At 33.2% G+C, this 115343-nt stretch carries 128 protein-coding genes, 3 tRNA genes and 1 other RNA gene (1 of these 132 cut by a window edge); 68 read left to right on the top strand and 64 right to left on the bottom strand.

The window, feature by feature from the left end; translation table 11 throughout:
- Positions 1–104 precede the first annotated feature (104 nt).
- The 3 genes from NsoK4_RS09215 (at position 105) to NsoK4_RS09205 (ending at position 1265) form a co-directional block, all read left to right on the top strand.
- The gene (locus tag NsoK4_RS09215; protein WP_211687244.1) at positions 105–524 is read left to right on the top strand and encodes a universal stress protein; all 420 of its coding nucleotides are present in this window, start codon (positions 105–107) and stop codon (positions 522–524) included.
- A 66-nt stretch (positions 525–590) separates the two neighbouring features.
- The gene (locus tag NsoK4_RS09210) at positions 591–1031 is read left to right on the top strand and encodes a cyclic nucleotide-binding/CBS domain-containing protein (protein ID WP_211687243.1); all 441 of its coding nucleotides are present in this window, start codon (positions 591–593) and stop codon (positions 1029–1031) included.
- A gap of 6 nt (positions 1032–1037) precedes the next feature.
- The gene (locus tag NsoK4_RS09205) at positions 1038–1265 is read left to right on the top strand and encodes a hypothetical protein (RefSeq protein WP_211687242.1); all 228 of its coding nucleotides are present in this window, start codon (positions 1038–1040) and stop codon (positions 1263–1265) included.
- A gap of 2 nt (positions 1266–1267) precedes the next feature.
- Here the strand turns inward: NsoK4_RS09205 and NsoK4_RS09200 are convergent, their stop codons facing one another.
- Together NsoK4_RS09200 and NsoK4_RS09195 are read right to left on the bottom strand one after the other, a co-directional pair.
- A complete protein-coding gene (locus tag NsoK4_RS09200) occupies positions 1268–1735 on the bottom strand; it encodes a universal stress protein (protein WP_211687241.1) in 468 nt (155 codons plus the stop codon).
- Between the two features lie 8 nt (positions 1736–1743).
- Positions 1744–2172 carry a universal stress protein gene (locus NsoK4_RS09195; RefSeq protein WP_211687240.1) on the bottom strand — a complete coding sequence of 143 codons (429 nt, stop codon included), beginning with the start codon at positions 2170–2172 and terminating at the stop codon, positions 1744–1746.
- 168 nt (positions 2173–2340) lie between these two features.
- Between NsoK4_RS09195 and NsoK4_RS09190 the strand changes: the two genes are divergently transcribed.
- On the top strand, positions 2341–2769 hold the full coding sequence (locus tag NsoK4_RS09190) for a universal stress protein (RefSeq protein WP_211687239.1): 429 nt from the start codon (positions 2341–2343) through the stop codon (positions 2767–2769).
- Between the two features lies 1 nt (position 2770).
- Here NsoK4_RS09190 and NsoK4_RS09185 read toward each other — a convergent pair whose 3' ends face one another.
- Complete coding sequence (locus tag NsoK4_RS09185; protein ID WP_211687238.1) at positions 2771–3631, bottom strand: CBS domain-containing protein; 861 nt, start codon at positions 3629–3631, stop codon at positions 2771–2773.
- Positions 3632–3754: 123 nt separating this feature from the next.
- On the opposite strand from NsoK4_RS09185, the gene NsoK4_RS09180 reads away from it, so the two are divergent.
- The 3 genes from NsoK4_RS09180 to NsoK4_RS09170 are packed head-to-tail and all read left to right on the top strand — an operon-like array spanning position 3755 to position 6046.
- On the top strand, positions 3755–4921 hold the full coding sequence (locus tag NsoK4_RS09180) for a CBS domain-containing protein (RefSeq protein ID WP_211687237.1): 1167 nt from the start codon (positions 3755–3757) through the stop codon (positions 4919–4921).
- Positions 4921–5646 (top strand): proteasome assembly chaperone family protein, encoded by a 726-nt coding sequence (locus NsoK4_RS09175; protein ID WP_211687236.1) that lies wholly within the window; start codon positions 4921–4923, stop codon positions 5644–5646. The genes NsoK4_RS09180 and NsoK4_RS09175 overlap by 1 nt, the downstream gene beginning before the upstream one ends.
- Positions 5647–5650: 4 nt before the next feature.
- Positions 5651–6046, top strand: coding sequence for an Hsp20/alpha crystallin family protein (locus NsoK4_RS09170; RefSeq protein WP_211687235.1), 396 nt, complete (start codon positions 5651–5653; stop codon positions 6044–6046).
- Here NsoK4_RS09170 and NsoK4_RS09165 read toward each other — a convergent pair.
- The gene (locus tag NsoK4_RS09165) at positions 6043–6315 is read right to left on the bottom strand and encodes a hypothetical protein (RefSeq protein WP_211687234.1); all 273 of its coding nucleotides are present in this window, start codon (positions 6313–6315) and stop codon (positions 6043–6045) included. The genes NsoK4_RS09170 and NsoK4_RS09165 overlap by 4 nt on opposite strands.
- Positions 6316–6441: 126 nt before the next feature.
- On the opposite strand from NsoK4_RS09165, the gene NsoK4_RS09160 reads away from it, so the two are divergent.
- Positions 6442–6921 carry an Hsp20/alpha crystallin family protein gene (locus NsoK4_RS09160; protein ID WP_211687233.1) on the top strand — a complete coding sequence of 160 codons (480 nt, stop codon included), beginning with the start codon at positions 6442–6444 and terminating at the stop codon, positions 6919–6921.
- A 13-nt stretch (positions 6922–6934) separates the two neighbouring features.
- Here NsoK4_RS09160 and NsoK4_RS09155 read toward each other — a convergent pair whose 3' ends face one another.
- Positions 6935–7144, bottom strand: coding sequence for a hypothetical protein (locus NsoK4_RS09155; protein ID WP_211687232.1), 210 nt, complete (start codon positions 7142–7144; stop codon positions 6935–6937).
- A gap of 62 nt (positions 7145–7206) precedes the next feature.
- Entirely contained in the window at positions 7207–7539 is a 333-nt protein-coding gene (locus NsoK4_RS09150; RefSeq protein WP_211687231.1) for a hypothetical protein, read from the bottom strand.
- Positions 7540–7657: 118 nt separating this feature from the next.
- Between NsoK4_RS09150 and NsoK4_RS09145 the strand changes: the two genes are divergently transcribed.
- Positions 7658–8236 (top strand): P-II family nitrogen regulator, encoded by a 579-nt coding sequence (locus NsoK4_RS09145; protein ID WP_211687230.1) that lies wholly within the window; start codon positions 7658–7660, stop codon positions 8234–8236.
- Here NsoK4_RS09145 and NsoK4_RS09140 read toward each other — a convergent pair whose 3' ends face one another.
- The gene (locus NsoK4_RS09140) at positions 8237–8566 is read right to left on the bottom strand and encodes a P-II family nitrogen regulator (RefSeq protein WP_211689039.1); all 330 of its coding nucleotides are present in this window, start codon (positions 8564–8566) and stop codon (positions 8237–8239) included.
- A gap of 117 nt (positions 8567–8683) precedes the next feature.
- Here NsoK4_RS09140 and NsoK4_RS09135 point away from each other — a divergent pair, with 117 nt between their 5' ends.
- From NsoK4_RS09135 to NsoK4_RS09125, 3 genes are all read left to right on the top strand, one after another.
- The gene (locus tag NsoK4_RS09135) at positions 8684–9991 is read left to right on the top strand and encodes an ammonium transporter (RefSeq protein WP_211687229.1); all 1308 of its coding nucleotides are present in this window, start codon (positions 8684–8686) and stop codon (positions 9989–9991) included.
- 72 nt (positions 9992–10063) lie between these two features.
- Positions 10064–10651, top strand: a complete 588-nt coding sequence (locus NsoK4_RS09130; protein ID WP_211687228.1) for a hypothetical protein — start codon at positions 10064–10066, stop codon at positions 10649–10651.
- Positions 10652–10941: 290 nt separating this feature from the next.
- Positions 10942–11241, top strand: coding sequence for a hypothetical protein (locus tag NsoK4_RS09125; RefSeq protein ID WP_211687227.1), 300 nt, complete (start codon positions 10942–10944; stop codon positions 11239–11241).
- Here the strand turns inward: NsoK4_RS09125 and NsoK4_RS09120 are convergent.
- Positions 11238–12203: a hypothetical protein gene (locus NsoK4_RS09120; RefSeq protein ID WP_211687226.1), complete on the bottom strand. Its 966-nt coding sequence runs from the start codon at positions 12201–12203 to the stop codon at positions 11238–11240. The two genes, NsoK4_RS09125 and NsoK4_RS09120, sit on opposite strands and share 4 nt — an antisense overlap.
- Before the next feature lie 130 nt (positions 12204–12333).
- Here NsoK4_RS09120 and NsoK4_RS09115 point away from each other — a divergent pair, with 130 nt between their 5' ends.
- Positions 12334–13248 carry a transcription initiation factor IIB family protein gene (locus tag NsoK4_RS09115; protein WP_211687225.1) on the top strand — a complete coding sequence of 305 codons (915 nt, stop codon included), beginning with the start codon at positions 12334–12336 and terminating at the stop codon, positions 13246–13248.
- A gap of 106 nt (positions 13249–13354) precedes the next feature.
- Here NsoK4_RS09115 and NsoK4_RS09110 read toward each other — a convergent pair whose 3' ends face one another.
- The 3 genes from NsoK4_RS09110 to NsoK4_RS09100 form a co-directional block, all read right to left on the bottom strand.
- Positions 13355–13531 (bottom strand): DUF1059 domain-containing protein, encoded by a 177-nt coding sequence (locus NsoK4_RS09110; protein WP_211687224.1) that lies wholly within the window; start codon positions 13529–13531, stop codon positions 13355–13357.
- A gap of 64 nt (positions 13532–13595) precedes the next feature.
- Positions 13596–13736: a hypothetical protein gene (locus tag NsoK4_RS09105; protein ID WP_211687223.1), complete on the bottom strand. Its 141-nt coding sequence runs from the start codon at positions 13734–13736 to the stop codon at positions 13596–13598.
- A 54-nt stretch (positions 13737–13790) separates the two neighbouring features.
- Entirely contained in the window at positions 13791–15161 is a 1371-nt protein-coding gene (locus NsoK4_RS09100; protein ID WP_371816034.1) for a cation:proton antiporter, read from the bottom strand.
- 127 nt (positions 15162–15288) lie between these two features.
- Between NsoK4_RS09100 and NsoK4_RS09095 the strand changes: the two genes are divergently transcribed.
- Together NsoK4_RS09095 and cysC are read left to right on the top strand one after the other, a co-directional pair.
- Positions 15289–15831 (top strand): hemerythrin domain-containing protein, encoded by a 543-nt coding sequence (locus tag NsoK4_RS09095; protein WP_211687221.1) that lies wholly within the window; start codon positions 15289–15291, stop codon positions 15829–15831.
- A 36-nt stretch (positions 15832–15867) separates the two neighbouring features.
- Positions 15868–16383 (top strand): adenylyl-sulfate kinase, encoded by a 516-nt coding sequence (gene cysC / locus NsoK4_RS09090; protein WP_211687220.1) that lies wholly within the window; start codon positions 15868–15870, stop codon positions 16381–16383.
- Here the strand turns inward: cysC and NsoK4_RS09085 are convergent.
- From NsoK4_RS09085 to NsoK4_RS09070, 4 genes are all read right to left on the bottom strand, one after another.
- On the bottom strand, positions 16366–17190 hold the full coding sequence (locus NsoK4_RS09085; RefSeq protein WP_211687219.1) for a 3'(2'),5'-bisphosphate nucleotidase CysQ: 825 nt from the start codon (positions 17188–17190) through the stop codon (positions 16366–16368). The two genes, cysC and NsoK4_RS09085, sit on opposite strands and share 18 nt — an antisense overlap.
- A gap of 6 nt (positions 17191–17196) precedes the next feature.
- The gene (locus NsoK4_RS09080; RefSeq protein WP_211687218.1) at positions 17197–17403 is read right to left on the bottom strand and encodes a hypothetical protein; all 207 of its coding nucleotides are present in this window, start codon (positions 17401–17403) and stop codon (positions 17197–17199) included.
- A 40-nt stretch (positions 17404–17443) separates the two neighbouring features.
- Positions 17444–18187 carry an SDR family NAD(P)-dependent oxidoreductase gene (locus NsoK4_RS09075; protein ID WP_211689037.1) on the bottom strand — a complete coding sequence of 248 codons (744 nt, stop codon included), beginning with the start codon at positions 18185–18187 and terminating at the stop codon, positions 17444–17446.
- A 334-nt stretch (positions 18188–18521) separates the two neighbouring features.
- Positions 18522–18953 carry a hypothetical protein gene (locus tag NsoK4_RS09070; RefSeq protein WP_211687217.1) on the bottom strand — a complete coding sequence of 144 codons (432 nt, stop codon included), beginning with the start codon at positions 18951–18953 and terminating at the stop codon, positions 18522–18524.
- Positions 18954–19235: 282 nt separating this feature from the next.
- On the opposite strand from NsoK4_RS09070, the gene NsoK4_RS09065 reads away from it, so the two are divergent.
- Positions 19236–19883 (top strand): Snf7 family protein, encoded by a 648-nt coding sequence (locus NsoK4_RS09065; protein ID WP_211687216.1) that lies wholly within the window; start codon positions 19236–19238, stop codon positions 19881–19883.
- 2 nt (positions 19884–19885) lie between these two features.
- Here NsoK4_RS09065 and NsoK4_RS09060 read toward each other — a convergent pair whose 3' ends face one another.
- Positions 19886–20350: a transcriptional regulator gene (locus NsoK4_RS09060; RefSeq protein ID WP_211687215.1), complete on the bottom strand. Its 465-nt coding sequence runs from the start codon at positions 20348–20350 to the stop codon at positions 19886–19888.
- A gap of 616 nt (positions 20351–20966) precedes the next feature.
- Here NsoK4_RS09060 and NsoK4_RS09055 point away from each other — a divergent pair.
- The 7 genes from NsoK4_RS09055 to NsoK4_RS09025 all read left to right on the top strand — a co-directional run bounded on the left by NsoK4_RS09055 (position 20967) and on the right by NsoK4_RS09025 (position 24964).
- Entirely contained in the window at positions 20967–21227 is a 261-nt protein-coding gene (locus NsoK4_RS09055; RefSeq protein ID WP_211689035.1) for a winged helix-turn-helix domain-containing protein, read from the top strand.
- 4 nt (positions 21228–21231) lie between these two features.
- Entirely contained in the window at positions 21232–22257 is a 1026-nt protein-coding gene (locus tag NsoK4_RS09050; protein ID WP_211687214.1) for a MarR family transcriptional regulator, read from the top strand.
- The gene (locus tag NsoK4_RS09045; protein ID WP_211687213.1) at positions 22254–23060 is read left to right on the top strand and encodes a hypothetical protein; all 807 of its coding nucleotides are present in this window, start codon (positions 22254–22256) and stop codon (positions 23058–23060) included. The genes NsoK4_RS09050 and NsoK4_RS09045 overlap by 4 nt, the downstream gene beginning before the upstream one ends.
- Before the next feature lie 40 nt (positions 23061–23100).
- Positions 23101–23295: a hypothetical protein gene (locus NsoK4_RS09040; RefSeq protein ID WP_211687212.1), complete on the top strand. Its 195-nt coding sequence runs from the start codon at positions 23101–23103 to the stop codon at positions 23293–23295.
- Positions 23296–23337: 42 nt separating this feature from the next.
- A complete protein-coding gene (locus NsoK4_RS09035) occupies positions 23338–24051 on the top strand; it encodes a 7-carboxy-7-deazaguanine synthase QueE (protein WP_211687211.1) in 714 nt (237 codons plus the stop codon).
- Positions 24052–24113: 62 nt separating this feature from the next.
- On the top strand, positions 24114–24671 hold the full coding sequence (gene folE / locus NsoK4_RS09030; RefSeq protein ID WP_211687210.1) for a GTP cyclohydrolase I FolE: 558 nt from the start codon (positions 24114–24116) through the stop codon (positions 24669–24671).
- A gap of 41 nt (positions 24672–24712) precedes the next feature.
- Complete coding sequence (locus NsoK4_RS09025) at positions 24713–24964, top strand: hypothetical protein (protein WP_211687209.1); 252 nt, start codon at positions 24713–24715, stop codon at positions 24962–24964.
- Between the two features lie 2 nt (positions 24965–24966).
- On the opposite strand, the gene NsoK4_RS09020 is transcribed toward NsoK4_RS09025, so the two are convergent.
- From NsoK4_RS09020 to NsoK4_RS09010, 3 genes are read right to left on the bottom strand one after another with little or no spacing between them, the layout of a single operon-like run.
- Positions 24967–25641 (bottom strand): 7-cyano-7-deazaguanine synthase, encoded by a 675-nt coding sequence (locus NsoK4_RS09020; RefSeq protein WP_211687208.1) that lies wholly within the window; start codon positions 25639–25641, stop codon positions 24967–24969.
- A 4-nt stretch (positions 25642–25645) separates the two neighbouring features.
- Positions 25646–26572, bottom strand: a complete 927-nt coding sequence (locus NsoK4_RS09015) for a homoserine kinase (RefSeq protein ID WP_211687207.1) — start codon at positions 26570–26572, stop codon at positions 25646–25648.
- Positions 26573–27331 carry an ATP/GTP-binding protein gene (locus tag NsoK4_RS09010; protein ID WP_211687206.1) on the bottom strand — a complete coding sequence of 253 codons (759 nt, stop codon included), beginning with the start codon at positions 27329–27331 and terminating at the stop codon, positions 26573–26575.
- A gap of 126 nt (positions 27332–27457) precedes the next feature.
- On the opposite strand from NsoK4_RS09010, the gene NsoK4_RS09005 reads away from it, so the two are divergent.
- From NsoK4_RS09005 to NsoK4_RS08990, 4 genes are all read left to right on the top strand, one after another.
- Positions 27458–27613, top strand: a complete 156-nt coding sequence (locus NsoK4_RS09005; RefSeq protein ID WP_211687205.1) for a hypothetical protein — start codon at positions 27458–27460, stop codon at positions 27611–27613.
- 85 nt (positions 27614–27698) lie between these two features.
- Entirely contained in the window at positions 27699–28715 is a 1017-nt protein-coding gene (locus NsoK4_RS09000; RefSeq protein WP_211687204.1) for a lysylphosphatidylglycerol synthase transmembrane domain-containing protein, read from the top strand.
- 92 nt (positions 28716–28807) lie between these two features.
- Positions 28808–29212: a hypothetical protein gene (locus NsoK4_RS08995; protein ID WP_211687203.1), complete on the top strand. Its 405-nt coding sequence runs from the start codon at positions 28808–28810 to the stop codon at positions 29210–29212.
- A 48-nt stretch (positions 29213–29260) separates the two neighbouring features.
- Positions 29261–30058: an SDR family oxidoreductase gene (locus tag NsoK4_RS08990; protein ID WP_211687202.1), complete on the top strand. Its 798-nt coding sequence runs from the start codon at positions 29261–29263 to the stop codon at positions 30056–30058.
- A gap of 1 nt (position 30059) precedes the next feature.
- Here the strand turns inward: NsoK4_RS08990 and NsoK4_RS08985 are convergent, their stop codons facing one another.
- From NsoK4_RS08985 to NsoK4_RS08970, 4 genes are all read right to left on the bottom strand, one after another.
- Positions 30060–30455 (bottom strand): hypothetical protein, encoded by a 396-nt coding sequence (locus tag NsoK4_RS08985; protein ID WP_211687201.1) that lies wholly within the window; start codon positions 30453–30455, stop codon positions 30060–30062.
- A 9-nt stretch (positions 30456–30464) separates the two neighbouring features.
- Entirely contained in the window at positions 30465–30776 is a 312-nt protein-coding gene (locus NsoK4_RS08980) for a hypothetical protein (protein WP_211687200.1), read from the bottom strand.
- Between the two features lie 152 nt (positions 30777–30928).
- A complete protein-coding gene (locus NsoK4_RS08975) occupies positions 30929–32164 on the bottom strand; it encodes a glycosyltransferase (protein ID WP_211687199.1) in 1236 nt (411 codons plus the stop codon).
- 31 nt (positions 32165–32195) lie between these two features.
- On the bottom strand, positions 32196–33320 hold the full coding sequence (locus tag NsoK4_RS08970) for a thiamine biosynthesis protein (protein ID WP_211689033.1): 1125 nt from the start codon (positions 33318–33320) through the stop codon (positions 32196–32198).
- An 83-nt stretch (positions 33321–33403) separates the two neighbouring features.
- Here NsoK4_RS08970 and NsoK4_RS08965 point away from each other — a divergent pair, with 83 nt between their 5' ends.
- Genes NsoK4_RS08965 through NsoK4_RS08955 form a run of 3 tightly spaced genes read left to right on the top strand, consistent with a single transcriptional unit; the run spans position 33404 to position 35972 of the window.
- On the top strand, positions 33404–34129 hold the full coding sequence (locus NsoK4_RS08965) for a phosphoadenylyl-sulfate reductase (protein ID WP_211687198.1): 726 nt from the start codon (positions 33404–33406) through the stop codon (positions 34127–34129).
- A 1-nt stretch (position 34130) separates the two neighbouring features.
- The gene (sat, locus tag NsoK4_RS08960; protein WP_211687197.1) at positions 34131–35273 is read left to right on the top strand and encodes a sulfate adenylyltransferase; all 1143 of its coding nucleotides are present in this window, start codon (positions 34131–34133) and stop codon (positions 35271–35273) included.
- A 30-nt stretch (positions 35274–35303) separates the two neighbouring features.
- On the top strand, positions 35304–35972 hold the full coding sequence (locus tag NsoK4_RS08955) for a hypothetical protein (protein ID WP_211687196.1): 669 nt from the start codon (positions 35304–35306) through the stop codon (positions 35970–35972).
- Here NsoK4_RS08955 and nth read toward each other — a convergent pair.
- Positions 35956–36609, bottom strand: coding sequence for an endonuclease III (gene nth, locus NsoK4_RS08950; protein ID WP_211687195.1), 654 nt, complete (start codon positions 36607–36609; stop codon positions 35956–35958). The genes NsoK4_RS08955 and nth overlap by 17 nt on opposite strands.
- Positions 36610–36662: 53 nt before the next feature.
- Between nth and NsoK4_RS08945 the strand changes: the two genes are divergently transcribed.
- Together NsoK4_RS08945 and NsoK4_RS08940 are read left to right on the top strand one after the other, a co-directional pair.
- Positions 36663–37817: an aconitase X catalytic domain-containing protein gene (locus NsoK4_RS08945; RefSeq protein ID WP_211687194.1), complete on the top strand. Its 1155-nt coding sequence runs from the start codon at positions 36663–36665 to the stop codon at positions 37815–37817.
- Complete coding sequence (locus NsoK4_RS08940) at positions 37814–38206, top strand: aconitase X swivel domain-containing protein (protein ID WP_211687193.1); 393 nt, start codon at positions 37814–37816, stop codon at positions 38204–38206. Before NsoK4_RS08945 ends, NsoK4_RS08940 begins: the two co-directional genes overlap by 4 nt.
- Here the strand turns inward: NsoK4_RS08940 and NsoK4_RS08935 are convergent.
- From NsoK4_RS08935 to rqcH, 3 genes are read right to left on the bottom strand one after another with little or no spacing between them, the layout of a single operon-like run.
- The gene (locus NsoK4_RS08935) at positions 38187–38798 is read right to left on the bottom strand and encodes a TIGR00296 family protein (protein WP_211687192.1); all 612 of its coding nucleotides are present in this window, start codon (positions 38796–38798) and stop codon (positions 38187–38189) included. The two genes, NsoK4_RS08940 and NsoK4_RS08935, sit on opposite strands and share 20 nt — an antisense overlap.
- Positions 38782–39234, bottom strand: a complete 453-nt coding sequence (locus NsoK4_RS08930) for a Mut7-C RNAse domain-containing protein (protein ID WP_211687191.1) — start codon at positions 39232–39234, stop codon at positions 38782–38784. Before NsoK4_RS08930 ends, NsoK4_RS08935 begins: the two co-directional genes overlap by 17 nt.
- A 22-nt stretch (positions 39235–39256) precedes the next feature.
- Complete coding sequence (gene rqcH / locus NsoK4_RS08925) at positions 39257–41170, bottom strand: ribosome rescue protein RqcH (RefSeq protein WP_211687190.1); 1914 nt, start codon at positions 41168–41170, stop codon at positions 39257–39259.
- Between the two features lie 100 nt (positions 41171–41270).
- On the opposite strand from rqcH, the gene NsoK4_RS08920 reads away from it, so the two are divergent.
- From NsoK4_RS08920 to cobM, 4 genes are read left to right on the top strand one after another with little or no spacing between them, the layout of a single operon-like run.
- On the top strand, positions 41271–41762 hold the full coding sequence (locus tag NsoK4_RS08920) for a hypothetical protein (protein WP_211687189.1): 492 nt from the start codon (positions 41271–41273) through the stop codon (positions 41760–41762).
- Positions 41763–41785: 23 nt separating this feature from the next.
- Positions 41786–42376, top strand: a complete 591-nt coding sequence (gene cbiT / locus NsoK4_RS08915) for a precorrin-6Y C5,15-methyltransferase (decarboxylating) subunit CbiT (protein ID WP_211687188.1) — start codon at positions 41786–41788, stop codon at positions 42374–42376.
- Between the two features lie 36 nt (positions 42377–42412).
- On the top strand, positions 42413–43135 hold the full coding sequence (cobI, locus tag NsoK4_RS08910) for a precorrin-2 C(20)-methyltransferase (protein ID WP_211687187.1): 723 nt from the start codon (positions 42413–42415) through the stop codon (positions 43133–43135).
- Complete coding sequence (gene cobM / locus NsoK4_RS08905) at positions 43128–43904, top strand: precorrin-4 C(11)-methyltransferase (protein WP_211687186.1); 777 nt, start codon at positions 43128–43130, stop codon at positions 43902–43904. The genes cobI and cobM overlap by 8 nt, the downstream gene beginning before the upstream one ends.
- On the opposite strand, the gene NsoK4_RS08900 is transcribed toward cobM, so the two are convergent.
- On the bottom strand, positions 43885–44649 hold the full coding sequence (locus NsoK4_RS08900; RefSeq protein WP_211687185.1) for a glutamate racemase: 765 nt from the start codon (positions 44647–44649) through the stop codon (positions 43885–43887). The two genes, cobM and NsoK4_RS08900, sit on opposite strands and share 20 nt — an antisense overlap.
- 104 nt (positions 44650–44753) lie before the next feature.
- On the opposite strand from NsoK4_RS08900, the gene NsoK4_RS08895 reads away from it, so the two are divergent.
- A complete protein-coding gene (locus tag NsoK4_RS08895; RefSeq protein WP_211687184.1) occupies positions 44754–45404 on the top strand; it encodes a Snf7 family protein in 651 nt (216 codons plus the stop codon).
- A gap of 46 nt (positions 45405–45450) precedes the next feature.
- Here NsoK4_RS08895 and NsoK4_RS08890 read toward each other — a convergent pair whose 3' ends face one another.
- Positions 45451–46620 carry a glycosyltransferase family 2 protein gene (locus NsoK4_RS08890; protein WP_211687183.1) on the bottom strand — a complete coding sequence of 390 codons (1170 nt, stop codon included), beginning with the start codon at positions 46618–46620 and terminating at the stop codon, positions 45451–45453.
- Between the two features lie 125 nt (positions 46621–46745).
- Between NsoK4_RS08890 and NsoK4_RS08885 the strand changes: the two genes are divergently transcribed.
- Together NsoK4_RS08885 and NsoK4_RS08880 are read left to right on the top strand one after the other, a co-directional pair.
- Positions 46746–47462 (top strand): DapH/DapD/GlmU-related protein, encoded by a 717-nt coding sequence (locus NsoK4_RS08885; RefSeq protein ID WP_211687182.1) that lies wholly within the window; start codon positions 46746–46748, stop codon positions 47460–47462.
- Between the two features lie 63 nt (positions 47463–47525).
- Positions 47526–48233 (top strand): glycosyltransferase family 2 protein, encoded by a 708-nt coding sequence (locus tag NsoK4_RS08880; protein WP_211687181.1) that lies wholly within the window; start codon positions 47526–47528, stop codon positions 48231–48233.
- 2 nt (positions 48234–48235) lie between these two features.
- Here the strand turns inward: NsoK4_RS08880 and NsoK4_RS08875 are convergent, their stop codons facing one another.
- The 7 genes from NsoK4_RS08875 to NsoK4_RS08845 form a co-directional block, all read right to left on the bottom strand.
- Positions 48236–49174, bottom strand: coding sequence for an NAD(P)-dependent oxidoreductase (locus tag NsoK4_RS08875; protein WP_211687180.1), 939 nt, complete (start codon positions 49172–49174; stop codon positions 48236–48238).
- A 1-nt stretch (position 49175) separates the two neighbouring features.
- Positions 49176–50315, bottom strand: a complete 1140-nt coding sequence (locus tag NsoK4_RS08870) for a DegT/DnrJ/EryC1/StrS aminotransferase family protein (RefSeq protein WP_211687179.1) — start codon at positions 50313–50315, stop codon at positions 49176–49178.
- Positions 50302–50682 (bottom strand): DUF2304 domain-containing protein, encoded by a 381-nt coding sequence (locus tag NsoK4_RS08865; protein WP_211687178.1) that lies wholly within the window; start codon positions 50680–50682, stop codon positions 50302–50304. The genes NsoK4_RS08870 and NsoK4_RS08865 overlap by 14 nt, the downstream gene beginning before the upstream one ends.
- Positions 50675–51820: a lipopolysaccharide biosynthesis protein gene (locus NsoK4_RS08860; protein WP_211687177.1), complete on the bottom strand. Its 1146-nt coding sequence runs from the start codon at positions 51818–51820 to the stop codon at positions 50675–50677. The genes NsoK4_RS08865 and NsoK4_RS08860 overlap by 8 nt, the downstream gene beginning before the upstream one ends.
- Positions 51821–51846: 26 nt before the next feature.
- A complete protein-coding gene (gene agl3, locus NsoK4_RS08855; RefSeq protein WP_211687176.1) occupies positions 51847–53028 on the bottom strand; it encodes a UDP-sulfoquinovose synthase in 1182 nt (393 codons plus the stop codon).
- A gap of 90 nt (positions 53029–53118) precedes the next feature.
- Positions 53119–53910 carry a hypothetical protein gene (locus NsoK4_RS08850; protein WP_211687175.1) on the bottom strand — a complete coding sequence of 264 codons (792 nt, stop codon included), beginning with the start codon at positions 53908–53910 and terminating at the stop codon, positions 53119–53121.
- Positions 53911–53929: 19 nt separating this feature from the next.
- Positions 53930–54094, bottom strand: a complete 165-nt coding sequence (locus NsoK4_RS08845; protein WP_211687174.1) for a hypothetical protein — start codon at positions 54092–54094, stop codon at positions 53930–53932.
- Positions 54095–54200: 106 nt separating this feature from the next.
- On the opposite strand from NsoK4_RS08845, the gene NsoK4_RS08840 reads away from it, so the two are divergent.
- Together NsoK4_RS08840 and NsoK4_RS08835 are read left to right on the top strand one after the other, a co-directional pair.
- A complete protein-coding gene (locus tag NsoK4_RS08840) occupies positions 54201–54779 on the top strand; it encodes a hypothetical protein (RefSeq protein ID WP_211687173.1) in 579 nt (192 codons plus the stop codon).
- A gap of 46 nt (positions 54780–54825) precedes the next feature.
- Positions 54826–56046, top strand: coding sequence for a hypothetical protein (locus NsoK4_RS08835; protein WP_211687172.1), 1221 nt, complete (start codon positions 54826–54828; stop codon positions 56044–56046).
- On the opposite strand, the gene NsoK4_RS08830 is transcribed toward NsoK4_RS08835, so the two are convergent.
- Complete coding sequence (locus NsoK4_RS08830; RefSeq protein ID WP_211687171.1) at positions 55999–57126, bottom strand: tetratricopeptide repeat protein; 1128 nt, start codon at positions 57124–57126, stop codon at positions 55999–56001. The genes NsoK4_RS08835 and NsoK4_RS08830 overlap by 48 nt on opposite strands.
- A 228-nt stretch (positions 57127–57354) precedes the next feature.
- Between NsoK4_RS08830 and NsoK4_RS08825 the strand changes: the two genes are divergently transcribed.
- Complete coding sequence (locus tag NsoK4_RS08825; RefSeq protein WP_211687170.1) at positions 57355–66795, top strand: LamG-like jellyroll fold domain-containing protein; 9441 nt, start codon at positions 57355–57357, stop codon at positions 66793–66795.
- On the opposite strand, the gene glyS is transcribed toward NsoK4_RS08825, so the two are convergent.
- Together glyS and NsoK4_RS08815 are read right to left on the bottom strand one after the other, a co-directional pair.
- Complete coding sequence (gene glyS / locus NsoK4_RS08820) at positions 66792–68249, bottom strand: glycine--tRNA ligase (RefSeq protein ID WP_211687169.1); 1458 nt, start codon at positions 68247–68249, stop codon at positions 66792–66794. The two genes, NsoK4_RS08825 and glyS, sit on opposite strands and share 4 nt — an antisense overlap.
- 31 nt (positions 68250–68280) lie before the next feature.
- A complete protein-coding gene (locus tag NsoK4_RS08815) occupies positions 68281–69120 on the bottom strand; it encodes a deoxyribonuclease IV (protein ID WP_211687168.1) in 840 nt (279 codons plus the stop codon).
- Positions 69121–69210: 90 nt separating this feature from the next.
- Between NsoK4_RS08815 and NsoK4_RS08810 the strand changes: the two genes are divergently transcribed.
- From NsoK4_RS08810 to NsoK4_RS08790, 5 genes are all read left to right on the top strand, one after another.
- Entirely contained in the window at positions 69211–70236 is a 1026-nt protein-coding gene (locus NsoK4_RS08810) for a DNA primase (protein ID WP_211687167.1), read from the top strand.
- Complete coding sequence (locus NsoK4_RS08805; RefSeq protein WP_211687166.1) at positions 70237–71358, top strand: DNA primase small subunit domain-containing protein; 1122 nt, start codon at positions 70237–70239, stop codon at positions 71356–71358. It begins immediately after the preceding gene.
- 90 nt (positions 71359–71448) lie between these two features.
- Entirely contained in the window at positions 71449–74304 is a 2856-nt protein-coding gene (locus NsoK4_RS08800; RefSeq protein WP_211687165.1) for a UPF0182 family protein, read from the top strand.
- Between the two features lie 49 nt (positions 74305–74353).
- Positions 74354–74896: a type 1 glutamine amidotransferase gene (locus NsoK4_RS08795; RefSeq protein ID WP_211687164.1), complete on the top strand. Its 543-nt coding sequence runs from the start codon at positions 74354–74356 to the stop codon at positions 74894–74896.
- A 33-nt stretch (positions 74897–74929) separates the two neighbouring features.
- Positions 74930–75892, top strand: a complete 963-nt coding sequence (locus NsoK4_RS08790) for a tetratricopeptide repeat protein (protein WP_211687163.1) — start codon at positions 74930–74932, stop codon at positions 75890–75892.
- 2 nt (positions 75893–75894) lie between these two features.
- Here the strand turns inward: NsoK4_RS08790 and NsoK4_RS08785 are convergent.
- Positions 75895–75968 (bottom strand) — tRNA-Gly (locus NsoK4_RS08785).
- 52 nt (positions 75969–76020) lie between these two features.
- On the opposite strand from NsoK4_RS08785, the gene NsoK4_RS08780 reads away from it, so the two are divergent.
- From NsoK4_RS08780 to NsoK4_RS08760, 5 genes are all read left to right on the top strand, one after another.
- Positions 76021–76194 carry a zinc-domain-containing protein gene (locus tag NsoK4_RS08780; RefSeq protein WP_211687162.1) on the top strand — a complete coding sequence of 58 codons (174 nt, stop codon included), beginning with the start codon at positions 76021–76023 and terminating at the stop codon, positions 76192–76194.
- Positions 76195–76392: 198 nt separating this feature from the next.
- Positions 76393–76803: a S6e family ribosomal protein gene (locus NsoK4_RS08775; protein ID WP_211687161.1), complete on the top strand. Its 411-nt coding sequence runs from the start codon at positions 76393–76395 to the stop codon at positions 76801–76803.
- 31 nt (positions 76804–76834) lie between these two features.
- Entirely contained in the window at positions 76835–78097 is a 1263-nt protein-coding gene (locus tag NsoK4_RS08770; protein ID WP_211687160.1) for a translation initiation factor IF-2 subunit gamma, read from the top strand.
- Positions 78090–78458: a PIN domain-containing protein gene (locus tag NsoK4_RS08765; RefSeq protein WP_211687159.1), complete on the top strand. Its 369-nt coding sequence runs from the start codon at positions 78090–78092 to the stop codon at positions 78456–78458. Before NsoK4_RS08770 ends, NsoK4_RS08765 begins: the two co-directional genes overlap by 8 nt.
- A 36-nt stretch (positions 78459–78494) precedes the next feature.
- Positions 78495–78950 (top strand): YbhB/YbcL family Raf kinase inhibitor-like protein, encoded by a 456-nt coding sequence (locus NsoK4_RS08760; protein ID WP_211687158.1) that lies wholly within the window; start codon positions 78495–78497, stop codon positions 78948–78950.
- Here NsoK4_RS08760 and NsoK4_RS08755 read toward each other — a convergent pair whose 3' ends face one another.
- The 3 genes from NsoK4_RS08755 to cobO are packed head-to-tail and all read right to left on the bottom strand — an operon-like array spanning position 78951 to position 80482.
- Positions 78951–79109 (bottom strand): RNA-protein complex protein Nop10, encoded by a 159-nt coding sequence (locus NsoK4_RS08755; protein WP_211687157.1) that lies wholly within the window; start codon positions 79107–79109, stop codon positions 78951–78953. It abuts the gene before it with no gap.
- Positions 79110–79113: 4 nt separating this feature from the next.
- Positions 79114–79908 (bottom strand): translation initiation factor IF-2 subunit alpha, encoded by a 795-nt coding sequence (locus tag NsoK4_RS08750; protein ID WP_211687156.1) that lies wholly within the window; start codon positions 79906–79908, stop codon positions 79114–79116.
- Positions 79909–79948: 40 nt separating this feature from the next.
- Positions 79949–80482 (bottom strand): cob(I)yrinic acid a,c-diamide adenosyltransferase, encoded by a 534-nt coding sequence (gene cobO, locus NsoK4_RS08745; protein WP_211687155.1) that lies wholly within the window; start codon positions 80480–80482, stop codon positions 79949–79951.
- Positions 80483–80572: 90 nt separating this feature from the next.
- On the opposite strand from cobO, the gene NsoK4_RS08740 reads away from it, so the two are divergent.
- Entirely contained in the window at positions 80573–81928 is a 1356-nt protein-coding gene (locus NsoK4_RS08740) for a cobyrinate a,c-diamide synthase (protein WP_211687154.1), read from the top strand.
- Here NsoK4_RS08740 and NsoK4_RS08735 read toward each other — a convergent pair.
- The 4 genes from NsoK4_RS08735 to NsoK4_RS08720 are packed head-to-tail and all read right to left on the bottom strand — an operon-like array spanning position 81917 to position 85472.
- Positions 81917–82558, bottom strand: a complete 642-nt coding sequence (locus NsoK4_RS08735; RefSeq protein ID WP_211687153.1) for a precorrin-8X methylmutase — start codon at positions 82556–82558, stop codon at positions 81917–81919. The genes NsoK4_RS08740 and NsoK4_RS08735 overlap by 12 nt on opposite strands.
- Positions 82548–83300, bottom strand: coding sequence for a sirohydrochlorin chelatase (locus tag NsoK4_RS08730; RefSeq protein ID WP_211687152.1), 753 nt, complete (start codon positions 83298–83300; stop codon positions 82548–82550). Before NsoK4_RS08730 ends, NsoK4_RS08735 begins: the two co-directional genes overlap by 11 nt.
- Positions 83297–84349 (bottom strand): cobalt-precorrin 5A hydrolase, encoded by a 1053-nt coding sequence (locus NsoK4_RS08725; RefSeq protein ID WP_211687151.1) that lies wholly within the window; start codon positions 84347–84349, stop codon positions 83297–83299. The genes NsoK4_RS08730 and NsoK4_RS08725 overlap by 4 nt, the downstream gene beginning before the upstream one ends.
- A gap of 34 nt (positions 84350–84383) precedes the next feature.
- The gene (locus NsoK4_RS08720; RefSeq protein ID WP_211687150.1) at positions 84384–85472 is read right to left on the bottom strand and encodes a cobalt-precorrin-5B (C(1))-methyltransferase; all 1089 of its coding nucleotides are present in this window, start codon (positions 85470–85472) and stop codon (positions 84384–84386) included.
- A 105-nt stretch (positions 85473–85577) separates the two neighbouring features.
- On the opposite strand from NsoK4_RS08720, the gene NsoK4_RS08715 reads away from it, so the two are divergent.
- Positions 85578–86447, top strand: coding sequence for an NAD(P)H-binding protein (locus NsoK4_RS08715; RefSeq protein ID WP_211689031.1), 870 nt, complete (start codon positions 85578–85580; stop codon positions 86445–86447).
- On the opposite strand, the gene metK is transcribed toward NsoK4_RS08715, so the two are convergent.
- Together metK and NsoK4_RS08705 are read right to left on the bottom strand one after the other, a co-directional pair.
- A complete protein-coding gene (gene metK, locus NsoK4_RS08710; RefSeq protein WP_211687149.1) occupies positions 86424–87590 on the bottom strand; it encodes a methionine adenosyltransferase in 1167 nt (388 codons plus the stop codon). The two genes, NsoK4_RS08715 and metK, sit on opposite strands and share 24 nt — an antisense overlap.
- A gap of 15 nt (positions 87591–87605) precedes the next feature.
- Complete coding sequence (locus NsoK4_RS08705) at positions 87606–87848, bottom strand: U6 snRNA-associated Sm-like protein LSm6 (RefSeq protein WP_211687148.1); 243 nt, start codon at positions 87846–87848, stop codon at positions 87606–87608.
- Positions 87849–87957: 109 nt separating this feature from the next.
- On the opposite strand from NsoK4_RS08705, the gene NsoK4_RS08700 reads away from it, so the two are divergent.
- Together NsoK4_RS08700 and NsoK4_RS08695 are read left to right on the top strand one after the other, a co-directional pair.
- On the top strand, positions 87958–88617 hold the full coding sequence (locus NsoK4_RS08700) for an ATPase domain-containing protein (protein WP_211687147.1): 660 nt from the start codon (positions 87958–87960) through the stop codon (positions 88615–88617).
- 98 nt (positions 88618–88715) lie between these two features.
- Positions 88716–91466, top strand: a complete 2751-nt coding sequence (locus NsoK4_RS08695; protein WP_211687146.1) for a DEAD/DEAH box helicase — start codon at positions 88716–88718, stop codon at positions 91464–91466.
- Here the strand turns inward: NsoK4_RS08695 and NsoK4_RS08690 are convergent.
- A complete protein-coding gene (locus NsoK4_RS08690) occupies positions 91463–92860 on the bottom strand; it encodes a single-stranded DNA-binding protein (RefSeq protein ID WP_211687145.1) in 1398 nt (465 codons plus the stop codon). The two genes, NsoK4_RS08695 and NsoK4_RS08690, sit on opposite strands and share 4 nt — an antisense overlap.
- 142 nt (positions 92861–93002) lie before the next feature.
- Between NsoK4_RS08690 and NsoK4_RS08685 the strand changes: the two genes are divergently transcribed.
- Positions 93003–93926: an ABC transporter ATP-binding protein gene (locus tag NsoK4_RS08685; protein ID WP_211687144.1), complete on the top strand. Its 924-nt coding sequence runs from the start codon at positions 93003–93005 to the stop codon at positions 93924–93926.
- Positions 93926–94687, top strand: coding sequence for an ABC transporter permease (locus NsoK4_RS08680; protein WP_211687143.1), 762 nt, complete (start codon positions 93926–93928; stop codon positions 94685–94687). The genes NsoK4_RS08685 and NsoK4_RS08680 overlap by 1 nt, the downstream gene beginning before the upstream one ends.
- 4 nt (positions 94688–94691) lie before the next feature.
- On the opposite strand, the gene NsoK4_RS08675 is transcribed toward NsoK4_RS08680, so the two are convergent.
- Positions 94692–94764, bottom strand: a tRNA-Gln gene (locus NsoK4_RS08675).
- 51 nt (positions 94765–94815) lie between these two features.
- Entirely contained in the window at positions 94816–95844 is a 1029-nt protein-coding gene (locus tag NsoK4_RS08670) for a DUF354 domain-containing protein (RefSeq protein ID WP_211687142.1), read from the bottom strand.
- 61 nt (positions 95845–95905) lie between these two features.
- On the opposite strand from NsoK4_RS08670, the gene NsoK4_RS08665 reads away from it, so the two are divergent.
- From NsoK4_RS08665 to NsoK4_RS08645, 5 genes are all read left to right on the top strand, one after another.
- Complete coding sequence (locus NsoK4_RS08665) at positions 95906–97042, top strand: hypothetical protein (protein ID WP_211687141.1); 1137 nt, start codon at positions 95906–95908, stop codon at positions 97040–97042.
- Between the two features lie 35 nt (positions 97043–97077).
- Positions 97078–97620 (top strand): nucleotide exchange factor GrpE, encoded by a 543-nt coding sequence (locus NsoK4_RS08660; RefSeq protein ID WP_211687140.1) that lies wholly within the window; start codon positions 97078–97080, stop codon positions 97618–97620.
- 6 nt (positions 97621–97626) lie between these two features.
- Positions 97627–99615, top strand: a complete 1989-nt coding sequence (gene dnaK / locus NsoK4_RS08655) for a molecular chaperone DnaK (protein ID WP_211687139.1) — start codon at positions 97627–97629, stop codon at positions 99613–99615.
- Positions 99616–99654: 39 nt separating this feature from the next.
- Positions 99655–100734, top strand: a complete 1080-nt coding sequence (gene dnaJ, locus NsoK4_RS08650) for a molecular chaperone DnaJ (protein ID WP_211687138.1) — start codon at positions 99655–99657, stop codon at positions 100732–100734.
- A 238-nt stretch (positions 100735–100972) separates the two neighbouring features.
- Positions 100973–101057, top strand: a tRNA-Leu gene (locus NsoK4_RS08645).
- Between the two features lie 5 nt (positions 101058–101062).
- Here the strand turns inward: NsoK4_RS08645 and gatE are convergent.
- Genes gatE through NsoK4_RS08630 form a run of 3 tightly spaced genes read right to left on the bottom strand, consistent with a single transcriptional unit; the run spans position 101063 to position 106479 of the window.
- Complete coding sequence (gene gatE / locus NsoK4_RS08640) at positions 101063–102961, bottom strand: Glu-tRNA(Gln) amidotransferase subunit GatE (RefSeq protein ID WP_211687137.1); 1899 nt, start codon at positions 102959–102961, stop codon at positions 101063–101065.
- 8 nt (positions 102962–102969) lie between these two features.
- Complete coding sequence (gene gatD, locus NsoK4_RS08635) at positions 102970–104259, bottom strand: Glu-tRNA(Gln) amidotransferase subunit GatD (protein ID WP_211687136.1); 1290 nt, start codon at positions 104257–104259, stop codon at positions 102970–102972.
- Positions 104260–104292: 33 nt separating this feature from the next.
- Complete coding sequence (locus NsoK4_RS08630) at positions 104293–106479, bottom strand: CDC48 family AAA ATPase (RefSeq protein WP_211687135.1); 2187 nt, start codon at positions 106477–106479, stop codon at positions 104293–104295.
- A 105-nt stretch (positions 106480–106584) separates the two neighbouring features.
- On the opposite strand from NsoK4_RS08630, the gene NsoK4_RS08625 reads away from it, so the two are divergent.
- Together NsoK4_RS08625 and NsoK4_RS08620 are read left to right on the top strand one after the other, a co-directional pair.
- Positions 106585–107319 (top strand): 50S ribosomal protein L2, encoded by a 735-nt coding sequence (locus NsoK4_RS08625; protein WP_211687134.1) that lies wholly within the window; start codon positions 106585–106587, stop codon positions 107317–107319.
- Positions 107320–107365: 46 nt separating this feature from the next.
- Complete coding sequence (locus tag NsoK4_RS08620; RefSeq protein WP_211687133.1) at positions 107366–107644, top strand: acylphosphatase; 279 nt, start codon at positions 107366–107368, stop codon at positions 107642–107644.
- Here the strand turns inward: NsoK4_RS08620 and NsoK4_RS08615 are convergent.
- The 4 genes from NsoK4_RS08615 to NsoK4_RS08600 form a co-directional block, all read right to left on the bottom strand.
- The gene (locus NsoK4_RS08615; RefSeq protein WP_211687132.1) at positions 107641–107970 is read right to left on the bottom strand and encodes a hypothetical protein; all 330 of its coding nucleotides are present in this window, start codon (positions 107968–107970) and stop codon (positions 107641–107643) included. The genes NsoK4_RS08620 and NsoK4_RS08615 overlap by 4 nt on opposite strands.
- Positions 107971–108000: 30 nt before the next feature.
- An RNA gene (gene ffs / locus NsoK4_RS08610) (signal recognition particle sRNA) lies at positions 108001–108312 on the bottom strand.
- 33 nt (positions 108313–108345) lie between these two features.
- Complete coding sequence (locus NsoK4_RS08605) at positions 108346–109260, bottom strand: TIGR00269 family protein (RefSeq protein WP_211687131.1); 915 nt, start codon at positions 109258–109260, stop codon at positions 108346–108348.
- Positions 109261–109302: 42 nt separating this feature from the next.
- Positions 109303–110499, bottom strand: a complete 1197-nt coding sequence (locus tag NsoK4_RS08600; RefSeq protein ID WP_249111051.1) for a site-2 protease family protein — start codon at positions 110497–110499, stop codon at positions 109303–109305.
- Positions 110500–110541: 42 nt separating this feature from the next.
- On the opposite strand from NsoK4_RS08600, the gene cutA reads away from it, so the two are divergent.
- Positions 110542–110853 (top strand): divalent-cation tolerance protein CutA, encoded by a 312-nt coding sequence (gene cutA, locus NsoK4_RS08595; protein WP_211687130.1) that lies wholly within the window; start codon positions 110542–110544, stop codon positions 110851–110853.
- On the opposite strand, the gene NsoK4_RS08590 is transcribed toward cutA, so the two are convergent.
- Both NsoK4_RS08590 and NsoK4_RS08585 read right to left on the bottom strand, forming a co-directional pair.
- Positions 110850–111902, bottom strand: a complete 1053-nt coding sequence (locus NsoK4_RS08590) for a pelota family protein (protein WP_211687129.1) — start codon at positions 111900–111902, stop codon at positions 110850–110852. The two genes, cutA and NsoK4_RS08590, sit on opposite strands and share 4 nt — an antisense overlap.
- A 32-nt stretch (positions 111903–111934) precedes the next feature.
- Positions 111935–112351: a hypothetical protein gene (locus NsoK4_RS08585; RefSeq protein ID WP_211687128.1), complete on the bottom strand. Its 417-nt coding sequence runs from the start codon at positions 112349–112351 to the stop codon at positions 111935–111937.
- A 171-nt stretch (positions 112352–112522) separates the two neighbouring features.
- Here NsoK4_RS08585 and NsoK4_RS08580 point away from each other — a divergent pair, with 171 nt between their 5' ends.
- On the top strand, positions 112523–112942 hold the full coding sequence (locus NsoK4_RS08580; protein ID WP_211687127.1) for a secondary thiamine-phosphate synthase enzyme YjbQ: 420 nt from the start codon (positions 112523–112525) through the stop codon (positions 112940–112942).
- Here the strand turns inward: NsoK4_RS08580 and NsoK4_RS08575 are convergent, their stop codons facing one another.
- From NsoK4_RS08575 to NsoK4_RS08565, 3 genes are read right to left on the bottom strand one after another with little or no spacing between them, the layout of a single operon-like run.
- On the bottom strand, positions 112943–113107 hold the full coding sequence (locus NsoK4_RS08575; protein WP_211687126.1) for a hypothetical protein: 165 nt from the start codon (positions 113105–113107) through the stop codon (positions 112943–112945). It abuts the gene before it with no gap.
- 45 nt (positions 113108–113152) lie between these two features.
- Positions 113153–113611, bottom strand: a complete 459-nt coding sequence (locus NsoK4_RS08570) for a metal-dependent transcriptional regulator (RefSeq protein ID WP_211687125.1) — start codon at positions 113609–113611, stop codon at positions 113153–113155.
- A gap of 1 nt (position 113612) precedes the next feature.
- Positions 113613–114377 carry a TrmB family transcriptional regulator gene (locus NsoK4_RS08565; protein WP_211687124.1) on the bottom strand — a complete coding sequence of 255 codons (765 nt, stop codon included), beginning with the start codon at positions 114375–114377 and terminating at the stop codon, positions 113613–113615.
- A 116-nt stretch (positions 114378–114493) separates the two neighbouring features.
- Here NsoK4_RS08565 and tes point away from each other — a divergent pair, with 116 nt between their 5' ends.
- Positions 114494–115343 carry the 5' portion of a tetraether lipid synthase Tes gene (tes, locus tag NsoK4_RS08560; protein WP_211689028.1) on the top strand. 815 nt of this gene lie beyond the right edge of the window, so 850 of the gene's 1665 nt are visible here — the first part of the coding sequence; the start codon lies at positions 114494–114496; its stop codon lies beyond the right edge, outside the window.

Genomic DNA, 115343 nt, shown 5'->3' with positions numbered 1-115343 from the left:
TGATAATTTCCTTATATTATGGTCTTTGTATAATCTCATGCCTGAAAATCAAAAACGATAATCCAATAGAAACATCTTAAATTTGATTAAATACCCAATTAATTATGAATGTTAAGAAAATCCTAGTTCCACTTGATGGTTCTAAGAACTCTATGAGAGGATTGGATGAAGCAATTTATCTTGCAAGACAATGTCATGCAACAATTACAGGATTGTATGTAGTTCCCTTATCAAAACCAAAAACAGATTCCCAGATATCCTATATCGAAAAGTATCTTTTACAAAATGCAGACAAATACATGTCAAAAGCAAAGACAAAATGTGCAAAAAACGGAATTGTGTTTTTAGATGATATAGTTTATGGAGACGAAGGACCAAAAATTATTAGTTATGCAACTAACAAAAAATTTGACATCATAGTTATTGGTTCAAGAGGTATGAGTTCAATTAAAGAGGCATTTCTAGGAAGTACATCAAATTATGTTTTACATAAATCAAAAATTCCTGTTTTGATTGTAAAATAATGTAAAATTTAATTTTATGCAAGGAAATAGGGATCCACTTTATTAAAACAAATTTCAAGGGATATTATGGCACATACTTTTGTTAAAGACATTATGATCAGCGATCTAGCCTCACTAGATCTATCTACTACAATAAAAGATGCGGCAAAAATAATGGATGAAAAAAATATTGGTTGTGTTATTGTAACAAAAAACAACCTTCCAGTTGGAATTTTAACAGAACGGGATTTTGTAAAACGAATTACATCAAAAGAAATTCCCCTTTCATCAACTTTAGAAAAAGTGATATCTTCACCACTAATTGATATTGGACCAGATGAAACGGTTTGGGAAGCAGCACAAATAATGAAAACAAAGAACATTCACAAATTGCCAGTAAGGAAAGATGATAAAATAATTGGAATTGTAACAACTACTGATCTAGTTAAAATTTGTAGCGTAGGTTCTGATTCTGAAATGAGAAGGATCTGTGATCAAATATTGACACGAATGGAAAAAAACATGTGATTTTAAATGGTGTATTCATATCAAGTGATTAAATTTCAAACAATTACGTTTGTTCAGGGCACACATTGGTCTCAATCGATTGGTGAAAAAGGAATTTTATACAAATCTCTGAAAGATCCTTTTTCAAAACTTATTGTACAATCAAATAATTCCAAAAAACTATTTCATGTTCCAAAAGATAGAACAGTTCTAGTTGATCATGGTACTGTTCATTTCTTAGGTGAATTGGCTTGATTTTACCTAATTAATAATACAGGACAGCTTGCATATTCAGAAACTCTTCTACTAACACTACCTAAAGTTTTGAATTTGCCAATTCCATGCAAACCTTGACTACCAATTACTATTAATGAAATTTTTTTCTTTTTTGAAAAATTTAGTATCTCACTTGCAATATTTCCTCTTCCTATGCTATAGGAGGCTGTAATTCCTTTGTCTTCACATTTTTTTAGAGCCGTTTTCAACATTTTCTCAGCTTCTATGTTGACAGTTTTTTCCCATTTTTTTGCAGATTCTTTTTCAGATTTTGTTCTGGTTAATCCTAACATTCCAGGTGGCGAAATATAATCTACATTAATTACTGAATACAAAAATATCTCTGAATCTAAATTATGAGCTAATTCTATTGCTCTTGACAATGCCTTTGAAGAATATTTTGAACCATCGTATGGAACAAGTATTTTTGTAAGCATTTTTGAAAACATCTTTTCACCTATTTTATGACTAATACCGGAATCTTTGATTTATGAACTATGGCGTTTGCAACACTACCCAAAAACACTTCCTTTAATCCACTTTGCCCTCTTGAGCCAATAACTATGATGTCAAATTTTTTGTTTTTAGATAGATCTTCAATCTCACCAATTGGACTGCCAAACATAATTTTTGATCTGAAGACAATTCCTTTCTTTGCACAATTTGTCTTTGCATTACTCATGAATTTTTTAGCTGATTTTGATAGGTGAATTTGATACGGCATTATTGCATCAGCAAAATTTCTAGGATAAATAGGAATCACATACAATCCTGTAATTGTTGCATGACATTGTCTTGCAAGATAAATTGCTTCATCCAATCCTCTCATAGAGTTCTTAGAACCATCAAGTGGAACTAGGATTTTCTTAATTTTTTTCCTAATCATTTCTTTTTATTCTCACTTTTTACGATTTAATACCAAATTAAGATTATCATTTCTAATAATAGATCATAACAATTTCAAAAATTTTATGCCTAAAAAGAGCTTTTTCTGAAAAAAATCAAAATTTTATTCGAAGAGTTTAGTTAAATATCCATCATCAATAACCCTCTTATGAAAAAATCACTCTACTTGAGTATTCTCGTTCCGCTTGATGGATCAAAATTTTCAGAAAAAGCTCTTTTACATGCATGTGAAATGGCAAAAAATTATCAATCTCGATTAATTTTGTTATATGTAGTTGAAAAATCATTACCAATCAATTTGTTGGATAGAAAGGAATATCTTGATATTTTGAGAAAATTTGGAAAAAAAGTTTTGATTAATGCAAAAAATACTACAACAAAACGCGGTGTTGATTCAAAAATAGTAATGAAAGAAGGAAATATCACTGATGAAATTGTTAAGCTTGCAAAAAAAGAACAATGTAACTTGATTGTTGTTGGTTCAAAAGGGTTGGGCGCTACAGCAAGATTCTTTTTAGGAAGTGTTTCAAATAAACTTGCAAATAATTCTCCTTGTTCTATCCTTATTGTAAAGTAAGTTAAGCTTCAGCAATTGCTTTTACAATGTCTGATTTTGTAATAATTCCTACAAGTTTAGATTTTTTAACTACAGGAATTCCACTGATATTATTTCTAATCATTAGCAACACAGCTACTCCAACATCCTCGTCAGCATCAACTGTAATTGGATTGGAAGACATTATGTCAACTGCTTTGAAATGTAACAGATGACTCATTTGATTAACGTTAAAGTCGGCCATGCCTTTCATTTTGTATTGTTGAACTTCTTTAGGATCTGCTGATTCTGCAATCCAATGAGGTAATTTTGCTGGTACAAAGTCTCTGAATGTAATTATGCCTACAGGAATCCTATTTCTCTGAACAACAATTCTTGCAATTCTATTGTGAATTAACAAACTTTCAACATACAATAATGAATCACCAGGCATTGCTGTAATTACATTTCTAGTCATAATTTTAGAAATTTTTAGTGGACTTACCGCATGTGTTAGAAAAATTGAAGCAAGGTCAGTTTTTGTCACCAATCCCTCCAAAACACCATTTTTACCAAGAACAATAATTGAGCTGATATGATTTTTCTTCATCTTTTTTGCGCAGTCATAAATCGTATCCGTTTTCTTTACAGTGATAAGATTCTTCGACATAAATCCCGATACTTTTACAGATTTGATTGGCTTATCGCCTAATGCATAGATTGTTTTTGCAATATCTTTTTCTGTTAAAATTCCAACTGGTTTATTTTTAGTATCTATAACAACAAGACGCTTTAGATTATGTCGTAGTAGGACTTCTCTTGCCTCAAGTAAACTAGAATCAGGTTTGACAGTTATGGTTCGTTTAATGATAATTTGATTTAGATCAGCATTTTTTAATTTCAATACAAACCATTAATTTTATTCGTTAAATATATCCATTCAAATATCATTAATGAATATCAATCCTGAAAATCTAGGTTTTCTTTTAATTTAAAAATAAGAGGAATCTCAAAGAAGTAGAGAAAAATGATTACAGATACAATTTATGAACATCTTAAAGATATTCAGTCACAAAAGGTAAAACCCCTTATTTCTAAGGCCACCTTAATTGAGCCATCAGAAACTCTATCAAGTGTAATTGGTAAATTAACAAAGAATAACGCTTATGATGCATTTTATTTAAATGGAAAAACTACACTATCCACAAATGTTAGAACATTACTTAATGCAAAAAGCATTACAACTATGAAAGTGGATCCATTTCTTTACCCAATTCCATTTGTTACACCAAACAATTCCATTCAAAAAGCAGCAAACATCATAGCACATTATAGAATTCGTGAAGTACCAGTTGTTCAAAAAAACAAAATTGTTGGGGTAGTTACCGCTAAAAAAATTCTAAAATTACTCTCAAAAAAAGACAACAAATGGATTAAAGCTAATTTAATTTATACTCAAAACCCAATCATAGTCTCCTCTGACGAATCACTTAGCAGCGCTAGAAAAATAATGACTTCAAAAAAACTGGATCACTTACCAGTGATGAACAAAGGCCAAGTCAAACAAGTTCTTACTTCCTCACATCTTCTTGATTCTATTATTCCACAAGAAAAACAAGGAAGAAAATCAATGGGAAGCAGAACGATTCACAAATTAGAATCAAGAATAGGAAACATTGGAAGTACACGAATCCCCCAATGTACACCAAATGATGATCTTAACAAAATTATAAAATTAATGCAAAAAACAGATACAACATGCTGTCTTGTTAATTTATGGGATAATCTACAAGGGATTATCACATTAAGAGATATTCTTGGATTGCTTGCATCAAAAATTGAAACTCCAATTCCGTTGTATATTGTTGGACTACCCGAAGATCAAAAGAATGTAAGTCTAATCAGTAAAAAATTTATGAATACGCTGAAAAGATTACAAAAAGTCTATTCAGAAATTCAAGAAGCCCGTGTTTCAATTAAACAACAAAGAACCGGAGGTAAAAAAGAAGGAAAATACGAAGTATCAATTATGATTATAACTCCTCATCATGCTCCAATGATTTACAATTCAGTTGGATTTGATTTAAGCGAAGTCCTAGAGGAGTTAAGCCAAAAATTACTAAAAACATTGTCTAAACGTGCTAAACAACGTTCAAAGACAAGTATTAGAAAGATTGGACTTCCAGAATTCTAATGACATTAAACAAATCAATTAAAGAAAATATCCTGTTGGTAGGCTTTCCAAGCAATGGTCTTGTTGGCACATTTTCAATATCTTATTTAATCCATTATTTAGGGATGAAGCAAATTGGGGAGATTGATCTACCTGATTTACCACCTACATTGTTTGTTGAAAATGGAGAAATTCTTTCTCCAATCAGAATTTATAAAAAAGATAACATCTTTGTGATAATTTCTGATCTCCCCTTTGATCCTTATCATGCAAATAATTTTTCAGAATCAGTTTTACAATATTGCAAAAATAATGATATAAAAAAAATCATCATTGTCAGTGGAATGGAAACCATTAATCGAGAACCAAAAACTCCAAAAATATATGGTTTAGCAACACATCAACCACTTGAAGAATTGTTATATAAAAATGAGATTCCAAAATTTCTTGCAGGCTCAATTTTTGGTACTGACGCTGCAATAATCACTGTTTTTAGAAAATCAAAAACTCCAGCATTAATTCTGTATGCAGAATGCCATCCTTTCTTTCCCGATCCTGAAGCATCGATCTTAGCAATTACAACACTTGCAAAAGTTCTGAATGTTAAAGTAGATACAACTGACATCAAAAAGAAAATGGAAAGACTTCGAATACAACATAGAAATCTAATGGAAGAGACCATTCGTGCATTACAACAACAGCAGCAGGACAAACAAACTGGAAGAGCTCCACAAATTTACAGGTGATTAAATGAAAGATTATGCTGATAACCAATTTGAAATAAGAATAATTCAACCATCACTTAGTTCATTATTTAGCGATGATATTGATAGCCAAATTTTATCACCATTATCATGTCTACGCGAGTTTGGAACCTACTGGTTATTAGAATTCGATCTTCCTTTAGTAAATAAAAAAGATATCAAAGTAACATTTGATCAAAATACAATTGGTGTTGAGGCAAAACTAAAGGAAACATACTATGAAGAAAAACTAGGTGTGAAAACACAATTTCAATATTTTAAGAAAACAATCTCATTGCCAGGAAATATCAATAAAAATAAAACTACTGCAAAATTTGAAAATGGAATTTTAAGAATTATTATTCCTAAGAAGATTTCTGGTCAAAAGATCAAAATCAATTAGGTAAAGAATTGATCTATCTGATCTCTGTATTTTAGAGAAATTTTTCCAAATTCTGTAAAATCATCAGCAGTTGGATATTTCATTCGCATTGCATATTGATTTACAAAAACAGAAAGTGCACTGCCAATAATTAGATTGTATACTCCATCAGCTAAATTTTTTGAATACGGAAATGCAACTCTAATGAAAGGAAGATAAGTTTCTGTTTGTGAAATCATCAATTTGATATGTTTTTCAACATAATCTTGGACATCAACAGGTATTGCCATTAGACTTTAGACAATCTATTTTCTTATAAATAGACGTTTTATTTTCAGGCATGATTTTCAAAACAGTGCTTTCAAAATTGAAAATACTACTCATTTTTTTTATAGTTAATTTTTACATCATAAATCATGACAACAAAAAAGCCTGTAAAAAAACAATCTAAGATAGAACCATCATGGACATCAAATTGGCTAGATATTGACAAATCAATTGATAACTTGAGACGAGAAATGGAAAAAGCATTTTCATCATTTCCATCAATTTCAATGCCAAAAATGCCACATTCATCTTGTGATGTGATTGATGAAGGAAAACAATTTCGCGTAAAGATGGATGTTCCGGGAATAAAGAAAAATGAAATCAATCTTAATGTGACTGATAACTCTCTGGAAATTTCTGCAGAACATAAAGAAGAGTCTGAAGAAAAGAAAAAGAACTATCTTAGAAAAGAAAGGAGCCATGTGTCGTATTATAGAACACTTCCTTTGTCTGAAAAAGTTGTTTCAGGCAAGGTAAAGGCAAAACTTTCAGATGGTGTCTTAGACATTACTTTGCCAAAATCAAAACCAACGAAGACACAAAAGAAAAAATCCGTATCGATACAATAATCTTCTTTCTTTTTTATCTAACTACTTGCTCGAGATACTTTTCTTTTCCTTTTCTACTTCGTGGTAGACATCTAAGCTGCCTATTACAACATGGACATGTTATTCCATCGTATTCTACAAAAACTTCACAATAATTACACCGTTTTTGTCCTGCTGCATACCTGCCAATTTGTGTTGGTTTTGTTGCTTTGTATTTCTTACACTCTCCAATACAATATGTCATACTTGTCCTCCCTTTCTTGATTGATCACAAAATTGATTAGAAAACATTGGGAGTGATTCATTTTAACCACGTCCCATTGCTGCGTATTTGCCAGATCTTCCTCTAATGAAGAATGCTGCGGCAATACCACCAAAGACTGCACCTGCAATAATTGAGGCACCAACTACACCACTTGCATCAAGATAAGGTGTACCTGAACCAGATGCTGGGTTTGCTTCTGCTGCTTCAATTCTTCTTCTTTGAATCTCAAGTGCTTCTTCTAAGGTGTAAGCTCCGGTTTGTCCTTCTTGGCCGACATTACCCATGTATTGTGCATAAGCAATATCCATCAAAGATGGCACTAGCATGCTGCTGAGTGCGGCAATTCCGAATAAAACTAAAATCTTTCCATTCATTAAGTCATATTATGACCTTTGAAAAAATAAAACCTTTGATTGCAATGCACTCAGTTTTGCTTTTTTCATCTCAAGTATTCAGCTAGGCTAATAAATAAGCAAATTTTTTAAATTTTCTATGAAGAAAATTGAGGCTATCATTAAAAGATCAAACTATCCAAATATTGCAAATCAACTAGCAAGTATGGGTTATTCAATTATTGATAAACGAAATCTTGAAGACAGCAAAATTTTTGATAAACAATCTGCATCAAAGGTTGGTTCATCTGGCCTCAAAACAATTCCTCTTTCAAAAATTGAACTTGTAGTGTCTGATAAGGATGCAAGACAAGTAATTAATTTGATATCAAAAAAATCAGGCTTTGCTAATGTTCAAGGAGGCAAAATTTTCATCTCTGAAATGGAAGAGGTTGTAGACATGGAAACATTAGAAGTACAACATGATGTTGAAACTGATGACTTCAAACTCCCACCAAAACCAAAAATTAAAAGAAGTAGACTAGTCCCACTTCAGAAATTTACTCTTATCAAACTAGAAAAGATCTATGATGAAAATGAAGAAAAACTACAAACTGAATATAGAATAAAATCATTTAGCGATTTTGTAAATCATTGTATCATGGGTTACCTTCCAACAATTGAAAAGCAACTCAAACATGAAACAATTGTCTATGGAAATAATTTTGGGGAATTTTAGCTAGATTACTTCTTCGCCTTCAGTTCCAGTTGCAATGTCAACTGCTCTTAAGATTGGTGAGACGAAAATCTTTCCAACAGTTCCTTTCTCTTTGATAATGTTGATTACTTCTTCTTCTTTATTTTCAGGAATTATAGCTACAATTACATATTTCTGGCTGAATTGAGGCTGAAATATTGCACTACCTTTAGAAGCATGGATTTCAGGAGGTGGTTTCTTTCCACGACCTCTAACTTTGGTTACTGTTAGACCGCCTATCTGAATTTTCTTTAGTGCTTCACTAATCTCCATTACGTCGTTGTTTCCTAGTAAAGCTTCAATTCTTAGCATTTGAAAGGTTTCTGGGGTTTTTACAAATAACAGTTTCATTTTTCGATTATCACATGATAATCAAATTCCTATCAAATTTCGTTATTATTATTAGGTTTTAGAAACTCAAATTTTACAATGGCCATAGATACTGGTGATACAGCGTGGATGCTGGTAGCAGGAAGTTTAGTACTGTTAATGATCCCTGCACTAGGACTCTTTGAATCTGGCCTCCTAAGAAAAAAGAATGCAGTATCAGTTTTCATGCAGATCTTCTTTGGATTAGCACTACTTAGTGTAATGTGGTTCGTTTTTGGATTTAGTTTATCATTTGGACCTGATGAGACAGGTGGTTTAATGGGTAACATGGATTGGGTATTCCTCAAAGGTGTTCCATGGGATGAGTCCCTTGATTATGCACCAACTATTCCTGGTGTCTTATTTGTGAAGTTCCAGTTAATGTTTGCAGCAATTACTCCATTGCTACTGACAGGTACAATTGCTGAGAGAATGAAGTTCAGCTCATTTATCATATTTATCGCGTCTTGGTCTATCCTCATCTATTATCCACTAGTACACTGGGTATGGGGAGGCGGCTGGTTAGCAGAACTTGGCGTTGTAGACTTTGCTGGCGGTATCGTAATTCACACAAGTGTCGGTATGGGCGCTCTTGCAGCTGCCATAGTGCTTGGAAGAAGAAGGTTCTTTGGACCAGCAATTGAAATTCCACACAGTATTCCACTTGCTGTAGTAGGTTCATCATTACTATGGTTGGGATGGTTCGGATTTAACGCAGGAAGCGCATTAGCATCTGGATCATTGGCAGGAAACACTGTAATTGTAACTCACATGGCATCATCAGTTTCAGCTTTAATTTGGGTAGGACTATCTTGGATGAGAACAGGCAAACCTTCAGTAGTTGCGGCAGTTAACGGCGCAATTGCAGGACTTGCAGGAATTACACCAGCATCCGGATTCGTTAGTGTAGAACACTCATTTGTAATTGGTATCGCAATTGGTATCGCATCATATTCAACAATTGTAATCTTCAAGGAGAAACTAAAGATTGATGATGCACTAGATGTCAGCTCCGTCCACGGAACTGCAGGTATTATTGGTGCACTTGCAATTGGTATCTTTGCAAGTTCTGCAGTAAACCCTGCAGGACCTGATGGATTACTATATGGTAATCCAGATCAATTAGGAATTCAAGCAATTGGTGTTGCAGTTGCAGCAGCATTAGGATTTGGAGGAACCTTCATCATCATGAAGGTATTGGACTTCTTGATAGGAGTAAGGGTATCTCCAGAAGTGGAAGATGCTGGACTCGATATCAGCGAACATGCAGAAAGGGCGTATGCTGATGAAGAAGAATTCAAACTAGAAATGGATGAATACGTAGAAGGGTTAGAAGAAAAAGGCGAATTCTTCTTTAATAAAAAATAGTTTTTCTATTTTCCTTTTAAATTAAAATCATGTTCCTAATATCATATATACCATAAATTGAAGTGATCCTCAGTGAAGTCAACACCAACTAACAGACAAGCCCATCCTCCAAAAAAAGAAAAAACTCGTAGCATTACCTATAGGCTTCCTGCTAAAGTCGTTGAAGAACTTGAGACTGAAGCAATGCACAAAAACATATCACAAAATGTTTTGGTAAAACAAATTCTTGAAAAATATGTAAACTGGGATCGTTTTGGAGATAAAATTGGAATGATTCCTGTTCCAAAGGGGATTCTGGATTCTTTAGGAGAAGAGATGGATGGAGATGATATCAGTGAGATTATCAAGGCAGTATTGCCGCTGATTAAAGATACCGTTCTTTTCATGAAGGGCAAATATGATCTTAAACGCTGTATTGAAACACTTGAAGACTATATTCGTGCATCTGGTATGAAGTCAGATCACAGAACTGAAGGTGATCTGCACCATTTTATCATTCAACATGAGCTTGGCATGAATTGGTCCTTCTTTACAGAACAATTACTTAAAGAAATATTTCATCAATTTGAACCAGACAAAAATCTCAAATTTCAAACTACCAAAAGCACAATCATTGCAACCATTGCACTGGGATCAGATTTTAGCGAACACGACTACTAGAACTTATGTATATCCCTGACACAAGCTTGGCATAGTTTTTCATCTTTTTCAACATCAAAGTTACAATTCTGACAAACGCTACACTGACAAATTTCTACAGATTCATTTGTCTGATTCAATATTGTGGTATTTCTTGTAAATTCTAATTAAAACAGAGCACTCATATCAAATCTGAGAATGTAATTGCACTGCAATCTTACTTTTTATTTTTTGAAATATATAGGAAATTTTAGAGATGAAAAAACCAGAAATTCAAATTGAATTTATAACACTAAATGGGGTTTTGGGTAATGACTGAACTAGAAAGAAAAGTATTTGGAAAAATTACAACCAAAGAAATCATTGGAGCAGAACCACCAGCAATACCTGACACTAAAAACATGCTTGAAAGCGAACTTCAAACGTTGCTTTCACAACTTGAATCACAAAGCAAAGAAGACTTGAAAAAATTGCTAGCAGTACAACAAGAGTCAGAAAAACTAGTAAACAGCAGACCAGGCGCTATGGCCTTGGCACAAGATAAAATCCAAATGTATACTGAATACAGTCAAAAATACATTCAGTCAATTAATCAGAAACTTGAGTCCTAGACACTAGTTTTTGTCTTTGTTTTTCGCTTTGCTTTTTTCTTTTTTGGCATAGTTTTTTTCCTAATTAGAAGTGTGATTATAGAGCCTGCAGGAATTCCAATTATTGTTCCAAGTGATACATATGGTGCAATGAAAAAGTCACCAATCCAAATCCCTCCATCTGTTGTCAATTCCATAAATGTTCGTGGTCTTAGGACTAGTGACACTGTCTTTGATTCTGTATTTTCTTCTCCCTGATCATCAGTATATTCTACAATAATTTCAAATGGTAACTTGTATTCAGTGTTCACTTCCTCAGTTGGAGTGATTATTCTTGATGTAATTCCAACTGGAGTGTTTTTTTCAATTGTAGAAAATGTATGCATTGTCTCACCTCTAAATTCAATGTCTTTAGGTGGAATTACTTTGATTGTAACATCTGATATGTTTATGTCCTCAGATACTAACTCCACTTCAATTGGAAATTCTGCATTTGCAAAAATTGACTCTGGTGTCTTTGTGTAAATTGTCACATTTGGTTTTTCCTTGATTACTATTGGAATTGCAATATCTTGAAAAATCGGATCTTGAGGATTTTCATTATTTGCAACCAGTACCTGTGAGTATTTTACATTAAGAAAATTTGTTCCAGGATTTGCATTTTCTGGAATTTCAAAATCAATGTTGGCCCCAAAGGATCCACCTTGAGATAATTTTTCAATTATTATGCTATCTGATGCCGCAGGTATCATGGAATTATCTTGACTAGAAAACACAAATGAAATGTCCTGTTTATCTTCCCATCCTTTGTTTTCTACAAGTACAGAAATTGTCACACTTCTTCCAATGACTGCCTCACTTGGATACTCTATCTTAACATCCATGCTTCCTTCCATGGTTTGGGCTTTGGTATCACCATACACACTTGGCACAAGTGCAATTAACACCATAAACAGGAGAGGTGTGATCTTGAGCATTTTCATGGTTTTTTCCTGAGGTATTATCCATATTATGACTATTCTGTGTTTTTGTCAGGCTCAAATTTAGTCAAAATTTAGGAAAAAAGTTGATGATTCATAAATACCAAAGAACTCAAAACCCTAGAATCGTAAGATGGTAAGTCAATCTAAAAACCCAAAAGAATTGTGTCCTAGATGCGCTCAGGGTAAGCTGGTCACTGACAATGAATCAGGAGAAATGTTTTGCTCCAAATGTGGCTTTGTAATTACTGAGAAACTACAGGAATCTGGACCTGAATGGAGATCCTTTACACAAGACGAACACGGTGACAGAGCAAGAGCAGGCGCACCAACATCGCTGACCATGCATGATATGGGACTTGCAACAATCATCAATCCAATCAACAAGGATGCTTCAGGCCGTCCATTAACTGCATCAATGAAAAGCACAATTGAAAGACTAAGAACTTGGGATAGTAGAAGTCAAGTTCATGAACCTGTTGATAGAAATTTTAGACAGGCATTTAGTGAATTAAACAGACTAAAAGACAAACTAGCAATCTCTGATGCTGTAATTGAAAAAGCAGCTTACATCTACAGAAAAGCACTTGACAAAGGTCTTGTTAGAGGACGTTCCATTTCAGCACTAATGGCCTCAGCACTTTATGCTGCATGTCGTGATACTGAAACTCCACGTAATCTAAAAGATGTAGAGCAAGCAGCTAACATCAAGAGAAAAGACATTGCAAGATGTTACAGACTGCTAGTCAAAGAACTAGACTTGAGAATGCCAGTAACTGATTCAATTCAATGTGTCGCAAGAATTGCAAGCAGAATTGGAATTGCAGAAAAGACAAAAAGATATGCAGTCAAAGTGCTCAAACAAGCACAAGAAAACGAAGTTTCAGCAGGAAAAGATCCTATGGGATTGGCTGCAGCAGCACTGTACTTGTCATGTGTCAAAAACGGTGAGGACAAGACTCAGCGTGATATTGCCGAAGCTGCAAACGTTACTGAAGTAACTATCAGAAATAGATACAAGGGTCTCAAAGACTCGCTAGATCTATAATCTTTTTTCCCTTTAATTTTCTATATTTTTACATAAAATAAATTCTGAACCAGGCCTAACCTTTACTAAAATTTGCCTAATTTTACGTAGTTTGGATGAAAATCACTTAATTTTCTTTAATTAATGACTTGATACTCTCAATAGATTCAGGATTTAGTTCGATCTCTTTATGATCTTCTTTAACATGCTCAAGGACTTTATGCATCAACTCTTCTTCTGTTTGAGATGAGGCAGACCAACCACAATCTTTTCCAGCATCCTTACAACTAATACTTTTTGTCATGTATTGTAGAGTTTAAAGATACTTATCTAATTTTCTAAAAATTTAGAAATTAAAAAATTGAATCTTACGCACAGGCGTAAGTATTTTTCTTAATTGCCTCACCATTGAATTCAGATAACATCCAGCTCAGACCCTGAATGTCTTCCCATGAAATACTATCCTCAAATGATGTCTTTTCTTTACTTATTTTTGGAATTTCTACCATGAATTGATTTATTGAAATTTTGAATATAAGATCCGCGTATAACTGATAAATTGTTCATTTTGTACTAGGATCTTCAGGAGGCTTTACAAATCCCCCTTCTACTGATTCTGGAGGTGGAATGTTCTTTGTTTTTCCTAATCCAATTGTTGTAATAATGACTGAGGACAAAATTATGAAAAATACAATTTCTGGATATGCTTCTGCATTTGGTAATCCCATAGTAATTGGATAAGTTGCAAGTACAGCTGCTGCCAAACCCCTTGGAATCATAACATATGTAACTTGCCTGTCTAACTGTGAAAATCTCTTTGTAAGAGTAATTTTTCCTACTATAGTCCTTCCATAGTAAATTGCTATTGTAATCAATATGCCAAAGATGACATATTCTACTCTTCCAAAACTTGCCATCAATCCAACAAACACAAAAAAGAATGATCGTACCAAAAATGTAAGTTGATTATGTGTAGGGTCATCCATATCGATTTTTGGCAGTTTGAATCTCAATATTTTGGATAAATGTGCCTTGTTTCCTAACATTAATCCAAATATCAACGCAGTTAATGCGCCAGACTCACCAAATGAATTTGCTAAAAAGAATAACACAAACAAAACTCCCAAAGTTAACATATATCCGTGCTGAGCATTTGCAAGCTTTGTTGATACATACATCCATGGAATTCCTACTCCAAATCCTAAAACTAATCCTACTACGATTGCCCTTCCTAACGTATCTTCCAAAGTTTGAAGATCAAAACTTCCAGCTAAGATTGCCTCAAACATAATAAATGCTACAATCGTTGACAAGATATCTGTCAGAGCAGATTCAAAACTAAGCATTGATTTTGCATCTTCTGAAATTCTGATGTTTCGTACTAACCCAAATACAATTGCAGAGCTACTACCTCCAACAATTGAACCTAAGAGAATGCTATCTAACCAAAACCAATCTAGTACATAATGAGCTCCAATGGTTACCAAAACGACAGATAAAATAAATCCCAATAAAGCAAGCGTAAATGCAAAATGTGCAGTTCTGATCATATTTTTTATATCAAGATTTAACCCCCCATCAAACATGATGATAATTAATGCTAAAGCTGCAAAATATGGAACAACTTGGATTACTGCTTCAGGTTGAATTACTCCAAGTACTGGTCCTATAATTACTCCTAATACCATCAAAAAAGCTACATCTGGAATACCTGTTTTTTTGAAGAAGGCCTCACCTGCAACACCAAGAAAAACTACCACACCTGCTGCAAGCAAAACTACATGTGCACTTGCAATCGGTCCATCTTGAATTGCTAATGTTCCAATAGATTCTTGAATTTCAGAAATTTTATCTAGAAAGTATGTCTTATCAAAATTATCTAAAATAGAAATGTCTTGAATTTGTCCTCTAAAAAAATTCAAAACCATTAACATATAGTCATTCAATATTTCCATCACCAAAATTATCCATAAAAGCCAATTTAGTCAATCTACATTGATTCAATGATGACAGTATAATGGTGCCATAATACATTAAATCATCTTTATGCAAACAAATTACATGAGTGCTTCTGAACAACTTAGAGCAGATCACATACAAGTAAGACGTCTAGAAAAAGTTGTCCTAAAATGCGCTGAAGAAATAGCAAAAGGAGAAACTGTTCCATTTTCAGACATTGAAAAAATCATGATAATAATATCTGATTTTGTTGATGCCATTCATCACTCTAGAGAAGAAGACTCTTACTTTCCATGTGTAGCCAGTTATGACACACTAAAAGAGGAAATTAGAGGTTTTATGATAGAGCATGAATTTGGAAGAAATATTGCTAGACAAATCTCCAAACATCTACAAAGATGGAGACAAGGACATGATGAAAGAGAACCTGTTGCAAGGTTTTTGAAAACATATGGGATTTATCTTTATGATCATTTGAATAAAGAAAATAATTTTTTTGACAAGGCAGAGGCTGAAGTTCTATCAAAAGAAGAAGAAATTGAGATGTATGAACAATATAGATCAATTACTGCAATTACCAAAAAGGTAGATGATATGATAAAAGAAATTGATTTCTTAGAAAAACAAAATTGGTTTCAAAATTAACGTAAGCTCTTTATGGGCTAATCTGACAATTTGAATATGAAACCTTTTGTTCTTTGGATGACTGGTCTTCCTTGCTCAGGCAAGACTACCATCGTAAAAGATTTGCAAAAAGACATTCCAAATTTGGCAATGCTTGATGGTGATGAACTTAGAGAATGGTTTTCACCAAAAGATTTCTCAAAAGCAGGCAGAGATGAACACAACAAAAAGGTAGCACATTTGGCAAAACTTTTGCTAAAACATGGAGTACCTAGCGCAGTGTCACTGGTTTCACCATACATTGAGAATCGTGAAAATGCTAGAAAAATCATTGATTCAGGTGATCAATTTGCAGAAGTCTACGTTAAGTGTTCTCTAGCAAAATGTGAAGAGAGAGATGTCAAAGGAATGTATGCCAAGGCAAGAAAAGGAGAGATTAAAGGATTTACAGGAATTGATGATCCTTATGAGGCTCCAACAAATGCAGACTTGGTAATAGATACAGAAAATGAACCTCTTTCGGAGAGTGCAAACAAAGTAAAGGATTTTCTAAAATCAAGAAATCTGATCTAATTTTTTAAACTCATTTACTATTTTTTCATGAATCAAACCATTAGTAACTAGAATTCCATTTTGATGATTTACAATTTTGTTGTTATATGTAATATCATTTCCTGACATGTCTGTCATCTTTCCTCCTGCTTCTTTTATAATACAATATGATGCTGCTGAATCCCATTCTTTCATTTTGTTTGTTGTTGTAATGTATGCTTCTGCCTCCCCAGAACTAATTTTTCCAACTTTTAATGAACTACCTATGCTTGTAAAGTCCTCTATTCCTAGTTTTTTGATGAAGTTTTTTTCAGTCTCTGATAGATGATGTCTTGAACCTACAGTTCTACATTTTGAAAGTTCTGAAATTTTAGTAACATGAATTTTTTCCCATTTGTTATTTGAAAATCTATAGGCACCTTTTCCTTTTTCTGCTGCAAAAATAGTTTTTTCTGTTGGCCAGGCAATTACACCTAGAATTGGTTTTTGATTTTTAACAAGAGCAATCATTACGGTAAATTCTCCAGTTTTATCGATAAAATCAGATGTTCCATCAAGAGGATCAACAATCCAAATTGTTTCTTTTGAGAGCCTACTCAAATCATCTTTATCCTCTTCTGATAATATACTATGATTTGTTTTTGAAAGAATTTTTTTAATAATCTCATTGCTTTTTACATCTGCTTCTGTAATTGGAGAATCATCACTTTTTGTTCTTGTTTCATATTTTTCATTGTAAACCTCCAAAATTGCATTTCCTGCCTGTACGGCAGCATCTATGGCTACATCTAACTCTGGAACTTTATCACTTATTGGAATGCTGTCCATTTTAATCTAGGTTGTTAATTCCGGTTTTAATGTCCATACTACACCTAAGACAATAAATGGAATAGATAAAATTCCGATTATTCCTAGAATTATATTAAACTGCTCTGATGATACCTCTGGATTATTAATAATCCACGGTAATGGTAAAGTTATCACTACCCAAATTACTCCTAAAAGAATGATCAATTTTGCCTTCTTTTTCTTATCTGTCATATTTCCAGTACCTCTTGAGCAGTATTAAATCCATGTGAACTCACTTTATTGATTCTCCTCCATCAACTGCCAAAACTGCACCTGTAGTCCATGATGCATCATCAGATGCAAAATAAAGTACAGCCTTACCCACCTCTTCTGGCTTACCTATGCGTCCTATTGGGTGCTCATTATTCATAAAATCTCTATCTTTCTCAGTTTTCAAAAAGGGTTTTGTCATATCTGTATCAACAACGCCTGGACAAATACAATTAACTCGAATTTTATTTTTTGAATATTCCAAAGCCCAACATTTTGTAAGAATAATTAGGGCCGCCTTTGCAGCTGAATATGCATCAGCATTAAATCCTTCATATGCCTTTAGGCCAGCATCTGATGAAATATTGATTATACATCCACAAGTTTTTTTCAGGTAAGAAATAGCAGCTTTTGTAAATCGAAATTGTCCTGTCAAATTTACGTCTAAAACTTCTTGCCATTCCGATTCTTCAATTTCGTGTAACTGTTTAATTTTTGGAAAAATTCCCGCATTATTTACAAGAATATCTAACTTGCCAAATTTTTCAACAGTCTTATCTACCACTTTTTTTACATCTTCTTCATTTTTAATATCAGCTGGAATTGCAATTGTATTAGATAGTTTTGAAACAGCATTTTCTAATCGTTTAGGATCCTTTGCAGTGATTACAACTTTAGCGCCATTTTCAGAAAAAATTTTTGCAGTTGAAAATCCTATTCCTCTACTACCACCAGTAATCAGGGCTACTTTTCCAGAAAGCTTCAACATAATCTTGCTGAAAACTCGTAATTTATAGATCAACTAATTTTGAAAATAGTCTAATTTTCAATTGTTACTGATTCATATTGTTAATAATTCAAATTAATTATTAGAAGATAGATTAGGCATGAAAAATTTCATTTTTTTGTATATTTTTTCATAAAATTTCATGCTAAATCTTAAATACCTAAACTTCCTATATTAACTAATGCCGATGGATATAATTCCTATCGACTAAAACCGCGTGGCCCCGCAGAACGATAAAGGCAATCAGGCGTAATAACGACCTGAGATAGAGAGGAAATCTCTCAAAGTTCTGCAATGAAGGGGGTTGCGCCTCTTAATTTTCTAAAATATCAACTGATACCGTACCCAAAAAGTTCCCATTTGGGTTTATCATGATTTCTAACTCCTGTTTTTCATTAATCTCAATTTTTTTCTGTCCTTCATAGTCCCATGTATAGTATTGAGAAATTCCTGTTTCATGCAATGTTCCTTTTAAAGTAAAATTTTCTTTAAACAAGAAATTTTCTCCATTTATTGATATTGACAAAATTTGAGGACTATCCCCATTTGGAACAAATCTAAAAAAATACTCCCCAGCCTCAACCAAGAATTTTTCTGAATAAACACCATCTTGGTACATTTTTGGATCTGCCAAAGTTACATGAAAAATGGCCTTATTCTCCTCATCATTTTCATCAAAAGATGAAATTATTACTAATCCTACCACTGCGACAATTATTGGAATAAAAACCAGTCTTCCATTCAATAAAATCCAAAAATCAGTATAGTAAAAATAAATTTCTGAATTTCAGAAAAAAATAATATTTAAATAGATTTTTCTAGACCCACTTTTTGTTAAAATGACAAAATGTCCACTTTGCGGCGAATCCATTGCTAACAAGTCTTTGATATCAAACCACATTCGTAAAATCCATCCACAAAGATCCGTGATTTCAAACATTTAGCCTCATTCTTGTTAGACAAATTTAATGAACTGTTAACCTATATTCACACCTGAAATTAAGTACAAATTCATTGAGCCTAAACATTGCCAAACTTTCAAAATAAATGGGCTTCACAACATCAACCAGGAATTGGTGACAAAATTAGTGATGTACTAAAACCAAAAGGCCCACTAAAACCAAAGGTCCAAACAGGAATTAAGAGATTACAAACTCAGATTACTAAACTGGATTCAATGATAAACAAACTAAAAGAAAGGGACGGTAAGCTTTTCAAAAGAATCGTTGAGGCAACTGAATCACATGATACTAGCACAAGTAAGGTATTGTCAAAAGAATTAGCTGAAGTTAGAAAAGTTTCAAAAATTTTAGGAAATGCTAGAATTGCATTAGAACAAATTGAATTACGATTAACAACCTATCATGATCTAGGTGACACGGTTGTTACTATAATGCCTACAATAGGATTAATGAAGAACCTAAAATCATCACTAGCAAAATTCATGCCAGGAGCTGATCAAGAAATTAATCAGATGGCAGAAATGCTTGGAGGCTTCATGACTGATAGTTTCTCAAGTGAAGGTGCATTTGGAATTGATGACTCAACAAATTCAGAATCAGAAAAAATCTTACAAGAAGCAGCTGCAGTAGCCGAAAGTTCAACTGGACAAATGTTCCCATCAGTACCAACTGACACAGAAAAATCTACTGCAAATTCTTCCAAGTTTTATTAAATTTAATTTTCTAATGACTCTCTAGACTCTTTTACTTTCTTGACCTTATTTCCTTCATCGTCAATAATTCTATCTAATCCTGATAGTCTATCACGTAAACTGTTGATTATAGAACCCACTTGATCTGCTTCACTTTCTACCTGCTGTCTTTTATTGGACAATTCCTTTATTCCTTGATTTTCTTCCTCGATGTACTCACTAACTTTTTGAAGTTTTTCTTTCAAATTCTTGATATCTACTGATTCCTCCTCGATATCCTTTTCAAGATTTGTTCTCTTATCCTTGAGATTTTTAATCATCAATCCGACATAATCAATTGCCTCTTCTAGTTTGGCACGTTTATCCATTAATTCGCCTATTCCAATTTCACTTGATGACTCTGTGGTGGAAGTTTCTGTCTCAGTTGATTCTTCTGTCCTTTCTTCTACCATTTCCCCGCCTTCATCTTTTTTGAATTTATCAAACATTTATGAGTATTTTTTCAATTTGGGAATAAAAAGTTATTATGAATCTCAAAGCTGACCTAGTGAATGATTTTTTATCATTGAAACGAAAAAGGTAAAATCTCATCAAATCATGTTCTGAATCATCAATGTACTGATTTTCAGATTAGGTATATCTTGAATGAAATTTCATGAAATCTGTAAATATCATCCAGAAATTCTTTAAATGAAAAAGCATTTCTTGCATTCTGAAGAAATCTTCAGGCTCTTCAAATGTTAGACTGACCCCACATACGATTTTTTCAATAATAATGGCCTTCTAAAACCACAGTTGACATGAAACGTCCTGTTCCTTATATACAAAAATCATTCAAAAATAGTATAAAATCATAATTTTTCCTAAAAATTTCAGTAAATTGGCAAAACCAACATTTTTCTCAAAAACAAAGAATTTTTCCTAAATTTTAGGCTTCAAAAAACTTGGAATTTCTTCCCCCTCCATCAAAAACAATGATTTTTGATGATTTTTTGACATGAAACACCTGTTCCGCTATACGTTCCGCTACAAAGTTTCAAAATGTTCCTCATTAACTAACATGTTGTATACTATAACATGTCAAAACAACAATACAGGTCCGAAATGGGCATAATGGGTGACATCCTAGACGTTACCGCCGATGGCGGCCGTAATGGAGTCATTGTATCTGCAATTTCTCGCAAAGCCAACCTATCTCACTATGCAGTACTAGACAAATGTGAGAAACTGGTAGAAGCAGGCTTAGTCGAGTCCGTCAAAAATGATAGGAACAGAGTCTTTTTGATTACTGAAAAAGGACTGCAGTTTTTCCAGGAATTTAAGAGATTTCAGGGACTCGTAGAGAGTATGAATCTAAGGTACTAACCAAATGAACCAGCAAATCGTACCAATTCATGGGAAAGAGTACCTACGAGAAGATGGAATGCTTTTTGTAAGGACTGATGGTATTCTCGAAACAATGGTCAAAGTTCCACTTTTGGTTGTTAGTATGATTATTGTAACAGCCGTAATGCCAATCCAGTCTTCATTCAGCTCTCCTAGGACCCTAGATCTCATAATTTATCCTGATGGAACAACACATATTTCTGCCGAAGTTGATGTTGATCCACTTGCAACTGATTATGAACTTGATCTGTTTGGAAGCACAATAGATAATTTTGTGGCTGTAGGCGAAAACGGATTCTTGCTTACTAGTGACGTTATAGGAAATTTTGCACTAATTGAAACATTTGGCTCATCTACAATTTCTGTAGAATATGATATTCATGACTTGGTCTCAAAAAAAGGAAGAATTTGGACCTTTTCTTTAGATGCACCGTCTGATTTTACTTTACTTTTACCCAAAAACTCTGCCATAGTTGGAATGACAAATCTACCAATTGATATGAAACTAGTAAATGATCAAAACCAACTTACTTTATCTGAAGGTCAAACTGAGATTGATTATCTTTTTAGCACAACTACAACACCTAATAACCCTGATCCAGTTGAACCTATTTCAAATTCGGATAATTTGATGTATGCAGCAATTGGCAGCGTTGCAACAGCTGCCATAGTTGGAATTGTAGCAATCATCAAAACAAGAAAAAAATCAGCAAGACCAATTCAACAAACTGAAACATCTCAAACCATTATGAAATCTGAATCAATTGCACCTGAAACAATTTTCAAATTAAATCCAGATATTCGTGAAGATGATAAAGAGATAGTGAAGTTTATCTCCAACAACGGGGGCCAAGCATTAGAAAGTGAATTGAGAAAGAAATTCCTACAGCCAAGAACAACTATGTGGCGTGCCGTAAAAAGATTGGAACGTAATGGTATTATAGAAATTGAAAAAAAAGACATGCAAAACCTTGTAAAATTACGCAAGAATTTGGAGGAAGAATTATGAAAACATTAACTCTATTCACAATATTTGTGCTGATTTTTGGAACCACATCTCCGTTACTAGTTAATGATGCACATGCACAAAACGATCCTAGTATCTTATTGCGCATAGCTAAACAAGCAGACAAACAAATTGAAAACCAACTACAGAGAGTTTATGGTGACTCTGTACCTCAAAACATTCAATCTCTGTATGATCAGGGGCATTTAGCAGTAATTTCATTAGAGGATTCTCTTAACGATAATAACATAACCCAAGCAAAGAAAGACTTTCTTTCAGCAATGAAAATTTTTCAACAAATTTCTAGAATAATATCTGAACCAAGTACCGAAGCTAAAGTAACCACAAGAGATACCGCTGACAGAGATCTCACAAGTGAATTAAACAGACTGCATAAATATTTCCAGAACCTAGAGGCAATTTCTAAAAGATATGATACTGGAATTAACTTTGATCAAATCTATGAACTGTTTGAAAAAGGACGTGAACAAATTAGAAATGGCGATAACGAAGGTGCCAAAAACACCATTGGAGAATTAAAGTTACTTCTTAATGACATTCAAAAAAATATTAGGGAACATGCATCAAACAGTGCTACTAAAAGAATCAAGCAATTTCTTGAAAAGCAATTAGATAAGATTGAATCGTTTCTTGATAAAGCTGAACCCTCTGAGAATACCAGAACTGCATATGATTTAATTGTAAAAATCCAACTATCATTATCTGAAGACAATCTTTCTGATGCAAAGAGCAGTTTTTCAGAATTAATCAAATTAGTAAAAGTTATCCAAAAAGCAAACCGCTAGGTAGCATAAGCTTCATATACATTTTCCAAAGAATTTGAGCATGGCTTCAAAGGCAATAGTTGTTGGAGTGGGAATTCCAATGATTGTTGTTGGTGTATTAATGGCATGGCTTTGGGCTCCAGTTGAAGGTGAAATGCAAAACACTGTTGAATTTGTTGGTAGTCTAATTGGAATTTTAGGAGTTGTCTTCTTTATTTCTGGATTATTTTATTCAAAAGAACCTGTAATGCACTAGTAAAAGTCATTGCATAAATAATGAAAACAATCTAAAAAATCATTGAGTGTAAGATTATTTGAGATATTCACATCAATTGAAGGCGAGGGGATTCTGTTTGGAACAAAGACACTTTTTGTTAGATTAGCTGGATGTCCTTTCACATGCTTTTATTGTGATACTAAGGAATCCCTCCCGCTTGATTCAGGCGATGAATATTCAATAGAGGATACATGTGCACTAATTGACAAAAATTTGAAAGACAAGACATTCAAAGTAAATTTTACAGGCGGTGATCCATTAATCCAACACAATGCTGTAGCAGAATTAGCAAAATACGTTCAATCAAAAAATATCTTGACTTATCTAGAATCATCTTGTTTTGATGCAGACAGATTCAATCACGTTTTACCGTTTATTGATATTGTAAAAATAGAGTTTAAGACTAAGGATTCAGAATTTGTTGACTCAAAACACTATGACCTATTAATTGAGAATGCTTGTAAATGTCTTGAATCAGCAATGTCTGCTAAAAAGACTACTTACATCAAAATTGTCACCAGCTCGAAAACAAAATTACATGATTTCAAATTACTTGTTGAAAAAATATTCAATACCGTTTCAAAAGATAACATTGACGGATTTATCATACAGCCTACATTTGGAGTAGCAGAGCCTTCCTTGGACTTATTACTGGAACTCTATGATGCTGTCTATCCATATTATTCTAATGTCAAAGTTGTACCTCAACTTCACAAACTTATTGGTGCACCATAGTGACATTTACCTTGATAATCAGATTAAGTTCAAATACTAGCAGAAATCTGTGAGATTATAAAATGGACAAAGAACGTGTTAAAAAACTCGTTAGGGAATTAATTATTGAGCTTGGGGAAGATCCTACACGTGAGGGATTAATTGACACTCCTGAAAGAATTGCAGACATGTACAAAGAGATTTTTGGAGGATATGAATCTGATTCAGAACTATCTGTACAATTCTCAGAGGATTCTGACGTAGTTGTTGCAAGAGACATTCAGTTTTATTCAATGTGTGAGCATCACATGCTACCATTTTTTGGAAAAATACACATTGCATATTCCCCAAATGGCAGAGTTTTTGGAATCTCAAAACTAGTCAGACTGGTAGAAAAGTATTCTAAAAGATTACAGATTCAAGAAAGACTGACCAAAAATATTGCTGATGAACTGTATGCTCAAGGCGTAAAAGGAGTAGTAGTATTGGCTGATGCTGAGCACCTTTGCATGAAGATGCGAGGAGTAAGAAATGACGCATTACTTTCATCTTCAGCATACAGAGGAATTTATGAAAATAAAGAAGAAAAAGAGAGTATTATGGCCATGATCAGAAGACGTCCATCTGAGAACTTACTCTAAAACAGTGAAAAATTAAATAATCAATCTTTTTGAGATGACACATGGGAGCACATCCAAATGTTCATGTTCCAAAAGAGTCTTGGCCCAATTGGACGTGGTATGCAATTGAATTTGGAATTGTTCTTGCCGTATCTATGTTAGTTTCAAGAGAAATAACAAACTCTATTCAAGGATTGACTCCAGTTGATCAAAATTGGGTCTTTATGGGAATTGTTGGGGGAATTTTCTTGATTTGGTATGCCATAATTAGAACCGTGGTTTTAAAAAGAAAAATTCTTGAAACCCGATACTAGAATTATTTTAGATATTTTGTTCTGTCATTAATTTTTGCATTTGAAAATGCAGCCTTTCTGTTATTGCAAGATTCACATTGGCCACAATGAAGTTTTTTACTTGCATAACAACTCCAAGTATTAAAAATTGAGTTTCCCATAGTTTTGATTCCAATCTTTAAAAGATCACTTTTTGATAATCCCTCACGATAGGGAGACCATATGCTGATATCTTTTCTTAGCCCTGAGTTTATTCCGTCTATTTCTCCTTGATTAAATGCTGATTCTAATTTTTTAGCAAAGGCTGGTCTGCAATCTGGATAATTCTTGTCACCCGTATGTGCTCCATATGCAACAACTGATGCATTTAGCGTATATGCCCATGCAGATGCTATGGATAAGAAAACTGCATTACGAATAGGAACTACTATCGAATAATCAAACTTGCTTGGAATCTTTCTTTTTTTGCTTGTTAATACATTTGAATCTCCATAAAGACTCTTCATAAAATCAATATCTACAATCTTGTGTTCTTTCAAGCCTAGTTTTTTTGCAAAGGTTTTGGCAGCAACAATCTCCCTATTTGCCTTTTGACCATATGAAAACGAGATTCCATACAGCTCATATTTTGACTTTAAAAATGAAGCAGCACATACAGAGTCTATTCCGCCACTAAACACAATTACTGCCTTTTTCATAAAATCACTTTATCTTTGATATTGCACCTTTGCTAGGCTTGCAGATTATTGTTTGACACTTTGTTTTTGCCGATGAAAATCCTCTAGACATTGCACCAGAGATTTTTTTAAGATCAGCTGAACTTTTTGAAAATGCAATGACTGAAGGGCCTGCACCACTAATTGTCACGCCCTCAGCTCCTGCCTTCAGTGCATTTTCTTTAACTCTGGAAAATCCTGGAATCATGTGTTTTCTTGCAGGCTCTACAATCACATCTTTGATTGAGCTTCCAATTAATCCAGGATCTTTTTTAATAAAACCTGTAACAATGCATGCAGCATTTGATAGATTCAATACACTATCAGTTAATTTTACTTTTTTTGGAATAACTCCCCTTGAAACCTTTGTCTTCTTTTTAGGGACTTGTAATTTGGGAACTGCTATACACATTCTAAGATTTGTAGGTGGCTCAATTTTGATTACACTTAACGGATTTGTTCTTACAATCACAAATCCTCCCAAAACAGCTGCTGCGACATTATCATAGTGAACAGACCCTGCACTTGCCTTTTCACCAGATCCTGCAAATTCTACTAGAGAATTATCATCGAGTTTCAAGTTATACAACTTGTTAAATGCTACTGCAGCTGCTGCAGCTGAAGCTGCACTACTTCCCATACCAAATCCAGCTGGAACTCCTTTCTTGATTTTGATTTCAATACCATCTTTAGTTTTGAATTTTTTTATCATATTTTTCACAACCAATCCAGCAGTATTTTGTTCTGGATTTGTAGGAATGTTGTCTGCAGAAATTATTGTAATTCCTTTTTCTTTCTTTTTTGTTAATGTGACTTCATCAAAGAATGCATCTACTGCCAACCCAAACACATCAAACCCTGGCCCTAAATTTGCAGTAGATGAAGGAGCTTTTACCGTAACTTTTGATGCCATCTAGTCTTCTACCTCTTCACCTAAGTTAAGAATTCTGCTTAAGGCACCCTCAAGATTTGCCATCCCTTCTCCTGTAACATTTGATATTGGAATCAATCCTTGTGCAAATCCACTCAAGTTTAGTCCTCGTAGAATATTTGTTGTAAGAGAATATGTTTCTCCATCGGCCTCGTTTGCTATGGCATTTTCTAATGTACGTAAATTTGTAGACCATTGTAAGATGTCTTTTATTTTTGTCCCAATTAGATCCGTTTTTGTAACAACATTGACTGTTGGCAAATTCAAACGTAATCTGATTGATGTTGCTAGTAATGCAATTGAAACAAAATTTACTGGTGTCGTAATTAATGCACCATCAAATAGAAAGATGTTTGTTTTTTCATCAGATGTTATGTTTTCAACAAGAAATCTTCCGCTAGAACGATATGCAAACAATTCAATCTGTCCTGGAGTATCTACAATAAGATAATCTGGATTTACTCTGTTTACCTCATTTTGAATTTCATCAATTTTTGAGGCAATAAGATCATTTGCCATAATCAGTGCTCCATTTGGGCCTAAATCATATTGATTCATGATTGATACAATATCTACATAATCTCTGACATCAATATCGCATGTATATGGAAGATTCTCAACCCCTGGATCTAAGTTCAAGACAGCAGTAAATGCACCATTTTTGGTATGGTATTCACTTAGTTTTGATGTAAGTAGTGATTTTCCCGAACCAGCAGTACCTGAAATAAAAATTGTTTTCAACCTGTTCTGTTTTTGTCTATTTGCTTATATTTCAAACTAGTTTGACATTTTAAAATTTCCAAAACGGAATTCAAATTATGATAAAATTTCCGTCCTGATCATTAACTATAACATTTCATAGAATATGTGATTGAGAAAATTATCCAAAAAGAAGAGTATCTAAAAGAACTAGTCATAAAATTGCTTCAAGAGAGAAACCTAAGTGACTTTGAACAATTAGATTCATTATTCTCTGAAATAAAAGAAGAATTTAATCAGAACAAGAGTCAAATAATTTCATAATTTTGTGCCTAGACTTAGGCGTGAATATCTCAACAAAAACTTAGCTACTCAACTTTCATATTTGTATTTGAAAAAAAATCTTCAAATGAACTGGAGATTAGTTGCCATTCCTGCTACCCTTATTCCAATCTTTATCATTGCAATTCAGTTTGATATTAAAATTGAAGATGTACTAGCTATAGGATTCTTTCCATTTTTAGGTGGTGTGGTAGCAATGATGATAAAACTTGGTCTTCAAGGAGTAAAATTTGCGTACATTGCAAGAAAATATCTTGGTAATTTTGATTCTATTTTGAAGTTAACAGGTGTCCGAGTAGGAAGCGAATTCATAAAATTTACCACTCCAATGTTTGTAGGAGCAGAATTCATAGTAATTTATTATCTACACAAAAAAGGTGTAAAGCCATCAAAGTCAACATGGATTGCAATTATGGATATTGTAACTGAAGTTTTTGCAGGCGGTTTATTGTCAATAATGGCTGGAATTATTGCATTGATGCATGGTGCATATGTTGTTGCAGGCGTGATTTTGGGTACTAGCATTACTGTGACATCATTATGGATGGTATTGTTTTTCTTGTCATCAAAAAGAACATTTCAAGTACCAAAAGTTTTTTCAAAACTTGTAGATAGATTTGGGAAAGAAAAAGGCCAAAGGTATATCGAACAAACTAACATGTGGATGGAAGAAGTATGTACTATGAGCAGAAAAAATCTTAGAACTACTGAATCCAAAAAAGTGTTTACCGTATCATTTTTATTCTCTCTTATATCGTGGTCTTTTTACGGAACATCCTTTATGATTATTGCATTTGGAACAGGTTACATCATAAATGCCTTTGACTCTATCATGGCAGTAATGGGTGCAAATGCAATTGGAAACCTTCCTATTACTGTTGGAGGTTCTGGATTGGCAGAATTTGGCATTGTTGCATTTCTAAATAATTTGGATCCATTCAACTTTGATATTCCTGAGGGGACAGTTGCATGGGATGCTGTAATTGGATGGAGAATCGCGACATACTATGTACCAATAGCAATTACTTGGCTATTGCTGGTAAAATTGGCATTAAGCAAGATTTCCAAGAAAAATCAGAACTAATTCCCTATTCTGGAAATTGCATGTATTATTTTCTAACATACAGTGATTAGTTTATTAATGATTTTTAATTAAATGAAAATATGAAAAGCATAATGCAGTTTGCCATTTTGACAATTGCTATCATTGGCATGTTCGGAATGTCCATTAATGCTTATGCCGATCAGCCTAGTGACAAGCCACAGGCATGTAATAATGATAATGCAAAACATGTTGGAAACAAACATTGTGATGGAAGTGGCACAGGAGCATTTACTGAATGTGATGGATATGATTCTGATACTGGACATGAATCTGATGGGGTAATTGATGCAGATGAACTTGTAGATTGGATTGTAGATAATGGTAAACCAGTCGATATATCTGCTGTTAAAAATAATATTAAAATGATTGAAGAGTCTATCCCCTCCAACAACCCTAATGGAGTAATTGACTCAAACAAAGAACTATCCCTTCTTAACGAGTACTTAGATGGCCTAGACATTCCTATCTGTGCATAAAAATCATTTTTACGAAACCACTTTATCCAATAACTTTCTTTTTATTTCGTGGATTTTAAAAATAAAATTATACTAATTACAGGAGCATCATCTGGAATTGGAAAAGAAACAGCAATAGAATTTGCGAAAAATGGCTCAAATCTAGTTCTTGTTGCAAGAAGAAAGGAAAAATTAGAAGAGTTACAAAAAAAACTTGAAAAATTTAACGTAAAAATCATGGTTTGCCCATGTGATGTTTCTGTTAAATCACAGGTTGCAAAGATGTCTTCAGAAGTATTAAAAAAATTTGGTTCAATTGATATTTTAGTAAATAATGCTGGATTTGCAATTTATGGTTCTGTGTCTGATCTTACTATTGAAGAGATTGAATCGCAAATGGCAATAAATTATTTAGGAATGGTTTATTGTATCAAAAATTTTCTTCCATCAATGATACAAAAAAAATCTGGTCATATTGTTAATGTAGCATCTGTTGCTGCAAGCTTTGGTTTACCGGGAATTGCATCATATTGTGCATCAAAGTTTGCTATGTTAGGATTTTCAGAGGGACTCAAACATGAATTAAATGGCACAGGAGTCGGAATTACTGTTGTTAGTCCAATAATGGTAAGAACAGCTTTTTTTGAACATCCATCATTTGAAAAATTTCCAAAATATTCACCAACTTCACTTAATGCAAAAACTGTTGCAAAAGTTATTCTTCAAGCAGCAAATTCTCCTCGATTGGAGATTGTCGTTCCTTCTGTTGTTCGTGGAGCTATATGGATAAAAAACACTTTTCCATATTTAATAAACCCAATTATAAGAAATACATTTAAGAAAAAACTAGATTCAAAATCTAAATAATCTATTCATCCATATCATCTGTTGATTCACTAGAACCCACATCTAATAATTCCATAGACTTTAATTCAAATTGATAAATAGCATTCATGTCAATCTCTTTTTCTTTTTGAAGATAATCTGAAACTTTTTTACTTAATGGAGCTTTATGTTGATCAAAAGTAAATTCATAAACTACACCCTTTTCTAAGTCTGATGTTTTGATTTTTTTAGGTAAATCCATTGTTATGATATGTCTACCATCCTCTACAGGATCATATAACTGAGCATCTGCTTTATTATCCGCATCGTAAATCTCAAGAATGTATCCAGAACGTTTCAATTCTTGTGGTTTTTGAAATTTGGCATTTTGAATCTCATCTGTAACCCAATCAGGAATGTCATCTTTTTTCTTTGCCATGAAACATCACTAATTTTCTTGTTTTTCTTTTTTACTTTTTTGCCACCAATCTAGATAATCATCATGTTTATCTTCACGAGTTTTTTCTTTTTGATTTAGTTTGAATCTAATGTCTGAAATCTCTTCTCTTGTTGCATACAGTCCACAACGCTTACAGATGAAATGCCTTCTATTCTTTTCATCCATTTTCATTGGAATTTCAATCTCATCAAATAACTTGAATAATTCCTGTCTATCTCTGTCTTCTTCTAGAGTCTCTTCTTCATATTTAGCTTGAATCTTCTTCTTTTCTCTGTGTGTACATTCGGGACAGTTAGGCACTGATGTTTTGCCCTAATTTTTTCCATAAAAGCGTTCCCACAATATCTTATGATCGATTTATCTGACACGCGGATTTTATCGTCATCCCTTGCGGTCAGTTCGCCCATCGAACATCCCGCGTGCCAGATATGAAAAAATCACAAAAATCTGTTTTATCTCTTTTCTTCAAGTGATATTGCTGCAATTTTTGCAGAATTTTCTGCCCCATTTGGAATAAAATTCCTTGAGAATTCAACTAAATTTTCTTCAAAATTGTTGTAACTCTCTTTAATTCTGGATATTGCTTTGATTACTTGTTTTGTATTTGTGGCCAAAACACCAAGATTTTTTTCATCTGCCCATCTTATGTTATTAGTATGTTCATCATAAATTGGCATACCTATAATTGGCTTTGATTTTCCTCCAAGAATTTCACCCATTACAGTATGAGAACCATTAACAACAGCATATTTGCACTGATTCAGAACAGTGTCTTTTTCTTGTTCAGAAAGAAATCCTACATCTATTTGAATCCAATCCAATTTCTTATCAAATGCATCAGATATTGAATATTTTTTGCCATCAGTTCCTATCACAGAATCAATTGATGAATCATTTCTTGCATGAGATATGATTCTTTTTTCATTTATCATCTTGTCATTATGAAAGACCTCTTCATATCTTTGTCCAGTTCCATCATTTGTTGATTTGTTTCCAGTTCTCATCCAATATCCAAAATCTGAATCTTTAACCAAACGTTCTAAATCTGTTGAATTTGTCTTTTCTATTTTTTTAGAATTTGTAAAATGCCCTACATATTCTACTTTTTTTTCTGCTTCTTTTGTAAAATTGAGATTATATTCACATAGTGTATATGGTGGTGGCGAATCTGCAACAAGAATTTTTGTAGCTTTTTCAATTTGTTTTGCAACAAAGATTAACGATGGATAAAAATAAGATCTTGATTTGTATAATTTTGGTCTAAACTGATTTGTAATAAACAAACTTGGAATATTCCGGTTTTTCGCTAAAATATTAGAACCCATATCACCATCATTTATTACCACATCAAACTTTTCTTTATCATACAATTTTCTTTCCTGTCTCAAGTAACTTGCAATTTGTTTTACAAGTGAGGGATTATCTGATACTGGCAACAATAGATTGAGCATTGATAATGAAACACTTGGACCAAATTTTCCGTCAATTGGTGTTGGCATTAAAATCTCATGAATGTGATCTTTTTTGTCAGGAAATTTTTCTAATAATTTTTGATAAACGTGATCCTTACTCGAATAATGAACTTCAAAATCCTCTTTGATATAATCTCCAAGTATTGAATTTAACCTCATCATTCTAGAATAATGTCCACTTCCCCAAGGGTAGATAAATTCACCAATTTTATACATAAATCAAACCTGCATTACGCTGTTTAAATTTTCAATGATTTTCTTCAAAAGAATCTAAAATATCATGCATATTGTTAGGACCAAGATCAACCATTACTGTCTTTTTTGATTTTACTACATCTGCTATTTTGTTTATATGATTTGTGGATTCATTTAATTTCATTGATATGATTTTTCTGATTTTTGAAATATTCTTTTCTATTCCTATCTCTTTTAGGTCATCAAATATTTGCCCATTAATTCCAAATAATGGTAGTATTGGTAACAAATTATTTTCAAAAATAAGTTTCATTGACTCATCAATAAAATTCCTAGAAAAAATTAATGGAGATAATGCAATTGAGACATATCTAACATTTGTTTTTTTAGTTTGTTTAATTAAAACATCTAAAACAGATTTTACCAGCAAAAGATAATTCTTGGTACCATAATTTGAAATATTTAGATTAAAAAAATCAATTTCAATTTTTTGTTTTAATAACCTTGGAATTATTTGATTTAACATTTTTACAATGTTTATAAGATCTGATTTTTGTCTATAACAAACAATAATTTTAGAATTATATCCTTGTTTTATTGTCTCATAACAAGAAATTGCAGAAATCTCATCATATATACAACAAATCGTATCTTGTTTTTTTGCATCAAATGGAATTCCTCCTAATCCTTTATCAATAAAAATACAAACATATCCATGATTTTTTGTTAGATATGTATACAGTAATTTGTCAAAGTTCTCATCAGTTCCAGGTTTTGCATCAATATTTGATTTTTTTTCAATAATTGCTGATGTTGCAGACAACTCTACATCTTTTGTGAAGAATCCCTTTGATTTTCCTTCTACTCGAACTAGAAATCTTTCTCCTTTCAATAGTAAGTTTCCTCCAACCGAAGCAATTTCTTTTACAATTACCTGAAAATCATTTTTAATCTGTCTTGCAATAGCTATTTTTTTAATTCCAAAAAGTAGATTTATTGCAGAAGATGAAAAAACGGGATCATTTGCATCTACCAAAATCACATCTCCATCGCGTTTTATTGAATTAAACTGTTGATTTTTTATTTTTAGAATTTTCTTGATGTTTTCCATTAATTGTGGAATTTTATTTTTAGAAAAATCATTTGGAAAAACTACTACATATGATATTTCCTTCATCTTTTCTTTTTTCATTTGTACTTGTTTATAATTTAGATTAAAACTTAGGTAATCAATATAAAACAAATCATCTGAATGTCTTTGTGACAAAATTTACTCAGAAACAAGTAGATGAACTCAATGAAAAGATAAAGACAGCTGAGGAAGCTCTTCAATGGACATCTGATAATCTGCATCCCAAAGTTGCAAAAGCCTCTAGTTTTGGGGCTGAAGATGCCGTAATAATGGATATTATGTTAAAAATTAATCCTAAATTTCGATTCTTTACTTTAGATACAGGCAGGCTTCCTCAAGAGACTTATGATATAATGGATATTGTTAGAAAAAAATACAATATAACAATTGAAGTGCTATTTCCAGATACTAAAGAAGTTGAAGAAATGGTTAGGGAAAAAGGCATGAATCTTTTCTATGATAGTGTTGAAAATAGAAAACTTTGCTGTGAAATTCGTAAAGTTCATCCAATTAATAGAATGCTTAGTACGTTAGATGGCTGGATTACGGGATTAAGACGTGATCAAACAGAAGTCAGAAAGGATGTTAACATTTTTCAAATTGATAATGGTCATGGGGGAATTTTGAAAATCAATCCAATAATTGACTGGACTTGGGATGATGTTCAAAATTATATCAAAAAGAACAATTTACCCTACAACAGTCTTTTAGACAAAGGATATCCAAGCATTGGATGTGAGCCTTGTACTAGACCGATCAAACCTGGTGAAGATCTTCGTTCTGGTAGATGGTGGTGGGAACAAGGAGAACATAAAGAATGTGGCCTTCATATAGAGCGAAAACGGATGGATTGACATGTCAGAAGAAAATTCAATTAAACCACACGGTGGAAAATTAGTTAATAGAATAACAAAAGCAGATCCTGTAGGATTAGATTCTATCACAATAACTGAGGATTTAGCAAATGATGTTGAAAACATTGCAGACGGAATATTCAGTCCTTTAGAGGGATTTTTAGGTCAACAAGACTTTGAAAATGTTGTTTCAAAAGGTAGACTGACAAATGGTTTGGCATGGACTATTCCAACTGTATTAGATGTTGATCAAGAAACTGCAACAAAATTAAAAGAATCTGGTGATGTCTTGTTGAAAAACCCAGAAGGTATCGGTGTTGCAATTTTACATGTAGAGGAGACTTTTACATTTGACAAGGAAAATACCTCAAAGGGAGTCTATGGAACTACTGATTCATCACATCCTGGTGTTGCAAAAACACTGTCTATGAAAGACTATCTTGTAGGAGGAAAAATCGATTATATTCAAAGACCCGAAGAGACTGAGATCAGAAAATATCGTTTATCTCCTACGCAAACAAGAGAGGCTTTTGCAAAAGCTGGATGGAAAACAATTGTTGCATTTCAAACTAGAAATCCACCACACGTAGCCCATGAAATGTTGCAAAAAACATCAATTACTACAAGAGATGGTGTATTTGTTAATCCAATTATTGGAAAGAAAAAATCTGGTGATTTTGTTGATGAAGTTATCGTAAAATGCTATGAGACAATGATCAAGCATTATTATCCCGAAAACAGATGCAAGCTTGGAACATTGCATACTGAAATGAAATATGCTGGACCTAAAGAAGCAATACATCATGCCATTATGAGACAAAATTATGGGTGCACACATATCATTATTGGAAGAGATCATGCAGGTGTTGGAAACTTTTATGATCCATTCGCAGCTCAAAAAATATTCAACGATTACCCAGAATTGGAAATTTCTCCAGTATTTTTTCCAGCATTTTTCTATTGCAGAAAATGTTTGACATACACAAATCCAAAAGCATGTCCACATGATGATGACGCAAAAGAGCAAATCAGTGGAACCAAACTAAGAGAGATGATTCAGAATGGACAAGCCCCATCTGAATTTATCTTAAGACCTGAAGTATCAAAGGTAATCTTGGACTCTTCTCATCCTTTTGTTGATTAGATATTTATTCACTCTAACATGATTTAGCTTGTGAAATATCTAATTACTCTAATTTTATTTTCAGGATTTCTTATTTTTCCTGCATTTGCTCAGGAAGAAACAAATCCATCTCTAGTAATTGATACAATTGAAATTCCCGGTGAAGAATTCAACAAAATTGCTCGTGATGCAGCTGTTATTCAAATGGAAAAAACACACGAAGTTAGCTGGCAAGCTACAATTGATAATAATCTAATTTATGCAAATCCTGACGGAAATGCTGTTTTGAAAATATATGAAAAAGAAGATCCAGAGCGATTTGTTGAAATAGGAATGGGTTCTCAGCCTAATCACAAATTTTGGGTTGCTGTAAAGACTCCCAAGGAAGGATACGTTGTTGTTCATCGTAATTTAGAGAGAGGTTGGTTTTCTGAAGCCAAAATTATTGTATCATACACTGAACGTGCAGGTCTGACCGTAAATAACGGTGCTAGAATTGTAGTTTCCAATCTTGATATCGGAAAATTCGCCTTTGACTCATATTCTGTGCATGGTATGGAAAGTAGTTCAGATCCACCAGCAGTAAACTCGGGAAGTATGACCGTAGAATTTCTCTCTGGTGATCCTTCAAAGAATGTATTTGCATTATTCCCATTCTATGTAGCAGCTGGAATTGGGGTCTTAGTTGGAGTGTTGTTTCTAACTAAGAAACGCTCTTAGATTTGTAAAATTTGCAATCGTTTCTAATTTTGCAAACATTGCACATTGGCGATATTGGTTTACAAATATTTTGACCGTACATTACAAATGTATCATTAATATCAATCCAAAATTTTTTTGGAATTTTTGCCATCAGTTCTTGTTCTGTTTCTTCTGGGGTTTTCGTATTAACCAAACCCAATCTGTTTGATATCCTATGAACATGAATATCAACTGGGATGGCTGGCTTTTCAAATGCATACACTAAGACACAGTTTGCCGTCTTCCTTCCAACACCTGGCAATTCTACAAGTTTATCTAAATTTTCAGGAACATTTCCCTTGTATTTTGAATTTACAATTTTTGCCACTTCGATAATTCTTTTAGATTTTACATGATAGAAACCAATTGGTTTTATTATTTTTTCAACATCTTTTACTTTGGCATTTGCAAGTGCTTTTGCATTTTTATATTTAGAAAATAATGCTTTTACAACTTTGGTTGTACTTTCATCTTTTGTTCTCGCTGATAAAATAGTACCGATTAAAATACTGAAAGGACCTCCAGTCTCAGCTTCGTGCAATTCTCTTAATGCAGTCATTCTTGGAGGCTTAACAGAATTCATGGTATCCATCATTCCACGAAGAATTTTTTGCATTTCTATTGAGATTATACGTACAAGTATTATATCTGTAATATTCACTAATGATGATGGAACTTACTAAAGAAGAGGAATCTGCACTAAAAGGTGAACAAGGTGAAATCATGCAGATGGCCTACCGAATTTTGGTGGCCACCGGTGAAGCAACAGATGCTGAAAAACTAATTCCTATTGAGTGGGCACATCTTTCAGGCGTAAATTACAATACAATTGGCGATGCAGGAGAAGAATTTCTTGCCAGTATTAGTAAGGATGCACGGGTAAAGGTCAAGACTACGTTAAATCCAATGGGCTTTGATATTGATAACGTATCAAACTATGGTCTGGATGAGAATTTTATTTCAAAACAACTTTCAATCAAGAATTCATATGAGACAATGGGTGTGACTCCTTCTTTTTCATGTATTCCGTATGAAATTTTTGATATTCCAAAAGAAGGAACTCAAGTATCCTTTGCTGAAAGCAATGCAGCTATACATGCAAATTCTTTTGATAACTTGAAAACAAATAAAGAAAGTGCATTTAGTGCACTTGCAAGTGCAATAACTGGAAAAAGTCCATACTCTTCACTTCGAAAAGACGATAACCCAAATCTTACAATCAGGATGAGAGTTGATGATCCAAATGAGCTGACCTTTGGAATGCTTGGATTTTTTGCAGGTAAAGTTGGTAACAACTCTGTAAATATTTCAGGAGTTGGTGAAATGGATAGACGTAGCTGCAAAGCACTGTGTGGTGGTATGGGAACTTCTGGAACCTGTGCAAAGTTTGTTTTTGGTGATGGTGAACCTGATTGTGAAAAAGTTGATTTTGATAAAAAGGAGATGCAAAATGTTTATGATGAACTAAACACTGCAGAGAAAGGCGATCTTATTACACTTGGCAGCCCACAACTGGGCTTGGAAGAAATATCGGATCTTACACATAAACTAAAGGGACGATCTTTTAAAAAGAGATGTATGATATTCTGTCCACGATCTGTAAAAAAGCAAGCAAGAAAGATTGGATATACAAATGAGCTTGAAAGGGCTGGATGTGAAATACTTTCAGACTGCTGTACATGTCTTACCCCCTTGATTAACAAAGATGATGTTGACTCTGTCACTACAAATAGCATAAAGGGTGCGTTTTATCTCAAAAATTCAAACGGTGTAGATATCAATTTAAAACCATTATCGCAGATTGTTGAAGATGAGACAAGATGAAAAAAATTCTGGTTAAAGGAAAAACAAAAGGTACCGTCTTAAAATCACATGATCCGATAAACTTTCTAGGCACAGTTGACAAAAAAACAGGCATAATTAGTGACAAAAATCATGAACTTTACAATAAATCCATAAGAGATTCGATACTTGTTTTTCCTTCTGGTGTTGGAAGTAGTGTTGGTGCATACACTATCTATTCTATAAAATCAAACAATTCTGCACCGCTTGCTATGATATGTCAAAAAGCAGATCTTACTGTTGCTACTGGATGTGCACTTGCAAATATTCCTCTGATAACAATATCTGATGAAGAATTTTCTTCATTGCATAATGGGCAAAAAATTTCATTAGACACCGATTCCTCAAATCCTATAACTTTTCTTGAATAACTGAACCATTTGGTTTTTCTTCTTTAAAGACAATACCCTCAAATTTTTCAATCTCTGTATTGGAATCTTTCCAATGATCTTTTGACAATCCTGCCTTTTCACATGTGTATTCTAAAAATTCTTGTTCATTCCAATTGTATTCGACTGGAACTTGCGGTAACAACAATCCTGAATTAAAACCATTTCTAACAATTAATCCATCTCTTCCAACTTTAATTTCTGATAGATACTCTTTTGGATCATTTACTATGATTTTTCTTGGTGGTGTCAAAACAGTTACTTCAAAGGAAATTGATTCCAATTCTTCACTTTTTATAGGAGGAAATCTAGGATCTTCAACTGCAGCTGCAATTGCGGCATCTTTTAATGCTAAAAACAATTTTTTATCTGGCAAAGGATATCCAATACAACCTCTCAAACCAATAGGGTTGTTTAAGGTAACAAATACTCCTGCATTAAAAGAAAAATCCTCTCTAAAGTTTTTGTCTAGCTCAGACACTGTTTCTGATCTGAGATACTCTGTAACGATTCTTCTTGCTGTCTTTACAAGAACCTCTCCTTCTTTTTGAGTTAGATTATTGTAATCTTTCATTTATCTCCATCACAAATCTCTGTAGATTTGTTATATGTGTGCCTTCCCAATATACTTGATTGCAGCCTTTACACTTCCAGAATTTTTCATTTATTTCAAAAACTTTGGGAGGAATCAATTCTTTTACTGATGATTTCAAAACAACTTCTGTATTGGAATTACATTTAGGACATCTGGCAATGTCTCCATTAATCTGAGAAATTGCTATGCCTGAACTATTGATTATCTCTAAAAACTGTCCAATTTCATCATGTCTTGAAACAAGAATTGATTTCAAACCTGCTTTTTTTGATTTTCTTACCAAACTTTCATCTCTTGAGACAATTACTCTATCTTCATTTTTTGCCTCTTCGATCAATTTATCATCATCGATATCTGCATCATATTTTGAATCATATCCTAACAGTCGCATTTTTTTTGCAACATTTCCTAGCATTGAATCTACAAAAAAACAAACCTTAGAGTGCATTTCCAAATGCCACTTCTTTAATCTGACTTTGTCCTGATGGAAGGACTCTTACAAATTCATCAATGGAGATATTTCTAACAATTTCTTCATCTAATTTGGAGAATTCTATCCTTATTTTTTTTGCAGCATCGACTAGTTCTGAACCATGTGGTTCAATTATTGCATAATAAACAGAATTTTTCTTTATTGGTTCTGGAGGACCACACGTAAGAATATGATGTTCTTCTTGACGAATAATTCCGACTGCCAACTTTAAAGATGGAACTCCAATGAAGTTTCTTTTTCCTTCTATTGTAAATGATCCTTTTGGAAGAAATTGTCCACTAGGAGCAGATTTTTTCACTTGTTCTGGATTCACCCAGTATGTTTTAAGGCCATGTATTCCTTCCCTCCACGCTCTGCTAAAACATGCAGTAGCATGCGCAACCTCATTCATGCTTGTATCCGGAGGGTTTTCTGCATCTTTTAAAATAAAAAATGGTGAACCGTGAATCTCCCCATGAAATATTTTGTCATTTTTCCCAAGATGCTTTCTAACAACTGCAGAATTAGATGCAGCATCCCGTCCACCAATTGCAAGTAATCCGTCCGATGTGAAAAACCATCTATAACGTTCATACCAATTCTTTTTTCTTATGTCTGATACAACAATAGTGTTCTTTTCAGATTCAGTCTTGTTTTGCAATTTTTCTAATTTCTTCAATGTTTTTTCTTTGATATCTTGAATTGATTTTATTGCACTTGATTGACGTTTTGCTTCATTGAATAGTACTGATGCAATTGATTGTAAAGGTGCGTTTGGATTGATCTGAATTTTTTGTTCGTTAATTATTATTAACGGAATACCTTTTTCTTTTGCAATTTTTGTATTGTTCTCTGATAAAATTTTCTGAGACCTTGGATCTTCTATTGAAATAATTCCTTGTGAAACCATCCCAAATAACGAGTTTGCAACATTTGTTATTTTTTCAGATTTTTCTTTCACAATTTCTATTGCCTTTTCCTGTTCAGAAATCTGACTTTGTAATTCCTTGATTTTCTTTTCTGAATCACTTGATTGAACCGATTTCCCTTTCTCTATGATATTTTCAGTAAAAACAGTATCAAGCCCTTCAATAAAGCTGTTAACAGGAGTTATGTTTTCCTCAACTCCTAATCTTATTGGCAGAACTTCAGTTTTTTCATTTCTAGTAATCACTGGTTCATGTTTTCCAGAAATTACATTGTTTACAACTTCTTTTGTTGTTTCATACAATTTCCTCACTTCTTTTTCTGAAAACTGGTTGCATACTTTTTTTGAATCAATTCCTGCAAACTCGAATATTCCTTCAGCATACTTTTTTGGCAAACCAAGATTTCTTCCAATCCATTTTGCCCCTGCCAAATCTGACATTTTCATCTGTTCAAAGTCTGATTCAGACACATTAAGAATATCTAATCCATCATTTGGTGGTGGAACGTACTCTAGCCCAACACCTAACTTTCTGTGACGCACATCAATTGAGTGCTGCAATGCTAAAATTTTCATTTCACTATTACAGAGCAAAATATTCCCATCTCCGAAAAATTCCCCAACAATAACAAACTCTTTGTCAAATCCTGCAAATGTAAAATATGCAATACGCTCAGTTCCAATCTGTTCAATCTTCTTTAGCTTTAATCGGAGCAAATCATTTCGAAGTCTTTTCTGTAATCTGTTTGGTTCCATCTGTTCTATCTTGACAGATGTAATCCACACTCCAAATGTTGAGATCATCATGAAAATGTCTGGCTTTTCTGTATGGTGAAGCTTAAACAGAATACTGTCTTTTGTAATGCCATAGATATTGCTGACATAGTAGTCTTGAACTTCCTTTGTGATTCTATCAACTAAATAACGTAGCTCAATTCCAGCAAGTGGCATAACCAAAACTCTGATTGACTAAATTATACTCTTGCTATCTTGCCTAGTCTGTGACCAAAGATTTTAAACGAGGCTTGCTTGAGTCACGCTAGAAATTCAATTGGCAAAATTCAAAAAGAAAAAATCTCAACCAACTCCAGGACCTGATGACTCTAAAAAGGAAAAACCTGTAGAGGATAGAGAAATTCCTGAAACAGAGCCAGTTGAATCTAAAACACCTGATATTCCTCCCTCTGAACCGCCGGTAAATGAGGTTGAGAAGAGTGAAAAAGATAAAAAACTAAACAAGTTGTTTTGGTTAAGAGTAGGATTTGCAGTAATTGCTGGAACCGCTGCGACGTTTATCTTCGACGGTATTTCAGACATGGAAGAAAAACGTTGGACTTCGATTGGATTTATGATAATTGTCTTTATTGTTACTATAGTTATTGCAAAAGGAATGAAGATACAACTTCCTACTTCTGATAGAAAGAAAATTGTTACACAGGGAATCGGAAGCTATATTTTCATTTACTTGTTCATCTGGGTTTTAACTAATACGCTAGTTCATGGAAATCCTGCTGCAACAGGAATCCCATCCCCAATACCATAACGTCGTTTCATTGGTAACTAATAATGTGGAATTTTAAAACACCTGGGATTCCTGACGAAGAATTTGAACGTACTGAAAAAGTTCCAATTACTAAAGAGGAAATACGTGTAATGCAAATTAGTAAGGCTCGTTTAAAACCTGGACAAATTGTATATGATATTGGTTGTGGCAGTGGATCAATTACTGTAGAAGCGGCAATACAAGTAGAAAATTCTGGAAAGGTCATTGCAGTTGATTATGATGAAAATGCGATAGAACTAACAAGAAAAAATACAGAGAAATTTAACCTGAAAAACATTTCAATTGTTACTGGTAACGCTAAAGAAAAAATTCTGGATTTGCCAGAAGCTGACGTGATTTTTGTTGGTGGCACCGGAGGTGATACACAAGAAATAGTTGAAAAGTCACAAAACAAGCTTAAATCAGGAGGACGAATTGTAATAGGTGTGATTTTAATTGAAACAATGTATTCTGTATTGACCATTCTTGATGACCTGGAATTTGTCGATGTAGATATTACTCAAGTTACCATATCAAAAAGCAGAAAAACCTCTAAAGGAACTATGATGTTGGCCCGAAACCCAGTTACTATAATCTCTGCAACTCGAAAGTAATCTAGCTTTTTAATTGGGAGGAAAATCCTATCTTTTATGCCTGAACTAGTAGGAATTGGTGTTGGACCTGGAGATCCAGATCTTCTCACGGTAAAAGCAGTAAAGGCAATTCAAAGTGCTGATGTAATAATGTGCCCTGCATCAAAAGTGGACAGACCCAGTATTGCATTATCTGTGGTTGATTCCTTAATTGACAAATCAAAGAATCAAGAAATTGTAAAGCTGATTTTTCCGATGACTAAAGATAAAGATGTACTTACAGAAACATGGAAGAAAAATGCAAAAATTATGGCTGAAAAAGTCTTGACTGGAAAAAATGTCGTTTATCTCACAGTAGGTGATCCATTTTTGTATAGTACTTGGATCTATATGCACAGAGACATTTCAGAAAATCATCCAGAGATTAAAATTTCTGTAATTCCTGGAATTGTATCAATGTTTACTTTTGCATCCAAAGTTGGTGTAAGCATTGCTGAAGGTGCTGAAAAAGTTTCAATCATCCCATCATGTTATGATTTATCTAGTGTTAAAGAAATTGCAAAAAATTCCGAATCTATGATTTTTCTTAAAGATGGCCGATACTTTGATCAAGTAATTCAGGTACTAAAGGATGCGGGATTTCCTGATGACTCCATATTCGCAATAGGACAAGATCTTGGAACAGACAATGAAATAATTAGAAAAATGAAACTCGGTGAAGTAAATGATGACACATTGACTACAAAATATTTCTCAATATTGGTGGTAAAACGTGTCTGAGGTATTTTTTGTCGGTTGTGGTCCTGGTGACCCTGAATTAATTACTGTAAAAGCAAAAAAACTAATTCAAAAAGCTGATGTTGTAGTTTATTCTGGCTCATTGATTCCTAAACCAATTCTAAAACTGTGCAAAAAAGGAAAACTCTATGATGCTGCAAAATTAGTCAGAGAAGAAATTTTTGATCTGCTTTATAAAAATGCAAAAAAAAACAAACTTGTTGTTAGACTACATGATGGTGATCCATCAATTTATGGAGCAATAAAAGAACAAATCGACAACCTAGAGGAAAACGGAATAAAATCTACTGTAATTCCTGGAATTACTGCATTTCTAGCCTCAGCAGCTGCATTAGGCACTCAGTTGACCTTACCTGGAGTCACACAAACAATAATTGTCACAAGAGCAGAATCTAGAACAAAGGTTCCTAAACGTGAAAAAATATCTGAGCTTGCAAAACACAAAGCTACTCTTATCTTTTATCTTAGTGTGCATTTATTACCAAAACTTGTCAAAGAAGCAATTGCAGGAGGTTACAAAAAAACAACCCCTGTTGCTGTAGTATATAGAGCCAGTTGGGATGATCAGAAAATCATCAGAGGAACTCTAAATGATATTGCAAAAAAAGTTAAAGACGAAAAAATTACACGAACCGCAATTGTAATAATTAGTGATGTCATTGAACCTGAATCTTATGAATATTCAAAACTATATGATAAGGAATTTAGTCATGGATACAGAAAAGCAAAATCTAACAAGATAAAAAATTAACTTTATTTTTAATTCCTAATCTTCTCAAGTTTTTTTCAAACTTTTTTGTATCGTCAGAACTGAAAATCATTAACTTATTTCGTTCTTCCTCTTTATTTTGAAATCTTCTTTGGATTTTCTTTGCAATAATGTTTCCAGGATCAATAAATTTTGTATTTGGAAATTCTTTTACTAGTAGTTTTTTTAGAAATGGTAAATGTGTACTTGACAGAGTAATTACATCAATATTTTTTTCAGCTAAAATATTTTTAAGATTTTTTTTGATTGTTATTTTACAAAATAATTTATCCGTAAGAAACATTCCAGATTCAACAAGTTCTACCAATTTTGATCCATTAATTTTATGGATTTTTGTAGATGAATTTAATTTAGAATTTTTGATATAACTTGACAGCTCTCTGCTATTGATTGTTGCTTGTGTAGCTAGAACTCCAATATTTTTTGTTTTTGAGATTTTTTCAGCTTCTCTTATGGGGGGTCTTATACCAATAACCTGTTCATCATCTATGTCAAGAATTACTGTGGGAGTATTGGATCCGATAACTATCAAATCTGGAGAAAATTTTTCATTTAACACTTTTATTGAATTTCTAATGATCTTTGTTAACTCAGATTTTGTTTTTTTGCCATATGGGAAATTTTTCTGGTCAGCAAAATAGATTATTTCTGCTTTCATTGTTTTTTGAATTTCTTTAATTACCGATAATGATCCTAGCCCGGAATCAAAAACCGCTATTTTAGCCATAAAATTACTCTGTTTGGCTTGAATAAAATTTTGTTAGCTAAATTTAGTCTAAAGTCGATCTAAATACACACCGCCAATTAAGAGTAAATTCCTAAATTAACGACATGCCAAACTTCGACAAGACTTGGGCTCGACAAGAGACCCAAAGCGTAACTGGCAAACTCCGTGAAGCAGTAAAGCCTCAAGGTGCATTAAAACCACGAATCCAAACTGCAGTAAACAAACTACAAGTCCAAATCTCAAAAATGGACTCTATGTTAACAAAACTGCACGAAAGAGATGCGCAACTCTTTCAGAGAGTCGTGACTGCAATGCAGCAACATGATACTAGCACAAGTAGAGTTTTGTCTAACGAATTAGCTGAAATTCGTAAAGTTACAAAGATGCTCGGCAACGCAAGAATGTCATTAGAACAAGTCCAATTAAGACTTACGACTATTCATGATCTTGGCGATGCTATGGTAGCAATTGGACCAGCGATGTCAACAATGAAGGGATTGAAGTCATCACTAGGAAGATTCATGCCAGAAGCAGACTCAGAATTGAATACCATGACCCAGACACTCAATGGACTAATGATGGATTCACTTGCAGGAGACTCATTTAGCATGGAGTCTGATGTCTCAAGTGAAGAAACCGAAAAGATTCTTCAGGAAGCATCTGCAGTAGCTGAGCAACAGATAGGAGACAAATTCCCATCTGTACCATCCCCAACTGGACTTTCGTCTCAATCCTCTACTTCTACATTTGAGTAGATTGTAAAAGACGTTTAGTCTCTCTTTTTGTTTTAATTCCTTAAACTCATTCTAGTAATTTTTCTTTAAACGTCAATTTTTTGTTTAATACGAAATTTCCAAATGCGGCGGTTATTACTGCTAAAATCAGTGCTAATGGATATTCAATATGGTTACTATCTACTAGGAAATATACCATTCCTAACTGTACTAAAGCACCAAATGAACTAAACATAGCAAATTTTCCATACTGAGAAACTGTTTTTTTAATTCTGAAATCTCTATCCCCAAATGTCCATGCTTTATTTAAAATGAAATTTGTTGTAATTGATGCAATAATTCCAATAACATTTGCATGCAAATACCACATATCTGAAATTCCACCAACAAAAAGTAGTGAAATCAAATAATTTACAATAAATCCAGATGCGCCAACAGTATAAAATCTACCAGCTTTGTAAAGAAATTTTACTGATGAACGATTTTCTTGTTTTTCAAGTAGTTTGCCATATCTATATAATTTCCAAACTGATTTAGTATAATCAATTATTGTCTTTATTCCTAATTTGCTAGAACCGACTTCTCTATCTTGAAAAGTATATGGAATTTCTTTGATGTTTACACCTTTTGTTTTAACTAATAATTCTAAAAGGAATTTGTATCCAATTGCATCAATATTTAGACCTTTGAGAATATTTCGCTTAAATGCAAAAAATCCAGACATTGGATCATTTGTATCAACACCTAATCCTTTTTTTGCAATCAAAGTTGCAAACTTACTCATGAATTTTCTTTTAAATGACCATCCTTGAATTCTCCCACCCTTGATATATCGTGATGCAACTGCAATATCATATTGGTATTTTTTTATTGATTCTATTAATTTTGGAATGATTTGAGGAGGATGAGAAAAATCGCTATCCATTACCACAATTGTGTCTCCTTTTGCATGTTGAATTCCATTAAGAATTGCAGAACCTAGACCATCCTTTGTTTTTCTATGAATTATTTCTATTGTATAATCGGTAATTTTTTTCAAATTTTTGAGATAATCTTCAACAATTTTCCCTGTTCCATCTGGAGAGTTATCATCTACAATTATTGTTTGAGCTGAAATATTTTTTGGTAAATTCTCTTTAATTGATTTTAAAACATTCAAAATATTTTGAGACTCATTATATGTAGGAATTATAATTGATATTTGTAAATCATTATTTTTTAACTTATTTTGAATCATATATACTCGTACAAAAAATGAATTCTTATTAAATTTTTTAACTTATTTTATCTGCGGGTTTTAACTTGATTTAACTTATTAATCTTAAAAATTTTTAATTCTTGAGGCATTAAAAATTTGTGAATATGTTAGAAAATTATATCGTTAAAAAAGGAGCAAAAATTGGTAAAAATGTATCAATCGGACATAACTCTTTAATTTATTCTGATGTAATAATTCAAGAAAATACTAGAATCGGTCCTAACTGTATTATAGGACATCCCTCAAAAGCTACAATTCTTAATTCTAAAAAACTAGATCCTAAATTACAAAAAAGACTTTTAACTTCTAAAACAGTTATTGGAAAAAACTCTATCATTCGTTCTGGAACAATAATCTACTCTAATGTTAAACTTGGAAATAATTGTAATACTGGTCATAATGCAGTTATTCGTGAACACACTAAAATTGGAAATAATTGTATTATTGGAACAAATGTAGTTCTTAATGGTTTTACAAAAATTGGTAATTTTACTAGAATTAACACAACATGTGCATTGCCACAATCTACTATAATCGGTAAAGGTGTATTTTTGGCTCCTCTAGTAGCATTTTCCGATAACAAGAATGTAGTTATGGGAAATGGTAATGAAGCTCCAATCATTAAGGATTATGTTAGATTAGGTGTGGGGACCATAGTTTTACCAAATATTACCATTGGTCGTGGTTCTCTAGTTGGAAGTGGTTCTGTAGTAACAAAAGATATTCCTTCCATGTCTATTTGTTATGGAAATCCAGCAATAATAAAATCTAAAATTTCTAAAAATGAATTAATAAAATACAAAATGAGTGTTGAACATTAATTTTTGTTTGTTGTAATATTATGAAATTTAATAATTTTATATTAAAACACTACACAATAACTATTGAAAAAATCAGAAAATTCATGTGTAATAGTAATTGCTTATAATGAAAGTAAAGTAATTAAAAATCTAATTGAAGAGATTAAAAAATATTTTTCCGGGCCAATAATTATCGTTGATGATGGCTCATCTGATGATACATTAGAAATAATTTCTCAAACTCAAAAAAATATTTCTAATATTCATCTTATATCCCACCCAATTAATCTGGGACCTTTTGTAGCAATTCATACGGGGATAAAATATGCACTTAAACTAAACTGTAAATATTTTATTAATGTAGATGGAGATGGTCAACATCCCCCACAATTTATTCCAAAACTTTTACAACCTATTTATGATGATAAAGCTGATCTGGTGATTGGCTCTAGATATCTTATTGACACTGGTTATCAGACTAGTGCAACTAGATTAATTGGCATAAGGGGTAGTTCAAAGGCAGTATCTTTGTTTGGCAGACAAAAAATTACTGATGTAACCTCTGGTTTTCGTGCTTATAATCTAAAATGTGCTAAGGAGATGATGAAATATTATTTAACTGTGAATACAGTTTTTGAATTTACTTTACGATTTAGTAAAAGCGGGTATAGGATTTATGAAATTGCAATACCTATGAAAAAACGTGAATATGGAACTTCATATCTAAAATCATATAGATTACTTCTATACCCTTTCAGAATATTTTTTGAAATAATTAAAAGCTTTTTGTAAAGTCATGTTTTATAATATTTAATTAACTCACTAATGCCCCTGTCAATATTGATCTTGGGAATATAACCCAAAATCTCTACTGATTTCTGTGTAATTATTTTTGGTTTTACTGATTCGTTTTCATCTATTAGATTTTCATCTCTTACTATCTTTACATCTTTTTCAATTGATTCAAAAATTTGCGTCTTTACTTTTTTTGCCAAGTCATTAACAGAAAAAATATCTGGTCCAGATATGTTAAATATTTGGTATTTTTTAATTTCTTTTGTTATTGCAAGCGAATATGCAAAACATGCATCTGTAATATTTAGAAAACTCCTAAACTGATTTCCTGTTCCAGTAATAGTTATAGTACCTTTTTCTATTGCATTTTTAACAAATGCTGCCACCACATTTTGTTTTACAGTTAAACCAATTCCATAAAGATTTGATTTTCGTAAAATTATTGATGGAATTTGTGAATTTTCCGCAAATTCTTTTATCGCTAATTCTGCTTCTAATTTCTGTTTTCCATATTCCGTTACTGGATAAACTGGATCAGACTCATTAAATATTTCTGCATTACCATATATTGCTGACATTGTAGATGCAAAAACAAATTTTTTTATATCATTTGACTTGATAGCGGCAAGTAGAGTTTTTGTTCCTGAAACGTTGATTTGTTTGGAAAATTCTGGTAATTCTTGGCATTTTTTTACATCTGCAATTGCTGCTAAATGGATTATATGCTCAACCCCATCTGTTATTTTTTTTAACTTCTCTTTATCTTTTAGATTATTTTTAAAAAATTTAATTTTTTTAGTATCTATTTTTTCTTTAAATTCTTTTGACGGTTCTATTGTATCTAAAATTTTTATTTCATCTATGATTTTATTTTCTAATAGATTTAACGCAAGAAAGGAACCTACCCATCCACATCCTCCTGTAATTAATAAAGTCATTTTATTTTGTTTTTACTTTCTTCATAATTGATATTACTTCATTGATATCGTCATTTGATAAACCTGGATGATTAGGTAATCCAATTAATCTACCAGCAATTTTTTCTACATTTGGTAAAAATACTTTAGAATAATCCAACTCGGTTGGCACCAAACCATTAAAATTATTTTCTAATAATACTGGTTGTTTGTAAAGTGGTTCAGTATATCTATGTCGTACTTCTAATCCCTTTTCTAGTAAAAACTCTCTTAATTGTTTTCCTGACATACCTATTTTTTCTTCATCAATTTTAAATGCACACCAAAAAAATGTATGTTTTACATAATTTGGAATATGTTGTGCTTCTAACCAACTTAGAGATTCTAATCCTTTCCTTAGTTTGTTTGAGTTACAGATTCTTTTCTTGTTTAACATGTCTAATTTCTTTAATTGTACAATTCCTATTGCAGCATGTATTTCACTCATACGGTAATTGTATCCTAAATAGACATGATCATTTCTATTAGTCATTCCATGATTTCTAATTGCTCTGATCTTGTTGGCAACATCTTCATTATTTGTAGTGACCATTCCTCCTTCGCCTGTAGTCATGTTTTTTGTTGCATAAAAACTCCAACAATTTGCATCTCCAAAAGTTCCTACTTTCTTACCTTTGTATTCTGTACCATGTGCTTGTGCACAATCTTCAATAATTTTGATATTTTTTGATTTTCCAATATCACAAATATGATCCATTTCTGCGGCCATTCCAAAAAAGTGTACTGGAATTACTGCACGAGTTTTCTCTGAGATTTTTTTTTCCACATCTATAGGATCTATACAATATGTATCAGGATCCAAATCTGCAAAAACAGGAGTTGCTCCTTGATGTAATACTGCTTCAACTGTAGCAAAAAATGTTAAAGGAGGAACAATTACCTCATCTCCAGGTTTAATACCTAATGCAATAAGAGATAGATGTAATGACGACGTTCCGCTGCTTGTAGCGATTGCATATTTTGCTCCTATGAACTTTGCAAACTCATCCTCAAATTCCTTTGCTTTTGGACCATCTGCATATCTACCTGATCTTAATACATCTGCTACTGCGTTAATTTCTTGTTCATCAGTTATTGGAATTGAAACTTTAATCATCTTCATTATCTTCTCCTGAAATTTTTTCTTTTAATGCAAGCTTTTGCACAAGTGATTTGATTTTATTATTTAATGAATAAACATTTGTAAATAAAACGTATACCAAAATAAATAAAATTACATTAGTGATAATTAAAGCAATGATAAAAACATCTCCAACTTCAAGTAAACTAAGTAACGCTTGTGGAGCTTTTGGAATAATAAATGCTAATAATGCTACACCCCAAATCGTTATCCAAAATAAAAATGCCCCTTTTCCAATTCGCTCTCTTTTATAATCAGTAATTGCTTTACCTATCAAAAATAATGAAATAAGTAATCCAATTATTTGTAACACTTGAAATGAATCATTGAAAATTGATGTTTCAGCCATATCTTAAGTCTCTTTTTTCATATTTACTCTTGTAATATACAATCAATAAATAAATTGTATATGCAATAGATGATAAAACTACTGAAATTGCAAGACCAATCTGTTCAAAAAGTGGTGCAAATATTCCAATAAATAATAACAAAGAGCCAATCCTTACTATTGCAGAGTAGCCCACAGTTGTTGATTCTCTAGCTTGTAACTTAGCATTAATGATATGTGACATTGTAATGGGAATTATTGCAAGTATCATTATTTGCATTGATTGTATTCCTTTGGAATACTCTGGTAAAATTATTGGTATTGCATGTGGAACTAAAATTATAATAAAAATTGTAACACTTGAAATCAATCCAAAAACACCTAAAGCTATTTTATTTCGGTTCTTACCTTGTGATTCCTCTGGTAACAAAAATGAATGAAGCGCAGTAGGAATAACCTCTAATGCTAGCAAAACTTGTAAATTAAATTGATAAATACCTACAGTTGAAAAACCCAAAATTGGAACAATTAATAGCTTATCTATCATTTTAGGCAGATTTGTAGAAGCATCTACTCCAAAATTATTGAACAGAACTTTTGAAGTATTCTTTATTTTTGAAAAATTTTTTGAAATTTTGATTAGCCTAAGATAAGAAATACTTGGTAAAACATTACTAGCAATCAAGCCCAACATAACTCCAGAAATTCCTAAGGGAATATAGAGAACTAATGGAATTATAATCATAAGAATTCCTTGAATACATACAAGTTTGAATTGTTCTTTGTATTTTCTTTGTCCTAACAAATTAAAAAAATTCATTAAAAATAATGATGTTCCAAGTGATAAGATTGCTGCAAAAAGATTGATTGGTATCAAAATTATTGCAGCAATTGACGTCGTGATTATTGCTAAAAAATTAATTTGATTTGCTTTTTCTTCTTCATTCTTGCTTTGAAAAATCGCTGAGCTGTATGGTAAACCAAATCTAGAAATGATAGAAAACGTACCAGCTAATGCTATGATATAACTAAGATTTCCATATTCTTCTGGTGTCATAAAAAATACAAATATTATGTAGAATAGTGCATGTGAACCTGAGTTGACTATTCTAGATGCTACAACAAATGAAAATTTTTTAAATGATTTTTCCAACGTCATTCTTTGTATTTACTAATAATTGTTAATCATGGAATTAGATCTTGTGGCTCCCCATCTCTCCATTTTAAAATTTTTATAATGGACTCTCTCTTCTTTTCAATTCTGTCTTTATGAACAATCAAATCATCTAACATTTTTGAAATTTCATCATTAATGTAATTTGTAGGTTTGAAACCTAATTCTTTTAATTTTTGATGTTCAGCATTGTAATAATTATCTTCACTTTCAACTCTTGGATTTTCAATATGTTTTATTTCAACATTCAATCCTTTTTGATTACCTATGTTCTTAACTCTATGTGCTAAATCATCAATAGAATACTGCTCATCAAATTGATTAACAACTCTATAATTTTCATCGGTTGGTGGATTTTCTATTAGTAATGAAATACATTGTATTGAGTCATTTAGTGCCAAAAATCCTCTTTTTTGTTTACCTTTACCATATGGTGTCAATGGATGATTGATTACCGCTTGAGCACAAAATCGATTTATTGCAGTACCAAAAGCTTCATCAAAATCGTATCTCGTATGATCCTCTTCTTCAATAATTTCTTGAGTTCTTGTTCCATAAACAATACCTTGCATAATGTCAGTAGATTTCAATCCCCACAATTTGCAAGCAAACATTATGTTATTGCTGTCATGAACCTTGCTCCAATGATACCAACTTCCAGCTTGTTTTGGATATGGAATCATTGCTTTCTTACCTTTGTATTCAATTTCAAAAAACCCCTCTGGTATATCTAATCCTGAATCATATCCATATTCTCCCATAGTACCTAATTTTACCAAATGTGTATTTGGACAATGATTTTTTATTGCGTAAATAAGATTGAAAGTTCCCATCACATTGTTGTATTGAGTATTGCTTGCATGTTGTTGATCTATCATGCTAAATGGTGCTGATGGTTGTTCTGCAAGATGCACAATTGCATCTGGTTGAAATTTCATTACAACATTATTGATTAATTGAGGATCCAAAATACTTCCTAAAGTAAAATTGATTCTATTTCCATATCTTCTTTTTAGATTCTTTATTCTTTCTTGAATGGTAAGAATTGGAATAGCAGACCATGAGCCTAATTCTTGAACATTTTTTCTTCTATCTAGATTGTCAACACCATATACCTCATTTCCTCTTGCAAGCTGATGTAGCGCAAGTGGCCAACCAATGTATCCATCCATGCCTAAAATTAAAATTTTCATAATTTCTCTTTAAACTCCTGAATAAAAAGGATAAAAGAAAAAACTCCTAGATTTTAATTCCAAAATGGAAATTATCATATATTCTCAATCCTATCTTAGTTGGCTATAAAACACTGAAAATTTATCGCTTTTCACAATAAAAATTAGAAATATAAAAAATATAAAAAATATAATCATAGATGATCCAAACTCTGGAAGAGATTTGTCAGGAGAAACAATCTGTCCCCATTTTGTTGGAGGTGGGATCTTATTTAACTCACTAATTTCTTGTGGCCAAATAATTGGATCATTTCTATCAGAGTCAATTACAAAAACTAAAAATCCATAATTATCTGATCTACCAATTACTTCAGTTGGAATTTTAAATTCGTAACTTGCATGAGGTTTTTTAGAATATCGATCATTTTCATCTGACATTGTTCCTACTCCGATAAACTCATGGTGATTTTGTATGATCATGAAATTATTTTCCACATTTTCACCATGTCCTCCTTGTAATGTTACACCCTTTGAAGAGCCAAGCACTGATGTGAAACAGTAATCATCTTTATCTGGATTTGTAGATTTGTTATTTTTTGTATCAAAACAAATTGTAGCTTTATCTTTTTGCCAACTTATTGTTTCATCAACTAAAACATCTATCATAAAGTACACATAATTTCCAAAATGTGCACTTCGAATAATTGTTTGTGGATTTACTTGATTAACACTTGTAGGTTTCCATTCTGTAATTGTAGTCCACTTTCCATCAAAAACAATATCTAACATTTTTTCAGACTTTGTAATCATTATAGATTCAGCAAAAACTAAAGTTGATAATCCTGTTGTGCTAATTAAAAACAATGTAAGAATACCAAAAATAATAATTTTTAAATCTAACAAATTTCTTCTAGCTTCATGTTTATATCTTCGCAAATTTAAGTAAATTTGTGAAAATAATTATTGGCATTATTATTGCAATTATAGCCATAGGCATTATTGCCTTTGTAACTGTTGATTTTTTCAATGTCCCTAACGAAACTTCTGAGATTAATTCCGATACTGGCAAAATCTTTACAAGAACCATAAAAGATTCAATTTCTCCTTCTACGTCTCCTTAAATGACCAAATTGGATCCTTTTACTCACAATAATTACCAAAAAGTTCAAAAGGAGATTTTTAAACTATAGAATATGGACAACCGAATAGCTATCATGTCTGTAATTGCTGGAGTGGCCTTTGTTGGTGGAATATTTGTTATGTCTGCTCTACAAACAGAATCTCCAACTGCTAATGCCCTTTTAGGTCTTAAAGGACATGTAACACTTACAGTATATGATGAAAACGGAAACATAAAACAATACGTTCAAGGTGATAACTCCATTTTAAATGATGGACACAACTGTATTATTGAAGACATTCTGCACACAGAAATGACAAATTGTGCAGGTACTGCTGGTTCAAATTCTGTCTTTAACCAAGTAGCAATTGGAACCTCTGGTACTGCATCTACACAATCACAAACTGGACTTCTTGCAGGAACTGGCGATACAAAAATTGGTACAGTAGGCAATACAGTATCTGCTTCAGGTGCTACTGGTGCATCTGCTGATGTAGTAGCTACATTTACTGATCCAGGAGTTGCAACTTACAGAGAAGCAATTTTGCTCAATTCTGACTCTGACATTCTAGCTAGAAATACCTACACAGCAGCTCCATTAACTACTGCAACTGATGATCTAGTAATCACTTGGACAATCACTTCTGATTAGTTCCTTAAGGAACAACTTTTTTTCCTTTTATTTTTAATGATTAGCATTGATAAACAAAATTTATTCAAAAATAATTTTCATTTTTAGTTTCACAATAATATTTTTTTATCAAATTTCTGTAGTTTTTCCAGCACTTATAATCAGATCTTCTAGTGGAACATCCATTCCTTCAATAGATCCTTTTGAATTAGGTGTATTTTCAATTCCTTTCATTTCTATTAACTTCATATTCTTTGTAACTTATGTATTATTTCAAAAGAAAAAATTAAGATATTTCAACTCTGTTTTAGATATTCTAAAACATTTTGATATATCAAAAAACAAATCATTACTGTGTTTAATTGTAATATTATCTGTTTACATAGTATTTAGTTATGGGGAGATACTTGAACCTGAAATCATACCTGATCGAAAAAATGTAATCAGCGACTTAGAAGTCTGGGGCAAGTCTGATACATTTTTTGAAAATATTTCTGCATTACATACAAAATTATTTTTTTTGGTTGCATCTGATTTAATTTTTGAAAATATGAGAGTAATACCATTTTTTGCTAGTATTTCACTATTAATTGTAAGCTATTTTTTTACAAATAAACTTACATCAAAAAATTATACAGGTCTTATATCCGTGCTTGTAATTGTTCAAAGCTATATTTTTAGAGAATATGACACAATTATTACATATTCCAACTTCTGGACATTGTTTTATGTCTTATCTTTGTATCTTATTCACAAAGCCTGGCCTTTGTCTTCTATAAGTTATGTTCTTTCTTTTTTCGCAAAACCACTTACTTTAATGTATTTTCCTTTAAATATTCTCTATATACTAACAAACTCGGAAACAAAAAAAAATAAAATTATTGCATTAATTCCTTATTCACTATTGTTTACGGGAATTTCAATCTTGATTTTATTTCTAGTCCCTGCATCGAGTCTACAACCAGAAAATTTTGTTTGGCATCCGCCCAAATTCTTTTCAGGATTCACTGTACTTTCATACCAACTTAGATATGATCTATTCATTATGATGTCATTGTTACCAGTTAGTTTTTTACTATATAAAAAATCACAACAGGGAATAAAATATGCAGATTCTTTTCAAATTTTAATTGCTGGAATACTGTTAACAGGACCACTTTTAGTAGGACTACTCAATTATCAATTAAATCCATATAGACTTCAGCCATTTATAGTATTTTTTGCAATTGGTGTTGGTCTATTATTTGCTCATAAAACTTTTAGGCACAACCAATATCCATCTACTTGATATCTTGTCCTCTGGTTCTTGAAAATGGCCATGGGTTCTTGCATTCAACACATTCAAAGTTGCATTGCCTATATCATGTGAACTCAAATAAAACATTCCTTCTCCAGTCCTGGTAATGAATTCCTTATATTCCTGTAGAAATCTTCTATTTCCCTCTTTGACTAATATAATACTATCAATATTTTCATCAACCTTCATTGTCGAATTTAATCCAATTGCTGTAAAAAAATCTCTTGGAACATACTCTGTAATTGTTATTCTATCACTTTCACTATAACCAATAAGATTCCCATCTTTATCTCGCATAACTGTTTGTATAATACCATCAAATCTTTTTGTTGGCATTTCATGAAACGCTAAACGAAGATTTTGTAATGCATATACATTATCTGGATCAATATCAAGTGCTTTTTCTAAAAGTTCAGCACTTAATTGATATTCTTTTTTTTGTTTAATTAATAATGTAGCTTTGTTAACTAATGCATCTGTATGATTTCCATCTATCTCTAATGCTCTATCAAAATATTTTTGTGAATCATCAAAATAATTTTGAAATCCTAATCCAATACCTATGTTTACTAATGCTGATAAATTCTTGTTATCTATCTCTAAAGCTTTTTCAGCAAATTCTCTACTTACATCAAATTTTTTTTCAAATAGCAATATCCTACTTTTTCCATTAAGTGCTTCTATATTATCTGGTTCTATATCCAATACCTTATCGAAATACACCATGGCATCATTATTCTTGTCATCATTTTCAAATTCTTTTGCAATCTTAATTAATTCATTAACATCTTCAGAAAAAACATTTGTGCTAAAAATTGGAATTAAAAATAAAATAAAAACAATAATTGCTAACCTGTTTAGCATATCTTTAATTATTTTATCACTATAATATTTTTTTGAATTTAAAATTCTTGAAAATGAACGATTATTCTCTTGCCATTTTGGTAATGAAAATTCAAGAAAATTCCTTATTGGCAACAGATCTGCCTCATGTGTTCCCAGCCTCTTAAGTGCAAAATCTCTTAAATATTTGTGAATAAGATTGTTAAATAATAATTTAAAATTTTTCATATTTTCTAATATCTGTCTAAAATTTTTAAGAGGTTTTGTAATTTGAAAATAAAAATTATTTTCCTAGTATTGATTTTATCAACATCAATAATTTCTTCATCAAATATTTTTGTATCTGGCGAATTACAAAATTCTAATAATTTACAAAATTTAGATATTGAACAAACTTCAAAAATTTTCCAGATTCATCTAACAGAGAATCTTTCATTAAAAACTAATGGTAATAATATGAATGAACATACAATAAAATTTGTTAACATTAATGACCAAATCAGTGTTAATACAAATGATAAAAATAATCAAAATTTTGGTTTTATAAAAATAATAAATGATGTTGATACCACTCTTGAGAGAATTTTTGAGAGAACCAAACCCGTCATAAATTCAAAAAGCAAAACACCTACAATCACATTAGATTCATTAGCATTAACTTTTATCAATGATATTCCTAATCCGCCTTTGATATTTTCTAAACAATTCAATGAATTAAAATTCAATTTAATCCATACTTCTATTGAAATTCCTACTCCAGAAATTATGTCACATTCTAACAATCTAATGGAATTACAAAAAAATCCACCTATTGAAGAATCATATTATATCTTCTTCCTTCTAGTTCCACTTTCTGGATATGCCTTACTGAGAAGTGAAAATAAAAAATCACATATTTTTTTCAAACAAACCAGTTCTTTGTTATCTATATTTCTTATAATTTCTGGAGCATTTTTCCCTCCCTTGTTAATTTCACAGCAATATTATGGATTAGCTTTTGCAGAAGAATTTTCATTTAATGGTATTATCAAAGATTCTGAAAATTTTTCTATTCCCTCTCAAAACTCTACAATACTTCCTACAAGTAAAATTGATTCATTTAATTCAACTACTGTTATCTTATCGAATTCAACCAAAATTTCCGCAGAAAATGTTCCTCCTACCTTTAGTTCACCCTCAGTTTACATAACGCCTTCAAACTCCACATCAACCGCTTCTGCGCCTTCAAACTCCACATCAACTGTTCCTCCTACCTTTAGTTCACCCTCAGTTTACATAACGCCTTCAAACTCCACATCAACCGCTTCTGCGCCTTCAAACTCCACATCAACTGTTCCTCCTACCTTTAGTTCACCCTCAGTTTACATAACGCCTTCAAACTCCACATCAACCAAAACATTAGATCCATTAATCATCGAATCAATGCTGTCTTTACAATTTAATAAAACAGAATCAGAAATGCTTACAAATTCTACACACACTTCATCGTCACTTGTTCTAAAAGATCAGAATGATTTTGTACAAATTGAAAATGTTACATCAACTAATAAAATTTCTAGTCTTACTATTTCTGCATGGAGTAAACCTGATTACTCTAAAGGTTCTCAAGAGTTTACCTTAATTTCTAAAGAAAAATCATTTATACTTTCCATTAACAATAACATTGTTCCTAACCATATTGCCAAATTTGGCATATATGATGGAATTAAATGGACTTTTGTAGAATCAAATGTAACCATACCTGAGGAATGGACACATATTTCTGCAACATATGATACTAATTCTATTGAAATCTATGTTAACGGTATTTATCAAAATAGTGCTAAACTAACGGGAATTCCTTCATTATCTCTTAACGGAAAGCTCAAAACTACAACAATTGATTCAATCGCTTCAGAAAAAGATATTGTTATCGGTGCATATGTTAATTCGAAAACAGGAATTGACAATCCTTCCAATCAATTCTCTGGAGAAATTGATACTGTAGAATTATTTGATACAAAATTATCTAATACACAAATTTCTGAAATTTATAAATTCAACAAGGATTCATTTTTGGTTGAAGAAGAATTATCACTTGAAGAAATACTTGATCAAATTAAAACTGAACAACAGATTCCAAATGTAACTTCAAATCAAACAAACGGTAATAATAATACCAACATTGAAACTATAAAAAATTCAGTTATTGTAGATACCAAAGTTCTAGCTACTACACTAGAACAAAATCTTGAGAAACAAGAATCAGAAATTCAAGTAAATCCTCAAGTTTCATTATTGGATACTAGTTATGAACTCAATGAAAATGTGATCTTTGATTTAGAATTTTATGATGAATATGATGCATTAATGTTAGAAATATCTGAAATTGAGTCTGCAGCTGAACTGTTACTTGGAGAAACTGACAAAAAACTGAATGAAATTGAAAATTTACAAATTACAAATAACACACCTAATCCGATTCTTGGATTTTTATTTGGTTTGGAAAAACTATTTCCACTTCAAGCTGCCCATGCTGTACAACTAGGCGAAATTGATGAATTAAGAATTGCATTAACAAATGCAAAACTTAAACTGGAACAATTAAAAACCAAAACTCTTCAACTAAAAACACAACCACTTGATAAGAAATCTGTTGATGAACTTAAAAATGAATTAAAAAACACCATTATTGAAATAAAATCCATCATAAATAAATTACAAAATGCAAACTTGTCTGCACATGCATCTGATTTTCAAAATATTATTGATTCAGCTGAAATTATTAGTGACATAAAATCTCCAGAAAAACAATCTGATAAGTGGTCCAACAAAAAAACTGAATTAATTACTAATGTATTTGATAAAAATGGCAACAAGGCAAGTTTGAATGTAGTTTATAACAAAATCAGAGACGGTAAATTTAACATACAATTCTCACCAACTGTAAATACAAAACCTGGATTATACAAAATAATTTCAACATTTACAGTTAATGGAATAGAGCATACTATTGAATCTGAATTTGCATGGGGTCTTGTGTCTCTTAATACCAAAAAGAGTATTTACAAACCTGGTGAAAAGGCAGATTTTGTTATAGTTGTTCTTGATGCAAAAGGGCATCCTATTGGCAATGCCAATCTCTTTATGACCATAACTGATCCCCAACTAAATAAGATAGAATTATCATCTGACAATGGAATAAAACCTGGATCTGAAATTGGTCTTTATGATGCATCTTTTACAACAACTGTTAGTGGTACATATGGTGTATTGATTCATGCACAAGCTGATGGTATTGATACTGACTTTTCAACAACATTTGATGTAGCATCTTCATATGATTTTGATATTATCAGAACTGCTCAAAGCAAGGTTGATCCAACTACTAATCCAAATTCATTTGATGTTGTAATTGATGTAGAATCTTTTGTAGATAGCGACTCAATTACAATTGTTGAAACCATTCCTAGTATTCTTGATGTTGAAACGGATGCTGATGTAAAAACCTTAGGTGATCGTAAGGTACTCACATGGACCAAGTATCTTGTAAATGATAAAACAACCGTTGGATATTCTTATTCTGTTCCTTTTGAATTCCCTAATCTATATGATCTAGGACCAGTTGAGATACAACATGGTAATGGCTTGTCATTTAATGAAGCAAGACCATGGTTTGTAGCAAATGATCCAGCCCATGTTAGTAGTGGCAATACACCTGGTACGTCCTGTCGAGGAGTAGCTATTGGAGGAAACTGTGATTTGACCACGCAATGGACTCCTCCTAACACAGGCAAAAGTAGATTACTTGTAGTTACAGTAACTGCAAATGACGTAAATGGAAATTCTGCACCATCAATTTCCAATGTTTTAGTTGGTACTATTGGTGGCACAACCATTGACATTGTTGCAAATTCTGTAATCGTTACGTCTGAAGGAGGAAATGACCATATTGCAGCAATTTATTATCTGCATGAAAATTCTTGGTCTACCACTTTTGTACCTGGAACATCTGATGATGTTAGAGTAACTCTTGGTTCTGGAACAACAAATTCAGATGTTGTAGTATCAGCAACAATTCTTTCAGGAATTGAATCAACAGGAGTTCTTGTAAACTCACAAACTGATTCAGGATCTAACGCTCCCGCAACACAGTCATACACAGGAAATCGTGCTTCTAATGCATTAGTTATGGTTGCAGTTGATGAAGGTACTGGAATTACCGAAACTAATACTAACATTACAGACATTGCAAATGTTGACGGTTCTGCACATACACATCTTGCAGGTTATAGTCTTACTGCAGCTACCACGGCTACAACTTATGGATGGAGCGGAAACTCAGGAAAAGACTCTTCTGTTATTGTAGAGTTTAATGATTTAGCTACAGGCTCTGCATCTGACACCATCTCATTAACTGATTCTATAACAAGAGATGTGCTCAAAACATTTACACGTTCCACATCTGACACCATCTCATTAACTGATTCTATAGCAAGAGATGTGCTCAAAACATTTACACGTTCCACATCTGACACCGTCTCCCTGTCTGACACCATCTCAGCTTCAATAGTTGCAGATCGTTCCACATCTGACACCATCTCATTAACTGATTCTATAGCAAGAGATGTGCTCAAAACATTTACACGTTCCACATCTGACACCGTCTCCCTGTCTGACACCATCTCAGCTTCAATCCAATCATCACGTTCCACATCTGACACCATCTCATTAACTGATTCTATAGCAAGAGATGTGCTCAAAACATTTACACGTTCCACATCTGACACCGTCTCCCTGTCTGACACCATCTCAGCTTCAATCCAATCATCACGTTCCACATCTGACACCGTCTCCCTGTCTGACACCATCTCAGCTTCAATCCAATCATCACGTTCCACATCTGACACCGTCTCCCTGTCTGACACCATTTCAGCTTCAATACTCACAGGTAGTTCCACATCTGACACCGTCTCCCTGTCTGACACCATCTCAGCTTCAATCCAATCATCACGTTCCACATCTGACACCGTCTCCCTGTCTGACACCATCTCAGCTTCAATCCAATCATCACGTTCCACATCTGACACCGTCTCCCTGTCTGACACCATTTCAGCTTCAATACTCACCAGCAGTTCCACATCTGACACCGTCTCCCTGTCTGACACCATCTCAGCTTCAATCCAATCATCACGTTCCACATCTGACACCGTCTCCCTGTCTGACACCATCTCAGCTTCAATCCAATCATCACGTTCCACATCTGACACCGTCTCCCTGTCTGACACCATTTCAGCTTCAATACTCACCAGCAGTTCCACATCTGACACCGTCTCCCTGTCTGACACCATCTCAGCTTCAATCCAATCATCACGTTCCACATCTGACACCGTCTCCCTGTCTGACACCATTTCAGCTTCAATACTCACCAGCAGTTCCACATCTGACACCGTCTCCCTGTCTGACACCATCTCAGCTTCAATCCAATCATCACGTTCCACATCTGACACCGTCTCCCTGTCTGACACCATCTCAGCTTCAATCCAATCATCACGTTCCACATCTGACACCGTCTCCCTGTCTGACACCATCTCATCTTCAATACTCACAGGTAGTTCCACATCTGACACCGTCTCCCTGTCTGACACCATTTCAGCTTCAATCCAATCATCACGTTCCACATCTGACACCGTCTCCCTGTCTGACACCATCTCAGCTTCAATAGTTGCAGATCGTGCCCTGTCTGACACCGTCTCCCTGTCTGACACCATCTCAGCTTCAATAGTTGCAGATCGTTCCACATCTGACACCATCTCATTAACTGATTCTATAGCAAGAGATGTGCTCAGAATACTTGATCGTTCCACATCTGACACCGTCTCCCTGTCTGACACCATCTCAGCTTCAATCCAATCATCACGTTCCACATCTGACACCGTCTCCCTGTCTGACACCATCTCAGCTTCAATAGATATAGATCGTGCCCTGTCTGACACCGTCTCCCTGTCTGACACCATCTCAGCTTCAATAGTTGCAGATCGTTCCACATCTGACACCATCTCATTAACTGATTCTATAACAAGAGATGTGCTCAGAATACTTGATCGTTCCACATCTGACACCGTCTCCCTGTCTGACACCATCTCAGCTTCAATCCAATCATCACGTTCCACATCTGACACCGTCTCCCTGTCTGACACCATCTCAGCTTCAATAGTTGCAGATCGTGCCCTGTCTGACACCGTCTCCCTGTCTGACACCATCTCAGCTTCAATAGTTGCAGATCGTTCCACATCTGACACCATCTCATTAACTGATTCTATAGCAAGAGATGTGCTCAGAATACTTGATCGTTCCACATCTGACACCGTCTCCCTGTCTGACACCATCTCAGCTTCAATCCAATCATCACGTTCCACATCTGACACCGTCTCCCTGTCTGACACCATCTCAGCTTCAATAGTTGCAGATCGTGCCCTGTCTGACACCGTCTCCCTGTCTGACACCATCTCAGCTTCAATAGTTGCAGATCGTTCCACATCTGACACCATCTCATTAACTGATTCTATAACAAGAGATGTGCTCAGAATACTTGATCGTTCCACATCTGACACCGTCTCCCTGTCTGACACCATCTCAGCTTCAATAGTTGCAGATCGTGCCCTGTCTGACACCGTCTCCCTGTCTGACACCATCTCAGCTTCAATAGATATAGATCGTGCCCTGTCTGACACCGTCTCCCTGTCTGACACCATCTCAGCTTCAATAGTTGCAGATCGTTCCACATCTGACACCATCTCATTAACTGATTCTATAGCAAGAGATGTGCTCAAAATACTTGATCGTTCCACATCTGACACCGTCTCCCTGTCTGACACCATTTCAGCTTCAATAGTTGCAGATCGTGCCCTGTCTGACACCGTCTCCCTGTCTGACACCATCTCAGCTTCAATAGTTGCAGATCGTTCCACATCTGACACCATCTCATTAACTGATTCTATAGCAAGAGATGTGCTCAAAATACTTGATCGTTCCACATCTGACACCGTCTCCCTGTCTGACACCATCTCAGCTTCAATACTCACCAGCAGTTCCACATCTGACACCGTCTCCCTGTCTGACACCATCTCAGCTTCAATAGTTGCAGATCGTGCCCTATCTGACACCGTCTCCCTGTCTGACACCATCTCAGCTTCAATAGTTGCAGATCGTGCCCTATCTGACACCGTCTCCCTGTCTGACACCATCTCAGCTTCAATACTCACCAGCAGTTCCACATCTGACACCGTCTCCCTGTCTGACACCATCTCAGCTTCAATACTCACCAGCAGTTCCACATCTGACACCGTCTCCCTGTCTGACACCATCTCAGCTTCAATAGTTGCAGATCGTGCCCTATCTGACACCGTCTCCCTGTCTGACACCATCTTCATTCATGATACTATCGCACTTCCACCAAAAATTACTCTTGTATCCATAAGTAGTCAATCTACAGTAAGTGGAACTTCTGAACCTAACTCATCAATTGAAATATTTGCAAATGGTACGTCTATTGGAACTACCGCCGCAAATATTAGTGGTATCTGGACTGCTTCAATATCAGTACTTGCAGACGGAACATATACAATTACTTCCAAACAAACAGATACATCATCAAATATTTCTGGATTATCCAAAGGCGTAGTTATACTTGTAGATTCTACAAATCCAAATACTTTGATTTCCACTACACCTGATACAGATATAATCAACATTACAAAGAACAAATCACAAATTATAACATACACAAATCATAACTTTAGTTTAATTAACCTTGGCCAAAATATTGACGAAGATCTATTTCTAGATTATTCTGCAAATGTTACAAGTGGTGTAATACCTGCAATTAATAATAACTTCAACATTAATTTCCATGCTCCACATGCAGATAATGTAGCAGAAGAAGATGATGGAATTATCACAATTGCATCTGGAACATCATTTACTGGTTCATCTGGATGGAATGGAATCATGAAATTACCATCAAAAACCACAGTTTCAATTCCATCAAGTACTGCAAATGGAATTGCCACATCATATTCTGAAACAGCAGTCTTTGAAATCGGTCTTGGTACAGACAGAATTGAACTCTCTAGTCCTGCTAGAATTCAATTTACAGGCGATGCTGGAAACAACTTTGTAGCATTCTATGTGGATTCATCAAATACAGTGACATTCATTGAAGAACAATGTACCTCAGACTCTGCTGCTGGACTTGGTGCAAATGATGAATGTGTAATCCAAGTTGGAGGCGATCTTGTGATCTGGACTGATCACTTTACAAAGTTTGGTGTATCAAAGAGATCCTCTGTATCTTCTGGAGGAGGTGAAGGTCCATCTAGTGGTGGAGGTAGAACAGGTGTTGGTCCATCAGGTACTGGAGGTGGATTTACTGGATTTGGTGGCATATTAGGAACACCATTGACCATCAATGAAGTATCATATGACAAATGTGATGAAAATATTGCAAGAATACTTGTGTCTAGCGATGCTGACAAGGCCCCATCTGTAGTTGTTCACACCACAAAGATTGGTTCAGTCTCTGCAATACTATCTGACAACCAACCATATGAGGATCTAAACAAGATTACAAAGGTAGACAAGTATCTCTACGAAATCCCAATTGCATCTGATGAAACATTCTTGATGATAATTGTCACAGAAGACAAGGGAACCCTACAAAACACAGTAAATGCTGCAATCCACACCGAATCTTGTGTTGGTACTACAATAATATCTGATATCCCAGAAAAAGAATTTGAAGAAATCTCTTTTAGTATTCCTAGAATATTTGATGTCAAATTCCAAATTGAAAATGGAACAAAGCAGATAGCAGAAAGAGAATCTGAATTCACATATGTGGATAATCAAGACATTACAGTCTCTGCAATTGTTGACAGTCAATCACCAATAAAAAGAGTTGAGCTTAGAACAATCACTTTAGGACAGTATGAAGATGATTACATTGCAATTAGTATGGATACAACACCAATGACAATATCTGAATCACTTTATGAGATTTCAGCAGTAATCCCATCATTCCTTACACAAGATCCTGCAATAAAATACTGGATACATATTATTGATGAGGATCTAAATGAGATAGAATCACAGCATTATACATTAGGTGTAAAACCAGTAGGAGAACCAGACGTATCAGTGGAACTTGATGTACCATCAGTAAAACAAAGCACTTCTACAATAAGACCACAAGTATACATTGAAAACACTCAGTCATCTTCCTATGGAGTTGTATCTTTGATAATTGATGGTAAGACAATATCTGAAAAATCTGAACTACTTGAATCTGGACAGACCCAGGTATCATTTGACTGGAAATTGCCAACATCAAAAGAAATAACCTCATACAATATTCAGGCAAAAGTTGATCTATATGGAACTGACAAGATTACAGACTCTGCAGTCTTGTACAGCCATCCAAAGACAGAGTCATATTCTGCATATGATATGAGTTCATTGAAATCTCACATCAGAGATGGAAATGTATTGGCTGAACCAGTGTTAATTTACGCATCAGATCCTCATAATGGTGAATTTGAATTCAGAGTCACTGCACCAAATGGACAGTGTGTGATTGGATCATCTGAAGAATGTCTGGTCAAAGACTCTACCTATTCAAATAGAGGTGGATTAAAGAGTATTGAACTTGATGAACAAATATTTAGAGTAAAGTATAGTGGCCCGCATAGTCCCGTTGAGAGATTCTCAATTACTTCAATTGATCCAATTCTGGGTGACTGGACTGTTGGATTGGAAACTGAAGAAGGATTAATTCCACAAGCCCAGGCAATCAAAGACTTGACAGTTAAAGTAAAGCATAGAATAAACTCTGAGACGATTACTGTATTCTCAGACTAGGGAAATGAAGTGGATTCAGAAAGAATTGAATTCAATTCTGAAATATTGACTCTTGATTGTTCCATAGAGTCTCTTTTTCTAATCGTTACAGTATCATCTTCTAATGTTTGATGATCAATTGTCACTGCATATGGAGCTCCAATCTCATCTAACCGACGGTATCTTCTACCTATAGCTCCTGAATGATCCAAAAATGCATCAAACTTTCTCTTGACTTGAAGGTAAATCTCATCTGTCTTTTCTTTTAATCCATCCTTTTTCACTAATGACAAAACTCCAACATGAATTGGTGATAGGTATGGTTTTAGTGATAAAACAATTCTTTCATGTTCCTTATCATCTTTCAGACTATGCTCCAAAATTGTATAAAGACTCCTGTCGATTCCCATGGAAATCTCAAAGACATGAGGCAGAACCTTTTCATCATTATCCATTACCTCAAATTTCTCTTTGCTCTTTTTTGCATGACTTGACAGGTCATAGTCTGATCTATAGTTGCAAGCAACCAGCTCAAGCCAACCAATAGTGGTTTCCACTTCAAAATCAAATGCAACCTCGGCATAAAACGCCTTTTCTTTGTCTCCTAGTTTTCTAAATCTGCTTTTTGTAATATCAATTCCAGTTTTTTCATAAAACTCTGTCAATATTCCCAGATAATATGCAACAAACTTGTTAGGAACAGTACCTGATTCAACTGCTTTTTTGCATGTCATTGCAACTGGTTCTGCATCTGTTTGAATCCTGATAATAGTATCTTGAACCTCTGCAAACTTTTCAGCATCATCCAGATTCTTTGGATTGCAAAAAACTTCAATCTCTGCCTGATAAAACTCTCTTAATCGCAATAAACTCTGTCTTGGAGCAATTTCATTTCTAAAACTCTTCCCAACTTGGGCAATTCCCAATGGCAGTTTTCCTCTCATGGTTTTGAATAATCTTGGAAAATCTACAAAGATTGACTGACATGTCTCAGGCCTAAGATATGCCTCTTCTTCTTCAGGACCAATTCCAACTCTAAACATCATGTTAAAATTTTTGGTATTTTCAAAACCTCCCTTACACTTTGGACATTTGATGTTATTTTGTAATATGGCATCATCAAATTCATTCAAATCAGCACTTTCAGGAATTTCGATATTTGCAATATCGGCAATTGTTTTGTCTGCTCTAAAAGTTGATTTGCATTTTGTACATTTTATGATAGGATCAGCAAAGTTTCCTAAATGTCCTGATGCCTCAAATACTGATTTTGACATTATTTGAGAGCCATCAATCTCTAGCATCCCATCACGCCTGATGAGCTCCCTTCGCCATAATTCTAAGAATTTATTTTTTAAACTGACACCAGATGGACCATATTCCCAAAACCCAGCCTGTGCATCACCATATACCTCACAACTTGGAAAGTAAAATCCACGCTCAAGTGCTAGTTTCATTACATCTTCATAATTCATTAATTAATACCTTAACAATCGAAATAAATTTCTACGCCAATCCTTTTGCAATTCTTACGTTTTCAAAGTCATCTCTAATATCATCAATTGGAGTTTCTAAAATTATGGGAATCTTTTTCTTGTTTACAGTTTTGATCACTGATCCTAACCCTTTCTCCCCAATACTTCCAAGACCTATGTGATAATGTCTATCTAGATTACAACCTATATCGCCTTTTGCATCATTTAGATGAAGTATCTTCAAGTTTTCCATCCCTACTGTTTCATCAAATTTTGAAAAAGTTTCTTTTACAGTCTTTTCATCTCTTAAATCATATCCTGAAACAAACGCATGACATGTGTCAAAGCAAACACCAAATTTCTTTGAGGGTTTTAACTGATTAAAAATTTCTGCTAGTTGTTCAAAATTTGCTCCAACAGAATTTTTTTGCCCAGCCGTATTCTCTAGTAAAATCATTACATCATTTTTTGTTTGACCCGCCTTTGTCAGACCTTTGATTAGCCTCTTAATTCCATCTTCTTCACCTGTTCCTAAATGACTTCCCAAATGTGTTACAAGATATGGGATACCAAGTTTTCCACATCTTTCAACCTCACTAATCAAAGTTTTAACTGATTTTTCAAATCCATCATCTTTTGGTGTTGATAGATTTGGCAAATACGGCATATGGGCACATGTTGCAAATCGATCTATTTTACAGTCTTTTAGCTTTTCTTTAAAATTTGAAATATCTTGTATTGTCAGATCCTTTGCATTCCATCCTCTGGGATTTCGTGTAAAAATCTGGAATGCTGAACATTCTCTTTCTACAGCGTTATCTACTGCTCTATCAATCGATCCAGAAATTGAGACATGACAACCTATCTGCATTTAGCTAAAATTTATCAAAACATAATTTAAACCAGCATTTAGTTTTAGCCACAAAACCAGATTTTTATGTAAATATCTCCAATCAATACTGTGCTCTCTTTAGGTAAGGATGAAATTGCAAAATATCCGTTTTTGGCAGATGCAGGTCAATATCTCAAAGATCAGGGTTTTTCTTTAGAGCAATTTGGCACTGATCCGGACTTGAAATCATTAATTGATAAAGCATTTGAAAGAATTCAGGTAGCTGCAGATGGAAAAATCTACAAGTCTGACTTGATTGGTGATCAGGTTTCTAGAGATGCGGCTCTTCCAAGAGAAGTTTTCTCATTTCTAATAGCAATTGTACTCTTAAAATTAAGTGGGATGAATACTCTAATCAAAAGATTTGCCCTTGCTGAAGCCAGACGTGCAGAAAAATACTTGGAAAAGGATCTTGCAAATATTTCTGATGAATCAAAAAAGGATCTTGCAATCAGAGTAATTGATGATCTATTTTCTGTTCAGGTACAAAAACAAGATGATTATTTTGTTATTCCAGTATCTGATTATCTCAAGCATTCAATAAATTTTCATGAGCGCGAATGGAAACTAATCAATAGGCATGTAGAAAATGGCAGAGTCTTTCTTAGTCCTCATGAAACAGTCAGATTGATCAGAAAAGAATTGGGAACTTACATCAATTCAAAAATCATTAATGCGAAAACACCGCCGATGTTTACAGGATTTGAAGAACCTGTAAACAAATTAGTATCTATGTCAAAAAAATTTTCAACTTTTACCGTAACTACTGGGGAATACCCGCCATGTATCAAGCATGCAATCGAAGTCCTAGAAAAAGGTGAAAACTTGCCTCATTCTGGAAGATTTATGCTTGCAACTTATTTGATTTCTAAAGGGCAAACAGTACAACAGATTGCCCCCTTGTTCAAAAATGCACCTGATTACAATGAACGGGTAACACTATATCAGCTAAATCATCTGGCAGGAACTTCTGGAAGTGGTACTCAATACTCTTGTCCTTCATGTGAAAAATTAAAGACTCAGAGCCTATGTTTTGCAATTCCTGAATGTGATAACATCATAAGTCCATTACAATTTGGAAAAAAGAGAAACTAAATGAATGAACAAGACATTAAATTTCTTGAAGATTCTTTTAAGAAATACTATTTTGATCACTTTGATCTAATTCATGTTCCAGAGAGAACATCTGAAAGAGAATTTGGATTCCAAAAATTCAATTCTGGAATGACTCGCCATATTTCTCTAAAAGGTGACAAGGAACTTCACTTGTTGCTTATGAAAAATATTCCTTCGGATGTTTATTGTTCAAATGCATATTATTCATTTCCAAATTTACCTATGAATGAAAAAGATTGGAAAGAAGCAGATCTGATTTTTGACATTGATGCAAAGGATCTAAACCTTGATTGTAGATCAAATCATACTGTCTTGATATGCTCTGAATGCAATTCTACTTTTACAAATAACAGTAATTGTCCAAAATGCAACTCTACAAAAATAGAAAAAAAATCATTACCATGTAAGAATTGTATTGAAGGATCAAAAATCGAAGTAAAAAAACTAATTGAAATTCTTGTTCAAGATTTAGCAGTAGAACAAAAAGATGTACATGTGTATTTTTCTGGAAATGAAGGATTTCATGTTTATGTATATAATTCACAATTTCAAGATTTAGGTTCTAGAGAACGCTCTGATCTAGCAGATTATATTTTGTTCAAAGGATTAATTCCTGAAACATTTGGAATGAAAAAATTTAAACCAAATCGTTCATCGTTTCCTGATTTTAATGAAAGAGGATGGCGTGGTAGATTCTCTAAAGTAGTTTATGGTTCAAAGTCAAAACGCTCCAAAACAATTTCAGAATTAATCTCAAACGGATATTCTTCTTTTCAGAAAAAATTAGAAGAATTATCTAGTATACTTGGAGCTCAAATTGATCCTAATGTTACTATGGACATTCATAGAATTTTTAGATTACCTGGTTCGCTAAATAGCAAAAGTGGGTTCACAAAATTTTTTTGTAATGACATTTCAAAATTTGATCCATATGTTGAAGCCTCATTTCTTAGCGAAGATTCCATAGAAATTAACGCAGACTGTCCGATTGAATTTAAGATAAAAAACAAGAAATTTGGTCCTTACAACAATGAAAAAGTCACTGTGCCAACATATGCAGCAGTATACATGATTTGCAAAAAATTAGCATCAATTTCTTAGCTTTTTTCAAATCATAATTTTGAAAACTAATGCCAAGCCTCATTTTTTCCGGTAAGACATTAATTTACCGAACCACAACGAACTTTGATTTTGTATAGCGCCTCTACTGATAAACAAGCTCCCCCTCCTGATGCTGGAAAATACGTCAGATTGGGTATTATTGCTGTAATTGGCATTGCAATTTTTGCAATTGTGGGAAATCAAGCAGTAATTTTATCTATGAATTTTACTGAATTTGGCGATCAATTCTCAAAACCACTGTACTATACACTTGTTTCAACCATTATTCTTTCATCTATTGCATTAATCAGGGTCAATATTGGGGCGAGATCTTCCATATTCTGGTATGGCCTCAATACAGCAATTGGATTTTTGGGCAGAGCTCCACAACAAAACATCTCTGCAAACATTCCTAGTTTTAGAGAATACAAACTAGGTACTCCTCAATTTGTGATTTGGCAGATTACAAAAGTCCTGCTCTTTGGTGCATTCTTTGCAAATATTATGTTTGGATTTGCTGCTATATCATTTATCGATGGAAATAGTTTAGGAATTGAACATTTACCAAATCTTTTCTCATTACCGTTTGTTACTCCTGAAACTGATCCAAACTATGCTGCTGAAAATGTAGTTCCAATGATACCTGCACTGGTGATTCTAATCCCACCAGTTTTAGCAGCAATTGGATTAAGGCTTGTTCTATATGTTGGTATTCACAAAATTATCGATGTAATTACTTCATTTATCAAAGATTCCAATGAAGGAAAACCCAGATATCTAAATTATGTTTCGACTATTGAAACTGTTTTAGGAATTGGTATACTTTGGGCAGGATTTAACCTGTTTTTCACTGATCAAATTGATTATAATACAAGATATGTTATTGGTGGAACTTTAGTTATTGGATTTGCCCTCATTGCATTTTCAATAGTAGATAGAATTCGTGCTCGTGTTCTAACTCATATGTTTAAGCGTGATGTGATTATTCGTTTTGCAACAATTCTTGTAATTGGGTTGATTGTTGGTGGTGTTGTTGGTGTAAACAACAGCATAGCTGACGCAAAAAAGATTGAATATTTAGGACCATATACCGCACAACAAATAGGTGTTAATCGTTATCTTGGGGAGTTAAACAATGTTCAAGAAAACACACATGATGTAAAATTACAATCTGTCTCTCCAAATAACATCAAAAATTATGTTGGAAAACACAGTGATGTTTTAGATGTAATCCGTGTATGGGATTGGGAAGCTGCATTTGCTAAATTAAAACCCGAAATTGGTTTAATTCCCTATGTAGACTTTGAAGATAATGATATTCTACGTTTTAACAACACTCTGTATTGGACTGCTTCTATGAAGCCAATTTTGCCTACTTCTGTTAGCCTTGAAAACCGTTGGTATAACGAACATCTGGTATATACTCATGTCCCAAATGGATTTTTGACATTGGAGGCTACTGATGGTCAGATAGTTGATAGTAGTGAATTCTTCAAACAAAGAGAAATCTATTATGGTGAAGGTGGATTATTTGAGCAAACATGGTCTGGATACCCAAATTCTAGGGGAGAAACTAGTGCTGAACTTGGTGGTGCATTTTATTCTGGAATTGGCGGTCTTGATGTATCTCCTCCACTAAGCTGGATTTTTGAGCCCAACTTTTTGTTGTCATTTCCAGCTGAATCTGTGCATATTATGAGATACAAAGATGTTAATGATAGAATGGAAACCCTCTATCCTTATTTCCTCTATGATCTTTTTGGAAGAGAATTGGATTCTCTTCCGGTGACTGATGGAACAAACTCATACTGGTTAGTTCCATTAATCATCGGATTTGATACTCACGACGTTCCTTGGTCTGTTGGAAATCCGTATTTGAGATTAGTAGGATATGCTCTAATTGATTCCTATAATGGTGACATTCAATTATTGAAGACAGGAGATGATTTCTTTACAGAAATGTTTGCTAGTCAGTATAATGATCAGTTCAAACCAATACCAACATGGCTTCAAGAGCAAATTAGATATCCTGTAGAATTATTTAATTGGAAAACAGAAATGTACAACATTTACCATGTAACTGATGTTGAGACATTCATCCAAGCAAACCAATTTTATGAAATCCCACGAGGATTGGATACATACTATGTAGAGGCAAAACCTCCTGGTTTTGAGCAGACTGAATTTCTAGGATTACTTTCACTTGAATTACGTGGTTCCCAAGGAAGAAACTTGGCAGGATATATGGTAGTTGAAAATGATCTTACAAACCTTGGTAACTTACAATTCTATGAGGTTCCTCTAAATTCTACTACAAAATTAATTGGTCCAACTGCTGTTAGAGAAGCACTTGACAGAGATCCCGAATTTGCTCAATTAAAGACCTTGTTGAGAAATCCGAGAATTGGTGATAATATTTTGTACCGTGTTGGCGAACACGACATTTACTTTATTCCAGTTTATACTGCAGGAGCAGGTGGTGTTGTTGCACAATTGGGAACAATAGCTGCAGTTGGTGCTGCATTTACTGGTGAATATTATGTAGGACTGGGCGAAACACAAGAAGAAGCATTTGAGGCATATCTGAAAAAAGTATCTGGTGTGGCTCCTACTTCAACTACTGCAAACAGTGACTTTATTGAATTAGACAAAACAGATAGAGTTGATATTATCAAATCAATATTTACTCAAGAAGAGATCACAATATCAGAACCAACCTCAATACAGGTTCCATTGTCATTCAAAGAAGGCGAAATTTTCTTCTTTACTGAAAATGATAGAGAGGATACTATAGAATTCCTTAATACATTCATTGATGACTTTGTAAAACCAAGAAGTGATAGAATATTCATGTGGCAAGAAGAAAATAATCTAAACATAGGAACAATTGTTGTTAAGGATGGCATTCCTGAGATGCATTACGTGTCAATTGAAGTTGGAAATTAATTCATAGCAATTTAAAAATACTAAATTATGCCTCATTCAGAATTTAATTATGTTACTTGTTGTAGATAATGGATCTGTGTATACAAAAAATCTAACAGATTTTTTAAATGAAAAAACAATAAATTTTGAAAAATACACTCCATTTGAGATTGATTTAGAAAATTTTGAAAAATATGATTCTTTTATATTATCTGGTAGACGAAAAAATGAAAAAAAAATTAATGAAATAAACTCCAAAATAATCAAACATTCAATAGAAACTAAAAAAAAATTATTGGGAATTTGTTATGGGGCGGAAATTTTAGCATTGACTCTTGGTGGCACAATCAGAAAAACAAACTCACTCCAAAAAGGTAAAGAAACTATCAAATTTCTAAAGAAAAATCCGATTTACGATAACGATATAGAAGTATTTGAAAGTCATAATTTTGAGATTGCAAAGCTTCCAAACTCTCTTGTTTCAATTGGCCGTTCAAAAACTTGCAAAAATGAAATAATCCAACATGAAAATAATAAAATATTTGGTACACAATTTCATCCTGAAATGAGCCTAGATGGTAAAAATATTATTGAAAATTTTTGTAATCTGTGATTGATTTTAATACGTCCTAGGATTTTTTCTTATATGGAACAACCTGATCACGAACTTTTACTCCCTTTAGTAGATGAAGAAAACATTTGTCTTCCATTGCCTATCAATGTAGTTGCTAGATATTGGAATGTAGAACTTACCTTATCTGAAGCAGTTGAAACCGCTAAACAATATTCTGGTTTTAATGGAAGCATACTGATTGAAGGAATTGAATTAGCTGAGCGCCATGGCCTCTCATGCAAAATTGTCCATTCATCTTTATCTGAATTAAAGAAAATTATTGACTCTGGAGTTCCGCCAATTGTCATCTTGCCAGGAATTCCAGAAATTACACAACATGCATCAGTAATCACAGGTTACAATGATAATGACAAAACAATTCTACATTATATTCAAAAAGGAAATTTAGACGGTGAACAACAGGAAGGAGCCATTCCTGAAGAATTGTTTGATAAAGAGTGGTCTGAAGAAGGAAGGTTGCTTATTCTCTTGGGACCCTCTGAAATTCTAAATGACATAAAACTACAAAATGAGTCTACACAAAAATCAAATCGCTTATGTTTTGAATCTGAGAGATTGAATATTCAAAAAAATTCTGCTGAAGCACTAGAATCTCTTATGAATGCAATAAAACTGGATCAAAATAATTCCACTGCGCTAAATCTTACAGCAACAATGCTTAATGCACAAAACTCATCAGACTGTTTGGAACTGTATGAAAAATGCTTAAAGATTAACCCAAATTCGTATCTGAGCTATAATGGAATAGGAAATTTTTATCTTAAATCCAATGAATTTGAAAAATCTGAATCCGCTTATACCAAAGCAATAAACATCAACCCAAAAAGATCTGCAAAAATCTACAAAAATCGTGCATATCTAAGAGAAAAACTAGGAAGAAATTCTGAAGCAAAAGACGATCTTAAATCATATCTCAAGTTATTTCCAAAGGCTCCTGATAGGGGTGTTATTGAACAAGCCATAAGAGAATTATGATATGCGGAATGCGGGATTTGAACCCGCGGCCTTCAGCTTGGGAAGCTGACGTCATACCAGACTAAACTAATTCCGCTTAACTCAAAATTACTAATTATAATTAAATATCTTAACCATTGAATGAAAACATGGATGCAAGATGTCCCGAATGTGAAAAAGTTGCAGTCTTAGATGATGACGTAACAAATGTAAAATGTCCTCACTGTAATTTTGAGGCAGATTATGATACTTATTTAGAAATCATGAAAGATCAGGCAATTAACATGGCGACTGACTATATTCCAAAAAGACCTGGGATTTGATTTACCAAAAATTTCCCTTATCTGAACAATCTAGATGGGCTCCACATTTTGGACAAAATAGGTGGCATGCCTGCATATCTACCATTTTATTATCACATCTAGGACATAAGTTCTCATCCTTCATGCCTACATTAAAAATCGTTGATTTAAAAATAATGTCCAAAGGTTAATTAGTCGTTCAACTTTTTTTTGGAATACTTGGCAAACTTCAAGTTAACAGTATCAGATGTAAAAGGAAAATCTATCACAAAAGAATTGAAAGACAGCGATGCTAATCCATTACTAGGTTTACAATTAGGCAATGAAACTAACGCTTCAATTGTTGGTCTAGATGGAAAACTAAAACTAACAGGAGGCAGCGATAAATCTGGAGTTCCAATGAGAAATGATATTCATGGAGCTGCAAGAAAATACGTTCTGTTGTCTAAAGGAGTTGGACTGCAAGATGCCGAAATTGGACAACGAGTTAGAAAACTCATGAGAGGAAATACTGTTTCTGAAGAAATTTATCAAATTAATTGCAAATATGATGGAGAATTACCAGTTGAAGCTCCGGCCGAAGATGCATCTGGTTCTTCTGAAGAAAATAAAGACGATAAAAAAGAATAACTTAACATATACCGATTCTACATTTTGACTCATGCATTGGCGAGAAACACTTCCTGATTGGTACATCAAAAAATATGGTTATCAACCATGTGTCAACATAGGAACCGCAGGTCATGTCGATCATGGTAAAACTACTCTTATTCAAGCATTAACAGGCTCTTGGACAAGTGTTCACAGTCAAGAATTAAAACGTGGCATTACAATTCGTGTAGGATATTCAGATGCTGCCTTTTACAAATGTAAAAAATGTGAAGAACCTTTAGGATATTCTACGACTCCAAAATGCAACAATTGTGGAAAAGAAAGTGAATTATCTAGAGTTGTAAGTTTTGTTGATAGTCCCGGTCACGAAAGTCTTATGGCAAACATGCTTTCAGGTTCTGCTTTAATGGATGGTGCATTATTACTTGTTGCAGCAAATGAAAAAGTACCAAAACCACAAACAAAAGAACATTTACTAGCATTACAAACTCTAGGAATACAACAAATCGTGGTTGTACAAAACAAGGTAGACTTGTTGTCTTACCAAGATGCTTTACAAAATTATCAAGACATTACAAAATTTGTTAAAGGAACACATGCTGCAAAAGCCCCAATCATTCCCATTTCTGCTCAATCAGGGTTGAATATTGATGCATTAATTGGAGCTATTGAAAATAGCATTAAAACTCCTGAACGAGATGAATCCAAAGACACAGTAATGCATGTTTTACGTTCATTTGATGTAAACAAACCTGGAACAAAATTAAAGAACATCAAAGGCGGTGTAATTGGAGGAAGTCTTACACAAGGAGTTTTCAATGTAGGTGATGAAATTGAAATAAAGCCTGGAATATTAAATGAAAAAAAGAAAACCTATGAACCCTTGTTAACTGAAATTACTTCATTGGGTACTGCTGCTGGCATTGTCGAATCCGTCAAACCTGGTGGATTAGTTGCAATTGGAACAAAATTAGATCCTGCCATGACTAGGAGTGACTCTTTTATTGGTTCCGTAATTGGCAAACCTGGAACACTACCAGAAAATTCTACAGATATAAAATTAGAAGTAAATTTGTTTGATTCTGCTGTAGGCACAACTGAAGATACAAAAGTTATGCCATTACAGAATGGAGAATTATTAAGGTTGAACATAGGAACAGCTCCTGTCTTAGGACAGGTAACCAAAATCAAATCAAAAACTGCTGAAATTAAACTTCGAAGACCTGCTTGTATTTTTGAAGGTGGAAATGTAGCAATTAGTAGAAGGATTGCTGATAGATGGAGATTAATCGGTGCAGGAATAATTGGTTGAAGTTATCTGTGATACAAGTTTTCTAATACATTTGGCAACAAAAAGAATAAAGAACATCGATACACTGGATACTGAAATTGGAAGCATTACATTTACTATTCCTCAAGTAGTACTAAACGAGCTCAACAAATTAGAAAAAATCCCAGAAAAACAACAAGATATCTCTAGAACACTAAATTATATAAAAAAATTCAAGGTTATTCCTATTAAAGGAAGCTTTGCTGACAAGGAATTGATCGAATATATAAAAAATCATAGATCAATTGTGGCCACAATAGATAAAGAATTAAAAAAACAAATCAAAAATCATAATGGCTCAATCATGTCATTTTCAAATGACAGAATCATCTTAGAGTCTTAGTAAAATTTAACTTTAAGAAATCTTTGATACAAATAGATGAGCACGTTTGTTTTAGAAAGTGATTCATTTGAAAATGGATCTACCATTCCAAGAAAATATGGCTATAAGAATGGAAATTCAAGCCCTCCACTAAAAATTAGCGGAGTACCAGAAAATACACAATCTCTGGCTTTGATTATGGATGATCCTGATGCAATGGGTGCCGTTGGAAAAATTTGGGTACATTGGGTAATCTGGAATATTGAACCTAGTACTAAAGAAATAAAAGAAAACTCAATTCCTTCAGGTTCAATTGAGGGTAAAACCGATTTTAATGAGATTGGTTATGGCGGACCTGCTCCTCCAGATAAAGAACATACTTACATTTTCAAATTATATGCACTTGATGAAAAACTGAATCTAAAAGAAGGTTCAACAAAAAATCAAGTCGAAGAAGCAATGAAGAATCATATTCTTTCAGAAACAAAACTAGAAGGCAAGTATGCCCCTTGATTAAGAATTATATCTTTCAGCCAATCTATATCTCATATATTTATCATCTGGTGAAAACTTAGCTGGATGAGCTGATATTGTATCTTGGTTACATTTTAGGCATTTTTCTTTTAGAGTGTACTTATTACAGTTAACACATTTTCTTAATTGAAATCTCATTTTATCATTCTCGTGTTTTTTTCGATTCTTCTCTTGAAAAACTAAACGTCCCATTCTTTTTTTCTATGTTCTTTTGTATGTCTTCAATTATTGGTTTTAGTGTTTTTTCAGCTTTTTTGAAATCTTCAGCCCTTATTGATAATCTGTATTTTGGTGCACCCAAATATGTGATGTCTATCTTTGAGTCTTTTTTTATTGCATCAAGAAGTGTTTTTTTAATAATTTCAACACCGTCTGATTTGTTATTTGTAATCTCCATGATTCCTCTTATTTCTACTGATGGCAATTTTATTTTTGAACAAATTTCTTCGATTGCAGTAGCTGTTTTTTTATTTAATTTAAGATCCTTTATCGAAGCTATACCATTTCTACCAATTTCTATAAATGCATCATAAACAGAATCAAATTTTGAGTATATGCTATCTTCTAGTTTTTCTATGTCCTTATCTGAAAGATTAGTTTTTTCTTGAACATTTTGTAATAGGGTTTTCCCTTTTTCATATTTTTTAACTTCTTTGAGTTTCTGTTTCTTCTGATCATTTGATACTTGTTTTAATGAGAGATCAATATCCCCTCTATCTGGATTCACTTTTTTAACAAGTAGAACCTTTTTTTCACCTTCTTTTACAAACTTGTTTACTGAACGTATCCATCCAGGAGCAATCTCTGAAATATGCAGAAATCCTTGTATGTTGTCATACTCATCTAATGTAACATATGCACCATGATCCATTACCTTGGTTACTGTAGCTAGAACAATTTCCCCCTGTTCTGGTAATTCTTGAATTTCAGTAGACATTTCTTCTAAAACCATTTCTTATGTAATTTAATGTTGCTGGTTAGAAATCTATTCCTTTTCTAGCTTTAATTCCTTGTTGAAATGGATGTTTTATCTCTCTCATCTCAGTTACCAAATCAGCCAAATCAATAATTTCTTCTTTAGCATAATTGCCTGTTAAAACCAGATCCAATTTTTCTGGTTTAGATTTTATCAAATTTTTAACATCTTCAATATTTATCAAGTCTAAATTTATTGCATAATTAATTTCATCTAAAATAACAATATCGTATTTTCCTGACTGTATTTTTTCCATACTGATTCGAATTGCTTCTTTTGCAATTTTTTCATGATCATCTTTTGAGCTCTTATCATCAATAATTCCCACAAACCCTTTTCCTACTGCAATCATTTCAAATTCAGGTTCTAACTTTTTAGATGAGTACATTTCACCATAATGCCAAGAACCCTTGATAAACTGAATCATGCAAATTTTTTTTCCATATCCTACGGCTCTTAAAACAATTCCAAGCGCTGCAGTGGTTTTTCCCTTACCTTTTCCAGTATATACTATAACCAGACCATCTTTTTCCACAAAACAACTGTAAATTATCCAAGTAAAAACATTCAGTATACAATAATCTGATGAATTAATTTAAATAAAAAACAATTCTAAAAATGCGAATTGAAAATTCCAAGATTAGTTTTAGCAGGTGCAACTAGTGGAGTCGGAAAAACTTCGATCACCTGTGGAATTATTTATGCATTAAAGAAAAAAGGGTTTTCAGTTCAACCGTTCAAAGTTGGCCCTGATTATATTGATCCATCATACTTGGCCAGTATTTCAAAAAAAGAATCATTTAATCTTGATGTGTGGCTTATGGGAAAAGAGAAATTACTACAAAGTTTTATTTCAAATTCAAAATCTGACGTCTCAATTATTGAAGGTGTTATGGGTTTCTATGATGGCTTTGACGGTCATTCAAATTTTGCAAGTACTCACCATGTATCTGAACTAACAAAGTCTCCCGTAATTTTGGTTTTAGATGCTAGTAAAACTGCAAGATCAATGGCTGCCACTGCTTTGGGATTTCAAAAATTCCATAAAAATTCAAGAATTTCAGGAATAATTCTAAACAAAATTGCTAGTCAAAAACACGAAAAATTATGCCGACAGGCCCTTCAAAAAATAAAACTTCCAATAGTGGGAATGATCCCTAAAAACCTAGAATTGGTTTTAGAATCAAGACATCTTGGTTTAGTATCCACTATGAATCAAAAAAGTCTACACAAAAAACTAGAAAAAACTTCCAATATTATTTCAAAATCACTAGATATAGAAAAAATTATTCAAATAATGAAAAATCCAATTCCTTTAAAAAATAATTCAAAAACTTCCAAGAAAAATCCTAAGGTGACAATAGCTGTAGCAAGAGATAACTCTTTTAATTTCTATTATCAAGACAATCTTGAAGCTCTAAAACGTAATGGGGCAAACCTAAAATTTTTTAGTCCCATTAAAGATAAAAAAATTCCTCAATGCGATGGAATCTATATTGGAGGTGGATTTCCAGAAATTTTGGGAAATTCGCTTGAAAAAAATTCTGCCATGAGAACATCTTTAAAAAAATTAGCTGAAGATGGCATTCCTCTATATGCTGAATGTGGGGGATTGATGTATCTTACAAATTCAATAGATTATGGTGACAAAAAATTCAAAATGGTTGGATTATTTGATTCAGAAACTAGAATGACAAAAAAAATGAAATTGAATTACACTAAAGGCAGAATCACTTCAAAAAATATTATTTCGGACAAAACTCACACACTTCGTGGACATGAATTCCATTTTTCTGAATTATCTTCAGTTTCAAATGACTCAAAATTTGCATATGTGCTAGACATTGGAGATGGCATATCTAATCACAAAGATGGCTTGATTGAATATAATACACTGGCATCTTATGGACATCTTTACTTTGATAGTTCAGATTATGCTAAAACTTTTGTAAAAAACTGTATAAAATACTCAAGAAGATAATTCTGCCCTTACAAGCTTGTATAATGCATTAATTATTGCAGCAGCTGATGAACTTCCCCCTTTTCTACCTACATTTGTGATAAATGATATATTTTCTAATTTGCTTAACTCCTCTTTAGATTCTGAGGCACAAATGAATCCAACTGGTATGCCGATAATTAAGGCTGGCTTTGCTATTCCCTCTTTAACCATTTCAATTACCTCAAGCAAAGCAGTAGGTGCATTTCCTATTGCAACAATTCCTCCATTTATGTCTGATAATGCCTCTCTCATAGATACTTGAGAGCGAGTCTTGTTTTCTTTTTTTGCTAATTCCATTATATCTGGATCTGATATTTTACAGACAATTTTATTTTCAAAATCTCTTGGGTTTTGTTTATTGAGCAAACCTATTACCCCATTAACATCTACAACTATACTACATCCTTTTTTGAGTGCTTGAATTCCACTTTCCACTGCATCTTTACTAAAAATCACTTTGTTTTTGTCAATAAAATCAAAATCTGCTGTTGAGTGAATTATCCTTCTAACAATTGGCCATTCTTTCTCATTATATTGATGTTCCCCTACTTCATCTTCGATCATCTGCATACTTGCATCTTCTATTGATTGACCCTTTCTAGTTTGCATCTTCAACCTCTTCAGCCCTCTCAATAATCAAATCAATCATTTTCTCATCTGTTCCTAAATGTTTTGTTATGAAAACATTTTCTAATTTTGATTTTTCAAGAGCTGGTAAAAGATCATTGTTGATGTCAGTTTTCACATGTGCTCCTTCATGCAAAAAATAAAAAACAATAACTAAAACTTTTGGATTATTTTTTTCACAAGTTTTAATTCCATCAAAAATGTCAGGTTGCTCTATTTCTAACCAACATCTATTGATATTTCTATAATCCCCTTTTAATTCATCTAAAACATAATCTAATGATCTTTGAGCATTAGGATCTTTACTTCCATGCCCAATAATCAACACATCAACATCTTTTTCAGCAGTTGATACACTGTTTTCTTTTAATGTATTTGTTATTCTATTTCTAACCAAATCACATAATGTTTTATGCATACTCATTGGTTTTGTAACAACAAATTTTACATTGGTATTCTTTTGGAATTTCATCACTTCTGTCACTGCGATCTTTACTTTTTTGCCTGGATAAAGAAAATATGGAACAATTGTCAACACATCAATATCTTGTTTTAGAGATTTTTCAATACCGTCTTCAATATACGGTGGTTCCACTTCAAGAAAACAAAAATCTGTAAAAACATATTCCTTTTTTGCTTTAATCTCCTTACAAATTTTTTCCAGTTCTTCAGTTGCCTCTCTTTCTCTACTTCCTCTATCAATTAATAATAATCCACGTTTCAATCTGTTTTCCTCGCTATTGCAATAGTCAAATTGGGTGGGAATTTCTGTTTTTCTACAATTAATTTTCCCTTTGATGCCTTTATCGCCGCAGCCTCTGAAACACTTGCTGTTCCTTCAAATGATTTTACAGTATCTGAAGGATTTGGAGTGGAAATCTGAGATAACTCTTCTCTTGTGATATATTCTACAGGTATTTCCATTTCTTTTCCAATATCGATTAGACCCTGTACATCTTCAGGTTTTTTGATTGAAACAAGTTTTGCAATAGATTTTGGACTCAGATTATATTTTTTCATACAAAAGTCAATTCCTTCCTTTATGGTTTCTTTTGTTGTATCCCAATGCAATCCAATTCCAACATACAGACTTGGTGGACGGTAAACCACTGAATCTTTTAAAAAATCTCCTTCGATTTTTTTGTCTGAGATTATCAAGTATCCTTTAGAATTTGAATTTTTTAATTCATCAAAATTTTCACATAATTTAATATTCTTTGGTAGTTCTTCATACCATTTTTTATTCCCAACATCTTGAAAAACAGCAATTTTTTCATTATTTACCATGCATGCACTAACTTTGGTTACAGTAGATTCATCTTCAATTCTCCAACCAAATTTTCTTCCTACCAAATCAACTGAAATAGTTTTGTTAACATCTGCAGCTGTTGTAATTACGGGAATTGCATTAATTTTTTTTGCAATTTCTTGTGTTAGTTCATTTGCACCACCAATATGACCTGATAAAACACTAATGACAAAATTTATTTTGTCATCAATTACTATTACTGCAGGATCTGTTTTCTTATCTTTCAAATGTGGTGCAATTAATCTAATTACAGCTCCTAAAGAAAATAAACAAACTAATCCTTCATTATTTTTAAAAAGTTCAACAATCTTTTCAGTGGTGGGTTCTGAATACCACTCAATCTCCTTATTTTCATCTTCGAATTTTTTTGGAGCAAAAACCTTCCAAGACGGAAAAAATTCTCTTAATTTTATGCCTATATTCACTCCGTTTTTAGTAATGGCTAAAACAGAAACTTTTTCCATAATCAAAATTTTTTTAATTTAATAAAATACCTTACTACTCTGATTTTCTTGCAAGAATATCACCATCAAAATCAAACAAAATTACATCCAATGGCACTTTACCTTCAGAGTGTTTTTTCATATGTTTATGAGTTTCATTGCATATTTCTTCAAAAAAACCTGATATCTTCCCTTCTTTAATTATCTCAGAAACATGTCTAGCTGTATTGGCGTTTTTGATTTTTTCAGTTATATCCAGACTTGCATTACATTTTCTTGCAATATCGGCCAAGAAATTCATATCTACTTTAGAACCTTTAACATGTGTCTGTTTTACACCAGCTGCCATTTTTGCCAATTTCCCAATAAATCCAACAACATATGCTTTTTTAATTGATTTTTTTGCACATTGTTGAAGTGTATATCCTGAAAAATCTCCCATTTGTATAAAACAATGATCAGGTAAATCGACAATATTCTTAGCAAAATCTTCACTTCTTCCTCCGGTAGTTAGAACAACTGTGTCATTTCCCATTGCAATTGCAACATCAAGATTTTGTCTAATTGATGCTGCATACGATGCTGTTGAAAATGGAATTACAATTCCACTTGTACCTAAAATTGAAATTCCGTTTAGAATACCAATCCTTGGATTGTCTGTTTTAGGTCCTAACTCTTTTCCTTTTGGAACAGAAATTATTACTCTAATTCCTTTTTCAGAAAGAATTTCTTGAGATACTTCCCTTAGATTTTCATTAATCATTTTTTTTGGAACTGGATTGATTGCAGGTTTGTTGATTTCTAATCCTAATCCCGGCTTTGTAACAATTCCCACTCCTTTCCCGCCATCAATTTCTATTTCATTAATTTTATCAGTAAATGACACTTCTACAATTATTTCGGCACCGTGAGTTACATCTGGATCATCTCCTCCATTTTTTATTACTGAACAGATAGCCTTAGTTTGTTCAAATTCACAAGAGTTTATTGGAATTTTTATAAAATTTCCTTTAGGTAATTTGACATCAACTTTGTCTATGTCTTTTTGAGAGATTATTGCTAATATTCCTGCCTTTGCTGCAGCTGTTGCACAAGTACCTGTGGTATATCCCGTTTTCAATTTCTCTTTTTTTATCTCATCCACACTTAATCATGATTATTTTGATGTATTAATTCTTGTTTGATTAGTTTTAACTTGTTTCAAATAATCAAATTAGATTATATTTGAATGAAAGTTATAAAAAGCAATTTGACTAGAAATCTCAAAATTGTTGTAACAGGTGCAAGTGGATTTGTAGGTAAAAATTTGCGAAAATTCTTAGCTAAAAATAATATTGATGTTGTGTCAATATCTAGAAACAATTTTAAAAAATTAAAAAATGAAACAAAAATAATTACAAAAAATTATGATGAAAAAATAATTTTACCAAAAATTAAAAATGCTTCTGCATTAATTCATCTTGTTGGAATTGGAAAACAAACAGTTGAAAATGATTACTCTTTAATCAACCATGAATTTACAAAAAAAATCATTAATATTTGTAAAAAGGCAAGAATAAAAAAAATTGTCTTTAACAGCGGGTTAGGAGTATCAAAAAACACTACATTAGGATATTTTATATCAAAATACAAAGCTGAGCAAGAAATTATTCACTCTGAATTAGATTATACCATTTTTAGACCCTCTTACATTGTTGGAAAAAACGACCTTTTTACAAAATATCTAAAATCACAAATCAAAAAAGGAACAATTGAAATTCCAGGTTCAGGAAAATATTCAATTCAACCTATATTCATAAACGATGTTTCAAAAATTATTTTAAAATCTGTTTTAGAAAAACAATTCAAAAATCAAATCTTAGATCTAGTTGGACCTAATTCAATTACATATGAAAAATATGTGACTGATTTTTCACATAATTCTGGAACAAAAATAAAAAAAATCAGTCTTGAATCTGCATACTATAATGCAATATCGAATCCCAAAAGTAAATTTGGAGTTGATGATCTAAATCTTCTAGTTGGAAACTTTAAAGGAAATTATAACAAACTAGAAAAACTCTCTAAAATGAAATTTCAATCTATACATGAAGTTTTAAAGTCCGGCATCTTGCTTTAATTTTTCAGCCTTACTAGTTTTTTCCCAAGTAAATTCTGGCTCATTTCTTCCAAAATGACCATATGCTGCGGTCTTCTTGTATATTGGTCTTTTTAGATTTAATTCTGAAATTATTCCCGATGGTTTCATATCAAAATTCTTCCTAACTAATTCCTCAATTTTCCCTTCAGGAATCTTGTTTGTTCCAAATGTGTTTACATAAAGTGATACTGGTTCTGCTACTCCGATTGCATATGCTAATTGAACTTCACATCTTTCTGCTAAACCTGCAGCAACTAAATTTTTTGCAATATATCTACACATGTAACATGCTGATCTATCTACTTTTGAAGGATCTTTTCCAGAAAATGCGCCACCACCATGTCTTCCAAATCCACCATACGTATCTACAATGATCTTTCTTCCTGTTAATCCAGCATCACCATGTGGACCACCAATGACAAATTTACCGGTAGGATTAATGTGAATTGTAATTTCATCACTCCATAAGTTTCCCAAGACTGGTTTGATCACTTTATCAATAATCTCTTTTGAAATCTCTTCTTGTGAGATTTCAGGCGCATGTTGTGTTGAAACAACCACTGTTTCAATTTTTGTTGGTTTATTATCTACATATCTAACTGATACCTGAGTTTTTCCATCTGGTCTGGCCCATGAAAGAGTCTTATTCTTTCTTACTTCGGAAAGCTTTTGGGCTAATTTCTGTGATAGGAGAATTGGCATTGGCATAAGCTCTTCAGTTTCATTTGATGCATATCCAAACATTAATCCTTGATCGCCTGCTCCTTGCTCATGATTTTCAGTGGCAGTAACTCCTTGACTAATGTCTGGACTCTGAGCATGAAGACGCAATATAATCTCACAAGAATCAGTATCAAACATCAAATCTTTATTGTCATAACCAATATCGCGAATAGTTTTTCTAACAAGTTCTTCCTGAGCCTTTTTGTCAAAACTTGCATTTGATGTAACTTCTCCTGCAACTGCAACAAAATCAGTTGTAACTAATGTTTCAACTGCAACCCTTGAGTCTGGGTCTTGTTTCAAAAATTCATCTAAGAATGCATCAGAAATTTGATCACAAATCTTGTCTGGATGACCTTCTGTTACTGATTCAGATGTAAATAGAAAATTGTTAGTCATAAGAACCACTAATTACTAGAGTTCGTTTTCTAGTTTGATAAATAATACGTTATTGCCCCTAACTATTACTCTACCATAATTTGCAATTACTTTTCCCTCATGAAGCTCCTCAGCATCTGTCATGATTAAATTCATGTAGGAATCAACATTGTCCATTTTTCCTTTGTACTCTACTTCATTTTTCAGCCTAACTGTGACTTTTTTCTTAGTACTTTTCTGAAGAGTTGTTAATGGTCTTTTTGCACTTGTTTGCGACACTAATTATTCACTTGTTTTGCTTACCTTGTTCTCCAGAATAAAAGCCTTACCTCTTTTGTAAATAATGAAATTCCTTAAATTTTTTCATCAATTTCTGATAATTAATCAAATGATCTCAACTGGATTAGAAAAATTAGATGAATTTCTCTTAGGAGGAATTCATGAGGGTATTATTACTGATATTTACGGTGCAAATGGAACTGGAAAGACCCAACTTTTATTACAAATCTGTATCAATTCAATTAAAAACGGTGGAACTGTACTTTTTTTAGATACCACAGGTGGATTTAGGCCTGAAAGAATTATTGATATGCAATCAGAACAATTCTCCAATTTGAATTATCTTGAAAAAATTACTGTACTACGAATTACAAATACTTCAGAACAAATAAAATCATTGGAAACCATCTCATCAGAAAATTCCTCTCTTGTTGTAATTGATAATATCTCTGATTTATTTTCATATGAATATCCAAGTGAAGATTTGATTTTTCAAAAAAATACTATTTTCATGAAATTCCTGCATGATCTTTCTTTAATCTCAATTGAAAAAAAAATACCCATTGTTGTATCAAATATGGTTAGGAATGTAGATGGAAAAGAAATTGAAAATATGAAATCTGCTATTGATCTTTTCACTCATATCAAAATAAAATTATCAAAAAATTCCACAAAATTCAAAGGTCAAATTAACTGGTTATCCAATAAGAATATTTTTTCTTACATTATCACAAAATCAGGATTGACAAGCAATACTGAAGATATTTAACATCGATGTAACAAGTCAAGTAGTGGCAGGAATATTTGATTCAATTCCAGTTATTACAGTTGTATTATTTGCATTAGGATTAGTTGGAGTAATAGTTTATGAAAAAACAAGATCAAACTCAACAGAAGAATCAAATTCCTGATTCAAAAATTTTCTCTTTGTTTGAAAATTTTGGGTTTACAAATTTAACTGAAATTCAAAAAAAAGCATCACCAATTGTTTTACAAAAAAAAGATTGTTTGATAATAGCGCCAACTGGTTCAGGAAAAACTGAGTGCTCCGTAATTCCAATTTTCTCTTTAATTAAAAATTCAAGAAATGTTGGAAAAATTAAAGCACTTTACATTACTCCTCTTAGAGCATTAAACCGAGATGTTTTTCGACGAATAACAAAGTATGCTCATGAAAATGAACTATCAATCGAAATTAGGCATGGCGATACTACTCAATCTGCAAGAAAAAAAATCACTGAAAATCCACCTGATGTACTTATCACAACTCCTGAAACCTTAGTTATACTACTTACACAACAAAAAATGCTTGATGCATTGTCTGAATTAGAGTGGATAGTAATCGATGAAGTCCATGAATTATTGGCAAGTGAACGAGGTGCACAATTGTCACTTAGCATTGAAAGATTACAACTAATATCCAAATTTCCCCTTACAAAAATTGGATTATCAGCTACAGTAGGAAATTTTGAAGAAGCTGGAAAGTTTGTAGTAGGCTCAAAAAGAAAATGTCAAATTATTAGAGATACTTCTGTAAGAAAATATGATGTTGAGGTACAGTATGTTGATGGAACTATCTCTGATGTTGCAGATAAAATTCTGGAATATGTGAAAAAACAAGATCTTGACTCTCCTATTCTATTATTTACAAATACTAGAGGTGAAGCAGAATTTTTAGCATCAATTCTCAAAGAAAAATCCTCTGAAAAAATTGAGCTTCATCATGGTTCTTTATCAAAAGAAGTTAGAGAAGACACTGAACTCACTCTTAGAGAAGGAAAACGTGGAATAGTTGTATGTACATCTTCATTAGAATTAGGTTTGGATATAGGTTCAGTTGATTTGGTAATTCATTACGGTTCACCACGTCAAGTGTCAAAACTAGTTCAAAGAATAGGAAGAAGCAGACATAATAGAGATGCTTCGGCAAGAGGCCTAATCATCACAAATAATGCAGATGATGAATTTGAAGCAAGAGCAATACTTGATAGGATTAAGGAAGGTTCAATTGAAGAACAAAAAATACACGATGGTTCATTAGATGTTTTGGCTCATCATCTGGTTGGATTAACCATGCAAATAGGAGAAATTCCTGTAGATTTTGCATTAACAACTATCAGAAACGCATATCCTTTCAGAAATTTGAAACTTGAAGATCTTATTGGAGTCTTGGATCTACTTGATTCAAATTATTTAATTTTTTTTGACAGAACTAAAATGACATTTTGGAAAAAAGGACGTTCATTCAAATATTATTTTGAAAATCTCTCCACAATCCCCGATATTCTAAAATTCAAGGTATTTGACAGTGTTGGAAAAAAAATTATCGGTACTTTGGATCAAAGATTTGTAGGAGATTTTGGTGATTCAGGAAATATTTTTGTCCTAAAGGGCACTCAATGGAGAATTCTAAACATTGATGAAAAATCTCTATCAGTAAATGTAGAACCATTTAGGGGTGGAGGAATAACAGTTCCCTATTGGGAAGGAGAGAACATACCTATTGATTACAACACTGCAAAAAAAGTTGGCCTATTTCGTACTAAAGTCAGAAAAGGTTATTTGAATTTGATCAATAAAACTATTGAAAATCTTAATTTTGAAATATCTAATGAAAATTCTATTGTAATTGAATCAAGTAAAACTCAAGGTTCTATTGTAATTCATTCATGCTTTGGAACAAAAATTAATTCAACATTATCTACATTACTATCTTCAATGCTGTCATCTTTGTTAGGTTCTATTGTGGATTCAAGAAGTGATGGGTATAGAATAGTTTTATCATCACGATCTAGAATATCTGAAAAACTCTTTTTAGAAGTTCTAAAAGATGATTATGATCTTTATTCAATTGTTACTGCATCTCTTTCTGGAACCCATAATGTTAATTGGCGGACATGGTGTGTTGCAAAAAAATTTGGTGTTGTTGGCAGAGGCGCAATATATGAGAAAAAATCAGCACGATTTTTGTATGAAAGATATTCAAAAACATCTCTTGTTAAAGAAGCATTACGTGAATTATTCCATGATAAGTATGATCTTTCAAGTACAGAAAAAATCCTCAAAAAAATAAGAGAGGATGAAATTTCAGTCAAATGGATTGAAGTAGATAAATTTTCGAAACTTGCAGAACCAATTTTGGATCATACTACAAAATATTACTCTTCCCCTGCAAATCTTGACAAAGGCATACTTGATCTTGTAAAAACACGACTTGCAAAAACAAAACATCGCCTAATTTGTGCAAGATGTGGAAAATGGGAAAGAGTAATTGAAACAAATGAAGTTAAGAATATCTTGATTTGTCCCTACTGTAAGGGACGACAAATTACTGCAACATTCTACTCTGATTATGATCTTCCAAAGATTATTCGAAAAAAACATGATGGTAAAAAATTAACTTCTGAAGAAAAACACAAGTTTGATAGAGCATGGAAAGTTTCATCATTGATAGAAAATTTTGGAAAGACAGCCATTACTGTAATTTCAGGATATGGTGTTGGTGCAGATACGGCAGCAAGGATTTTACGAAATATGGTTGATGAAGAACATCTCTTAAAGCAAATTTATGAAGCTGAAAGGCAATATGTAGTAACAAGGGGATTTTGGGATTCTTAGTTTTTCTTGGTTATTTTAGAAAACGGGGTCAAAAATAATTCTATCCTACCTTCCAATCCTGCTTTTGCATTTAGTCCTGTGACAGAAATTATTTCACCTAATTCACATTTGTCAATTAATCTAGCTTGATTTCTCCAACCCTTTATCCATATTTGCCCTGTGTCGTCTTCTACAAACATTTCAGAAAGTGAAATTGATTCTCCTGATTTTGTTTGTACTTCTCTTCTTTCTGGAACTTTCAAAATTATTGCTTCAACACAATAGTTTCCATCAACTTTAACATCGCTAATCTTTGTTCTTAACTGTGATAATGATGGAATAGATTCATCATTTTCTAGTTTTCTAACAAATGAATTTTCATCTAATGTGATTGAATTTCCATAAACTTTTGATGGCATACATTCTATTACATCTCCTTCACTACATATGGTTGTAGAATTTGAATAATCACTAATGTTGTAGGTGTTTTTATTTTTATCAACAGCCAATATCATATTTTTTCCATTTTCTGATTGTGAGATTGATAAGACTCTAGCTATAACAGGCTCAGCTTCTTTTCCACCTTCAATTTCAATTAGTGTTGAATCACTACCATGAATCTCTAATCCCTGATTTCCAGATCTTATCTTGACTCCTAACAGCCTGACTTTAGCTCCTTGTGATATCATATTCGGAATATCAGACTCATCTTTTCCCCATAACACCACTCTCATAGAACTTCCATCCTTGCCTTTTAGCCTCATTCTGAGAGCTTTTCCAGGATTGCCTCTTGAATTTGTAAATTCCATACTAGAAATTAATCCATCTAATGTTCCAGACGTGACCAAATCTTTTTCTCCTTCTTTTAGCTCACTTACATCTTTTGTAATATTTTCAATACTTGGGATTTCACTGTTGTTGTCAATTGATTCTATATTTGAACCGGAACCAATGTTAATTGTTGGTGCGCCATTAAGATCTGATTTTACATATGCTTTGATAATTTTTATCAGATCACCAGGTTTCAGATTTTCAATTCCAGGAAGATTAGCTTTATCGTCCCATAGTTTAACACTTGCTGTTGAATTTGTATCATAAACTGTCATTGTTCTTAGATAGAATGGAGAACCATCTTTTCTTGAATATTGTTTTGCAGGAGAAACATTCAGGACTCTAGTTTCAAGCGAAATCTCTTTTGCACCTGCATAAAGATCCTTTAGTCCCATCTCCACTTTTAGTGGTTCAGATAATGATACTCCTAAATCTGATGCAATAAGAAACAATGCTCCTTGATCTGTTAGATATCCTGCTCCGATTTTTTCTTTTTTTTGCTTTATTTGCTCATCAATTTCTTCTCTAGTCAATTCTGGTTTTAATTCAAGTAATTTTTCAATAAGATTATCAAATTCAGACAATTCATCTTGTGTAAAGAAGATGTATTAATAAAAATTTCATTATGAATTTTTCAAAATTTTTGATCGCATTTTGACTTTAAACTAATGCAAAAACTAGTCATTTACTCATTAACTAAATTAGTAAGTAGATCGGATTTCCTTTGTGTCTTGTATTGAAGTAAGTCATTTATCAAAATCATATGGCTCTATCAAAGCAGTAGATGACATTGTATTATCCGTAAAATCTGGTCAAGTTTTTGGATTTTTAGGCCCTAACGGTGCTGGAAAATCAACGACTATCAAATTACTAACTACTCTAATTCCCCCCTCAAGCGGTTCACTAACAATTCTTGGAATAGATGCCACAAAAAACCCTCTTGAAATTAGGAATAAAATTGGCGTTGTGTTGCAACAACCTAGCTACGAACCTACTCTGTCAGTAGAGAAATCTCTTGACAAATACGGTATGATGTGGAATGTACCGAAAAAAGAGCGTAAACAAAGAGTGAAATCTCTTCTAAAAGACTTTGATTTAATTGATATAAGAAAAAAAAGAAATGAAGATCTTTCTATTGGACAAAGAAGACGTGTTCAAGTTGCAAGGGAATTCATGCATGATATGGAGTTATTGTTTTTAGATGAACCTACTGTAGGTTTAGATCCTAGTGCAAGAAGAAAGTTATTAGATTTTTTAAAAACTAAAGTTAAAACAGGTTTGACAATTTTTTATACAACTCATATTCTTACTGAAGCTGAATATCTTTGTGACGAAATTGCAATAATTAATGAAGGAAAAATTTTAACTGTAGATTCTCCAGATGCCTTAAAAAATAGATTTGGGAAAGAAAAAACAATTAAAATTCATTTGTTAGAAAAAAATCCACTTGTTAAATCCTTATTATCCGATATATCTGATTACAAAATTGATTTTAATGCTGGAACAAATATAACAATTCATTCAGAAAAATCTGAACTAGTTTTACAGCAAATTTTAAAAATTCTCAATGAAAATGAAATTGAAATTGAAGATCTCTCTGCGATCCCTACAAATTTAGAAGAGATCTTTCTAAAAATGGTGAAAGGATAATGCATCCAATTTTTAGATTAGTTAATCGAAATTTAACAATTTCAATAAACCCTGGATTTTTAATTTGGCAAGTAATTTTTCCTCTAATCTATATTTTTGTTGCTGGATTTGCATATACATCTCTTATTCAAGAAGTGCCTTTTGGAAGAAAAGAACTTGATTATCCAGCATTTCTTGCATCAGGAATGATAGGATTTAACATAATGAATAGCACTCTGGTTTCAGGAATCATTATCTGGAATGATAGAAGACATGGGATGTTTGAACAAATTATGTCTGGTCCTTTTACTCGTACAAATTACATTCTAAGTAATATTGTTACGATAGGGATTGTGGGTTTAGTAAGTGCTTCATTAATTGCATTAGTTGGTTATCCTGTATTTTTTGAGTCGATTGAATTTTCATTGATAACTATTCCAATGATTGTTTTTGCTGCAATTACAGGCTCTGTATTATTTGGCTCTATTGCATCTATAATTTCAACTAGATTAAGATCTAGTGAAGGATTTAATGTAATAATTAACACCGTTTTCCTATTCTTTGCTTTTGTAAGTACCGCATTTTATCCCGCGGAAGGTGCACCTGAACCTTTGAGAACTGCATTCTATCTTAATCCCTTAACATATCTTGTTGATGTGATACGTGCAGGAATTTTTGGAAGCATGACAGAATTTGTAATTTTTGAGATGCTGGTCTTAGTATTGATTGCCTCATCTCTTTTTATTATTGCAACAAAATTACTTACTAGATTGGATTTTTAAATAGTAGCCCGGCCCAGACTCGAACTGGGGTCAAGGGCTCCAAAGGCCCCTATGCTTGACCGCTACACTACCGGGCTGCTAAATCACACACTTTTGTTCCCTTAATGAACTTTTTATCTAATTCTAATCTAATCAATTTGATTAATCAATTCATACAATTTTTTGGTAGGATCTTCCATTTTTTTTACAATTCTTTTTGCCATTAGTTTATTCTTGTTTTTTGATTTAATCTTCTCACCAATCATTCTAGAAATTTTTTTAGGATCTTCCTGTCTTGTAACAAGCTTAGATTTTACTAAATACTTCTCTATTAAATTTGGAATAGCATTATATGATATTGTAGGAATTCCTAATAATGCTGCTTCTGCTGTCATAGTTCCTCCCGAACCTATGAAAACATCTGAATTTTGTAACAAATATTTTCCATCATAAGACATTCCAAGAATAATTATTTTTTTACCAAAAATTTTCTTTAGTTTTTGAATTTGTTCTTTATATCTTGTTAAAATTATGATGTTATATTCATTAAAATCTTTTAAAACTTCTTTAATAATTTCACTAACTAAACTTTTTTTGGATGAATATGCAGCTTGATCTTCATCAACTCGAATCAAAATATTTCCTTTCTTTTCATTTGAAAAATTTAGTTTCCTTTTTACACTGATCTTTCTTTGTGTTGTTACAAATGCATCAATTGCATTATATTGCATTATATTTTTTGAACTAATCCCATACTTGGTAAATTCTTTCTTTGGAATTATTTTTGGAGTTAATAACTTTTGTACAAATGGTAAAGTTAGTCTCATTACAGAATCTGCATGAGGTGAATCTTGCAAAGCTATGTGTCTTATTCCTAATCCAAAAGAAATTCTTGCTGCTTCTGGTGAACAAAAACTTATTGTCAGATCTGGTGCAAATTTGATAATTTTAGGTAATAATTTTCGAGTTCTTTCTATACTCTCTTCTAACTTTTTTACTCTATTACTGCCATGATTTCCAACTAAAACCAGCTTGAAATTTCTCAATTTGGCAAGATTTGCTACTTCATTGTAGTGCCTTGAAGTGCATAAAATCTGATGTTTTTTCTCAAATTTGCTTATTATTGGTTCTGAAAACAATAATTGTTTAGGAGTTAGAATATCGATCCAAATTTTCAAGTATTTTACATAATTCTCGTTAGTTCAATAAGTTTTTCTTAGTCTATTACATAGCTCAAGTATGGGGGGAACAAAAATTGTAGTTTATGGACTTAGTACTGAAGGATATTCTATTGCATCTCAAATGGCAATTAAAGGTGCTGATGTATCAATTATTGATGAATCTACCCCATCTGCAATATCTCTCAAAGCTGAAATTGCAAAAACCTATCCAAATGTTTCATCATTAAAAGAAGATGAACCACTTTTAGCAATGGAACCAATAGATGTTGCCATTTCTAAAGCTCAATATCTTTTCTTTACTCCTAGAATTCGAAAAACTGGACAGGATATAAAAACAGAAATTCATTCAAAATTTAAAGATGCAACTACTTCACTAAAAAAAAATAGTTCAGTTGTTTATACATTACCTACAGGATTTGGTGGAAATAATGAAAATATATCGTTATTGGAACATGTTACTGGTTTAGAAGTTGGAAAACAAATATCTTATTTTTATTATCCTTTAGAAGATCTTTCTGAACAACCAAAAATAATTGGATCATATAATGGTAAAGAAGATGTTAAACTATCTGAGCTGTTGACAACTAAAAAAGAGAAAAAATTTGTAGCTATTTCGTCATCCGAACATTTTCATGCAATTGATGTCTTATCTAGATTTTCAAGTCTATGTAGTCTTTTAGAGGTATGTAAATATGCACAAGATGATATCACAAAAAAAGATCTTTCATCTGATGATTTTCAAGAACTTTACTTAGACAATATGGTTAGTGGGTTATTTGACTTAAAATCCTTAGGTTCATCATTTGAAGGTGCAAATACCCTCATGTACTTGATAAATGGAAGCGTAAAAGGTATCGATGGATACATCAAAAGATTAATTGATGAAATACGCTCAACATTAAAGAAAAATGATCTTAAAGCAAGTAGAACAAAGATTGCTATTTCTTGGACTTTGGATCAACATGAAATGCGTGGAGATAAAATTGAAATGCTACAGAATTTAACATCTAAACTTCGTGATTACATAGGTGATGTTGAAGCCTATGAAGATCCAAACTTTGATCTATTTCATAGTGATAAAACAACAATCGTTGTAGCTTGCTCAAAAAATGATTTTGAAAGTATTTTGAAGACTAAACAAGATTCTGATCTGATAATTGTTAAAGCTAATCCCTTATGTGAAACTATTCAATAATAGTATAAATTAGCTCAACAACTATTGCTGTTGAAATGTCTGATAAAAATTCTGATGAAATTCCAGTAGAAGTAATTTCTGATGAAGATATCTCGGAATCTGATTTAGGAAAAAACTCTCCTGAAGAGTTGAAAGATCTTTTAGAGACTGAAAAACAAAAAGTGGCTAAATATGAAGAAAAAATAAAACTTGTGTTAGCTGATTATCAAAACCTTCAACGAAAAACCCAATCTGATATTGAAAAAGGAGTAAATTCTAAAATTGATGAATTCATTCTTGAATTTTTAAAAATTTATGATGATTTTGTGAGGGCAAAAGATGCATTCTCTCAAAATAATATTGATACTACTGGATTAGATTCAATTTTAAAAAACATGGACTCATTATTAAAAAAATATAATGTAATTCCGATTGAAGCGTTAGGGGAAATTTTTGATCCAAATCTTCATGAAGCAATCTCAATAATTAATGATCCAGAACTTGATGATAATACCATTACAAAAGAAATCAGGAAAGGATATATTTCTCATGAGAGGGTTATTAGACCAACACTAGTAGAAATTTCAAAAAAAGGATGATATGATATGGCAAAAGTAATAGGAATCGATTTAGGAACAAGCAATTCTGCTGCTGCAGTAATGATGGGGGGAAAACCTACTATTATTCCAGCAGCTGAGGGCGCTACTGTAGGTGGTAAAGCGTTTCCCTCCGTTGTGGCCTTTTCAAAAGAAGGTGAACTCTTAGTTGGAGAGCCTGCTAGAAGACAGGCAGTTACTAACCCTGACAACACAATTGTTGCTGCAAAACGAAAAATGGGTTCAGATTACACCTTTAAGATTAAGGATAAAGAGTACAAACCTCAACAAATCTCTTCATTTATTCTACAAAAAATCAAAAAAGATGCAGAAGCATTTGTTGGTGAAAATGTAGAAAAGGCAGTGATTACAGTACCTGCATATTTTGATGATAATCAACGTCAGGCAACAAAAGATGCTGGAACCATTGCTGGATTGGATGTTGTTAGAATAATTAATGAACCAACTGCAGCATCTCTTGCATTTGGATTAGATAAAGCCAAAGAGGACATGAAAATCCTTGTGTTTGACTTTGGTGGTGGTACCTTAGATGTCACTATAATGGAAATGGGAGGTGGTGTCTTTGAAGTAATGAGTACTTCAGGTGATACCCAATTAGGTGGTACTGACATGGATAAAGCTGTTATTGATTATATCGTTGATGAATTCAAGAAAAAGGAAGGAGTTGATCTATCTCAAGATTCTACTGCAATGACAAGAATTAGAGAAGCAGCAGAAAAAGCAAAAATTGAACTCTCAACTGTTATGGAAACTGACATCAATCTTCCTTTCATAGCTCATGATCCGTCATCAGGCCCAAAAAATCTTGAATTAAGATTGACAAGAGCTAAACTGGATGAACTCATAAAACCAATCGTTGAAAAATGTAGAAGTTCAATTGAAAAGTCAATTGAGGACGCAAAATTATCAAAAAATGATATTAACAAAATCGTTATGGTTGGTGGACCTACAAGAATTCCTCTTGTAAGAAAGTTTGTTGGTGAAGTTGTTGGAAGAGAACCTGAATCAGGTGTTGATCCTATGGAAGCAGTAGCAATGGGTGCCGCAATTCAAGCAGGTATAATTGCAGGTGATGTTTCAAGTGATATTGTTCTATTAGATGTAACGCCACTTACATTAGGAATAGAAACATTAGGTGGTGTTAGAGAACCATTAATCGAACGTAATACAACAATTCCAACTTCTAAAAGTAAGGTTTTCACTACTGCTGCAGATAATCAAACAGCAGTTACAATACATGTTGTTCAAGGAGAACGACCTATGGCTACAGATAATGTTTCGCTAGGAAGCTTCAATCTAACAGATTTACCTCCTGCTCCAAGAGGAGTTCCTCAGATTGAAGTAAAATTTGATATTGATGCAAATGGAATTATCAATGTAACAGCCAAAGATCTTGGAACTCAAAAAGAAGCAAAAATCACAATAGAATCTTCCTCAAAACTATCTAAAGAAGAAATTGAAAAATTAAAAGAAGATGCTGAAAAGTTTTCAGATGAAGATAAAAAGAAAAAAGAGAAAATTGACCTTAGAAATGAAGCCGAAAGTTACATCTACACAACCGAAAAATTAGTTAATCATGATCTTAAAGATAAAATTTCCCAAGAACAAGGAATTAAAATTACAGACTCCATTAAAGAAGTAAAAGAAAATCTCGATAAAGAATCTGAAGAACTCAAACCAAAACTGGATGCCCTGAAAGAAATTGTTAATGAAGTAACCACTGAACTTTACAAAAATGTTACTCCGCCACCAGGAGCTGAAGGCCAACAAAGTGCTGGATCTGAAGGCCAACAAAGTGCTGGATCTGAAGGCCAACAAAGTGCTGGATCTGAAGGCCAACAAAGTGCTGGATCTGAAGGCCAACAAAGTGCTGGATCTGAAGGCCAACAAAGTGCTGGATCTGAAGGCCAACAAAGTGCTGGATCTGAAGGCCAACAAAGTGACCAATCATCCACAGATGAAACAAAAAGTAACTAATTTACCATCATTTTTTACAATTATAATTAAGTGATATTGATGTCAGCAAAACGTGATTATTATGAAGTATTGGGAGTTTCAAAAACTAGTTCCGCTGATGAAATTAAAAAACAATATAGAAAATTAGCTTTAAAATTTCATCCAGATCGTAATCAATCAGCTGAAGCAGGTGAACATTTCAAGGAAATCTCTGAAGCATATGGTGTATTGTCTGATCCAGAAAAAAGGAAGGTGTATGATCAACATGGTCATGCAGGTGTAGATGGAAGATATTCAAGTGAAGATATTTTTCAAGGTGCAGGTGCTGATTTTAGTGACATTTTTGGAAGAGGTGGAGGGGGTTTTGACTCTATATTTGAATCAATATTTGGAAGAGGAGGATTTAGTTCTAGGCAACAACGTGGTTCTGATATTCTTTTTGAAACTACTGTTACTCTTGAAGATGTTTTACATGGAAAAAAAATGGAATTTGATTTACAAAAAGAGATTAAATGCGATACATGTGATGGAACAGGATGTAAGCCTGGTACAAACAAAAAAACTTGTTCTTCATGTAATGGTCAAGGGCAAGTTCGTAAAAGTCGTAGCATGGGATTTGCATCTTTTGTAACTGTCGAGCCTTGTTCTTCATGTAATGGTCAAGGCTCTATCATTGAAACACCATGTAGTAATTGTAATGGAAAAACTAAGAAACGAGGAACAAAAAAAATCTCCTTTGACATTCCCCCAGGCGTTGATTTTGGTGATTATACTGTTCCAAATGAAGGAAATGAAATTCCTGGTGGTGTAAATGGAGATTTAATTGTAAGAATTAGAATTGAACCTCATCCCAAATTTAAGAGAGATGGAAAAGACATTTTTTATGATCAAGATGTTTCAATGGTTGATGCAGCATTAGGAAAGGAGATCATTGTCCCAACTTTAGATGGTACTGAAAAAATTAAGGTAGATGCAGGAAGTCAACCTAATACAATAATAAAACTAAAAGGAAAAGGTGTACCTCATATTAATTCCAGAGGACGTGGTGATCAATTTGTTAGAATTGTAGTGAATATTCCAACGAAACTTAACAAACATCAGAAAAATCTACTCGATGAATTCCAAAAATCATTTGAATGAAAAATTATTTTTCAAATTTTCTCATAATTACATGATGTCCATTTCTTACATGTATTGCATGACTTGTTTTCATTAATTCACTTATTTTTTCTTCAGTATAGAATTTCACATTGTATCGTCCAATAACTTTTTTACAATTATTACAGTAGATTTCATTAAATTCCATATTTGGATTCTGTTATAATATACCTAAAACAGTATAATAAAGAACTTATTCTAGAGTTCAAGAACTTTGATTGCGGGAGTCGCCCAGCCTGGTCAACGGCATAAGGTTCAGATCCTTATCTTCTAGGAGTTCGTGGGTTCAAATCCCACTTCCCGCATAACATTATTTCTCTAATATGGTCTTGATTTTTTGTAATAGGATTGTGTTGACTGTTTCACCTGAAACCTTTCCACGAAGTTCCTTCATTGCCATTCCCATCAATGGGCCTATTGCGTGTTCTTTTTGATTTTTAACCATATTTTCATTATCCTGAACGATTTTTTCTAAAATTTGTTCTAATTCCTCATTATCTACAGTTTTAATTGATGCATTTTTCATTGCATCTTCAATCGTGTTTGATTTTCCAGCCATAATATTCTCAAAAATCATCTCAATTGACTCTTTAGCGATTTTTCCAGATTCTAATAATTCGAATGCTTTGCCAATCTCTTCATTTTTTAATAATTTTGAATTCAATCCATTTCTTTCAAGATTTGTTATTGATGAACATAAAATTGATGCAATAAATGTTGGATTAACATTTACATTATCTGTAATTTTTTCAAATAATTCGATATATGGTGAATCCAAAATTTGTTCAGCAAGCTGCTGATTCAAACTAAATTTACTTTTTATCTCTTGTATGGATTCATCCCAAGATTTTGGTATGTTTTTCTTAGCATCATCTAATTCCTCTTGAGATATGATAATTGGAGGAATATCTGTTTCTGGATACATTCTTGCTGCACCTGGTCTAGGACGTAGAAATTTTGTTTCTCCATTTTGTGTTGCCAATCTTGTATCGATTGGAATTCCTTTATTTTTGATGTATTCGATCCGTAAAATTATTTGTTCAATTATCGTATGCATTTTTTCTCTGGGACAAGCTAAAATCAAAAATGCATCATTTTCACTAATTTTCATAACTTCTTTCAAATTTTGAATATCTGTCTCCTCAACTCCATAGTTGGGTAGTTCATCTGAATGAAAAACTCCCCCAATTCCAAAAAACCTAACCAACTCTGCAACTTCTTTTCCTAATCTAATTCCTTCATACGGAGAATACCCGAACATTCCTTTCATATTTTTAAACGATATTGCAAAAATATTCTGGTTTTTCTTTATGGCATTTTTAATAATTTTTGATTTGCATTTTTCAAATAATTCTGTTACGTCTTTTTTATCCTCTACACTGTAATTCCAATCTATTTCCTGTAGTTTCTTTGAGATCTTTAGTAATCCATGTTGCCTTTTAGCCTCATATTCTACTACTTTTTCTAATTGATCTAACTGCTGAACTCCCTTTACTTCGATAACTACTCCTCCCTCTTTAATTGATACATTGACATCTTGTCTAATAGAACCTAATCCGCGTTTGACTTTTTTTGTACTCCTCAAAATTCTCCCAAGTGTCAAGGCAATTTTTTTAATTTCACTTGGTTTTACTTCAAAAGGCTCAGTGGCAATTTCTACTAGTGGTATTCCTAATCGTTCCAAACCATATTTTTTGATTGAACCTTCTTCTCCCAAATTTTTTGCAGCGTCTTCTTCAAGACAAATTGATTGAATTCCAATTTTTTTCCCTTCCACATCAAAAGAACCGCCATGTGAAATCAACATTGTACGTTGAAATCCTGTAGTGTTTGAACCATCAACAACTGTTTTTCTCATTGGAAAAATCTCTCTAAATATCTTAGACTTTAGTGCAGATGCAATTATTAACGAAATCTTTTTTGCATCACTGTCTAATTCATGTGGAGGTTCCTCATCTTGTTCAACTAAGCAACTACTTTCGGGATTTGCAAAGTACATTATTGTTTTTGATTTTGATTTTTCAAATAATGCTGCAGGATCATATTCACCTAATTCGCTTTTTGCTGCACGTAGTTTTCTTTGAAATTTTATAGAATACTCTTCAGTATCTACTGGGATGCAATTACAAAATAATTTCTTGTTGGTTGCAAGTTGCTGGTGAATCTCAAGTCCTACTTTCACTCCTAAATCATTAACAATGTTTGACATTTTTCTCCTCAAGTAGATATTTCTGATGCTATATTTTCAAGCATTATTTTCTTTATTTCTTCTAGACTTTGAGCATTACCTGTTGCCCACATAGCTTTTACCAATGCAACTTCTGGAATCATATCTTCTAGAGGAATTATGCCTAAATCCAATAGATCTCTGCCACTTTCATAAACTGTCATTCTTACTCTTCCATCAATACACTGTGATGTCATGCCTAAGAAAATTCCTTTTTCTTGTGCTTTTTTCACTTTTTCATACATTGTTTTGCCTATGTGTCCTAACCCTGTTCCTTCAAAAATTATGGCCTTGTAATTCATTTCAAGCATCTTTTCCAATAATTCGGGATTGTATCCAGGATGATATTTTATCAAAGCTACATTTGTTTCAAGATTAATTTTTGGCTGATATTTTTCTCCTCTAAAAAATTCATTTTTGATATTTCTTTGAACTTTATTATTTACAATAATAAATGCAGGATCGTTCCCCATGGTTTGAAATGCACCTCTTTTGCTTGTGTGATTTTTTCTTACTCTTGTTCCTAAATGACATGCCACAGATTCATCATTTTCATCTAGATGCATTACTACAAAAATTCCATTTGTTTTACATTGTAACAAAAATCTAACTGCGCCTATTAGATTAAGCGCTGCATCTGATGATGCACGGTCTGAAGATCTTTGAGACCCAACAAGGGCTATTGGAATTGGATATCCTGATAAAGCAAATGATAGAAATGATGAAGTATAATGCATTGTGTCTGTTCCATGGGCAATTATTATTCCTGTATAATCTAATTTAGAAATCTCATCAAGTCTTGTAGCAATTTTTAACCAATGTTCAGGTGTAATGTTTTCAGAATATTCTGAGAACAATACCTCCGTGTCTATGTTTGCAATCTCAGAAAGCTCAGGAACAGAAGAATTTAGCTCTTCAGCTGTTAAAACAGGTGTTACTGCTCCTGTTCTGTAATCTATTTTGCTAGCTATTGTTCCGCCTGTTGATAGCAAAAGAATTTTTGGTAATGATGGATTTTCTTTCAACTTTGCTTTTGGTTGCATCTCTTTAATTTCAGAGGTAACCAATTCAATTTTCTCTATTTTTTCTAATTCTAAACCTATGTTGTAACCACTTTTTAATTTCAAAACAAGATGACTGTCATCTGCATGTTCATATCTAGGCATGATTATGCCTGAATATGTTATATCTGCCAGAATTTTTACAGAATCCCCTACTTTGACACCATTGTTTTTCAAAAATTCTAATGATTTTCCTGTATATCCCTTAAATTCAGACATTAACGCTGATTAGTTTTGGCTATTTAATAAAAACTACCTGTAGTAAGATGCTACTAGCTTTTCGCCCATCTTGAGGTCTTTTTGCTCTCTTACTTTCTTGACTGCTTCTTCAAAGTGTTTCATAGTCACCTTTGCTTCGATACTCTTTTTCTCAACATCTTTTACATCCGGATGAGTGTCTAAAAACTCATGAATAACTAGAGATACTGCAGTATTTGCAATAGCAGCAGTATCTGCACCACTTAATCCATCAGTCATCTCTGATAGTTTTTCAAAGTCTACATGTTTAGGATCACTTTCCTCTGTTATTACTGGGATTTTTGCAGCATTGATTTTCAAGATACTCTTTCTACTTTCTTTATCTGGAAGTGGAATTTGGATGATTTTATCAAATCTTCCTGGTCTTAATAATGCTGGATCAATCATATCTGCTCTGTTAGTTGCAGCTAAAACTACTACTCCGTGTAAGTTCTCCATTCCATCTAACTCTGTAAGTAATTGACTTACTACTCTTTCAGTAACTGCAGTTTCTCCACCTGCTCCTCTAATTGGTGCAATAGAATCAATCTCATCAAAGAATACTACACAAGGAGCTGATTGTCTTGCTCTTTTGAAAATCTCTCTAATTCCTCTTTCAGATTCTCCAACCCATTTGGATAATAATTCAGGACCTCTAACTGAAACAAAGTTTGCTTCACTTTGTGTTGCAACAGCTTTTGCTAGTAAAGTCTTACCAGTTCCACTTGGACCGTGCAATAATATTCCTCTAGGCATTCTATGTCCTAATTTATCATATAATCCTGGATACTTCATTGGCCACTCAACAGCTTCTTGAAGTTCACGTTTGACATCCTCTAATCCTCCAACTTCATCCCACTTTACATCTGGATTTTCAATAAAGACTTCTCTCATTCCTGAAGGAGTAACCTCAATGAGTGCTTTTTGGAAATCTTCGTGATTTACAACAAGTTTGTCTAGTGTCTCGGGAGGTATTTTTTCTTCTTCTAGGTTTAATTCTGGAAGAAGTCTTCTAAGACATTTCATTGCCCCTTCTTTACAAAGATATTCTAAATCAGCACCAACATACCCGTGACTAACTGCTGAAATTTTATCCAAGTTAACATCATCTGATAATGGCATATTTCTGCTATGAATTGCAAGAATGTCTTTCCTGCCTTTTTTATCTGGAACTTTAATTTCAATTTCTCTATCGAATCTTCCTGGTCTTCTTAAAGCAGGATCTATTGCGTTTGGTCTGTTTGTAGCTGAAATTACAATTACCTTGCCTCTAGCTTCTAAACCATCCATTAATGATAACATTTGAGAAACAACTCTTCTTTCAACCTCGCCAGTAACTTCTTCCCTTTTTGGTGCAATGGAATCTATTTCATCTACAAAAATGATTGATGGAGCTTTCTCTCTAGCTTCTTTGAAAATTTCTCTTAGTCTAGCTTCACTTTCACCATAGAACTTACTCATAATTTCAGGACCTGAAATACTAATGAAGTGAGCATTACTTTCATTTGCAACAGCTTTTGCTAGTAATGTTTTGCCTGTTCCTGGAGGACCGTATAACAAAACACCTTTTGGAGCTTCAATTCCTAATTTTTCAAAAATTTCTGGATGTCTTAATGGTAATTCAATCATCTCTCTGACTTTCTTAATCTCATCTGTTAGACCTCCAATGTCTTCATAGGTTACTTGAGGTACACCACGTAATGTCTCTCCTTTTTCTGCAATATGGAAAACTGTTTTCTGTGTAACTAATACTGCATCAGCTGCTGGGGTTACACCAATTACTTGAAATGTTAAACGACCTCCGAAATATGGAACCATGACATTATCGCCTTTGATTAATGGAACACTCTCTAGTGCATCTGCGAGATATCTTTCATCAATTGGAGGGATTGCTTCTAATGGAGCTACTACAACTTTTTCAGCAGCTACTGCTTTGATTTTTCTAACCGTGATTGTATCGCCAATTGCAATGCCTGAATTATTTCTTCCAAGTCCATCGATTCTGATGATCCCTTTCCCTTCATCAGATGGGTAAAGTGGAAGACATTTTGCAACTGTTCTTCTTTTGCCCTTTATCTCAATTACATCACCTGTTGAAGCATTAAGAGTATCCATTGAATCATAATCAATTCTTGCAACTCCCCTTCCTACGTCTCGTGTATATGCTTCGAGGACTTTGAGAGAAAGAGCATTTTGACTCATAAAGAAAAACCCCTTGTCTAATTTTTATATCTTTGTGGTAATTTCTGGAAATAACACGAATCTAATCACAAGCTTAAAATCCTTAATGAGTACGAAACCAACTACTTGGGTAAGAGACCATTAGTAAGAAGACGAGGCCGTGGAGGATTTCAGTTTAGATCTACTTCTACTGGAAAAGTAGGCAGTAAAGCAAAATATCCTAGATTCTCGCTTTCAGAGCAACATGAAGGACTAGTTATAGATCTAGTTCATGAACGTGGTAGAGAGGCCCCTCTTGCAAAAGTAAGATTTGAAGATGGTTCAGTCTCTTTTGTACCTGCAGTTCTTGGAACTAAAGTAGGTACAACATTACAATTTGGGTTAAAATCTAAAATTCAAAAAGGAAATGTTATCAGTGTACAAAACATTCCTGATGGAACAATTGTGTGTAATGTAGAAAAACACTTTGGAGACGGTGGCGCAATTGTAAAATCTGCTGGTACTAATGCAACAGTGTTTTCTCACGGTGATGATGGCGTAACAATAAAACTCCCATCTGGAAAATTTACTACGCTAAATCCTAAGAATCGTGCAATGATTGGTACGCTTGCTGGTGGTGGCGCTAGTGAAAGACCATTTATGAGTGCAGGTGGAAAATGGAGAAACTTCAAGGCAAAAGGAAAGAAATATCCAATTGTTAGAGGTGTTGCACAAGCAGCATATGTCCATCCACACGGTGGTGGAAGACATCAACATGTTGGACAAAGTTCCACCGTATCGAGAGATGCTCCTCCAGGTGCCAAAGTTGGTAGCATTGCTGCCAGAAAGACTGGTAGAGCAAGAATCAAAGAAAGAAAGTAGTTACTTCCTAAACTTGATTAATAGCATTTTGTAATATTTTTACTGTATGACAAAACAAAGAATTAGAATCTTTGTTACAGGTAAAGTTCAAGGAGTTTTCTTCCGTCAAGCCCTTAAAGTAATGGCTAAAAAAAATGATGTTTTTGGATGGGTAAAGAATCTCAAAGATGGAAGAGTTGAAGCTGTTTTAGAAGGCGAGGTTGAAAATGTGAGCCGATTAATTGAATGGGCACATGGTGGACCTGCAAATGCAAGAGTTGAAGATGTTGAAATTATCAATGAAAAATTCACAGGAGAATTTTCTAAATTCGATGTTTTGTATTAGTAAATTTCTTCAAATGCATTTTTAATGATATGTGAAAATTCTGAAATTTCTTGATTATTTTTGATATCTAATATCTGAGGTTCTTCTTTTCTATTTTTTTGAATTTTGATGATAATTCCGTCTTTTTCGGGCTGGACATCAGCAAACCATCTAAACGTCATTGATTTTCCAAAGACTATTCTGTGCATTCTAACATCCTCAACAACATTTTTCCCTAAAGAAAGACAGAATTTCCTTGTAGAATCAAACAATGGGAGTGTAGTTGGTTGAATTTGTCTCTTAAAATCTTCATAATTTCTTTTATTTCCAAAAGAAACTAGATTCATACTCTACAAAATAATCTTTTAGTATAAAGGTAGTAGATCTGTTGGTTCCAGTCTAGACGGATAACCCCATTTCAAGGCATACAAGATCCGCCACGTTGACGAGGAAGCGTGGATGCTCCACCTTAGGATTGCTCCCTCCCGGACCTCATCCCTTTCGATGGTTCGGTCTTAGAAGTTATCCCTTCGGATAATTCTAGTCCTGCAACCACCCGCCTCGGCGTGATTTCATTTCCGCACACCAAGCGGGAATTACCTATCTAGAGATTTACCCAACAGTTACTGATCTCTGCATATAGCCGGTTTCAGAATAGGGCACGGCTGGCACCCTGATCCTACCTACTACCAAGTTTTCTAGAAACGTATGTTATATTTGCATTAGGTTTGCTTTTCTTTTAGTTTCAAAACTACGCTACAAACTGAGCATATCTTGCCTGTACACTCATTTCCACATTTTTCACAAAGCGTTTTTTGTTTATAGTTTGAATCTTTGACTATTTGAGAAACTTTGATTATTGATTGATACAAATTGTTTTTAATTCCACTGTGTTGTTTTTCTAAAGAATTCAGAAATTCTCGAATCTCCGTTCTTATTCCCTCATTCATATGGGGACATGGTTCTGATTGAAATGGTAAATTATTTGTAAAAGCATAAAACACAATTTCTGATTCGTATATTTCACAAAATGGTTTTATCTTTCTTAATGAATTACCTGAAGTATCAGGATCCATCCAACCAATTTTGTTTGTGTCTCCAGACAACATATTGATTACAAATGTTTGTAGTGTGTCATCTAAGTTGTGCCCAGTTGCAATAACATCTGCACCTATGTCTTTAGCTGCAAAATCAATTGCACGTCTTCTTAGTGTCCCACAAATTGAACATGATGATGTTTTTTCATTTTCTCGCAATTCTAATGCATTATCCAATGTTAAATCAAATAGCTCTTTGTAAGAATACACTTTATGCCCAACATTTAGTTCTGAACAAAATTTCTCAACAATTTCTAATGCCTCATTTCTATAACCTGGAATTCCTTCATCAATTGTTATTGCCTTTATTCTAAAATTATGTGTAGCAGACATTTCATTAATGATTTTTAATAATGCCAGTGAATCTTTTCCACCTGACACGGCAACAGCAATTAGTTCATCATTTTGGATCATCTTGTATTTTGAAATTGTCTTTGCAGTTTTTCTCAAAATTGAATTAGAAAAACAGGTAGAGCATAATTTTTCACCAGAATATTTTCTAGTGTAAACTGCTTGATTTGGGCATCTATCACAAATCATGAATGCTGTATGCTATTTTCATTAATGATTCTTTGGTATGTTCTAGATTGTAAACCAGCCCGATTTTACATATGATAATGCAATATTGAGCCCAAACAAGGCAAATGTGAAAATGTAGATTCCCCACATTACGCCATTGACTGCATTATCAGAGATTCTTTTATCAATAATTGTGTGGATGAATTTACCTCCGTCCAAAATTGGTAATGGAAGCATATTGATAATTCCAATAAAAAATGAAATCATCCATAACCATAACAAAAACATTGAAAGGTGTGGATTATTCCATTCTATAAAATCAAGAACCGGCTTGTATGCAAAAGAATTGTCTCTCATAATCCCAATTAGTCCTCTTTCCGGATCTTCTTGTGATGGAATGATTTCAACAGTAAAATCTAATGGCTGACCATCTCTAAGAACTGAAACACTTGCAGTATCTCCAGGCTCTAAAGACGGAAAATCTATCGGACTAAAAATTGGAATTCCATTAATTGATGTTATGATATCATTTGCAAGTAGTCCTGCTTTTTCTGCTCCGGAATTTTCGATAATTGATAAAATTAAGACCCCGTCTGGCAAATCATAAAATGTACTTAGCAATGGCTCTGGTAAGATCATTGCAAAAAATGGATTTGTCAAAAGTATTGCCCCTAAAACAAATGCAAAAATTACATTTGAAGTAGCTCCTGCTCCTATTACTCGTAATTTTGATATTTTTTTTGCTTTGTTAAATTCTTCCTCATCAGGTTCCACAAATCCCGCAAACATTGCAACAAATATTGCAAATCCTCCTGTTTTGATCTTTATTTTTTCTAGTGTTGCAACAATTCCATGCGCTCCTTCATGAATTACTAATACGATTGGAATTGATAGTAAAAAGTTTAGAATTGATGATGATGATGTTAAAGTTATGCCTGGAATTAGAACGGTAAGTTCTGAAAATTCTGTAGGTTCTACAAAAAACTTTGAAACATTTGAAAGCAAAAACCAAAATGCAAATCCCATCATGATGAAACCTGCGACTACACTAACATCTGCAAAAACACGTATTCCTCTTTTTGTTCTAGAGAGGATTTTTGTAAGTACTGTTTGAACCTGTTTGTTTTTGTAAACTAAACTGTATGCTTTTAATTCGAATCCATATCTTTCCAGTCTTAAGGCTTTTGCGACTCCTAAAATTACCACCCAAGCAATTAAGACATAGATAATCGAATTTTCTGTAATAAAATCAAGTTCCAAACTATTTGTTAATTTTTTAAACTCGTACATTTATCGGTTACTATGAACGCAGTAATGATAATCTCTACTTACCCAAACAAAAAAACAATTAATTTAATTGCTAATGAATTAGTCAAGAAAAAACTGGTTGCATGTGTAAATATCTCAAAAATATCATCTGTTTATTCATGGGATGGAAAAATTGAAAATTCTAATGAGTTTATTGCAATTTTTAAAACTACATTAAAGAACAAAAAAACATTGAAGCAAAAAATCAAGGAATCTCACCCATATGATGTTCCTGAAATTGCAGAAATTGACATTTCATCAATTAACAAACCATATCTAAAATGGCTTGTAGACTCTACTAACTAAGATTCAACAGTATACCGTAATAGTGAAATTATTCCACCTAATCCGGTTACTCGCAATCCTATATCTGTTGATGAATCCACACTGTATGTTTTAACGCCTTTACTTTCTGCATCATTTAGAAATTCAATCACTTTTGCTTCATCATTTGTTTGAATGGCATTGTCTGAAAATACTAAAGCCTCTACAGCACCATACTCATTTGCTTTACGAGTTTCATCAAAACCCATTGTAAATTTTCTGCTCTTTTGATTTGCTCGAATCATTACTTCATCAATGATCTCTGAAACTTTGGCTAATTTACTCTCTGACATTATCTCTTTCATAGTTTTTGAACGTGTAAAAGTATAGATTCCATCTTCTCCTCCTGAATCTATTCCTTCTACAACTTGAATCTTGAATTTCTTTGAGGAAGGATCTTTTTGAAGAAAATTTGAAAATTTCTTTTTTGTCTCACCTGGTCCAAATATTATAACCGAATCTGATTCTTTTACAATAGAAAAAACTGCATGTTGAATTTCCTCAAAAAATTTTTCAATATTGAAATTTGTTTTGTATCTCTTTCCTCCAGAACCAGAATAAATATTTGGCAAGAATTCCAAGTGTGTCCCTTTTAGCCTTGCAATTCCACAATCTCCTGTATCTATTGCAACTAAAACAAATCCACTTTGCTTGTTGTTAGAATTTATCAGTGTTTTTTCGATTGGTAGCCATTTTTTCTTTGAGATTGTAATGCCGTCATTTACTTTGAGAATAAATGAATGGTGTGAACCATGTGGAACAGCTTCATTACTTGATTCTGAAATGGTTCCTCCAATTCTTAATCTGTCTAAAACATCATCTAATGAAATTTTTTCTGCAATAAGTGCAATTCTAACTTTGATTCTTTCTCCTCTGTCCGGTCTTGCATACTCTTTATCTTGTTTTATGACTCTGGTTGTATCTCCAATTATCTTATCGCCTTCCTTGATAATTCTACGTAAATTTAACAGGTCATCAGAATCTTCGGGAATTGCCGAAACAGAATTCTCATCTATTTCCTTTGTAATCATGATATGTGAATTGTTTGCAGAAAGAAAAGAGTTTAGTTTGTTACTTTGCTAGTTTTGGTCTCTTGAGTTTTTTTCTTTAGATAATTTTCAACCCAATCCAATGTTAAAACACCTGCTTCTGCAAGATTTGTCAATGAATTTGCAGATGCCTCACCAGTTACCTTTCCATGATTTCTCTTTAACTGGCGCCACTTTAGTGCAGTATTTCCACTTTTAGAATTATAGATAATTCCTAAAACATCTCTGGCATTTACAAATGTAATATCTCGAATTTTTTTTAATGTGACTTTATCAGCTGCCTCTACGTAGATTGAACCTAAACTATCTTCTCTTTCAGCAAATACCTCAAAGTCATCTAGGTAACTTCTTGGTGCATATGATTTACACGTGCTAGAGATGATAAATCTTCTAAAACTTTCAAGTGATGCTGGAGTGTCAATTGTAACCATTTTGACTCCATAACTACTTGGCCATTTATCAAGCTTCTTGAAAGACTCAATTAGTATTTGGCCAAATCATGCCTTGCAGGCGGTGATGAACCTATCCCTTTGAATGATGATGAGGATCTTGAGTTCTGAGCCTGCTTAGAATTTTTATGTTTGGCGTCCAGACATTATTTTATGAAATCACTCACAGAGTATCTGACATTTAATGTAAAGACTAGAAGAGCATTTGTTAACATAACTCCAGATATTAGAAAATTAGTAACCAAAAGTAATGTGCAAGAAGGATTATGCCTTGTAAATGCAATGCACATTACTGCAAGCGTATTCATCAATGACAATGAAAGTGGATTACACAATGACTATGAAAAATGGTTAGAGGGATTAGCACCACATGAACCAATTGAACAATATGATCATAATAAAACAGGAGAAGATAATGCTGATGCACACCTAAAACGTCAGGTGATGGGAAGAGAAGTTGTAGTTGCCATTACTAAAGGTAAATTAGATTTTGGACCTTGGGAACAAATTTTCTACGGAGAATTTGATGGAAGACGTCCAAAAAGGGTTCTAGTAAAAATTATTGGTGAATGACTAACCAAAGTCTGCATCACGTTTTTGGCTCTGTGATTCATTCTTTCTTGCTGCTGCTCTAAACTCTTCGTCATGATTTTGAGGCCCATGACCGCATTTTACACAAGCAACTTTGAAACCATTCTCATCTTTTTGATATGTCTCACAGCCACAAAAACATGCCATGTTTAATCTGATTTGTATGATGATATATCTTTTAGCATATGGAAACTATGCTGACTTGCAGCATTCGCCCATAGGAATTTCATGATCATGTGGACATTTTCTTGGGTGTTTTAACATTGTACACAATGCATCAGTAAATTGTTTATTCATATGATGTTCAATACCACACACCATCTCTTCATCAATTTCTACTTTTAATGCACTGTCCATAAGCACTTCAAGCAATCTACTATTTCTCATCATGCTTGAACCAATTCTTTCACCGTCTTCAGTTAGTGTAACTCCTGCTTTGTTGTAATTTACAAGATTTTGACCGTTTAATTTTTTGAGCATTTGAACAACACTTGGCTGTCTAACGTTTAGCATTTTTGCAATTGTGCTAATCTTTACTTCGTCTCCTCTTTCTTTGATATGCCAAATTGCCTTTAGATACATTTCAACATGCTCAGCTTCGGCAGTTCCAACAAAGAGTGTTTCTTCATTTTCGTCATTTAATGAGTCCATACTACACCTTCTTTGAATCTTTTAATAAATATTCAAAGTATTGTCTTGCAAATCCTGCTAATCCTGCGTGATCTGCCCAAATCGCAACAAGATCTGAATTGACTCCCCCCATTTCAGGTCCCAGTAAAATTACAACATATCTCTTATCTGAAATTATTCCGCCTCCAAATAACCCTTTTTTGATTTTTACATTTGCAACTCTAGAAATTGCTTTGATTGAATCTTTATCCATTTTATCGGAGGTAAGAATTGTAATCTCTACTCCTTTGTCGTGTAATGAACGTAATTTTGGTAATGCTTGCTTTACTAGTTCTTCGCCTGCTTGAGGTAATGCAATCATTACTTCATTTCGACAAGACTCTACCATCTCTAAAATTTTTGCTGCAATGTTAATTGCACCGGACAAAACCCAAATATCTGGTCTTTCACTTGTACCACTTTTTTCATACAATGGAACAAGCTCATTTAGAATGACACTCTGATTTTGAGAAAAATCATTTTCCATTTTCTGTTTTGTAGTTTCAAGTCCAGTTGCTGGTGATTTTGCAAAGTATTTTGTTGGTCTAGAGTCATCTGAGCCAATCCATCCTTTATCTTCTAAAGTCCCTAAAACTTCATAGATTTTTGAATAAGGAACGCCTGATTTCTGACTAAGATCCGAAGCTGTTAATTCCCCAGCTTTAAGCAATGATGAAAAAGTTCTGATCTCATAACTTGTAAGACCGATCTTTTCTAGTGCCTTGCGTGTTTTATCAGATATGCTCATGCGATCTAGTCGATCCTTTTTGATATTTAAATCAGGTATGCGTACATCCTAAATTCCACACGGGGCCAAGTGTGAAATGCATTATATAGTATTTCAGAAAAATGCCCAATGTAGGCATGGCATTAATTCAAATTTCAAACCAATCAACTAAAAGTCTAGGAAAGAAGTCCACTATTAGATTCACACAAAGCATCTGTCCAGATTGTAACATGATTCTGGATGCTGAAGTCTTTGAGAGAGACAACAAAGTCTACATGTCAAAGATTTGTCCAACTCATGGAGAATGTGAGGAACTGTACTTTGGTTCTTATGAAATGTACAAGAAATTCAGTACATATTGGATGGATGGTAAAGGTGCACATGCCCCAAATGTAATGATTGACAAATGCTCATGTCCAAACAACTGTGGATTGTGCTCAAACCACTTGTCTCACAGTGGACTGGCAAACATGATTGTTACCAACAGATGTGATTTGACATGTTGGTATTGCTTTTTCTATGTAAAGAAAGGCCTTGAAGGCGCTTACATGTATGAACCAGATCATACGCAAGTCAGAGCAATGATGAAGACTCTGAAAGCTGAAAGACCAATTCCAGGAAATTCTATGCAAATTACTGGTGGTGAACCAATGCTCAGAGACGATATTGCTGATGTTATCAAAATTATGAAAGAAGAAGGTGTTGATCATATACAAATGAACACCAATGGTATCAGACATGCCATGGATCCTGAAGCAGCAAGAGAAGTTAGACTTGCTGGATGTAATAACTTGTATCTTTCATTTGATGGTGTAACTGCAAGAACAAACCCAAAAAATCATTGGGAAATTCCATATGCACTTGATAGTTGCAGAAAGACAGGAACAACAGTAGTGTTTGTTCCAACTGTAATCAAATCAATTAATGACCATGAACTAGGTGGAATTATTAGATATGCTCAAAAGAACATGGATGTAGTTCATGCTG

Source organism: Nitrosopumilus sp. K4 (genome assembly GCF_018128925.1).
Taxonomy (GTDB): domain Archaea; phylum Thermoproteota; class Nitrososphaeria; order Nitrososphaerales; family Nitrosopumilaceae; genus HKST03.
The sequence above is the reverse complement of the archived record's forward strand: the minus strand, read 5'-3'. Positions and strand labels throughout refer to the sequence as shown.

Excerpts from the sequence above, each read along its gene's own strand:
- NsoK4_RS09215 (WP_211687244.1), top strand. The coding sequence starts at position 105 with ATGAATGTTAAGAAAATCCTAGTTCCACTTGATGGTTCTAAGAACTCT.
- NsoK4_RS09210 (WP_211687243.1), top strand. The coding sequence starts at position 591 with ATGGCACATACTTTTGTTAAAGACATTATGATCAGCGATCTAGCCTCA.
- NsoK4_RS09205 (WP_211687242.1), top strand. The coding sequence starts at position 1,038 with ATGGTGTATTCATATCAAGTGATTAAATTTCAAACAATTACGTTTGTT.
- NsoK4_RS09200 (WP_211687241.1), bottom strand. The coding sequence starts at position 1,735 with ATGTTTTCAAAAATGCTTACAAAAATACTTGTTCCATACGATGGTTCA.
- NsoK4_RS09195 (WP_211687240.1), bottom strand. The coding sequence starts at position 2,172 with ATGATTAGGAAAAAAATTAAGAAAATCCTAGTTCCACTTGATGGTTCT.
- NsoK4_RS09190 (WP_211687239.1), top strand. The coding sequence starts at position 2,341 with ATGAAAAAATCACTCTACTTGAGTATTCTCGTTCCGCTTGATGGATCA.
- NsoK4_RS09180 (WP_211687237.1), top strand. The coding sequence starts at position 3,755 with ATGATTACAGATACAATTTATGAACATCTTAAAGATATTCAGTCACAA.
- NsoK4_RS09175 (WP_211687236.1), top strand. The coding sequence starts at position 4,921 with ATGACATTAAACAAATCAATTAAAGAAAATATCCTGTTGGTAGGCTTT.
- NsoK4_RS09170 (WP_211687235.1), top strand. The coding sequence starts at position 5,651 with ATGAAAGATTATGCTGATAACCAATTTGAAATAAGAATAATTCAACCA.
- NsoK4_RS09165 (WP_211687234.1), bottom strand. The coding sequence starts at position 6,315 with ATGGCAATACCTGTTGATGTCCAAGATTATGTTGAAAAACATATCAAA.
- NsoK4_RS09160 (WP_211687233.1), top strand. The coding sequence starts at position 6,442 with ATGACAACAAAAAAGCCTGTAAAAAAACAATCTAAGATAGAACCATCA.
- NsoK4_RS09155 (WP_211687232.1), bottom strand. The coding sequence starts at position 7,144 with ATGACATATTGTATTGGAGAGTGTAAGAAATACAAAGCAACAAAACCA.
- NsoK4_RS09150 (WP_211687231.1), bottom strand. The coding sequence starts at position 7,539 with ATGAATGGAAAGATTTTAGTTTTATTCGGAATTGCCGCACTCAGCAGC.
- NsoK4_RS09145 (WP_211687230.1), top strand. The coding sequence starts at position 7,658 with ATGAAGAAAATTGAGGCTATCATTAAAAGATCAAACTATCCAAATATT.
- NsoK4_RS09140 (WP_211689039.1), bottom strand. The coding sequence starts at position 8,566 with ATGCTAAGAATTGAAGCTTTACTAGGAAACAACGACGTAATGGAGATT.
- NsoK4_RS09135 (WP_211687229.1), top strand. The coding sequence starts at position 8,684 with ATGGCCATAGATACTGGTGATACAGCGTGGATGCTGGTAGCAGGAAGT.
- NsoK4_RS09125 (WP_211687227.1), top strand. The coding sequence starts at position 10,942 with ATGACTGAACTAGAAAGAAAAGTATTTGGAAAAATTACAACCAAAGAA.
- NsoK4_RS09120 (WP_211687226.1), bottom strand. The coding sequence starts at position 12,203 with ATGAAAATGCTCAAGATCACACCTCTCCTGTTTATGGTGTTAATTGCA.
- NsoK4_RS09115 (WP_211687225.1), top strand. The coding sequence starts at position 12,334 with ATGGTAAGTCAATCTAAAAACCCAAAAGAATTGTGTCCTAGATGCGCT.
- NsoK4_RS09110 (WP_211687224.1), bottom strand. The coding sequence starts at position 13,531 with ATGACAAAAAGTATTAGTTGTAAGGATGCTGGAAAAGATTGTGGTTGG.
- NsoK4_RS09105 (WP_211687223.1), bottom strand. The coding sequence starts at position 13,736 with ATGGTAGAAATTCCAAAAATAAGTAAAGAAAAGACATCATTTGAGGAT.
- NsoK4_RS09100 (WP_371816034.1), bottom strand. The coding sequence starts at position 15,161 with ATGTTAATGGTTTTGAATTTTTTTAGAGGACAAATTCAAGACATTTCT.
- NsoK4_RS09095 (WP_211687221.1), top strand. The coding sequence starts at position 15,289 with ATGAGTGCTTCTGAACAACTTAGAGCAGATCACATACAAGTAAGACGT.
- cysC (WP_211687220.1), top strand. The coding sequence starts at position 15,868 with ATGAAACCTTTTGTTCTTTGGATGACTGGTCTTCCTTGCTCAGGCAAG.
- NsoK4_RS09085 (WP_211687219.1), bottom strand. The coding sequence starts at position 17,190 with ATGGACAGCATTCCAATAAGTGATAAAGTTCCAGAGTTAGATGTAGCC.
- NsoK4_RS09080 (WP_211687218.1), bottom strand. The coding sequence starts at position 17,403 with ATGACAGATAAGAAAAAGAAGGCAAAATTGATCATTCTTTTAGGAGTA.
- NsoK4_RS09060 (WP_211687215.1), bottom strand. The coding sequence starts at position 20,350 with ATGTTTGATAAATTCAAAAAAGATGAAGGCGGGGAAATGGTAGAAGAA.
- NsoK4_RS09055 (WP_211689035.1), top strand. The coding sequence starts at position 20,967 with ATGGGCATAATGGGTGACATCCTAGACGTTACCGCCGATGGCGGCCGT.
- NsoK4_RS09050 (WP_211687214.1), top strand. The coding sequence starts at position 21,232 with ATGAACCAGCAAATCGTACCAATTCATGGGAAAGAGTACCTACGAGAA.
- NsoK4_RS09045 (WP_211687213.1), top strand. The coding sequence starts at position 22,254 with ATGAAAACATTAACTCTATTCACAATATTTGTGCTGATTTTTGGAACC.
- NsoK4_RS09040 (WP_211687212.1), top strand. The coding sequence starts at position 23,101 with ATGGCTTCAAAGGCAATAGTTGTTGGAGTGGGAATTCCAATGATTGTT.
- folE (WP_211687210.1), top strand. The coding sequence starts at position 24,114 with ATGGACAAAGAACGTGTTAAAAAACTCGTTAGGGAATTAATTATTGAG.
- NsoK4_RS09025 (WP_211687209.1), top strand. The coding sequence starts at position 24,713 with ATGGGAGCACATCCAAATGTTCATGTTCCAAAAGAGTCTTGGCCCAAT.
- NsoK4_RS09020 (WP_211687208.1), bottom strand. The coding sequence starts at position 25,641 with ATGAAAAAGGCAGTAATTGTGTTTAGTGGCGGAATAGACTCTGTATGT.
- NsoK4_RS09015 (WP_211687207.1), bottom strand. The coding sequence starts at position 26,572 with ATGGCATCAAAAGTTACGGTAAAAGCTCCTTCATCTACTGCAAATTTA.
- NsoK4_RS09000 (WP_211687204.1), top strand. The coding sequence starts at position 27,699 with ATGAACTGGAGATTAGTTGCCATTCCTGCTACCCTTATTCCAATCTTT.
- NsoK4_RS08995 (WP_211687203.1), top strand. The coding sequence starts at position 28,808 with ATGCAGTTTGCCATTTTGACAATTGCTATCATTGGCATGTTCGGAATG.
- NsoK4_RS08985 (WP_211687201.1), bottom strand. The coding sequence starts at position 30,455 with ATGGCAAAGAAAAAAGATGACATTCCTGATTGGGTTACAGATGAGATT.
- NsoK4_RS08975 (WP_211687199.1), bottom strand. The coding sequence starts at position 32,164 with ATGTATAAAATTGGTGAATTTATCTACCCTTGGGGAAGTGGACATTAT.
- NsoK4_RS08970 (WP_211689033.1), bottom strand. The coding sequence starts at position 33,320 with ATGAAGGAAATATCATATGTAGTAGTTTTTCCAAATGATTTTTCTAAA.
- sat (WP_211687197.1), top strand. The coding sequence starts at position 34,131 with ATGTCAGAAGAAAATTCAATTAAACCACACGGTGGAAAATTAGTTAAT.
- nth (WP_211687195.1), bottom strand. The coding sequence starts at position 36,609 with ATGCAAAAAATTCTTCGTGGAATGATGGATACCATGAATTCTGTTAAG.
- NsoK4_RS08945 (WP_211687194.1), top strand. The coding sequence starts at position 36,663 with ATGGAACTTACTAAAGAAGAGGAATCTGCACTAAAAGGTGAACAAGGT.
- NsoK4_RS08940 (WP_211687193.1), top strand. The coding sequence starts at position 37,814 with ATGAAAAAAATTCTGGTTAAAGGAAAAACAAAAGGTACCGTCTTAAAA.
- NsoK4_RS08935 (WP_211687192.1), bottom strand. The coding sequence starts at position 38,798 with ATGAAAGATTACAATAATCTAACTCAAAAAGAAGGAGAGGTTCTTGTA.
- NsoK4_RS08930 (WP_211687191.1), bottom strand. The coding sequence starts at position 39,234 with ATGCTAGGAAATGTTGCAAAAAAAATGCGACTGTTAGGATATGATTCA.
- rqcH (WP_211687190.1), bottom strand. The coding sequence starts at position 41,170 with ATGCCACTTGCTGGAATTGAGCTACGTTATTTAGTTGATAGAATCACA.
- cbiT (WP_211687188.1), top strand. The coding sequence starts at position 41,786 with ATGTGGAATTTTAAAACACCTGGGATTCCTGACGAAGAATTTGAACGT.
- cobI (WP_211687187.1), top strand. The coding sequence starts at position 42,413 with ATGCCTGAACTAGTAGGAATTGGTGTTGGACCTGGAGATCCAGATCTT.
- NsoK4_RS08900 (WP_211687185.1), bottom strand. The coding sequence starts at position 44,649 with ATGGCTAAAATAGCGGTTTTTGATTCCGGGCTAGGATCATTATCGGTA.
- NsoK4_RS08895 (WP_211687184.1), top strand. The coding sequence starts at position 44,754 with ATGCCAAACTTCGACAAGACTTGGGCTCGACAAGAGACCCAAAGCGTA.
- NsoK4_RS08890 (WP_211687183.1), bottom strand. The coding sequence starts at position 46,620 with ATGATTCAAAATAAGTTAAAAAATAATGATTTACAAATATCAATTATA.
- NsoK4_RS08885 (WP_211687182.1), top strand. The coding sequence starts at position 46,746 with ATGTTAGAAAATTATATCGTTAAAAAAGGAGCAAAAATTGGTAAAAAT.
- NsoK4_RS08875 (WP_211687180.1), bottom strand. The coding sequence starts at position 49,174 with ATGACTTTATTAATTACAGGAGGATGTGGATGGGTAGGTTCCTTTCTT.
- NsoK4_RS08870 (WP_211687179.1), bottom strand. The coding sequence starts at position 50,315 with ATGAAGATGATTAAAGTTTCAATTCCAATAACTGATGAACAAGAAATT.
- NsoK4_RS08865 (WP_211687178.1), bottom strand. The coding sequence starts at position 50,682 with ATGGCTGAAACATCAATTTTCAATGATTCATTTCAAGTGTTACAAATA.
- NsoK4_RS08860 (WP_211687177.1), bottom strand. The coding sequence starts at position 51,820 with ATGACGTTGGAAAAATCATTTAAAAAATTTTCATTTGTTGTAGCATCT.
- agl3 (WP_211687176.1), bottom strand. The coding sequence starts at position 53,028 with ATGAAAATTTTAATTTTAGGCATGGATGGATACATTGGTTGGCCACTT.
- NsoK4_RS08845 (WP_211687174.1), bottom strand. The coding sequence starts at position 54,094 with ATGGTTCTTGTAAAGATTTTGCCAGTATCGGAATTAATCTCAGAAGTT.
- NsoK4_RS08840 (WP_211687173.1), top strand. The coding sequence starts at position 54,201 with ATGGACAACCGAATAGCTATCATGTCTGTAATTGCTGGAGTGGCCTTT.
- NsoK4_RS08830 (WP_211687171.1), bottom strand. The coding sequence starts at position 57,126 with ATGAAAAATTTTAAATTATTATTTAACAATCTTATTCACAAATATTTA.
- NsoK4_RS08825 (WP_211687170.1), top strand. The coding sequence starts at position 57,355 with ATGAATGAACATACAATAAAATTTGTTAACATTAATGACCAAATCAGT.
- glyS (WP_211687169.1), bottom strand. The coding sequence starts at position 68,249 with ATGAATTATGAAGATGTAATGAAACTAGCACTTGAGCGTGGATTTTAC.
- NsoK4_RS08815 (WP_211687168.1), bottom strand. The coding sequence starts at position 69,120 with ATGCAGATAGGTTGTCATGTCTCAATTTCTGGATCGATTGATAGAGCA.
- NsoK4_RS08805 (WP_211687166.1), top strand. The coding sequence starts at position 70,237 with ATGAATGAACAAGACATTAAATTTCTTGAAGATTCTTTTAAGAAATAC.
- NsoK4_RS08795 (WP_211687164.1), top strand. The coding sequence starts at position 74,354 with ATGTTACTTGTTGTAGATAATGGATCTGTGTATACAAAAAATCTAACA.
- NsoK4_RS08790 (WP_211687163.1), top strand. The coding sequence starts at position 74,930 with ATGGAACAACCTGATCACGAACTTTTACTCCCTTTAGTAGATGAAGAA.
- NsoK4_RS08780 (WP_211687162.1), top strand. The coding sequence starts at position 76,021 with ATGGATGCAAGATGTCCCGAATGTGAAAAAGTTGCAGTCTTAGATGAT.
- NsoK4_RS08770 (WP_211687160.1), top strand. The coding sequence starts at position 76,835 with ATGCATTGGCGAGAAACACTTCCTGATTGGTACATCAAAAAATATGGT.
- NsoK4_RS08760 (WP_211687158.1), top strand. The coding sequence starts at position 78,495 with ATGAGCACGTTTGTTTTAGAAAGTGATTCATTTGAAAATGGATCTACC.
- NsoK4_RS08755 (WP_211687157.1), bottom strand. The coding sequence starts at position 79,109 with ATGAGATTTCAATTAAGAAAATGTGTTAACTGTAATAAGTACACTCTA.
- NsoK4_RS08750 (WP_211687156.1), bottom strand. The coding sequence starts at position 79,908 with ATGTCTACTGAAATTCAAGAATTACCAGAACAGGGGGAAATTGTTCTA.
- NsoK4_RS08735 (WP_211687153.1), bottom strand. The coding sequence starts at position 82,558 with ATGCAAACTAGAAAGGGTCAATCAATAGAAGATGCAAGTATGCAGATG.
- NsoK4_RS08725 (WP_211687151.1), bottom strand. The coding sequence starts at position 84,349 with ATGGAAAAAGTTTCTGTTTTAGCCATTACTAAAAACGGAGTGAATATA.
- metK (WP_211687149.1), bottom strand. The coding sequence starts at position 87,590 with ATGACTAACAATTTTCTATTTACATCTGAATCAGTAACAGAAGGTCAT.
- NsoK4_RS08700 (WP_211687147.1), top strand. The coding sequence starts at position 87,958 with ATGATCTCAACTGGATTAGAAAAATTAGATGAATTTCTCTTAGGAGGA.
- NsoK4_RS08695 (WP_211687146.1), top strand. The coding sequence starts at position 88,716 with ATGAAAAAACAAGATCAAACTCAACAGAAGAATCAAATTCCTGATTCA.
- NsoK4_RS08680 (WP_211687143.1), top strand. The coding sequence starts at position 93,926 with ATGCATCCAATTTTTAGATTAGTTAATCGAAATTTAACAATTTCAATA.
- NsoK4_RS08665 (WP_211687141.1), top strand. The coding sequence starts at position 95,906 with ATGGGGGGAACAAAAATTGTAGTTTATGGACTTAGTACTGAAGGATAT.
- NsoK4_RS08660 (WP_211687140.1), top strand. The coding sequence starts at position 97,078 with ATGTCTGATAAAAATTCTGATGAAATTCCAGTAGAAGTAATTTCTGAT.
- dnaK (WP_211687139.1), top strand. The coding sequence starts at position 97,627 with ATGGCAAAAGTAATAGGAATCGATTTAGGAACAAGCAATTCTGCTGCT.
- dnaJ (WP_211687138.1), top strand. The coding sequence starts at position 99,655 with ATGTCAGCAAAACGTGATTATTATGAAGTATTGGGAGTTTCAAAAACT.
- gatE (WP_211687137.1), bottom strand. The coding sequence starts at position 102,961 with ATGTCAAACATTGTTAATGATTTAGGAGTGAAAGTAGGACTTGAGATT.
- gatD (WP_211687136.1), bottom strand. The coding sequence starts at position 104,259 with ATGTCTGAATTTAAGGGATATACAGGAAAATCATTAGAATTTTTGAAA.
- NsoK4_RS08630 (WP_211687135.1), bottom strand. The coding sequence starts at position 106,479 with ATGAGTCAAAATGCTCTTTCTCTCAAAGTCCTCGAAGCATATACACGA.
- NsoK4_RS08620 (WP_211687133.1), top strand. The coding sequence starts at position 107,366 with ATGACAAAACAAAGAATTAGAATCTTTGTTACAGGTAAAGTTCAAGGA.
- NsoK4_RS08615 (WP_211687132.1), bottom strand. The coding sequence starts at position 107,970 with ATGAATCTAGTTTCTTTTGGAAATAAAAGAAATTATGAAGATTTTAAG.
- NsoK4_RS08605 (WP_211687131.1), bottom strand. The coding sequence starts at position 109,260 with ATGATTTGTGATAGATGCCCAAATCAAGCAGTTTACACTAGAAAATAT.
- cutA (WP_211687130.1), top strand. The coding sequence starts at position 110,542 with ATGAACGCAGTAATGATAATCTCTACTTACCCAAACAAAAAAACAATT.
- NsoK4_RS08590 (WP_211687129.1), bottom strand. The coding sequence starts at position 111,902 with ATGATTACAAAGGAAATAGATGAGAATTCTGTTTCGGCAATTCCCGAA.
- NsoK4_RS08585 (WP_211687128.1), bottom strand. The coding sequence starts at position 112,351 with ATGGTTACAATTGACACTCCAGCATCACTTGAAAGTTTTAGAAGATTT.
- NsoK4_RS08580 (WP_211687127.1), top strand. The coding sequence starts at position 112,523 with ATGAAATCACTCACAGAGTATCTGACATTTAATGTAAAGACTAGAAGA.
- NsoK4_RS08575 (WP_211687126.1), bottom strand. The coding sequence starts at position 113,107 with ATGGCATGTTTTTGTGGCTGTGAGACATATCAAAAAGATGAGAATGGT.
- NsoK4_RS08570 (WP_211687125.1), bottom strand. The coding sequence starts at position 113,611 with ATGGACTCATTAAATGACGAAAATGAAGAAACACTCTTTGTTGGAACT.
- NsoK4_RS08565 (WP_211687124.1), bottom strand. The coding sequence starts at position 114,377 with ATGAGCATATCTGATAAAACACGCAAGGCACTAGAAAAGATCGGTCTT.